Raw genomic sequence first — 115,343 nt, forward strand, 5'->3', positions numbered from 1 at the left:
TTAATAGTGCAGCGTTGGGCTTCATTTTAGCCAACCGTTCAGCGTTGATGAAAAAATGATTTTTTTCGGTATAGGGAATATGCACCGTGACATAGTCTGCTTGTTCCAGTACCTCATCGACTGTTTTGGCACGCGCAATGTGACGATCAATTCGCCAAGCCGAATTGGCATTCAGGCCTGGATCGTAGCCAATCACGTCCATGTCCAAAGCCAGTGCAGTATTGGCAACTTTTGAACCAACGTTCCCTAGCCCGATCACCCCAAGTGTTTTTCCAGCAAGCTCAGTCCCACGGTAACCACCTTTATTGACTTCTGTTCGCAGCGACACATCCCCACCGCGCGTTTCATTGGCAAAACCAATGGCGCCGATGACCGGCCGTGCAGCTAAAATCAACGCAGCAATGGTTAATTCTTTCACAGCGTTGGCGTTGCCACCTGGCGTATTAAAGACCACAACCCCGCGCTTTGAGAGCGCTTCAACGGGTATATTGTTAAATCCTGCCCCTGCCCGGACAACAGCACGCACAGTGTCTGCGATGGGTTCGTCATGTAAATTTTGTGACCGGAGTAAAATGGCCTTGGGCGATTCTTGGCTATTAATTTCATACCCTTGGTCAGTCAGATAATCGCGACCTTTGGCACTAATCGCGTTGTAGGTTTTAATATTTGTCATGCTTGTTCTGCTTCCACTTTCTTCAAAAACGTGATTAAGGCGTCCACGGCTGCCATTGGCTGAGCATTATAGAGCGAAGCTCTGAAACCACCAACTGAACGGTGACCCGCCAAATTAAATAATCCTTGGGTTTCTGCTTGCTTTGCAATCATCTTGTCACGCGCCAAATCGCCTGTTGTAAAGACAATGTTAGTCAATGAGCGGGCCGATTTCTCGACTGGTGCTGTATAAAAGGCTGATTGGTCAAGATAATCATAGAGACGATTGGCCTTTGCCAGATTACGTTCGTGCATCGCGGCAACACCACCTTGCGCAATCACCCAATCCAACACAAGGTCTAAGGCATAAATTGCAAAGACTGGTGAGGTATTGTACATGGATTGTTTGTCAATATGATTTTGATAACGCATCATGGGGCCAACACCAGTAAGATCTTGTTCAGCTAACCAATCTTTTTTGATAATCGCAACCGTCACACCAGCAGGGCCAAGATTTTTTTGTCCGCCAGCGAAAATGGCATCAAAATCGGTCACTTGATAAGGTTCGGCTAAAATATTAGAACTCATGTCCGCAACCAAGCGGCCAGTTGTTTTGGGTAAATTATTTTGATGAAAGGTTGCCCCCTCGATCGTATTATTTGTCACAATATGTAGGTAATCATATGCCGCGGCATCAAAATCTTGTGGTAACGCCGGCAAACTTTGGTAATGCGTTGGCTTAGTGCTTGCTAGGACAGTCACGCTTTTTCCCAATTGTTGTGCCGCTTCACCTGCTTTTGCTGCAAAATTGCCAGAATCAAGGAGCGCAATTTTTTGTTGTTTGGTCGCAAAATTTAATGGCAGCATTTCAAACTGCGTCGAACCACCACCTTGCAAAAAGACTACCCCATAGTCATCAGGGATTTGCATCAGCTGACGCAATTTTTGCTCGGCATTGGCGACAATTGTTTGAAACTGTTGAGATCGGTGAGATATTTCAACGATACTCATATGTGTGTGTTCGTTCTTTTCAAATTCCTGTTTGATTTGTGTGATTACGGTTTCTGGTAACACACCTGGTCCAGCTGAAAAGTTATATGTTGTCATCATGATTCTGTGCTAATGCACACCCTCCAATCGGCGATACCAAATTGCAACAGTTAATGTGCAATTCACGAACAATAATAAGATACAACGATTAAAATTCGCTTTTTAAGTGAACTTCATTTGTGTTCTATCCCCTTTTTAGGCACAATAATACAAACATTCACGTAATTTCATCGTTGGTTTATATCTTACTATATTGGCATTGAAAGTCAATCTTTTCATTTGTCCCAAAATTTAGTATACTTATTGAGTAATGCCGCTGTGGCGGAACTGGCAGACGCGTACCGTTCAGGTCGGTATGGGAGCAATCTCGTGCAGGTTCGATTCCTGTCAGCGGCATATTTACCGGTTTACCATGCTATTGGTAGAACGGTTTTTTGTTAGTTAAAACCTTGGTATACACTGGTCAAGCGTATGGTTTTTAAATTGAAAAACACGGTCTATATTTTTAGACCGTGTTTTTGTTATAGCCAGCACATTGCACGATACCATCGTTGCATATAATAATGCCCATTGTTTTTCAGATAATAGCTTAATTTTATACCGCATTCAACCTTTGTATGCTACTTACTCCTCCTGACAAAACGTTGACTAAGATAGTTAGTCCATTTTTTTATGTGAAACATCAACCACGCTTCATAAACCTTACAAACCTAACATGCGTTTAAAACCAATAGCAAAGATAATAAACTGTGATTATATTAATACAATTATTATAATATAATAGATAGACTTTCAATGAAAATTTTTTCGCATTTTCAGAAAACAAATGAAAATATCTTCAAAAAAATACTTGACCCCATAAACTTTATGGAGTAGAATTCAAATTGTTAACCGGAGTTAACAAAAAAAGAATGGAGAAAAACCCCTATGAAAAAAACTCTCGTCTTGTCAGTTACTGCAGCATTGCTTACTGGCGCTTTGACCCCTGCTGTCTTTGCTGACAGTACAACACCAAGTTCAACGACAGCTGCCCCCACAGCTTCAAGCACAGCAACACCAGTATCAGGCGCATCTGGAACGCTTGAAACTAATGGCGCTATTCCAACAGATAATGTGATGCCTATCGTTTCTGGTACGGTTAACTATAACAACTTCACAGGTATTCAATACAACTGGACAGGTACACCAGGTGCCCAAACTGCTTCTTTGTCAGATGGAACTTCAGTAGCCACTGGTAGTTTTTATGTTCAAAATCTGAAAACTCAAAGCGATTGGGTGTTATCTGGCACATACGCAGATAAAGATACAACTACTAGTAGTAGTCACACCGTTACAATTGACCCTCTTAATTTAAGTGCTTCTGCGTTAAAAACTTATAACACTACCACATTCTCAGGAACTTCAGCACATGTCACAAAACTAACAAATGGTGCCCAAAATTTCAATGGGACTATTACTTACACAATGACAGCAGCAAACCCTCAGTAAACATTTAAGTTTACAATCACTTCCTGGCAGGATTACTTTGTGTTTTCTGCCGTACATAACAATATCGATTATATGGAAAATATTTTATGAAAAAACTTTATTTCAGCCTCATCACGCTTTTGATTCTATTGATGCCACAAATTGTGTATGCTGATGGTGCAGACTTCACCCTTGCCCCATCCCAGAATCAATATCAAAGCGGGAATTATAACGGTTACTTTGCATTGAAAATGCCACCCAAAGCAACTACAACACTGGGTATTACGATTTTTAACACAGGTAAGTCGACCGACAGCTTTGATATTATGGCTAATTCTGGTGTCACGGATTTTAAAACTTCCTTGAGTTATGCAAACGTGCCTACAAAGGGGGCGCTATCTGTGCCGAAAAATTTGCAATTTAGTCAAATTGCAACAATTCCTCAAAAGAAAGTCACGATTGCGCCTGGTGCGCAGACAACCATTCAAGTCAACATTGTTTTACCCGATACCAGCTTTGACGGTAAAATTTTGGGTGGTATTACCGTAACCCGAGAAATGCGACCTGATGAAAAAGCGCAAACTGGTACAAAAAACCAATTTGCCTATGCAATTCCAGTTGTCATTCGGCAAAATGACCAAGCAGTCACCCCACAACTGCAAGCGAATCATTTAAGCATTCAAACCAAATCAAATGAGACGAATTTAGCGGCAGATATTCAAAATGTCACAGCGACCATTCTTAATGGTGTTACCATCGAAACGAAGTTAAGTGATCAAACTGGTCACGTGGTATTCACAAAAAAAGATGCCAACCATAGTATCGCACCACAAAGCAATTTTACTTATCTCGCCTCCCTTAGCAACCAAACGATTGCCAACGGTAAATACACGTATGATATGACAATCACTGATAACGCTAACCACAAATGGACTTGGCAAAAAACGTTAACCGTTGATCAAAAACAATCACAAAATATTAACAGCGCAGCAAAACATAATACCATCAAAAACCCAATTAATTGGATCTTTGACGGCATGATCGCTATGGCAGTCATGATTTTCTTGCTCCTAGGTGCCTTGGGATATTTACTCTTCAAGCGCCAAAAGAAAACACCATTGTCTAAATAATCAATCATAGAAAAGCAGACCAATAACTTGGCCTGCTTTTTTGTAAGAATTTATAAAAATAACTAGTGTTTTCTTAACAGGCTGGTTTTGTCACAAAAGTGTCATGTTCACGCGTTATATTAAAGATAACGTTTAGGGAGAACGCTATGCGACAACAGCATCCACAACACCATACCCAGTGGTGGCGGTTGATTGGTTGGATCTATCTCTTAGGTTTATTGAGTTATGGTATTTTCATCATCTTGACTAATTTACCAAGATAAGCGCCATCCGACTTTCTTGTCCGCTATGCAAGCCAACAAGCACACCACACGAATTGACACGTCAAAAATAAGTCACGTGACGATGGTCTATTTTTGTTGTGTCATTGCAAGTGATCGCAGCAGCTCAAACCCGATTTAATCAGCTTCCGAAATACTAGAATGGATACCGCCTTTGAAACCAATTGCAACACAATCTGACCTCTTCGATTTGATGGCTCAACATCACGTAAAACTGGCCACCCTGAAGTTCTATGATATGGCTGACCGCTACATTTTACGTGTTGGCGATCAGCATATTTCGCTTGCAGAACCTATTGCCAATCAATTATTGACGACACTTGCAAATTTATCACATGTCGAGATGACTACTGAAAATGCTCATCCCGCAGCCATCATACATTTCCCATAAAAAAGCTTGTCACGTTCACGTGACGAGCTTTTTTACTATTGTGCCATGGCTTGTGCTGCGGTAATAATCGCCACTTTATAAACGTCTTCTTCATTGGCGCCACGCGACAAATCTGAAACTGGCTTCGCCAAACCTTGCAAAATTGGGCCGATGGCTTCAAAACCACCCAAACGTTGTGCGATTTTATAACCAATATTCCCAGCTTCTAAACTAGGGAAAATGAATGTATTCGCCTGACCAGCAACCTGAGAATCCGGTGCTTTGGCCGCACCAACAGTTGGGACAAAAGCCGCATCAAATTGCAATTCACCATCAATTTGATCAGCTAGGTCAGGGGCCATCGCCTTAGCAAGTTTCGTTGCCGCAACAACCTTGTCAACCAAAGGTGACTTGGCTGAACCCTTGGTCGAAAATGACAACATCGCCACCTTCGGTTCAATATCAAACACCTTGGCTGTTTGGGCTGATTGTACGGCGATTTCTGCCATTGTCTCTGCATCAACATCAATGTTGATCGCAGCATCAGAGAAGACATAGCGTTCGTCACCCTTTTGCATAATGAATGCGCCAGAAATACGTGATGAACCTGGTGCAGTTTTAATGATTTGTAAGGCTGGACGGACCGTATCGCCCGTTGGATGCTTTGCACCAGAGACCATGCCGTCGGCCTTACCTGTGTACACGAGCATCGTGCCAAAGTAATTCACGTCACGCAACCATTTTTCAGCAGTATCGGCATCGGTTTTTCCCTTTCGGCGAGCCACCAAGGCGGCATTTAATTCTGCGAGTGCTGTCGCGTCATATTGCGTAGGATCAATCACTTCAAGCTGAGATAAATCAAAATTATTTTCAGCGGCTGTTTGCGCAATCGCTTGCGCATCCCCCAATAAAATTGGCTTAATCAAACCATCGGTTGCCAAACGCACAGCTGCGCCTTGAATGCGTGCGTCTTCTCCTTCAGGAAAAACAATTGTTTTGTTTTGACCGCTTATCTTGCCCTTTAATTGTTCAAATAATTCAACCACGTGCGTTCCTCCAACGTGTTTCACACTGTTTTATTTTCATTTACAAATTTATTGTAACAGAACCACTGTGTTTTGTCTGTGTTTTTCAGTTAATTTGTGATTAATTTCACTCATTTTAACCAATCGATTGGTTCTCGGTGATGCAGCGCTAAGAATGCATTGGCTTTAGAAAACGGTTGACTTCCAAAAAAACCACGATAGGCTGATAATGGGCTGGGATGAGCTGACATTAAGACGAGATGCTTGGTCTCATCAATCAAACGCCGCTTAGATTGCGCATACTTCCCCCACAAAATGAAGACTTTCGGTGCGGTATCCTCTGCTGCTGTAGCGATAATGGCATCGGTCAAAGGCTCCCAAACTTGTCCTGCATGACCGTTTGCATGACCTGCCGGCACCGTCAACACGGCATTAAGAAGTAAGACCCCTTGTTGGGCCCAAGACGTCAAATCATGAGACGTTTTAGGCCCAATATCGGTCGCCAACTCTTTTAAAATATTCCGCAACGATGGCGGCGCTGGTACCTCATCTGGCACAGAGAAGCTCAAGCCCTGCGCCTGCCCTACTTCGTGATAAGGATCTTGTCCCATAATGACCACTTTAGTCTGGGCCAATGACGTCGTGAGAAGTGCAGCAAAAACTTGATCACGTGGCGGATAAACCGTTTGATCTTGATAAGCTGTCGTTAAAAATTGTTGGATAGCGTGAATTTGCGTCGGTGTCAATTTTGCTTGAATATACGGCGCCCAAGTTGTGTTAGCAAGTGGCATATTTACTCTACTTTCATGTTAAAATAAGGTCAAAGAGGCAATCATGTTAAAATACTATCTGCGACAACGGCATAGCATTGAGGATGGCGTGAATATCGTTTATGACGACAATTTTCAGGCCAGTTATTTGGTGTCTGGTCGAACGGGTAAAAAGCATGATGAACTCCAAGTGCAAGACATGCACGGTGATGTACTGGTACGCATTGAACAAACTTCTTATGGTATTTTACCACGCTTTACCATCAAGTACCGCGACCACTCAGTCGGTTCAATCAGTTTGACACTCGGTCATCTCGGTGATTTGGTGTATGTCCGGCATCTTGGCTGGCTCATTTCTGGTAACTTTATGGTTGGTCGCTACCTTATCACCCACAATACCAAAAAATTGCTCAGTGTTAAACCCGCAATTCAACCTGATGGCATCTATAACCAACTCAACATCACCTTTGAGTCACAAACACCCGTTTTAATCGCAATTGCTGCCTTATTAGACATTTGGGGTACCAAATCAAACCCTATGCTGAAATTCAAATGGCTGCCGGATCAAGACGATCGCTATAAGCTCACATGGGCTCATAAATAAAAAGAGTTGCAGCCACGCGTTGCAACTCTTTTTATTCGGAAATTAACTCAAATGCGTGATCCTCAGCCGTGTATTTAAACTGGGTATCATAAAAGGCGCTCAATTGATTTAAGCGTTCAAAAATCTTTTCAGCAACAGCTGGTGTTGCCAGTTTCGGTAAGCCACGCTGTATGGGATTCTCTCGATCTAACCCCAAATCTAAAGGCAAGACTTTGAGCTGCACCTGGCCGTTATCAATAGTGACTTCCAAGACAATATTTTGAGAGAACTTGGGGTGCGCATTGAACCCAACAAATTGTCCCGCTTCGCCAATTGCGCGATGATGATGCAAATCCGAGGGTTTTGCGTGTGGGTCGAGTTGATAAGCTGCATACATTTCTGGGGGAATAATCGATTCGCCCGCTTCAAATTCCATCAGTAAACTGCCTAAATTATAGAAAATTGGCTTGCCGTGATAGCGTTCTGCGCCACGCATAAAGTGGGCCCCGTGACCAATGACCAGATCCGCACCAGCATCAATGGCTGCGTGCGCTGCCTCAACCACAAAGTCAGCCGGTTGGTCAGCATACCAATCAGCGCGAGCGCCTTCATGCGTATGCAAATTGAAAAAGACAAAATCACTCCGACGTTTGGCATCAGCAATACTTGCCTTTAAAGCAGCCAAGTCAACGGGTTCAACTTGCGTTTTAAAAGCGGCGGTGGTGGCTTGTTCAAATTTCAAGTGAGATTGGAAAAGTGAGCCGAATTCTAAAATATCTGCTGGCGGTTCTGGCCAGCGCTCAATCTGTCGCCCCTTTGCTGCACTGGCTGACAACCCTAATTCCGCTGAAATGCGTTGTAGTTGGTCAAATTGTGCTGCCGTGACTTGATAGGTTTCTGACCAGCGTAGTGGATTGACCCCTGGGCGTGGTGGTACGCCGTTGCCACCGTTACTGGCCATAAAAACATCCGCTCGCGTAGCCGTTGCAGTGACAAAGCCAATGCGACCATCAGCTGCATCGTAAAACTTTGGCAAACGTGCTTCATCTAATGACTTCGCCAAACCACCGACAATTAATTGCTGATCATGGGCAGCTTTTAGTGTATCTAGCATCCCGGCCGTACCAAAATCACCGCTATGATTATTGGCAAACGACACGAGTTTAATGTTCAATGCTTGAAATTCTGCTAGCGTGTCTGGCCGCACAGCGGTGACATAGCCACGACCTGCCGCGACGGTGGTCTCAGGTTGAGGCGTTGTAAATTCTGCATTGGTGAAGACCGCATCCGCACGGTGCAACCGCGCAACGAGTGTTGCATCTAAGCGATTTGCCAAATTCCGACTTGAAAATAGCGCGTCCCCAGTTAAAATAATTCGCATATTCCCCCCTATTTTGCCAAAGTCGAGATTGGTTTTTCAACTGACATTTTACCAGGATAATACTTTTTCAACCATTTTTGAATGGTTGGGTCATGATAAAGTGTGACAAGTTTTTGGTAGTTTTGGTCGTGTTGATGCTGTTTATTGGTCACAATGACATTGACATTAGCTCGCGTATTTTGGTCCAACTTTTCGTGAAAAATGGCGTCCTTAAAGACGTTTAACTTGGCTTGTTGCGCAGTATTGTTATCAATGGCTACCGCAGCAACACCTTGGTCATGAAGTAAGGCGGGCGTTGTCGTTGAGACCACTGGCTTGATAGAAAACGATTTTGGGTTTTTGGCAATATCATTTGGTGTCACCAAGTCATCTACTGCATGTGGCTTTAGTGTAATTAAGCCCGCAGATTCTAACAATTTCAAACCGCGACTTTCAGCGGCAGGATCATTGGCAATCGCAATTGTAGCGTGTTCTGGGATGCGATCAACCGTGCGGTAACGTTGTGAATAAAGTCCCATCGGCTGAATATAACTTGTGCCTAAAGCAAACACTTGATTTTTAGGGTTTGCCTTATTGTAGGTGACGTAATAGGCATATGATTGGAACGCGTTGGCTTGAATGGCATTATCGGCCAGCGCACGATTTAACGCAGCTGAATCTGTAAAATCTTTCACTTCAATCTTTAAACCAGCTTTTTTGGCTGCTTGTGAAGCAGCAATATGTTGCCAAACCGCCGTGTCCGTCCCTTGCGATCCCAAAACGATCGTCGTCGTAGTTGATGTTGTATTTTTCTTGGTATGGAAAAATCCCACCCCAATCGCTACGACAATCACTAATGCAACACCCAATAATATCACTAATCTTTTCATTTTTTCTTCCTATGCTCCTCTGATGGCAAATTTATCGCATTGATCATTGTACACACAGATAACATAATTTTTGCATCATCATTTCTCCAGTCAACTAAACCCATATTGTAATCGTATTCATTCATGGCGTCAAACATTTTGCTTACAAAAAGTCCTTTGGTTACCCCAAGGACTTTTTGTAAACGATCTATTCAATTAGCCCCCTAAGTAGGCTGCTCTCACCTGGCTGGAAGCCAATAACTCTGCACCAGTCCCCGTGGCAATAATTTGCCCACTTTCCAAGACATACCCACGATCAGCGATTGTGAGCGCTTGATGCGCATTTTGTTCAATCACCAATACCGTCACCCCACTTTCTCGGATTTGCTGAATAATGTCAAAGATTTTCTGAATAAAAAGCGGAGCTAAGCCCATCGACGGTTCATCCAATAAAATCATCTTAGGTTGAGCCATTAAAGCACGACCAATCGCTAACATTTGCTGCTCACCACCAGACAAGGTCGCGGCATCTTGCGTCTTTCGCTCCGCCAAAATTGGAAACAGGTCAAAAACATGGGCCAATGTTTTTGAAAATTGTTGTTTGTCGTGCATCGTGTAAGCCCCCAAACGCAAGTTTTCTAACACGCTCATCCCCGGGAAAACATGCCGCCCTTCAGGCACTTGCACAATCCCCTGTTGCACACGGCTTTCAGAAGACAGGCCGTTTAAATCTTGGTTATTAAACATCATTTGGCCCGCCACTGGCTTTTCCAAGCCTGAAATACCGCGTAAAATCGTACTCTTGCCAGCACCGTTTGCGCCGATCAAGGTGACAATTTCGCCACGATTGACGACAAAATTAACCTGTTGGACAGCTTTAATCGCGCCATAATGAACGCTAAGATCGGTGACTTGTAGGATACGCTCAACCATCAAATTTCCTCCCCTAAATAAGCCTTAATCACTGCCGGGTGTTGTTGTATCTCGCTTGGCGTCCCACTCGCTAAGACTTTACCATACTCGAGCACGTAGACACGTTGACTAATAGCCATCACGAGATTCATATCATGCTCAATTAAAATAATGGTCATTTTAAACTGCGTCTGCACTTGTTGAATTAATTCAGTCAAGGCCTGCGTTTCTTGCGGATTCATCCCGGCCGCTGGTTCATCTAAAAATAGAATTTTGGGCTTAGTGGCCAGTGCGCGAACAATTTCCAATCGGCGCTGTTGGCCATAAGGCAAATTACAAGCCAATTCATCCGCAACATTGGCCATATCAAACATCGCTAGGAGCGCTAGGGCCCGTTGCTTTTTGTCGGTCTCTTGCTGATAGAATTTTGGTGTTCGAAACAAGGCCCCGACTGTCTGGGCTGGGCTTGATATGGTCATGGCAATCAAGACATTTTCCAAAACTGTCCGGCTGGTAAACAACCGAATATTTTGGAAAGTTCGCGTCATACCTTGTTGTGCTCGGCGATGCGGCGGCAACCCATTCATTTCCGACAATCGTTGCCCATCAAACATCGCCACTGTGCCCGATGTTGGTTGATACACACCAGTGAGTAGATTGAACAGTGTCGTTTTCCCTGCACCATTTGGGCCAATCAGACCAATTAATTCGTTATCATGCGCTTCAATATTGACCTGATCAACGGCGATCACGCCACCAAATGCAATGCTTAAATCATGCGTTTTTAGAATGGTTGTCATGACTGTCCCCCGTATCAAACAATAATTTTTTTAACGACAATTCCGATGTACCAAGCAAGCCTTTGGGTCGGAAAATCATCACAACAATTAAGACAACAGCGTATATCACCATCCGGAGTGGCCCAAAGTTTTGTAAAATAACATCCAACACGCCTAAAATGATCGCTGTCACCACGGTCCCACTCATCGAACCAATCCCGCCTAAGACCACAATAATCAAAATCGTGATGCTTTGCATAAAGGTATAATCTTGCGGTGAAACAGATTGAATAAAACTCGCGCGCAGACCACCTGCCAAAGCAGCCAACATTGCCCCGATGACAAAAGCTATTACTTTATATTTGGTCGTATTGATGCCCAGTGACGCAGCAGCAATTTCATTATCACGCACGGCAATAATTGCTTGGCCAGTCGTGCTACGCACGAAGTTAACAACCAAAGCAATCACAATCACACTGATGCCGAAAATCACCTGCCAATTCACAAAATTAGGTATGCCAAAAATACCAGCTGGACCACGCGTTATTTTCAAGTTAATAATCACAATCCGAATTATTTCAGCAACACCAAGTGTTGCAATCGCCAGATAATCGCCACGTAGCCGCAAGGTTGGTATCCCCACAAGTAACGCCACGACGCCACTAACGCTCATACCAATCACCAAACTCAAGATAAAGCCGCCAATATTGGGTATCGCACTAGCAATCAAAGCAGTCGCATAAGCGCCGACAGCCATAAATCCAGCGTGCCCCAATGAAAATTGCCCCGACATACCAATGACTAAATTCAAACCCACCGCAGCAATTAAATTAATACCAATCAACACCAGGGTGGTCATGCCGTACTGGCCAATAACATCAAAGATTGTCATGACAGCAATCAAGACAAATAACATCACGACCAATCCCGCCCAACTCAATGTATATTTTAAATGTGTTCGATCCATTGTTTTACACCTTTTCACGCCCATTCTTACCCAAAATACCGGTCGGTTTCCAGAGTAAAATAACAATCAAAATACCATACACAACGGCATCTTTGTAATCTGATAGCCCAATGGCTTGGGTTAAGGTTTCTAAAATACCAATCAACCAACCACCTAACGCAGCCCCTGGAATAATGCCAATGCCGCCAAGAACCGCTGCCACAAAGGCTTTAATGCCCGGTGTCATCCCCATTAACGGGTCAATATTATTGTAGTAAAGGCCAATGAGGACGCCCCCCGCGGCGGCTAACGCTGAGCCAATGGCGAAAGTAAATGAAATCGTGCGATTGACATTAATCCCCATCAAAATCGCCGCTTCTTGGTCAGCTGAAACCGCTCGCATGGCACGCCCCATTTTTGTTTTTTGAACAATAAGCGTCAAACCCAACATCAGCACGACAGCAGTGCCAATAATGAGGAGTTGAATGTTAGAAATTTGTAATTGGCCAAAATGATACTGGACAGTGGCAATGGCTTGTGGAAATGCCCGTTTATCCGAACCAAAAAAGTAACTCATCCCATTTTCCAATAAAAACGAGACGCCTAATGCCGAGATTAAGACAGCAATACGCGGCGATTGACGCAACGGCCGATAAGCCACAAATTCAATGACCACGCCAACACCAGCACTCACTGCCATTGCCAAAACAAGGGCAATGAAAAAGTTAAGATGTAACACATTGATGAAAAAATAACCGAAGTAGGCCCCCAGCATATAAACATCACCATGCGCAAAATTAATCAACTTGATGATACCATACACCATGGTATAACCTAGGGCCAGTAAGGCATACACGCTGCCCAAGATCACACCGTTTAGCAACTGTTGTAAAATACTTGACACGATTTTGCCCCTTATTTGACCACTGTTGCGGTTGTATCTTTACCATCGGTCTCCCCGACCATCACAATTGACTTTTTGGGGTTATGGAACGCATCCATGGTCATCTTTCCCGTGACACCATCAAAGTTTTTGATGTGCGCCAAGCCTGTGGTAATCTTTGCCTTATCAACTGACTTTTCATCCTCGATGGCTTGCTTAATCATGTAAACCGCATCGTAGGCCAATGCTGTAAATTGTGAAGGATCTTCGCCATAAGCTTTTTTGTAGGCCGTGACAAATGGTGTGGCAGCATCTGTAGCTGGCGCTTGCGTTGAAAAATGGGCGGCATAATAAACATTTGACGCATTTTGATTGCCAGCAATTTCGGCCAACTTTGGATCGCCCAAACCGTCTGGGCCAATGACCGGCACATTAATGCCCATGTCACGTGCTTGTTTCAAAATAGCGCCGGCCTCGGTATAGTAGCCATTAATCACGATTGCATCAAATTTCTGGTTCTTAATTTTAGTTAACATGGCTTGAAAATCAGTATCGCCAGCCTGATAAGACGCCGTGTCAACGACATGTCCTTTGTAGGCTTTTTTGAACGCTGACGTAATACCGGTCCCGTAATCTGATGAGTTATCCTGGAAAATCACCACATCCTTAGCCTTCACCTGCTCATCAGCAAATTGCGCCATCTTAGTCCCTAAATAAGAATTTTTAAATTGCGCGCGGAAGATATAAGGTTGCACCTTGCCGTTCTTTTGAACTGTAATGCTGTCAGCGCCTGCAGTCGGCGACATCATAGGTGTTTGCCCCTTAGTAGCGGCCGGCACGGCAGCTTGCGTGGCAGCAGTCGTGACTGGGCCAACGATAGCATTGACTTTATTATTACTGATTAAGCTAGTCGTGACTGATGCTGCTTCCGTGTTGTCTGACTTACTATCTTTATTCACCATTTCTATGGTGTATGTCTTACCGTTGACTTTGATGCCACCAGCAGCGTTAATCCGCTTGACGGCAAAATTAGCCCCTTTCTGTTCCGCCTCACCATAAGCAGACGCATCACCAGATGTATCAAACACGCCCCCAATTTTAATCACTGTACTCGTCTTTTCGGCTGATTTTTTTGACATACCAATGCCAACCACTGCCCCAATGACAACAACAAACGCTGCAACAATTGCAATTACTTTTTTCATTATTTTTCTTCCTCAATTCTGGTGCTTAAATCATTTCCAAATGCAATTGATTTGGCTTTGCCCACCCCATCTTACGCATCACACGGTAACCAATAAATGACACCACCACAGGGACAGCAACACCCACAATCATATATGCACCAAAGGCGACTGGATTAGACCCGGCTAAAGCCAATGGCACAATGAATGAATTAAAGCCAATACCAGCCATAGCAAATGGTGCCGTCACATGGAACACCATCGTGGCAATTGGTGCCGCAATGGCTGCACCAATCATTGGTGGGATAATCAACGCAGGATTTTCGGTTAAATTTGGGAATTGGATTTTTGGTGTGACAATACCTTGGGCAATCGTTGCGCCAATCTTATTTTCATGAAATGACATGGCTGGGAAGCCAACAAAGACTGCGGTGGTACCAATCAAAATTGCCCCGGCTGCTTCAGGTGAAGTCACCCCAGTTGCGCCAATCGCCACCGCCAAAGCGGCAGCTGATGCAGGTGTCATTGTCAAGCCTCCGAAAACCATGGCAACAACAGCTGTCCCAACAATTGGATTAACCGCAACACTTGAAGCAATAAAATGACCAATTGCTACTAAGGCCGGCGTTGTTACCATCGCTAAGTAGTAACCGCTCACCGTGCCAACAATTGTCGTGGCCGCAGGCACGATGACCATATCCAACGGTGTCTTCCCACTCAACCACTTGCCAAATACAACAGCAATCACAGCAGCAATGACTGCCGAAATAGGTTGTCCAGTCGTCATGATTGCAGATCCAGCCGCTTGTGGGCCAGCGTATCCAGTGGCCGTTACGCCTTGGACAGCTGCTTTACTAAAGAAAACAGCATTCGCGCCAACAGTTGAAGCAGCCATCGCGCTAAACATGACCATCGTGTTGGTTTTCATTTGTGAGGCTACAGCTGCACCAAACGCCGCTGGCAACATCACTTTGGTGATGGCACCCATTTGAACCATCGGTGCCCAGTGGATAAATCCAGCAATTGTTTGTAACAACAAGCCCATCCCCAACGTCACCAAAATAGCATTGGATACCGCTGCTGAGGTGTTATAAACCAGTTCCCGCATGGAAGCTTTTGCTTCAACAACTTTTTCTTGCATCTTTTCTGTATCAATTTCACGACCTGGTGTCATTGCGTTTTGTGCCATAATATTTCTCTCCCTTTTGTTTACACTTCAGTTGAGCAGTGCAATCGTTGGGAACAAGAAAACGCCCCAACGATTGCTCGTTAGGACGTTTTCACGTGTTTTTTCCTAACCAGCCACTACACTTTACAAAAGTCTAGTAGCTGATTTGCTCAAATAACAACCTACTAGACTCAGATGAGAAGGAGGTTGAGGAGGAGTGTATGATTAACTTGCTTGCCGAATGTATGTGTCATTTTGCGATCTCCCTTTTTGAGCAATTACTTGCTTGTTTCTTGATGAGTATTACTATACACACCTAATAAAAAAATGTCAACACTTTAATTTTTACTCAGTTTATTTTTATTAAAAAAGGTAGCGTTAAACGCTACCTTTTGTTACATCGTCCCAAAGAGACGATCACCCGCATCGCCAAGACCTGGCACAATATACCCATTCTCATTTAATGATTCATCTAATGAACCTGTGTATATATCCACATCGGGATGCGCATCTTGTACGGCTTTTACGCCTTCTGGCGCCGAAACCAAAGTAATCAGCTTAATGTGTTTTGCGCCCCGCTTCTTTAATGCCGAAATGGCATCCTTTGCGGAACCACCGGTCGCCAACATCGGATCAACCAGCAACACATCGCGTTGGTCAATATCTTCAGGTAACTTGATAAAGTATTCAACCGGTTCAAGGGTTTCTTCATCACGATACATGCCAATATGGCCAATTTTAGCAGCTGGAATCAATTGGACAATGCCATCGACCATCCCTAAACCAGCCCGTAAAATAGGGACAACCGCTAATTTTTTTCCAGCTAATTGCTTTTTGGTCGTTGTAGCAACCGGCGTTTCAATCACGACATCTTCCAATTGCAAATCACGACTGGCTTCATATGTCATCAGCATTGCAATTTCGTCGACAAGTGCCCGGAAATCTTTTGTTCCGACATTTTTTTGACGAATCATTGTTAATTTATGTTGGATCAAGGGATGATCCATCTCGACAAATTTTCCCATGATAATCATTTTCAGCGGGCAACTGGTGCCTTACCACGCCTTTCCTTCCAATTAGTTCTAAGTCTATTATAACAAAAAAGCCCCCATTAAAGGAAGCGATCTCAAGGTTAGTAAGATTCATCAACATTAACGGCAACACTTTGCTTTTGAGAGACTTGTGCCAAAGTATACAGGCCCAGACCAACAGCAGCACCGACTAATGCTGGGACAATCCAGCCAAACCCTAATGCTGAAAACGGCACCAACTGGTGATATTGGCTCACAACTTGTTGGGCAAAGTGCCCCGCCATAAATGGTGAACTTGCCAAGGCATCGAGCAAGGCAGGTAAGGTCACAAACCCAACGACACTGCGATACACCACTTTGGAGTAGTTAAAGAACTTCGCTGTAAGTGACAATAAGATTAAGACCAATGACAAAGGATACAACAACATCAAGACAGGCACTGACCAAGCGACAATGTTGGTCAAGCCAGCATTAGCCGTCACAAACGACCCAAAAGCAATCACACGAAGGAACCACAAATAACTGACTTTAGGAAATGCCAAGTGCATATCTTGTGCAAACGACACAAAGAGTCCCATGGCGGTGGTAAACACTGCAAGTGTGACAACCACACCTGTCAATGCCGTCCCGAAGTTGCCGGCATAATGGGCAACAATTTGTGCAAAGGCATCACCACCGTTTGCAGCCGCTTTAAATTGCCCCAAGCTAGTCACACCGAGCAGAACCAAAGCCGTATACAGTAAAGCCTCAGCCAAAATACTTAATAAGCCAGCCTTTGCCAAGACTTTAGACACTTGAACATCGCGAAAGCCAAGCGCCTTAACAGCATAGACGACAGAAACGGCCAAAGCTAATAAAGCAATCCCATCCATCGTGTTATACCCATCCAGGATGCCTTGGAAGCCAGCATGTGCTTGATAAGTCGTGCTCACCACCTGATGCGTGTTTCCCATCGGCATAAAGAGTGCCATAAGTAAGACTAACAAAAGTAAGACCATAAATAGTGGATTTAAGTATTTACCGACCCATTTCATCAAACCTGATTGTTTCACAGTCAAATAATATGCTAACCCGAAGAACAAGCCAGAAAATACAAGCATCCCCAAATCTTGATACTTTGGGGCGATGAATGGTGAAACACCCATTGAAAATGCGGTGGCTGCCGTACGCGGTGTCCCAAAGAATGGTCCAATTGTCAAATGAATCGCCACCAAGAAAGCCAAGCCGAACCAATGACCAACTGGTCTAGCAACATCATAGACACTGCGGCTACGCGTGACACTAACTGCCAGCATGGCCAAGAAAGGCACCACGGTCCCTGTCACCAAAAACCCTAAGGTTGCAAGGAGCCAGTTGCCACCTGATAATTGGCCGAGTTGAACTGGAAAAATGAGATTCCCAGCGCCGAAAAACATGCCAAAGATTAATGAAGCAACTAACACCAGTTGTTGCCAAGTGAGTTTTTTATTTTCCATGGTTACTTACTTTCCTTTCACATTTAACACAACATCACCAAAGCCACCCGTAAAGGCCACGCGCCATTGGCCTGCATTGAGGGTCGGTGGCAACAAGAACGTTCCTGTAGAGGCTTTGGTCCCCGCAGGGAATGTCTTCCCTTGTTCGGCTAACTTACTAACCAACCATTGTAATGACAACAACGGGTTGCCCAAAACTTCTGAGCCCTGACCTACAGCTACTTTTTCATCATCGTATGTGAGTGTTGCTTGCACTTCGGCAAGTGCCGCCACAGTCAACGTGTCGCCGTCTTTAGCTTCACCCACAACTACCGCCCCACCAACGGCACAATCGCTCAACACCAAATATTTATCGAGCTGGGGAAACCACGTCTTAAACCGTGCATCTGGCACTTCTAATGCGGGGGCCACGGTGGTATTTTCAAGTAGTGTCTCAACCGACATGTCCGGCGTTAACGCTGTCTTTGCAGTAAAGACCAGCTCAACTTCAACCAATGGTTCATTATAATCAGCCAATGCTAAAGTTGCTGGTGAGTTAACAAATTTGTCAGCGACCTGTGCCCCATATAACGGTGAATCTGATTGAAACATCGCCTGCGTCTCAGGGGAAGTTAGCGATACCTTATAACCCGCAACTGCTTGACCTTTATGGGCCATCACCGTATCTTGTACTTGATAAGCTGTCTCAAAATCTGTCACGGTCCCAACGAAGGCGTCCCGATCTAACGGCTTATTTTCTTGGTATGCATCAAATAACGCTTGGGCTAATGTTGTTTGTTCTGCTGTTAATGTCATCTTTCTCTCCTAACGAAATAAAACAAAAAGGACACGCTGCAATAAACTGCAGCGTGTCCTAAACGATCATCAGCTGCCTATCAATCATTGATAGGCACCACAAATTGTCAGCACCTATCACGAAATAATGATAATGCTGATAATAATTTGTGTGTTTGTGTGAGCTGATAATGTCATGTGATATTTCTCTTTTACATTTAATGATTTTATTAAAACACACACATTAAATCTTGTCAACCTTAATTTTAAAATGAGGCCTTTTTATGCCAAGTTGGTATATTCTCTGATTTTGATTTTTATTCGTCTTACGGTATAATATGATAGTTCGCACTAATAGTTTAACGGGATAAAACGGGGACCTCCTAAGTCTTTGCTCCCAGTTCGAGTCTGGGTTAGTGCATCAAAAAAGCTGTGGCAGTATCGCCACAGCTTTTTAATTTTGCCCGCCTGTGAGGCCTGCCCGTGCCGCAACCGGCACAATCACATTGCCAATCACCATGACTAAAATGAAGCCCACAATGATTTCAAAAATGGCATTAAATGACACAATGCCAATCAACCAACTCAGCAAATGATGGTTTGGAATACCCGTAAAGTTCGTGTGCATAACTGAAAAACCAATCGCCGTTAATATAACGACACCTACGGTGTTAATTAAAGCAGCCAGTATCCCTAACAACCCGAGGCCAACAAAACGGATCGGCGCTGTGCGCTGGCGTAAAAAGCGATTAAACAGCCACCCGATAATGACCCCAACCAAAATCCGAGGCAATAAGGCGGTTACAGGATTTTGGAACATCAACGAGCCAATTGTCCCAGGATGCGTTAACGCGTTAAAAAACGACATCATGCCCCAAAAAAATCCCACAATTGCCCCATATTTGGGTCCTAAAATAATACCTGCAAGTGCCACTGTAAATTGAATGATTGTCGCACTAGCACCAACTACAAACGCGCCGAGTGGCATTGTGCCTAACCATGGGACAAGTGTTTGTACAAAAACAATCGCCACAAATAGCGTTGTTGTAATATAGTATGTCGTTTTCTGATTTGTCATAAGCTGTCAGTTAAAAGCTCCCTTTCAACCGCCCTTCTATTAAGATAAATCTATTGTATCTTATGTTATAGGCCGAACACAATACGCAGGCTAAAAACCATGACTCACGTCATACGTTCACCGTTGACACTTGAAAATCTTGCCTTAGCGATACATGAATCGCTCGGCTAATTGTAAAATGCGCTCACCATTCATGTCATTAAAATCATTGAGCTGAATGACGGCTAACGGCACACCGACCTGATCAGTTTGCGCCTTCACTTCGCCTTTTAAATATGCCAGTTGTGGCGCTAAGAGTACAATACTGGGCTGCTCTGATAAAATTTTATCATCAATATGCGGCGATGTTGTGGCAAAAACCATCACATTTTTATCTTGTGCCGAAATGGCTTTTTCTATCGTCGCAACAAGCAATGGTGTTGTGGCACTCGCATCACATGCCAGCATGATTTTTTTTATGGCCATGATAGTTCTCCTACCTTAAGTATACTGCGGATACAGTCTAAAAGTAAGCGCTAACAAAACTTATCAATCAAAAAGCGACGCCATCTAGCATCGCTTTTGATTTATTCAAATCCTTCGGTTAATGCTTCAGGATAAAATTCACGAATAATTTCTGCTTCGTGCTTTGATAATTCTGGGAAATCAGGATCAGCCCCCAAATCTTCGTGATACATGCGATCACGTGGTGACACACCACCCGCAGCATGTGCCACAACAATCCGCAAGCCGTCATAATCCTTCGCCTCTCCGGCTTGTGCAACGTCTTCAACATGCAATTGTGAAACCATCAAAAGCAAACGAACATCGGCGTTTAAATCTGTTAACAATTGTGCTTGTTCAGGTGTCACATACAATGTCAAAGCGGCCTCAGCATTCTTACCAATTAATTCCGCCGTACGTGCCTCTTCCAACGCCTTATTAACTGCGTCACGCATTGTCATGAATGCCGCCCAGTTCGTTAATAATTGTGTCGTATCGCCAAGATCTTGGACTTCTGGCATTTCTGACAAATAGGCAAAGCCAGCTGTCTCATTTGGCAGATATTCCCACACTTCTTCGGCTGTATGAGGCAAGATTGGCAACATCAACTTTGTCAAAGCGAGCAAAGTTTCATAGAAGACTGTTTGCATTGAGCGACGCGCATGACCTGTTGGCGCTTCAACATAAACCACATCCTTGGCAATATCCAAGTAAAACGCTGACAAGTCAACGTTGACAAAGTTAATCATCCGCTTAAAGATATCATTGAATTGGTAGTTATCATAATAACCGCGCACATCTTTGACGAAGTCATTTAACAAAACTGAGAAGTATTGGTCGTGACCCGCACGATCAGCAAACGCCACGGCATCAGTGGCATAGTTAAAGTCAGACGTGTTAGCCATCAAGAAACGCAACGTATTCCGTAACTTACGATAACTCTCAGAGACTTGCTTCAAAATTTCGTTTGACACTGGCATATCTTGTGACGTGTCGACAGAAATTGTCCACAAACGGAGAATTTCAATGCCCATTTGATCAGCCACATCAAGCGGTGAAATCGTGTTGCCTAATGACTTTGACATCTTGTTCCCGTTACCGTCAAGTGTAAAGCCTTGTGACAAGACATTTTGATATGGCGCATGACCAGTTGCTGCAACAGAAGTAATTAATGATGAGTTGAACCAACCACGGTATTGATCAGACCCTTCCAAATACAAATCCGCTGGGTAATCAAGCTGTGGGCGAGTATTCATGACACCGGCCCAAGAGGAACCAGAATCAAACCAAACATCCATAATGTCCTCTTCTTTTGTGAAGTGGCCATTTGGTGAATGTTCATTCGTATAACCTTCAGGCAGTAACTCCGTTGCGTCATGTTCGAACCAATAGTTTGACCCATGCTTTGCAAACAAGTCCGCAACATGATTAATGATTGTTTGATCCAAAATCGGTGTTTGATCTTCTGCATAGAAGATTGGCAATGGGACACCCCAGACACGCTGACGTGAAATGACCCAATCCCCACGGTCACGAATCATGTTGTACAAACGCTTCTTGCCCCAATCTGGATAGAAATTCACGTTATCTAATTCGTTTAAGATGTTTTGACGGAACTTTTCAACTGACGCAAACCATTGTGGCACAGCACGCCAAATGATTGGCTTCTTCGTCCGCCAGTCAAATGGGTATGAGTGAGTAATCTTTTCTTTTGCTAAGAAAACATTAGCTTCAGATAATTTGTTAATCACCAAACCAACCACGTCATCATAGAACTGACCTTCAAAGTCTGCGCCGGCATTCTTGGTCATGTAACCTTTTTCGTCAACAGTGACTGCAACTTCCAGGCCATACTCTTTTCCAACGTTGAAGTCATCTTCACCAAACCCAGGCGCGGTATGCACTAACCCAGTACCAGAATCTAACGTGACGTGATCCGCATTCATCACGAGCTCTTCAACGTCTTCATCCCAAGGATGATAGGCTGTGATACGGTCTAATTCTTGGCCCTTGTACGTCGCAAGCACTTCGTACTTGTCCCAACCGAACTTAGGCGCAATAGCTTCTAGGCGACCTGTGGCCACAACGAATTTACGTGTTTCCCCTTCAGGTTGTACCACGGCATAATCCATGTCAGGCCCCAAAGTAATCCCACGAGAAGCTGTTACCGTAAATGGTGTGGTCGTCCAAACAACCAAGTAGGTCTCTGAATCAAGAATCCCCTTACCATCCTTCACGCGGTTGGCATAATAAAGTGACGTCGAATCAATATCGTGATACTCAATTTCCGCTTCAGCCAGCGCTGATTCAGATGACCAAGACCAATAGACTGGCTTTGAGCCCTTAAAGATGTAGCCCTTACCCGCCATTTCACCGAAAACACGGACTTGCGCTGCTTCAAATTCAGGTTGCAAAGTAACATATGGATTTTCCCAATCAGCCATAATCCCCAAACGTTTGAAGTCATGACGTTGCTTATCCACTTGTTCTAAGGCAAAGGCCTTGGCTAAATCGCGCCAAGCTGCTTTGGGCATTGACTTACGATCATGGCCCGCCTTAGTCAATTGTTGCTCGATTGGCAAACCATGTGTGTCCCAACCAGGGACATATGGGGCATAGAAGCCAGCCATATTTTTATAGCGTACAATAATATCTTTTGAAATTTTATTCAATGCGTGACCCAAGTGAATGTTCCCATTGGCATATGGTGGGCCATCATGTAAATTAAAATGTGGCTTTTGTTCGTTTTGAGTTAAACGTTGTTGGTACAAGTTGGCATCGTACCATTTTTCTTGCCGAACTGGCTCTGTTTTGGGCAATGACCCACGCATTGGAAAATCAGTTTTTCCAAGATTCAGTGTTTCTTTATACTTCATCAACTATCTCCTCTGATGTTTTCTCAAATTATAATCAATAAAAAGCGTCCCTAGGCAATTGCCTAGGGACGCTTTCGCGTGGTACCACCCAAGTTTAGGTGTATTGGACACCCCTCAAATCAGTTTTAACGACCTGCACCGTTTGAACTTACTTACTTTCGGTCCAACAAACTTAATAACTGATCTGAAAGGCTGCAGGGACGATCATCTCAAACCAACATGACTCGCTTTGCGTATGTCAACCAATCTTTCTGTGTTACGCTTTTTATTAATTATTATCCGGCCTCTCCGCCTCGGGAAACACGACAACAGGTCCTTGTTCAGCATCTGTTGTCGCCTCAACAGCAACTACCGCTTCAGCAGCCATTTCAGGTGCTGGTGTAGCAGCAGTTTCTGCACTACCTACACGATGTGTTGTTGCTTCGCCCATTGGCAAACGATGAACCGCCTCAGCTAATTCATCATTTTCTAATAGTGTACGCTGTTGTGTTAACAATTTCAAGAAGGAATCTTTGAAATTTTCCACTTCGGCGCGTAGCGCGTTTTGCTCTTGCACGAGATCGGCATTTTCTTGGGCTAAATGCGTTGCTTCAGCTTCCGCCTTTGTGCGTGCATCACTAATGATTTTAGTTGCGGATTCTTGTGCGTGCATCAATTGCTTCTTAACTTCCGCATCAGCATCTTGCTTCAAACGGTCAGCAGCTTCTTGGGCAACAAAAATCGACTGATTCACTTGTTCACGTTTTGCTTCAAGTTCGTCAACTTTAGCTTGCAACGCCGCATTTTCATGTGTCAATTGATCACGGGCCGCAATTAGTGCTTCATAATCACTGTTAATTTGGTCCAAGAAAGCATCAACTTCTGAAGCAACGTAAGCACGTGACCCCTTTTTCGTGAATTCATGGTTCAAAATTTCATCTGGTGTTAATCCCATCATCGTCTCCTTTTCAATTAACCGCCCCGCCATGTTATCGTCGAATAATATGGTAAAGCACTTTAATTTTATCTTTTTTACTCAAACCGTCAAGTACTGTAAGCTTGACTCGGCCATATTTTCGCACAGAAATCAAATCCCCAATTGCGACGGTATGATCGGGTTTTTCTTGGGTTGCCCAATTGAGTCGCACCTGCTGTTGCGTAATTAATGTCTTAGCCAAACTACGTGGTATTGCAAACGTTGTAGCAACCACGGCATCTAACCGCAATGACGGCAGTAAGCCAAAGGCTTCCACCCAGTCATCTTGCATCACAATACGCGCATCACGTGGGCAAATTGTCCACCGAATTTTAGTCCGACCAATGGTTGTCACGTTTTGCTGAATAAACGCCACCATGCGCGCATCAACTAGCACTTGCCAAGCTTGACCATCAGACAAAATATCGCCCACAACCGCACGTTTAATGCCGGCATGCATTAAAGCACCCAATATCGACGCATGCTGTAAAGTTGTGTATTTTGTCGGATAATCAATCGTTAACAACGAAAGTTCAAAATCAGCTTGCGCTACTGGGAAAATATCTGGGGTGATGATGGCACGTTGACTTTCAGCACCAGCATAACCACCGTCGTATTTCACCATTAAACCACTTGAACGATTAACTAAAGTTGTGAGCATGTATTGCTCTCTTGGATTTAAAAATCTTGTGAGAATCGCGCGATATTCATCTTCACTCTGTCGAATCCAATCACTGGCTTGTTGAATAAATGCTGCTTCTTCTGGTCTAAAATGTTGTGTAATTGTTGATACAGTGCCTTCTGACATATTAGACAAATAATAACACAAGATGTGCTAAACCGCTCACCGCAAAATTCAATGCCAAAATGGCAACAATCGGTGAAATATCGATCATGCCACCGATTGGTGGAATAACACGGAACAAATTCAAATACGGCAAGACAATTCGACCAAGCCACTGACCAAGCCGGGATTGTTGCGCCCCAGGTAACCATGACATTAAAATGTAAATGACAATGGCATACTCATAGTAATGTGCAATTCGAATGACCCAACTTAGCAATTCAAGCATCGATTAATACCGCGTATTGGGTTCCAAATTATCAGTCAGTGTCCCAGAAATTTCAAATGTATCCGGTGTGACTAAAAAGATGGATTGTCCAATACGTTCAATTTCACCATTGACAGCGTATACCGCACCACCTAAAAAGTCAAGGATACGTTTGGCTTGTGCTTCATCAATTTGTGTGAAATTAACAATCACCGCTTCGCCGCCGAGAATTTGTGAGGCAATGGCACGCGAATCAGAATAAACTTTAGGTTCAAATAATGCAATTTTGCTATTAGCATTATTTGGGTCGGTCATCATTGGTTGTGCCGCTTGGGTTGTTGGCCGGTTAAAGTAAGTGCTTTGTTGTGGGTTTTGTTGCGCAGTTTGTTGTTGGTAAGCTTGTTGGGGCTTTTCTTGATAACCCGTATTGCTATAACCTTCTTCGTAATAATCGTCTTCTTCATTGCTGAAAAGACGTTTTAGCGTCTCGCCTAATGCCATGATTTCTCCTTACTGCATTGGTTGATGTTTCATCTCTTGTCCAAAGGTCTTGCGTGATTCGCCAACATAATAAGCGATTATGCCACTAGAATCATCACGTTATTAACGCTTTTTAAAGAATGGTGGTTGCTCGTCTTCATCTTCAGCGTTTGAAAAATCAACTGGTGCGTGATTTGACGTTGGTGTATTGAAGACATCAAAATCCTGCTTTTGCACGCCGTCAAAACGTTCATCTTCGGCGAAGGCATCTTTTGATGCACCCGTCATATTCCAATCTGCAAAGGGATCATTTTGTGTTGGCTTTGGCGCAGCTTGCGTCGCTTCCGTTGCTGGCTTTTCAAAAACGGAATTGTTCGCTGGTGTAGCGTTTGGCGCTTCAGTTGGTTGTGAACCAAACAAATTCGTTTTTGCCGTTTTAGGCGCTGCTTGCTTAGCACTTGTTTCGTTGGCTAACTTTTGCAAGCCCGTTGCAATGACCGTCACACGAATAGAATCCCCAAGTTCCTCATCAATTGAGGTACCAAAGATCACATTGACTTCACGGCCAGCTTCTTGGGCAATGACTTCTGAGGCCGTTTGTGCTTCAAACAATGACATGTCCAGCCCACCGGTGATGTTCAACAAGACATCTTCGGCACCTGACATATCCACTTCAAGCAATGGTGAAGAGATGGCCTGCTTAGTCGCATCAGCGGCACGTGTTTCACCACTCGCTTGACCGACACCCATCAAGGCAGGACCGGCATCTTGCATGACAGTCTTCACATCAGCAAAATCCAAGTTGATAAAGCCGGGGTTGGTAATCAATTCTGAAATACCACGAACACCTTGGGCAACCACTTCATCGACCACCTTAAACGCTTCTGACAAAGGTGTACGTAAATCAATACGATCCTTCAAACGTTCGTTGGTAATGACAATGAGTGAATCAACTGATTCTGACAAGGCTTGCAGCCCTTCAGCAGCAAAACGGCCACGCTTAGGCCCTTCCCACTTAAATGGCCGCGTCACCACAGCCACTGTCAAAGCGCCTTGTTCCTTGGCAATACGTGCGACAACAGGGGCAGCTCCATTACCAGTTCCACCACCCATGCCGGCCGTAATCACGACCATGTCGGCACCGGCAATCGCTGCGGCAATATCTTCAGCTGATTCTTCGGCTGCTTTTGTCCCGCGTTCTGGATTAGAACCGGCACCCAAACCACCTGTCAACTTTGGGCCGATTTGAATTTTAATATCTGCCTTTGACTTATCGAGTGCTTGCACATCCGTGTTGGCCACGATAAATTCAACACCATTGACACCTTCTTCGATCATATGGTTAACAGCGTTTGATCCACCGCCACCAACACCGATTACTTTAATGATTGCGCCAGCTTCTTGGGCGTCATCAATTGAAAAATCCATGAGTTGTCTCCTTAACTATGTTAATCTTCGCTAAATAAATTTTTGATTGATTGCATCAAACGACCAAAGAAGCCTTGACGCGGTTTTTCTGATGTGTTGCCACTGTATTGATAGTGATCAAATGGCTTCACAGACGTTTCAGCTGTGTCGACATAGGCTTGTGGTGCCATTGGCAATGCTTCAACGGGTTGTGCATAGGGTACTGTTTCTTGTTGAGACATGATGACTTGTTTAATGACTTGTTGTGTCATACTTTCACGAGAAGCAAACATCGCATAGGCCATCGCACGTGTATACGAGGGATGACGCAAGCCAATTTGGTCGGGTACGAACAATCGAACATTTTCACCAAGAACAGATTTTGCAAAGTCAACCATTTTTGGCAAGGCAGCGTTCCCACCTGTCAGCACAAAACCACCGGGCATATTCAGTCCATTAACAGCATTGAGTGGTTCAAATGCACGTGTGTAGATTTGCTCTAAACGTGCCGCAATAATTTCAGATAAGTATTTTTCCGAAACGACTTGTGGTTGATTTTCTCCCACAACTTCCACTGAAAAATTTTTGTCATCACTGGCATACGTTGGATCAGCAAAACCATAATCACGCTTAATGCGTTCCGCATTAGCGTATGACGTGCCTAAGACGGTTGAGATATCTTTTGTGACATTATCACCACCTTCGATATCCACCGTATTAAACTTCAGCTTACGATCATGAATAATCGACGTCGTGGTTTGCCCACCGCCAAGATCAATCAAAACTGTACCAAAATCTTGTTCACCATCATTTAAGATACTTGTCCCAATTGCCAGTGGCGCTAGGACGAATTCACGCAACGATACGCCAGCCTTTTGAATGGCCATCCGTGTGTTATCCAAAATCTTGCTAGGCCCAATATACGCGGTACCGCGCATTTCAAGCCGGACACCGATCATTTCATGTGGGTCTTTAATGCCATCAAAGCCGTCCACACTAAATTCATCTGCGATCAAATCAATGACATCTCGATCTGCTGGTAAATGATTAGACAATGCCTGTTGCGTCACATGTTGTACATCATCATAAGTAATCCGCTTATTTTGATTTGCGATGGAGACTAACCCATCGACATGAATCATTTCAATTTGATTGGCTGGAATGCCAGCAACCACTTCATTAATTTGAATATTGGCTTTTTCTTGTGCTTGATTAATGGCTTCGCGAATCGCATTGGCCGTCGCATCAATATCGACAATGACACCCTTACGTAACCCACGAGATGGCGCAGTCCCCGCACCAATCACATTAAACTGGTTGCCGGTTGTTTGCGCAATCACAACTTTGATTGATGTGGTGCCGATATCTAACCCAGCCGTCACGCCTGCGTTATTCATGCGTTGTGCCCCTTTACAAAATTATTTTTTATAAAATATACCTAAGAATAATAATAGCATAAATTAGGTCTATTCTGCCATAGCTTATGGCGTTTGTGTTGTTTTTGAATCCTTTGTCTTTTGTGCCGAATCGCTTTGAGAACCGTACCCATGCGAGTATGCCCCGAACTGTAAATCAACAATCCCTTTTTCTGGCATTTGTGCGACAATGCCTGGGTAAAAACTAATTTTCTTACCAAATGTTTGGCACGATGCATACACTGTATTGCCGTCATCCATCACAATGACCAAACGATTCGCATTATCTTTGGTGGGTGAAAACGTGATCTGACTGATGTTTTGGCGCATGGTCAGCTCCAGACCCACAAATTGGCTGACCACCTGTTGCAAAATCTTTGTTGATTTAAAACCAGCATACACTGGTGCATCCCCTTTTGGCGCAGTAATTGGGCGTTGGTGACCATTGCGATCAATCACCTGCCACTGACCATTTTTTTGGACATAACCAGCAGTCACTTTTTCAACCACATCAATGATGAGTTGTTGTCCAGTTAATGTGACTTGCGCTGAATCCAATAGATGATTGCGGCGTAATAACTGTTGGGCAATGAAACCAGTCTGGCCAGTCACCCGCCAGATCGGTGTTTTATCTGACACCTGAGCATCTGTTGCAATCACTGACGCTGGTATGGTTGCTGAATGAACCGTCACTTGTTGAACGGTTTGCCATGGTCGGATGACAACCATCAAGGCAATCAGGCCGGCGGCAAAGATCACAAGATTTAGCCAAAATTGACGTGGTACCGGCTTTTTTTCTTTCATATTGTGCGTTACCGTCTGCAAATTTTTAATCTTTCTTTTCTGCAATTGCTGACAACAAGAGCTGATATAAACGATCGCCAGCATCAGGCATCCCGACCTTCGTGGCTTGGGCAGCCATTTTATCACTAAGTGTTGCATCTAATAAAAGTTGATCCGCCGCAGCGACAAGCGTGTCACCATCTAAAGCGGGTTCGGGAACAATCAATGCTGCCCCAGCATCCACCAAACTTTGTGCGTTTTTGGTTTGATGATCACCCGTCACATGTAGACTTGGAATTAAAATTGATGGGATACCCAGCGCTGTAATTTCAGCAATGGACGTCGCCCCAGCCCGTGAAACAATTGCCGCCGTCTGCGCTAGGACTTCTGGCATATTATCAATATAAGGTAAGATTCTGACATTATCTGCCGGTGATATCCCTTGTTCTTGTAACAAACGTCGCACATTGTCATAACGTTTTGGCCCAGTGACAATCACCACTTGATAGGCGCGTTGATTAAACGCGTTCATCGCTTCAATCACCGCCAGGTTAATTGCTGGTGCGCCCTGTGAGCCACCAAAAATCAATAATGTTGGCTTATCATCACGCAAACCAAGCGTTTGCCATGAAAAAGTTGATTTAATTTGTGCCACTTGTTGGGCACGTGGATTGCCAACAAGCACTGCCTTCCCCGCTGGAAATTGTGCCTTAGCAACCGTAAAAGCAACGCCAATTTTAGTTGCCCCACGAGCCAAGAATTTATTGGTGACACCGGCCACTGAATTTTGTTCATGGATAACGGTCGGAATATTCATCCGTTGTGCGGCATAAACGACCGCTCCAGCAACATAGCCACCGGTGCCGACAACAATATCTGGTTTAAAGGCTTTAATGATTTTTTTGGACTGCTTGACTGCTTTCAAAAACAAACGCACAGTTTGAATATTTTCAAGCGACAATGAACGACTGAACCCTTGCACCTTTAATTGCTTAAACGCCATCCCTGTCGGCGGGACAATATTAGCCTCAACGCCCCGTTCTGAGCCAACATACAAAAATTCCGCCTCAGGATCATGTTGTTTAATAACTTCAGCCAACGCTAAGGCTGGATATATGTGGCCGCCTGTGCCGCCACCTGATAAAATTACACGCATATTATCGCCCCAAAACTTTCTTTAGTGCGGTGACAAATACATCGCCGCGGACTTCAAAATCCTGATATTGATCCCAACTGGCCGCTGCTGGTGATAATAACACCACCTCACCAGCTTGGGCCATGGCTACCGCCACTTTTGCGCCAACGGCAACGTCATCGACAGTTTGTACCGGTAGCCCTGCTTTTTGCGCAACTGCAACAATTTTTTGCTGTGTTTCACCAAAGGCAATGACCGCTTTCACATGGGTCAAGTTTGGCAACAACCGCATCAAGTCATCCCCACGATCTAACCCACCAGCTAGCCAAATAGTTGGTTGGTCAAAACTGTTGAGGGCTGTTTGTGTTGCTTCAATATCAGTGGCTTTGGAATCGTTATAGTAGAGTACATCTTGATCAGTAAATAAATACTCTAGTCGATGCGCCACACCGCCAAAACTTGCCAACACTTGCTGAATAGCGGCATTTTTAACCCCAGCCAAATGCGCGACTGTCGCAGCAGCCAGCACATTTTCTAAATTATGTGGGCCGACCAATTTAATCGCCGTCAGTGGCATGACCGTTTCACCTGCAATCACAAGGTTGCCAGCCGTGCTATCAACTAATTGACCGGACTGAGTGCGCGAAAACAGTACGACTTGGGCCGCTGTTTTGTCAGAAAACGCCGGCGTGTCTTGTCCGTCTGCGTTTAATACCAGCACTTGATCTGACTTCTGGTTTTTAGTCAATTGGAACTTAGCCGCGACATAGGCTTCGCGACTACCATGGTAATCCAGATGATTGGCAAAAATATTGGTAATTAACGCAATGTCTGGTTGGATGTCTGGCAAGCCCATCAATTGAAAACTTGATAACTCAAGCAATAACGTGTCGGCCGGTGTTAACTCAGCAACAACCTCACTCACTGGTGTCCCAATGTTGCCAGCTGTGGTTACTTTTTGCCCGTCAGCCAGTAACATTTCCCGAATAAGTGACGTGGTGGTTGTTTTACCATTTGAACCCGTGACAGCAATTAACCGGCCTTTAAACGAACTCAACGCAACCTCGACTTCGGTCAACACAGGAATCCCTAACGCCATGGCCCTTTGAACAATCGCTGTGTCATACGGGATACCAGGATTCTTAACGACATAAGCAAACGTATCATCCAAAGCGTTGGCATCATCATGACTAATGAAGACCACCCCGGTAGCTTGCAATTCATCTCGCAATGGTTCTGCTTCAAAATCACCACCATTAACAACTGTGACTTGCGCCCCGAGAGCCACTAAACGTTTGGCGGCCGCCTTACCAGAACGTGCCCAACCGAATACCATCACTTTTTTATTGTTAAATGCTTCTGCTTCCATTTTATCCGTCCCTTATTATTTATGTACGTGAGCCACGCTCACTTGTTTAATTCATGTAGAAAATGCCTGAAACGGCAAGAATTGCTGAAATGATCCAAAAGAGGGTATCAATTTGCCATTCACTCCAACCAAACTTTTCAAAGGAATGGTGAATCGGTGCCATTGGAAAGATGCGTTTGTGCCAGTAGTGATAACCAACCGTTTGAATAATCACTGAGAGTGTTTCAATCACAAAAATCAAACCGAACCACACCAAGGAGAATGGCACCCCCAATATAATTGATTCAATGGCCAAACCAGCCCCCAATGCTAATGAACCTGTATCTCCCATAAAAATTTTAGCTTTTGGTTTGTTAAAAATCAGGAAGCCCAGTAATGCCCCAATCATCGCAAAGTTAAAAATCACAATGGTTTGGTGATGCATATGATTGGCGATAAACGCATAGGCAGCATAGACAACCACGCTCGTCCCCGCTAAAAGCCCATCTAAGCCATCAGTCAAATTCGTTGCATTAGACCAGCCCACAAGCCAGAACCACAAGAATATGAAGTAAAACAGACCGAGGTTAAATGTCCCAATCATTGGCACATAAACGGTAAATGGAACATGCATCGCCCACATAATCAACATCATTACAAGTGCACTGACAGTTTGTGCAGCAAGCTTAGGCTTGAAGGCAAAACCTTCATCAGCGTGACGGACGAGTTTTAACGTATCATCAATTCCGCCGATAATGGCATAAGCCAATAAAGCAATCACAGGTAGTGACATTGCCGCTAATCCCGACAGCCCACCAGCCGTTCCAGCGCCAATCAAAGCACTTAACGCGGCGGCCACCACAAACAAGGCCCCGCCCATACTTGGCGTTCCAGCTTTTGCTTGATGATCAGGGCCTAGTTGGCGAATCACGGCCTGTTCTTTTGACTGTTTTAAAAATTTGATGACCATCGGCATGAAAATCACCGTAACAATAAACGCTCGGGCTAAGGCCCATAAATTATCTGACATTCTCTTCTCCTCTTATCTCTAATTCTTCTCTTTTAAGGTGATGGCCACTTGACTTGTATCAACGACCAATTGGTCCTTTCTCAGACTTTGTCCAGCGACATATCCTGAACCAGTCCATGTTAACTTAAATCCAGCTGCATGAGCAAATGCTTGCGCATCCGTTAAACTCCAATCCGTCATATCCGGCAAATGTGTGTTGCCTTTTGCCTTTAAGATAACTAACTGATTGGTCAATGACTTTTGGTCTGGCAGTAACGATTGACTCGTCACTTGACCATCTGATCCAACAACTGCTGTTCTAAAGCCAGCTTGTTCAAGGGTGGCTGTGGCTTCTTGAATAGACTGCCCAACGACATTTGGCACCGTTTGTTTGGTTGTTTTTGATTTTACCGCACTATCACTACTATTTAAAGCTTGTAGCATCAGTGGCTGGAAAACTTTATTCATTGTGGTTTGAATCGTTGGATCCGGAAATACCTTGGGTTGCTTAAGTGCCAAGTAAAAAATATACTTCGGATTTTTTTCTGGTGCCAACACCATGACGGAATGAATAGCATTATTTAACCCTTGAAGGTACTGACCACCCTGCGACACTTGCGCCGTACCTGTTTTAGCCGCAATTTGATAGCCAAATTTACGTAAATCAAATTCTCTCGCTGTCCCAGTCTTTTGATTAACAACATCAATCATATATTTCCGCACTTGTTGAGCTGTGCTTGCTTTAATCGGGCGGGCAACATCAGTCGTTTTACCTTGTTCAATCACCGCCCCAGTCGCGGGGTTGACAACCTTATCAACAAAATAAGGTTTGATTTCTTGGCCGTCATTTGCAATGGCTGAATACGCTTGCAGCATTTGAAGTGGTGTCACACTAATCCCTTGCCCGTAGGCCGTGTTCGCTTGGTCAATTGGGTAATCAAATGACATACTACCTGACGCTTCATTATTTAACCCAGAATGCGTTGATTGTAAAAAGTGGAATTTCTCAAGATATTTACGCCAAGTTGTCGCCCCTAATGCCTGTTCAGTTTTGGCAAACGCAACGTTTGATGATCGCCAAAAGCCTTCACGATAGGTTAAGATGCCTTGATTTTGGCCAAACGCATCGACCACTTTTTTACCGTCAATCAATAAGGTGCCAGATTGGTAGGTGTCATTTGGTCGCCATTCACCCGTGTCGATTGCCGCAGACAACGTAATGCCTTTCATGGTTGATCCAGGTTCAAATGCCCCTTGGTCTAACAAATTCGTCCAGAGTTGCGGCGCATCATTTTGGTCGTTGGCATTAAAGTTTGGCCGTTGTGTCGCTGCTACAATTCGGCCTGTTTTGGCTTCCATCAAAACGCCGACCGCTGAAACCGCTTTTGTGCTCGAAAACAGGTCGTCCATACGGGTTTCTAACGTATTTTGTAAATCACCATCTAACGTCAGATAGACATCGTTCCCATTTTGTACAGTTTTGCTATCCTGTACATTTTCAGTCTGACCATCATAATTTTTGATGCCGTTTTTCCCAGAGAGCAGGCTGTTTTCTGACGCTTCAATGCCCATCAAGCCGGATTGTATCATTTGACCAGTCTTTGGGTCTTCATTGCTTTTCGTCATCCCAATCAGATGTGACGCGGTGCTATCTTCTGGATAACTTCGTGCCGCATGTGGGGTGAAGTTAATCCCTGGAAGGTTCATTGCCTGAATTTTTTGATATTGCGCAATAGATAAGTTTTTACTGGCCTGACCCTTGGTCGAAATAAATTCCACTTGGTAGGCTTTCTTTTCCAAACGCTTCAAAATTTCTGACTTACTCATCGCAATGACTTGACTGAGTTTTTCTGCGGTTAAATTCTTGTCTTCAACGTGGCCAGATCCGCTGACATATTTCCCTGTTTTGGGGTCTTTAACCCGCAAGACTTTCGTATCAAGCACTGCATAGAGGTCATAAACTGTGGTATTTTCAGCTAAAACCTGCCCCGTCGCATCATAGATTTTACCGCGATTGGCCGGCACAATTTGTTTGGCCATAAAAGCTTGCCGTGTGGCATCATTGAGATTATGCCCGTCAACAGATCCTCCAGCGATAATAAAAAGACGCACCCCGAGCCCAAGTGTCACAAGTATCATTGCCCCCAACAATACACCGCCAAAAATTTTGGCGTTCTGTGTGACTCTTTTATTCGGTATACGTCTCACGTTTTTTTTCATCATTATTGGTTAACATTTCTAACATTGCTATCTGATAATGACATATCATACTTTTTAGCAACTTCGTCCAGGTTCTTTTTGCTTGTCTTGTTTTGAATGTCCGTCCGCAAGGCATCATTGGCTTGCTTCGTGTCATCAATCTTTGACTGCATGGTTTGCGTTGTCGTCCGCGCAGCGTTGGCTTGCATACTTGAAAAAACAACACCAACCATCAAAACCATGACAACAGCCGAAACAAAAGCCACCATCATACGTTCTTTTCTCGTCCAACGCGCGGCTTTGTATTTAATGCGTGTTTTAGGTTGTGATAACGGCAAGGCTTCTGCTGTTGATGTGTATTGATATGCATTTTGTGCCATGTGCAACTCCTAAATCTTTTGTCGTGCGATACCGCGTAATTTCGCTGATTCTGATCGATGGTTTTCCGTCATCTCGTCTTGACTTGGCAAAATCGGCTTGCGGGTTAACAACGTGTAGTCAGCTTCAAATTGGCCTGGTAAAACGGGTAGCCCCGCCGGCAATTCTGGCGCGGTCGTCTTTTCTCGGAACATTTGTTTGACAAGTCGATCTTCTAATGACTGGAACGTAATGACACTAATGCGACCATTGCGCGCAAGTAAATCAATGGCTTGCGTCAGTGAATCTTCCAATGCGCCTAATTCATCATTCACCGCAATCCGTAATGCTTGGAACGTGCGCTTTGCTGGATGGCCACCCTTACGTCGTGCTGGCGCTGGAATGGCTTCTTTAATAATATCGACTAACTCAAAGGTTGTATTGATTGGACCATTTGCCCGGTGTTGCTCAATCTTGCGCGCAATTTGCTTTGGAAAACGATCCTCACCATAACGGCTTAAAATACGCAATAGATCGTTAAACGGCCAATCGTTCACAATTGTCTTTGCTGTCAAGGTTTGGCGTTGGTCCATGCGCATATCAAGTTCAGCATCGAAATTGTAACTAAAGCCGCGTTGGCCATCGTCGAATTGCACCGAACTGACACCCAAATCATAAACAATCCCATCAACTGCATGAACACCACGCTCAGCCAAAGCTGAAGTTAAGGTGCGAAAATTTTGATGGATTAAGACAAGCTTGCCCGCCGCGATGTCGTCGGCGTACTGTTCGGCATTGTATTGGATCGCCGTATCATCTTGATCAAAACTAAATAATGTGCCGGTCGTGAGTTGCTTTAGGATTTCACCCGTATGACCACCACCACCAAGGGTGGCATCCACATAAAGGCCGTCTGGTTTAATATCAAGCAAGGCAACTGCCTCATGTAAAAGTACTGTGACATGTTCAAATTCTGACATTAAACCCTTCCTTTATCACTAGAAGTCGAAATCAACTAGTCCTTCTGCAATCTCATCAAAATTATCCGCCGTAGCTGACGTATAATCTTGCCACTTGCCAGTTTGCCAGATTTCAAACGAGTCGCCTGACCCAGTAACCGTGACATCCTTTTCCAAACCAGCATACTCACGTAAATTTGCTGGTAAAATAATTCGCCCTTGCTTATCAATTTCTGCTTCCATGGCGCCAGCCAAAACGAAACGCTTAAACTGTCGAGCTTCTTTTTTCCCTAAAGGGAGTGCGTTTAATTGTTCTTCTAACTTTTCCCAGATAGGCATGGGCATCGCGCGTAACGCATGCTCCATCCAGCGTGTGACAACGAACTTGTCGCCTAACTGGTGACGAAATTTTGCCGGAATAATGAGTCGCCCTTTTGTATCAAGCGTATGTGAATATTCACCCATGAACATCAGGACAACCTCCTTTAAAAAATCTATACTATTAATTTACCACATTTCCCCACTTCCCTCCACCATATTCCCATTTTGTCATAATTTAGTAAATTTTAATCAACAAAAAAGTACGACTATCCCTTGATAGTCGTACTTTTTTATTGCTGTGGGGGTTAGTGGTAGATAAACCCAATAATTGTCACAATAATGACCAATACTGCGGCAAAAAGGCCACTCCAAGACCAATATTTATGCCAAAATACCCAAAAAGGCCAGTGTTTTTGCGTTAATCGCCAAGATAAGCCAATGCCAATGATGAACCACCCCATGAGAAACCATGCCCACCAGCTCACACCAAACCGCATCCCCATAGCCATATGAAGACATAACCATAGCGGAATGACCGCAACGTCGAGTAAATTGATTGGCAACCGACCAAGATGAATTGTGCGAGTTATTCCCAAAGCGCCAATCAATAGGATTACCGCACCAACTGACCAAAACCACCACTGCATATCATTACCTCATATTTCTTATCTTAAACCAGAATACCGAACCCCCGTTCAAAAGGCAAGTAGGCTGTGGTAATTGCGCCTATGAGATGAACTGTGTTACACTGTTTTTGAATGAAATTACGAGGTGAATGATGACTGACGAACAAACGCCGCGACCAGTTAATGCAAAATTACAAGCAGAGATTGACGCCAAACTCGACCAACACCGTGTGCCAAAAATTGAACGCAAATCTCGCACCCGCATCGAAAAGATGACCTTAGTGATGTCTTGGGTCATGGTCATTTTGATGGTCGGTAGTGTCTTCTACGCTGCCGTGAACGCCTTAGGCTGGTTATAATTGCAAAAAAAGACAGCTTTTGCTGTCTTTTTTTATTCCACAGAGATGAGGAATGGGTACAAAGGTTGCTTGCCTTCGTGAATCTCAACTTCCAAGTCGTCATCGATGGCTTCAATTGCCGCAGCTAACTTGTCAGCATCCTTTTCTTTTAGGTCTTCGCCAAAAATAATCGTCACAATTTCAGATTCATCATCTAACATTTGACCAACAGCTTCTAACGCGGCATCATGAACTTTCTTTGCGACGACAGAGATCTCGCCATCAAGAATGCCCAGCCAGTCACCATCATGAATTTCAACACCGTCAAGCACCGTGTCACGGACCGCTTGTGTGATTTGAGCGGACTTTACTTCGGCCATGGCAGCAGCCATGTCATCTGCGTTCGTAGCCAAATCAGCTTCGGGGTTGTAGCCCATCATAGCCGTCAACCCTTGTTGGATGGTCCGTGTCTTCACCACTTGTGCAGGTATGTCAACGAGATCAACAGCTTGTTGCGCGGCCATAAAAATATTAGAGTTATTCGGTAAAATGATGGCATGCTTCGCACCACTGGCTTCAATTGCAGACACAATATCGGCCGTTGATGGATTCATTGTTTGACCACCAGAAATGACGGTGTGTACACCCAAACTCTTGAAAAGTTCAGCAACACCCTCGCCAGCAGCAATCGTAATCACTGCTGTGTCAGATACCGGCACGTTAGCCGCCGCCATTTTAGCTGCTTGGCTTTCTTCAGCACGTTGAGCATCAATCACTGCTTGCTGTTGGTCACGCATGTTATCCACTTTGACTTTCACCAAAGAACCATAGTGCGTTCCCCAGCTAATCACTTCGCCTGGATCTTCGGTATGCACATGCACCTTCACAATTTCATCATCGTTAATGACTAACAATGAGTCACCTAACTCAGCCAAATGGTGATAGAAAGGCTCATAATCAAATTCATGATCAAAAGTTGTGCCTTTACCGATTTGCACCATGACTTCAGTACAATAGCCGTATTCAATATCATTAGGGTCCAAATTACTATTGGCTTGTGCGCCCGCATGTAATTCCTTCACCATTTGATCCAAGGCGGCATTGTCAGGCGCCTGCAAATCTTCTTCGTTAAAATTACCACTCAACACTTGATAAAAGGCACGTAAAACAAAGACCAAACCTTGACCACCAGAGTCAACAACGCCGACTTCTTTCAAAACCGGCAATAATTCTGGCGTGCTGTCAAGCGCTGCTTGGGCTGCTTCGTCCACCGCCTGCATGAGCACGACAACATCATCCGTCTCATCAGCCACTTGATTGGCTTTGGCAGCTGCTTCGCGAATCACCGTCAAAATTGTGCCTTCAGTTGGCTTCATCACGGACTTATAGGCAATTTTAGCCCCAGCCATCAAGGCATCAGCCAAGTCCCGGGCTGACAACGTGGCTTTATCTGCCACCGAATTAGCAAAACCGCGGAAAATTTGTGACAAAATGACCCCAGAGTTACCACGCGCACCCATTAATAACCCTTTTGAGGTCGCCTTTGCCAACGCCCCAATATGAGTATCCAGTGCGTCGCGTTCATATTGTGCGCCGCTAGCCATTGAAAGGCTCATGTTGGTCCCTGTATCGCCATCAGGTACTGGAAATACGTTTAATTTATTAATTTTATCCGCATTCGCGGCCAAAGCAGCCGCCGCAGCGTTAATCATCTTACCAAATTCAACATTGGTAATCGTTGTTATCTTAGTCATGACACTCCTAGTCTGTGACGCGTACACCTTGAACAATCACATTAACTTCTGTTGCGTGAATGCCGAGCAATGCGTCAAGATTATATCTCACTTTTCCTTGAACTGATTTTGAAATTTCTGATAATTTTGTGCCGTATTGCGCCACCAAATAAACATCAACACTGACACCATTAGCTTCTTGGTAGACCACTACGCCTTTGGCGTAATTTTCACGATTCAAGATTTGATTCATCCCGTCGCGAAAGGCAGCTTTTGAGGCCATCCCCACAACCCCTGGATTCTCAATTGCTGAGCCACCCACGATTGTTGCAATCACATCATTTTCAATCGTGATGTCGCCATTTTTAGCTTTGATTTTAATCGCCATAATTCATCGCACACAGTCATCCAGTTACCCATTGGGCCCCACAAATGGCTGCGTTTTCCTCCTTGAAAGGTTTACTGCTACCATTTTAACATATCTCATATTGAAACGTCTTTTAGCAGTTCTAACACATAAAAAAACCACCTTAATGGTGGTCGTTTGATGTTAGCCGTGTTGTTTAATCAAACAAATGCGACACGCATCGTTTTGTCGATTAGACGCGTTCGATTGAACCGTTCTTTAATCCGGCCTTCAAAGTACGCGCTGTTAAATAAACTTTCTTTGCAGACGCACCGTTAATCTTAACAGTCACTTTTTGCAAGTTTGGCTTCCAACTACGACGACTTGAGTTCAACGCGTGTGAACGTTGGTTACCAAAGCGTGTGCGTGCGCCAGTAATAGCATCTTTTGCCATGTTCGACCCTCCTTTTCGAGCTAATGATTTTAAAAAGCTCTTTCTACAACAATAGTAAATTTTACCAGATTTTAAACACCATGGCAAGTTATTTTGTATATTTCGCTAAAACATTTGCCAATTGGTCTTTTGTGTGGAATCCTGTCAATCGTTCAACGACTTCGCCGTCCTTTTGAACAAGTAAGGTTGGGATCGCACGAATGCCAAATTCCGCGGGCGTTTCAGGATTTGCATCAACATCCATCTTCACAAAATCAACATTATCGACTTCATCTGATAGTGCTTCTAAGACAGGTGATTGCATCCGGCAAGGCCCACACCAAGTCGCCCAAAAATCCGTAATTGTTACACCGTTGGCTGTTTCAGCCTTAAATTCTGCATCAGTAATTGCTTGTACAGTCATATTTTCCTCCTGACATGCCACATTCAGTGAAAAATGTGCCATTAATCCCTTGATTGTGTCACCATAACAATACCAGTTTTTAAGCTGATATGCACAACATCTGTTTTAAACTCGTTTGACGACCACATTTTAGCAACATTTTCGGTTAGGGCTAACGGATATTTGGCATCAATGATATGAAAATCAGCCACATCGTTAATCGGCATAAACCCAAGATACTTCGTGTGCGGCACTTTGCGCACTGTCTTTTCGCCTGGTTGTACATAACTCACGGTGTTTAACCGGTCAATAAACGTGGTTTTTTCCACAATATCATGAAAAACAGGATCAGCCATTAACCACAGGTTGCTTAATAAATGATCCACGCGACCGCCAGTTGCCCCAAACACCTTGATTTGATCAGGCTTTTGCTCTTGGGCATAACGCAAGGCAAGCTCCGTATCCGTTTCATCCTTTTCTGCTTGAACGTGGATAATTTCGTTTGCTTGAAGGTGTGCTTGCAACGTTGCTAATTCAGAAGCGGCCAGGGAATCAAAATCCCCCACCGCCATCATCATGGCCATACCATGTTGATATAATCGCCATGCGCCGCGATCAGCGCCAATCCATAACCCTGGCTCTTCAAATAAATTATCCGGCCAAAGCTCGGTTGGCCCACCAGCTAAAATGTTGATTTGCATTATTTTGTCAATTCTTTCAAGGTTGCGATCTTAGCGGCTGGATCGACTTTATCATAAACATATGATCCAGCAACAAAGACATTAGCACCAGCTTCATATGCTGCTGAAATGGTCTCGTTATTGACACCACCATCAATTTGAATATCAAAATCATAACCTAATTCATCGCGAATAGCCTTGAGCTGTGCAATTTTTTCAATCGTTGATGGCAAGAACTTTTGACCACCAAAGCCAGGGTTAACCGTCATGACCAACACTTGGTCAACCATATCAAGCACTGATTCAATAGCTAATACTGGTGTTCCTGGGTTAATGACCACTTCCGCCTTCACCCCTTTGTTTTTAATCATTTGGAGTGCCCGATGAATGTGTGGTGTCGCTTCAACATGCACGCCAATGATATCTGCGCCCGCATCAGCAAATTCGTCAACAATTTTTTCGGGGTTCATCACCATCAAATGGACATCTAATACCATGTTTGTTTCCGGGCGGAGTTGCTTCACCCAGTTTGGCCCATAAGAGATAGATGGGACAAAGTTGCCATCCATCACGTCGATGTGCAAATACTCCGCACCCGCAGCTTCCACCAGCTTGACATCACGTTCCAAATTGGTGTAGTCGGCACTTAAAATTGATGGTGCAATAATTCCTGACATGCTTAAAATTCCTTCTTCCTAAAAGTTTCGGTTATCTGTGTTATATCTTGGCTTTTGCGCTTTAATTAAGTCGTAGAACGCCTTATAGCTATTATACCGTGATTCGGCAATCGCGCCAAGGGAGACGGCTGCTTTAACAGCACAGCCAGGTTCATTTAAATGCAAACACCCGCGAAACCGGCACGCTTGACGATGACTGACAAATTCTGGAAAATAATCAGCCAAAGTTTCTGCGGGAAAATCAAATACTTCATACGATGAAAATCCTGGCGTGTCAGCAATCAAGGCTTCAGCCACTTGAATCAAAGTTACCTGTCGTGTCGTATGTTTACCACGACTCAGCGCCTTTGAAACAGCTCCTGTTTCTAAGCCTAACTCAGGCGATAAGTGATTCAGCAACGTTGATTTGCCAGCACCCGTTTGTCCCATAAACACCGAAACTTGACCCGCCAACGCTTTTTGCAATTCAGCAAACGCTGAATCCGCCTGATCGATTTGCGGCAGAATCACTTGGTATCCAATGGCGCGATACTGTTTTGCAACCGTTGTGGCTTGGCTGTATTCGGCGTCTGATAACAAATCTGCTTTAGAGAAATAAATCATTGGTGTGACGTTGGCAGCCGCTAAGGCAATCAGCTGACGATCTAGTAAATTGGGGGCAAAATTAGGCTCTTTGAGCGCTGTGACAATGACCGCCACATCGATATTGGCAACGGGTGGTCTGACCAACACATTTTCACGGTCATGAATCCGCCAAATCAAGCCTTCATCATTTTCACTTTCAAAATCCACAAAGTCCCCAACCAAAGGTTTTTGTCCTGATTTTCGAAATTCACCACGGGCACGCGTGCGTTCAATCGTTCCCTCAGCTGTTTGTATATCATAATAACCGCTTAATGAGCGGATAATTCGTCCTGTTTTCATAATGTTATTGTAACAAAAAAGCCGACCTTAATCGACTTGTATTTGCAGGCTAAACCCGCTTAATTATTTAGATAAGGCATTGGCACTACCATTGGCAGCGCTTGAGGCACTACTACTTGATGAACTTGAACTACTTGAGCTACTACTATCTTCTTGCGGACCTTGTGAAATCGTCACAAGCAAGACCATGTCTTTCGTAATGCTGGAGCCGCCACGAATTGATTGGCTAATCACATAGTTTTTCTGCGTGTTCCCATCAAATTGTGTATTGAAGTTCACGACAATATTATGTTGGTTCGCCCAATCTTGCACTTGCTGTTGCGTTGCCTTGTTCGTGAAGTCTGGTACAACAATTTTGACTGCCCCAGTGGAAACAGTAAACACCACAGACGTCTGCGTTGGGTCAACCTTACCATTTGCATCAATAGATTGCGCAATAATTTTCCCTGATGGCACACTATCTGATGCAACCCCTTGCTTACTTATCGCATAGCCTTGCGCGCGCAATTGGGCTGCTGTGAGGCCGTAATCCGATCCAACATAATCCCCAAAGCGGACTTTGGCACGACCAGAAGACACAATTAGATTAACCGTGTCACCCTTTTCAGCTTCCGACCCGCCGGTTGGCGTCGTTCGCACAACATTGCCTTGAGCAACTGTCTTTGAAGTAGTTGAACTCACACTACCAACCGTTAAGCCAGCCTTTTTCAACTGACTTGTAGCCATATCTTGGCTGAGATTGGTCACATCTGGCACAGTGACTTTACTGGACTGGTAGTTTAAGAAGAACACACCGGCCACAAGGAGCAACAAGAAGACCAGCAGCACCCAAGGCCATTTACGCGCCTTGCGGAATTTGATCCCATTTTCTTTTAACACACGGCGTACATAAGATGGGGTGCGGTCGACAATTTTAGCAATCCTTTTGACCGTGTATCCTTTCTTACCATATTCAATAATGGTCTCGGTCACCGAAGGCTCTTCGGGCACTTCGTCAGGGAAAATTTTGTCAGATGACACACCAGTTTTGAGCTGATCTTGAATCTGCGCCATTGGAATAATGCGTGTATCATCCGAAGTTTCAGACATAGGGGCAAAACGTTCTTCGTCTGATCGCCGCGCAGAGAGCGCAGTACTTAAATCATCTGCCATTGCTGCCGCGCTCATGTAGCGATCTTGGGGGCGTTTTGCAGTGGCCTTCAAAATAACGTTTTCTAATGCTTGGGGAATACGTGGATCAAAATCTCTAACCGAAGGCATTTCCTCAGTTGCATGCTTCATCGCAACGGCAACTGGCGTATCACCCTCATAGGGGACTTGCTTGGTCAACATTTCATAAAGCATCACCCCAAGTGCGTAAATATCTGATTTTGCCGAGGCAAAACCACCGCGGGTTTGTTCGGGTGACAAATAGTGCACAGAACCAATCACCGTGTTGGTCTGTGTTAATTCATGGGCCGACTTGGCAACGGCAATACCAAAATCAGTGATTTTCACTTGCCCTTGCGTATCAATTAAAATATTTTGCGGCTTCAAATCGCGATGAATGATATCAGCATCATGGGCTGCCTGAACAGCACTTAAAATTTGCATCATGATATCAACGACTTGTTGATAAGGAATAGGAAAATTCTCGGCGATGAATGTTTTAAGGTCCATGCCTTCGACATATTCCATCACCAAATATTGGGTGCTTTCATATTCACCGGTATCATATACCTGCACGATATTTTGATGGACTAATTCCGTTGCAGCAATGGCTTCGCGCTTAAAACGCTGCGCTAAATCGGCATCGTTTTTCATATCAAGTCGCATCATTTTAAAAGTCACATCACGATCTAAGAATTGATCGTGTGCCAAATAGACGTTGGCCATCCCGCCACCGCCGAGCGATTTAATAATCCTATACCGATTGTCTATCACTGTATCTGGTAACATAACTACTTTGTATCCTCTTCACTGTTACGACTAACCAACAAGGCCGTCACATTATCTGGTGCGCCATGACGATTTGCGGCAGCAATTAATTCATAGGCACGCATATCTAACGTCGTTGCTTCTTGCATAATTTGCTGAATGGTCGACTGATCTAAAACTTTCGTGATGCCATCTGACGTTAAAAATAACATGTCATCAGCAGTAAATGGGTACTGGCTAATTTCAATTTCAGCATGATCATCCACCCCAAGATAACGCGTCACACTGTTGGCTTGCGGGAGATTTTCTGCATCTGATTGGCTTAACGTGCCGGTTTTGAGTAATTCATTTTTAAGATTGTGATCACAAGAAACTTGCGTGAGCTGATTGTCTTGCAATAAAAAGGCCTTAGAATCACCCAAATTGCCAATCACAATTTGATCATCAAAAATGATGGCAATAACCAAAGTCGTCGCCATATGCTTCAAGTCATCAAAACGATGACCCGCAGCCAAAATCGCTTGGTTTTCTGCCAGTGTCGTGTGCTTTAACCAATCAATTGTTGGCTTAATGGCTTCAATTGTTGTTGATTCCCAGGCATGTCCAAAATGTTCCACTGCCATCGCACTGGCGACTTCACCGCCATGCGTTGAAGTCACACCATCAGCGACCAGCACCATTAAACGGCCCGCTTGGTTCGTAAAGCCACCGACATAATCCTGGTTTTCCTGACGTTGTACGCCAGAATCTGTATGAAATGCTACTTGCATAAGTTTATTCTTCTATCACATACTTTCGCGCATTAGGCGGGTGTGCCTGACTTTTTCTTCATTGTTGCCACAAAGAAACCATCAGTATGATAATCATTTGGATAAATATGGAGCACTGCCTCGTGTCGATCTGGCTTGAGTTGATGTGACGTTACCGTTTTTACCAACTCAAACTCTGGATGATTCGCCAAGAATTGCGCCACAACGTCATCATTTTCTTGACGCAAAATCGTGCAAGTGCTGTACACTATCATACCATTTTCGGCGACTTTTTGGCTAACTGAATCCAGAATTTCGCCTTGCAAGCGTGCCAAGTTTTGCACATCAGCCAACGTTTTATCATACCGAATTTCCGGTTTGCGCCGTAACAAACCAAAGCCTGAACATGGCGCATCCACAAGAATCCGATCAAATGTCGTTTCCATTTCTGAAGCAACTTTTCGGGCATCTAAGACTTGTGTTTGAATGCGATCAGACACTTGCATGCGTGCGGCGTTTTGTTCAATTAACTTAATTTTATGTGGATGAACGTCTAGCGCGGTTATTTTAGCATCAGCAGCAATAGCCTGCGCTATTTGGGTTGTCTTACCTCCGGGCGCAGCTGCTGCATCCAAAATGGTTTTAACCGCTGGTGTTAATACCATGCTCTCAACTGGTAACATGGCACTTTCATCTTGTAACGTCAACCAACCTTTTTGGTATACTGTTGAACTCGCCACATGGCCCCCTGATACAATATAGGCGTGGTCTGCCACTTGCGATTTCACAGCTGTCAGGTTTTCAGCCGCTAATGCAGCGACCACCTCATCATCAGAGGCTAGCAGGGTGTTCACATGAATGGATTGCATCGGCGCGTCATTAATCATTGCTACCAAAGCACGCGTTGCCGCTTCACCATTTTGTGTGACAAGTTCTTCAATTAACCAGACCGGCAAACTGGCTTCAATTGATAAGCGCAAAATTGGGTCGGTAATCGCACTGATTTCTGGCAACCCTTGGCGACTGATATTATGCAGAATTGCGGTCACAAACTTTGCAGTCCCGACATGTCCCAAGATTTTGGCCACTTCAATGGATTCATTAAAAATGGCATGTTGGGGAATTTTATTCAAATATTGCATTTGAAACAGGGCTGTGTAGAGTAATTCTCTTACCCATGGGTTAATTTTTTTATCCCCAATAAAAGGGGCTAACCAATATTCAAAGGTGAGACGATGCTGAATCACACCATAAACAAGGGTGGTTAACAAGCGCTTATCTGCCTCACTCAGTTGATGTTGCTTAATGACTTGATTTAATTGTAAATTGGAATATGCTCCGTTTTTAATTTTAGCCAGTGTTTGGACGGCTAAAACGCGCGGGTTATCACTGTAAACTCGTTTATCACTCATGGCTTGGTTCCTCTGCCCATTGTTGTCCAGCGGCTAAGTGGCTCCCAGCCCCATTGAGATAGGCTTGAATTGGCATCACTGATTTACCAGCTGGTTGGAGTTGATCAATTTGCACAACTGACTGATTAGCCGCCGCAATTGTCAACAGCTTTTTTGTGCGGGCCACGATATGCCCTGGTGCCAAAGTCGTTGTCTCAGGCAATGGCGTCACCTGTGTCAACTTCATTCGTTGACCGCCCACTTGTACATAAGCCGGATGCGTTGGATATAACCCGCGAATATGCCAATCAATTTCTTGGGCGGTCTCTTGGGCAAAATTGAGATTTTGCTGGGCATGGGAAATATTTGGTGAAAAGCTCACTTCAGACTCGGCTTGTGGGACTGGTGTCGTGTCACCGTTAGCAATTCGAGGGAGTGTGGCCAATAATAAATCTCGGCCCGCCAAGCTTAACTTGTCAAACATCGTGCCCACATTATCTTGCGCGGTAATCGGTACTTTGACCACATCAATGACATCACCTGCATCCATTTGCTTGACCATATACATGATTGACACACCGGTCTCAGCATCCCCGTTCATGATGGCATAATGCACCGGCGCCCCACCACGGTACTTCGGCAAGAGCGATGCATGCGTGTTGACCGCGGCGATTTTAGCTGCCTCAAGCAATCCTGTCGGTAAAAACTGTCCGAAAGCTGCAGTGACAATAAAGTCTGGCACCATCGCCATCACTTGTGCCATCGCATCTGAACCAGCCAATTTCTCAGGTTGTAACACTAATAAGTCATGAGCTACCGCCGCAACTTTGACTGGGGTTGGTGTCAACACGTGTTTGCGACCTTGTGGTCGATCGGGTTGCGTCACCACCGCTTTAACTTGATAGTTTGGGTCAGCAATTAACGCTTCTAAGATCGGCACAGCAAATTTTGGCGTGCCCATAAATACCACAGTATAGGTCATCTTTGTTCTCTTTTCTGATTTTACTCCGCCGCTTGTTACACCACAGCAAACGGCCATCATCGCATTTGTTTGCATGTTGTTAAAAACGACACACACGAAAAAATACTCGTCATCACGAGTATTTTATTTCCAATCCTTATTATAACATAGAAATCTGTCATCCCTTTGTCACATAAACGACACTGGGTCGCGATCAATACTTAATTGTAAACCATGTTTGGCTTTTTGGGCGCGGTTTTGCAACTCTGTTAATAGCGCATCTAAACCCGTCCGCTGCTTAAACTTTAAAATAATTTGGAAGTAATACCGATTGCGTAACTTGGCAATCGGTTTCGGCGATGGCCCTAAAATAATAACATCAGCTTGCACGCGATGTCGCAACCAGCGAGCAATTTGAAACATTTGCTTAGCAGCTTCATTTTCTTCTGTATGACTCGCTTGAATTTGCACCGTGTAAAAATACGGCGCATAATTGCCAGCGTGACGCACCGCCATTTCTTGACGGTAAAAGCCTTCGTAGTCATGCTGTTGTGCGTAGGTGATTGCGTAATGCGTTGGATTAAAAGTTTGCACAATGACTTCTCCTGCCTTTTGCGCGCGCCCTGCCCGACCACTCACTTGCGTCAGCAATTGAAACGTGCGTTCACTGGCGTGAAAGTCCGGTAACCCTAACGCTGTATCTGCATTTAGCACACCCACGAGGGTCACATCAGGGAAGTCCAACCCCTTCGCAATCATTTGCGTGCCAAGTAATATGTCTGCTTGATGATCACCAAACGCTTGTAGCATCTTATCCATACTGCCTTTTTTGCGCGTGGTGTCTTGATCCATCCGCAAAACGCGGGCGTCAGGGAGTAATTCTGCCAGCTCAGCCGCCACCTTTTCAGTCCCCGTGCCATAATAGCGAATGCGGGACGAACCACAGTTGACGCATCGCGTTGGGATTGGTTCTTCATGGCCACAATAGTGGCATTTTAACGTGTGCGAATCCATGTGCAGTGTCATAGCGAGATTGCAGTTGGGATCACGTGGGACAAACCCACAATCACGGCACATCACAAAGCTTGAAAAACCACGTTTATTCAACATCAGCACCGCTTGTTCACCACGAACCAAGCGCGACTTTAATTTTTCTAGTAATGGTGCTGAAAAGTTGGTTTCCGGGCCATCCGATAACATTGTCTTCATGTCAATGACTGTCACTGGCGGTAAACTTGCCCCGCCAGCGCGTTGAGTGAGGACCAGACGTTGATAAACACCCCGTTGAGCGCGAGCGCGACTTTCAAGTGAAGGTGTCGCCGAGCCAAGAATGACAGGAATTTGGTGGTATCGACCGCGCCAAAGTGCCACATCGCGCGCATGATAACGCGGATTATCCGTCTGTTTATAAGTGGCTTCATGTTCTTCATCAACAATAATTAAACCCAGATTATTTAGCGGTGCAAAAACCGCTGACCGTGCGCCAACGACAATTTTAACATCACCACGCTCAATTCGCCGCCATTCATCATAGCGTTCGCCATCAGATAAGCCTGAGTGCAATACCGCTGTTTGCGCACCAAAACGTGCTTTCACGCGCCTGACCATTTGTGGGGTCAATGCAATTTCTGGTACTAAAAAGAGCACCGTCTTGCCTTGGTCAAACACATGCTGGGCGGCTTGCAGATAAACTTCTGTCTTACCTGAACCTGTGATACCAGCCAATAAAAACGGCTGGTATTGCCCACTATCGGCACTCAGTTTAATTTGGTCAAAGGCATGCTGCTGTTCGGTATTTAGCGTCAGTGGTTTTGAAGGCGCAATGGTTGTCGTGGCAAAAGGATCACGTAATTGCTCCACCTGTACTTTTGCCAACCAATTGGCTTGTACCGCTTGGTTTAAAGTCGCATCACTCACGCTCACCTGCTGTTGCAATACTTTTTTGCGCCAAGTTTCGCCGAGATGCCCCAAGATGAACCCTAATAACGCCGCCTTTTTTTTGGCGGTTTTTGGTAAGGCTTGGTAGGCCGATTCAAGCAATTCAATGTCTGTACTGAGCTGATAGGCCAATTGCGTTTTAGGTTTTGCACGGTCACTCACCACAATCGTTTGCTCAATCTGATGCGTGCGTCGTAATTGCGCAAATTTTGCGATATCTTCTTCTGACCAGTCGCTCACACGGAAAGTGATTTGATCCAAACCACGAAATAGACGGGCCTGCACTTCCTCGGATACCTCGTCAACAATCGTCATGACCCGTTCATAAGTCGCCTTCAACGCATTTGGCAACATGGTTTGCAAGACTGAAATACGAAAAGCAAAGGTTTCCCGCGCAACAGCTTGAGACAACGCTAAAAGTTCCTCATTTAATACAGGTGACAAGTCCATCAGCTGTGAAATTGGTCGCATTTTATCGACTGACTCAGGTGGTGTCTCGGCCATCCCCACGACAAATCCCATCACTTGTCGTGCGCCAAAAGGCACTTCAACACGCATACCTGGTTGTAACGTGCCATGCATTGCGGCCGGGACCAAATAAGTATAAGGCTGATCAGTTTGCATTGTGGGGACATCCACAATGATTTGTGCGTAGAGTTGGGTTGTCATACTCTTATTGTATCAAACGTGCCACGTTTTCTGTTGACATAAAAAAACCAACAACACTGTTGGTTTTCACATTGCCATATGTGCTTCAATCCATGCCCAAACTTGGTCTTTGCCGTACTTTGTTTCCGATGAGAAAAATTGAAAGCTACTTTCAGCGGCATCAAATCCCAAAGTCCGTTTAATATTGGCCTCGAACTTATTGAATTTACTCTTCGAAATTTTATCTGATTTGGTGGCAACCACCAAAATCGGAATATTATAATAGTGCAACCATTCATACATGGCGATATCGTCGGCACTCGGATCATGCCGGGCATCCACCAAACTAATCACACCACGTAATTGCTTCCGTGAGGTAATATACTCTTCAATCATGTGGCCAAAGGCTTCTCGTTGTTTTTTTGACACTTTGGCATAGCCATAACCAGGCACATCGACGAAGTACAACTGGTCTTCCACATTATAAAAATTGAGCGTTTGAGTCTTGCCGGGCTGTGAAGAAGTGCGGGCAAAATTTTTACGCTGAATTAGCGTATTAGTCAACGACGATTTTCCAACGTTTGACCGACCAACCAGTGCAATTTCAGGCTTACCATCCGTTGGGTATTGTGCAGCTGAGACTGCACTCATCACCATTTCAACATTGTGTACATCCATATTAGTCCACCTTTTTCAAATGCAGCTCTGGTTGTGCACCATCTAGTACACTAGCTTTGGTAATAATCACTTTAGCGACGTCGTCCCGACTGGGAATGTCATACATGACATCCTTCATGACATTTTCAATAATTGAGCGCAAGCCACGTGCCCCTGTGTGGCGTTGAATAGCTAATTCCGCCATCGCTTCTAAAGCGTCCGGTTGGAATTCAAGCGCCACATCATCTAATCCAAGGAGCGCGGTATATTGTTTGATCAACGCATTTTTTGGTTCCGTCAGAATTCGTGCTAGGTCAGCGACTTTCAATTCATCAAGCACCGTCACAATCGGCAGACGACCGATAAATTCTGGAATCAAACCAAATTTGGTCATATCTTCTGGTTGCACATGGGTCAAAATATTTTCGGCGTCCAAGGCAGCCGCGTTGTCATTGGCATGTGAACCAAAGCCAATCACACGTTCTCCCAAACGTTCTTTAATAATTGTATCAATCCCAGCAAATGCACCACCGACGATGAACAAAATATTGGTCGTATCGACTTGTATCAATTCTTGTTGCGGGTGTTTACGACCACCTTGTGGCGGCACACTAGCAATCGTCCCTTCAAGCATTTTAAGCAACGCTTGTTGGACCCCTTCACCAGAGACGTCTCGGGTGATTGAGACATTTTCTGACTTCTTGGCGATTTTATCAATTTCGTCAACATAGATAATGCCACGTTGTGCAGCTTCAATATCAAAGTTAGCCGATTGCAGTAACTTTAAAATTATATTTTCAACATCTTCTCCGACATACCCAGCTTCAGTTAACGTCGTTGCATCAGCAATCGCAAATGGCACGTTCAAAATACGCGCCAAGCTTTGCGCTAAGTATGTCTTACCTGAACCCGTGGGGCCAATGAGGGCAATATTTGACTTTTGCAATTCAACATCGGTGGTTGGTGCAAAATGTTCATTAATCCGCTTATAGTGATTATACACTGCCACGGCTAATGTCTTTTTGGCATCCTCTTGTCCAATCACATAATCATTTAATTGGGCGACAATTTCATGCGGTGTTGGCAATGATAAGGCCGTAATCGCTTCATCTACCGTCAATTCTTCATCGATGATATTTTGGGCTAAAGCCACACATTCATTACAAATATAAATGCCGTTTGGTCCGGCCACAATATTTTTTACTTCATTCGCAGATTTGCCACAAAAACTACAATAAATTTCTTCTTCAAAACCTGGTGTCTGCGCCATATTTTTTTCCTTTATTTGCATCGTTAAAACGATTTTTTACGCATTATAAATACTATTCCATTTTAACAGATTCCCGCCTGTGATAGCGACTAATTATTCACAGCCCAACGGTTTGCCATTTTGTCACAAACCAATAAAAAAAGCCCTATTGGGCTTTTAATCATTACTTTGTCTTTGCAGCGTCTGTGATTGTCTTGATCACTTCGCGCATGGCGATGTCATGCTTTAACAATGAATCTGACAAAGTAGCACGGATTTGTGCAGCATCCATGTTATATTGCGCAGCCAAGTTGTTAATTTCTTCTGTCACTTGTTCTTCTGATGGTTCGATGCCTTCAGCCTTAACAATGGCTTCAAGAACCAAGTTAGTCTTCACACGAGTATCAGCACCTTCTTCGAATTGCTTATGCAAATCATCTTCAGTTTGACCTGAAATTTGGAAGAACATTTCACGTGAGATACCTTGTTGTTGCAATTGACCCAAGTATTGGTCGATTTGACGGTGAACGTCTTCTTCGATCATAGCTTCAGGGATCACATCACCGTCAACTGATGCATTGTCAACAGCCTTTGTAATCACAGCATCTTCGAAAGCAGCTTGTGCAGCTTCGGCCTTTTGTTCTGACAACTTCTTAAGTGTCTTTTCCTTCAATTCTGCCAATGTTTCAACTTCTTCGTCAACATCCTTGGCGAATTCATCGTCTAATTCAGGCAATTCCTTACGCTTCAATTCGTGAATCTTCACTTCAAACAACGCATCCTTGCCTGCCAAGTCAGCAGCTTGGTAGTCTTCTGGGAATGTCACGTTAACAGCGACTTCTTCACCAGCTTCGTGGCCAACCAATTGGTCTTCAAAACCAGGAATGAATTGACCTGAACCCAATGCAAGTGAGAAGTCATTTGCTTGCCCACCAGCAAAGTGATCGCCATCAACTGAGCCATCAAAATCAATAATGACAGTGTCGCCGTTTTCAGCCTTAACCCCAGCTTCTTGCAAAACAAGTTCAGCTTGACCGTCTTGCAAACGCTTGATTTCAGCATCAACATCGGCATCTGATACTTCTGTATCAGCCGCTTCAACTTCAAGGTTCATATATTCGCCCAACTTGATTTCAGGCGCAGTCGTAACTTCAGCCTTCAATGTCCAGGCTTCACCCTTGTTCATTGCGACTGGTTCGATGTTTGGACGACCAACTGGTGTGATGCCAGCTTCATCAATAGCTGCTTCATAAGCGGCTGGCAAAATGATATCCATCGCTTCTTGATACAAAGCTTCTTCACCAAACTTTGAGAAGAACAAGGCCTTAGTCACCTTACCCTTACGGAAACCAGGGACAGAAACTTGGTTCTTGTTGCGTTGGAAGGCTTGTTCCAAGCCTTCTTCAACTTGTGCGCGTGAAATTTCAAATGTTAATGTGCCTTGGTTCTTTTGATCCGCAGCGGGTGTCCAGTTAGACATGATACGTCCTCCAAATGTTTTAAATACTTATTAATTTTATCTTAAAAACCAGTAAATCACAACATTTTTGTCTGATTTCTAGAAACTAAGACATACACAACGGCCGCAAAAATCATCGTCAGCCAATTGGACCCGACTGTGGCAACAATAATTGGGACTTGTTGCAACACAAAGTAGCACCCCATACTTAATCCCCAAACGAGATAGGCACGCAGATTGAAGCCGCTTGTATACCAATACGTCCGCCCCTGATTAAAAGCCGTGCGATCATAGTTTTGCTTTTGCACAATGAAGAAATCTGCCAATAGAATGGCGATTTCTGGCCCTAAAACCATCCCGATTAAATCTAAAAACCAGATAAAGGTCTCAATGAAACCACCGACAATAAACGGAATAAAACTCATGAGCGTGGCCAGAATTGTCACTAACCATAAACTTGGCGTGAGCTTTAATTTGGGAACAATATTATTTAATGCTGAGCCTGCTGCCATCAAGTTGACGGCATTGGCTGTGGTAGATGTTAACATAATCACCACTAACGCCAATATCCCTAAACCAAGCTTAGCGGCAACAGTTGACGGATCCGAACTGTTGGGATCAAAGACATGCGTCCAGACAGCTGCGGCAATGGTAGTCAACGCACCCACAATGGCAAACCAATACAAGCCAAGGGTTGCCCCGATAAAAGGCGCCGTTGTGGCCGCCGATTTTTTACTTGCAAACCGTGTAAAGTCCGCCCCCGCTGTTACCCAAGCCAAATTAAAAGCTGCAAAAACATCAATTGCTTTTCCAAAAGGTAAGCGCGCTGCCTGAGGCGCCTGCCAAGCCATAATTTTTGAAAGTGGCACTTCTTGTAAAACAACAATGGTTTCCCACACAACCAGTAAGATCACCAAAATCATCCCGATGCGTTCAATGAGCCGAATTGAACGTTGACCCAATGAAATTGAAATCAAATGCAAGACACCCATCACACCTACACCAATTAGCATACCCGCTAAGCCACCCGGCTTAAAATGCGCCGGTCCAAATAACTGGCTGAGCAAATAGCTCACCGAAATCGCTGCAATGTATGTATTCACTGCTGCCCAGCCCATGAACTGGATTACATTAATTAGCGATGGGCCAATTGAACCGCGCAGCCCAAAAGCTGGTCGCATGAGATTCATGGTTGAGGCCCGCACTCGATACCCCATATAGCCCACCAAAGCTAAAAAAACATACGCCAACGGGCCAGAAATCAAAATCACCCCAAGGGCGCCTGCAAACCCTAAGGCAGCCAATACACCGCCCATATACCAGGTGCCATTATTTGCGTTAGCGCCAATCCAAGTGGCCAACTGATCCCAAAATCCCATTGCCGCGACGTGTCGCTTTGACGCGTCCATTGTGCGTTGCACTGCCATACTCGCCTCCAAATCCACTACATATTACCTTTAATCATATCAAAATCTTAACGTGCGTTGTGGCCTTTATGGCATAAAAAATAAAACCAACGTAGTTGGTTTTACTCGATGTGTTTAATATTAAAGCCGGTACGCTCTTGAATGGCATCTAAAGCTTGCAAATAACGCGCATAATAGCCATAAGGATCATCGCTGCCTCCTTTGGCATCTAATATCACAACTTTGTCCATAAAGCCATAATCGGCAATAACCCGCATTAATTCACGGTGGAATGTCCAACGTGATGCCTCATCAGCCGTGGTCATGTTACGAAAACCATCATCAACATACGGTGTCACCGGTGGAATGACTAAAATTAAATCAATTAATTCTTCACTAATGGTGTTATCAAATAGTGGCTGTAATTGGGCACGGTCTGCTGCGTTTAGCCACATATCCGCATAGACTTTGGTCACCATGGCATCCGTATCAAAAATCGTCAAGCCGTTGTTGGCAGGTGAATTAATTTCCCGTGAATTGGCGTCGTATTGACCTTGTATCAGGCGGATATAGTCTTTCACGATCAATTCATCATCACTCACGTTTGATCGTTCTTGGTACTCACGCGCATATTCTTCAGAAAATGGCGAATTACTGGTACGCGCCAAACGCCTGACCAAAGTGGATTTACCCGTTGATGCAGACCCCATCACAGTCACTTTTTTGGTGAAGTGGCGACGGAAAACACGATTGATATAATCCCAATTGGCAATTGGATTCTCGCGAATTGCCGTCGCTGAGATACTTAATACCGTGCGATCCATCAAACTTACTTTAAACTGCCCCGTTTGCGGTAACCTTTTTTCAAGTTCTGCTTTATACTCGGGTTCACCAGTATAAAAAGTGATTTTTGCCGCTGGATTAACAATATTTCGCATCACCGTTTCAACCAAGATACGCGTCCACTCAGACCAACCATCTGGCATTTGCGGGATATGGTCTTCATTAATGTAGTCAATTTTAATATCTGATTCATCACTAAAAGCTTCCCGCAAGTAGCGAAAACGCTTTTCAACAGATAACCCCATTTGGTCCCCACGGTCGCCTGTATAGCCCGAAGCAATCACCACGACACCATCATTTAAAGCCGCTGCTTTATAGATTTCTGCTTGGTGCCCAACGTGCATCGGCGCAAGGGTTCCAAAAAACACCCCGATTTTATCTCCTTCTAAATCATCTTTATAGAGATTCCCTGCAAAAGTCCTCATGTGATTTAATGTGACGCGTACTTGATCGCCGCCACACCCTCGCTTTCTTTTTTCATTACTTGCCATTCATTATAACAATTTCAACGCATCAGGCCAAATCATTGCCCAGCACATGTTGACAATCAAAAAGCATGCATCACGCGATGCATGCTTTTTTGATTAATCTAAATTCGTAATTTCAGCAATACCCTGGGCATAAATGGCAATGGAACGATACAAATCGTTTAATAAGGCAAATTCATTCACTTGGTGCATCGTATCTGGTGAATCTGGGAACAAAGCCCCAAAGGCGACACCGCGTGCCATCAAACGACCATACGTGCCGCCACCAATGACTTGGTCATGTGCTGGCAAGCCCGTTTGTTCATGGTATACACGGAGCAACGTTGAGACAATCGGATCAGTTGGTGCCACATAATGTGGCACTTGGGCATGCCCGCCAATCGTTGGTGTCACATCCCAACCATCTAAGTGTGCCGTAAGTCCCGCCACGATTTCGTCAGGCGTGATGCCCTTTGGATAACGGAAGTTAAAGTTGATAAAGGCTTCTTGACCAGCCACAAACTTTTGAATGCCGACGTTCATTGACAAAGGTCCCATCACGTCATCCGTGTAATTCACGCCAAACTTTTCACCGATTGTATCTTGATGTGCAGGTGTGCCTAAGTAGGTCAAGAATGACTTGGCTGTGCCGCCAAAATCATAGTCTTGCAAGAAGTTCGCCAAATAAGTGCCAGCATTTTCACCGGTTTCAGGCATGGCCCCGTGGACTTGCTTACCATTGACGACTAATTTAACATCATCCCCATCCGCTTCAACATTACCTGAAATTTGTGCGTTCGCTGCTAAAAATTCTTGGAACGCAGCGACCAAGGCTTCCGATTGTGTCGTCACAACTGTGGCACGGGCGATGCCTGGCACCATGTTCGTGCGCAAACCGGATTCAAAGGCCACCAACTTCACTGACCCACCGTTAGTCGCCTCACCGTTCAAGACAACTTGCACGTTACCCTTTTCGCCGTTGATAATTGGATATTCAGCATCAGGTGAGAAACCAAATACTGGTGCCGGCTCAACTTCAAAGTAACGCGTCATGCCAGTCCAGTCATTTTCTTCATCCGTGCCAAAAATCAAACGCACACGGCGCTTCAAAGGCACTTTCAAATCAGACAAAATCTTGAACGCATAGTAAGCGGCCATCCCTGGACCTTTATCATCTGATGCACCACGCGCAATAATCTTATCTGCTGTGACAACAGGCGTAAATGGGTCTGTTTCCCAACCTTCACCGGCTGGCATCACATCCACGTGAGACAAAATGGCAACATATTCTTCCGCATCTTTGGGGCCAATTTCAATGTAGCCGACCAAGTTGTCAATGTTTTTCGTGGTAAAACCGTCGCGTTCAGCGATGGCTAACATCTTCAATAACGCATCCTTTGGTCCTGGGCCAAGCGGTGCGTCTGGGGTCGCCTTTGAATCGTCACGAACCGATGCAACTTCTAATAAATCTTTCAAATCTGTTATAAAATCAGCTTGTCGTAAAGCCGTTTCTTGTTGCCAATCAATAGTCATAAGTTTTAAAAAACCTTTCAGTAGGATATACCTTATTATACTATTGTCAAGGATTATAGCAAATTCTTGATAGTTTATGCATTGAAGCATCATCTTTTTTTAATAAAATATTACGTAACCAATGGGCCACATGCGATGTCATCTGTTTGTAAAACAACTGCAAATCATTTAAAATGAAAGCAAGTATGAATTAACGCCAGGATTTGTTTTGGGCCAATGCTTGCGTCAAAACGAAAATACAACTGGGTTAAATGCGGGGGAATTATGAAGAAATCAACACTTTATGCGACGATCTTTGCTGTTATTTTAATGTTTGTGTCATTGGTCAGCTGGGTTCTCAAACAAGATACTTTGGCTATTTTGGCTGCTAACTTTGGGTTAATGGTTTTAGCCGTGGTCACTTTGTGGGAGAATCGTCAGAATTTAACCCTTTAAATCCTGATTATTGCTGGTGACCAATTCAGACACATCGAGGGAAGCATCGTGAAGCCATTAACTGAAAACATTTTAACCAAAGTCATCAAAAAACGCCCCACCCATGCCTATAAAGGTACTTTTGGTCGGGTCTTAATCATTGGCGGGACACTGCAATACGGTGGCGCTGTCATTATGAATGCTTTAGCTGCTGTCAACGCCGGTGCCGGTCTTGTCACGGTTGCTACTGACCCAGCAAACTTCACCGCGATTCATAGTCAGTTACCTGAAGCGATGGTCGTCGACTTTAATTCGGATCTCGTTGAACTGGTACAACATCACGATGTGATTCTCATCGGTTCTGGCCTAGGCGATCGCTTGGATATTTTAAAAGCGACCTTTTCAGCAGTTTACCCAAAGCAAGTGGTGATCGTTGACGGTTCAGCATTGACACTCGTGGCTGAGCATCATTTAGATTGGCCAAAATCGCAATTGGTCATTACACCACACCAAATGGAATGGCAGCGTGTTAGTGGTGTCTCAATTGCCCAGCAAGCGTTTGAAGCTTTCAATGTTTTAGCTTGTGCTAATTTCAATGTGCGGCCAATCTTAGTTTTAAAACAATTTCATACCCAAATTTATACCCCAAATGACATTTATGAGTTAAATATTGGTGGCCCACATCAAGCCATGGGTGGCATGGGAGATACATTAGCCGGCATTATTGCTGGCTTTGCCGCCCAGTTTTTTCTCGCCTCGCTTTCCGATGCGGTATTAGCCGCGGTCTATACGCACTCTGCCATCGCAGACGAACTCGCGCAAACCCAATATATTACACGCCCCACGGAAATCAGCCAACAATTGCCGCGTTTTATGAAAAAATACGCAAATTAAACCATAAAGGAAATCATGATGCATTTTATCTCTTGGAATATCGATTCAATTAACGCTGCCATTGAACACAAGTCCGCACGTGGCGAAATGACCTGGGCGGTCTTGCAAGACATCGCTGCACAAAAACCAGCCGTGTTCGCCATTCAAGAAACCAAATTAAAAGCGACCGGCCTCACAAAAAAACAGGCCACGGTTTTGACTGAACTTTTCCCAGACTATCAAATTTTTGTCAATCCCAGTACGGCCCGTTCCGGCTATTCTGGCACGATGGTCTTAACCCGTTTGAATCCACTTGCGGTAACTTATCCAGCGATTGGTGCGCCAGGTGACATGGATCTTGAAGGCCGCATTATAACCCTTGAATTTGATGATTTTTTTGTTTCAACAGTTTATACGCCCAATTCTGGTGCTGCGCTAGCCCGTTTAACTGATCGCGGCGACTGGGATGATGCCTATCGCGCCTATATCCAATCTCTGGATGCGCAAAAGCCAGTAATCTTTAGTGGTGACATGAACGTGGCGCATCACGAAATTGATTTGAAAAATCCAAAAACGAACCATCAATCAGCGGGCTTTACGGATCAAGAACGGGATAAGTTTTCTGCCCTATTGGCTGCTGGATTTACTGATACGATGCGCGCACAAAACCCTGATGTACCTGGCATTTATACGTGGTGGGCACAAATTAGCAAGACCAGCAAAATCAACAACTCTGGTTGGCGAATTGACTATTATCTCGTCAGTGACCGTCTTGCTGATCGCGTTGTTGAAGCAGCCGTGATTGATACTGGTTTACGCCAAGATCACGCCCCCATCTCACTTAAATTAAACAGCTAATCAAAATGACCTCGCCGCTTGGTGAGGTCATTTATTTTTAACAAATGGTTTGATATTTTCTGTGCCAAAATGCTGGGCTTGATAAATCAAAATATTAGCCGCAGCCACGGCATCATCCAAGGCATTGTGATGATGCGCCAACGTAATCCCTAGATTTTCCGCCACTGTATTGAGTTTGTGATTCGCAAAATCTGGGAAAAACTTTCGACTACTGCGCACGGTATCAAGCAACATATAGTGCGGCTGCTCAATACCATAATAGGCTAAGGTGCCGGTTAACACACCATGATCAAAAGGTGCATTATGTGCCACCACGAGTTTTTCCTCAGTAAAAAGTGGCGCGACCTTAGCCCAGATTTCTGGAAACTTTGGCGCATTTGCGACGTCTTGTTCGTGAATGCCGTGAATCGCTGTATTGCGCGCACTAAAATAAGTTTCGGGTTGAATCAAACTATAGAATTCGTCGACGACCTGATCATCTCGCACAACGGCTAAAGCTACCGAGACGGCCGAGTGTTTTTCATGGTTTGCGGTTTCAAAATCCATTGCAACAAAATTCATGTTTCGCCTCCTGTTAAGCGATTGTTTTGCGCATGCGCTGTAGCTTGGTTTCACGCCCATTGGGCAAGATCAGCGGTGTAAGCTGCCCTGTTGTTTGGAAGCCAAACTTCTGATAGATGTGTTGTGCAGGCCGATTATCATGCTGAACATCCAGCCAAACTTCAGTTAGGCCAACCTGTGCTGCCCAATCCAATAAGGCGGACAACAAGCTTTGTCCCAAGCCGGCACCCTGAAATTGTTGTAAAATAGCCATCCCCACTTCACCGTTTTCAATCGACCCAATACCAACTGGCAACGCCAATTCACCTTGTTCAGCGATTAATAACAGCGTAATTGCTGGGCCTTGGCTAACTTCAGGTATCACTTCACCGTCGCGCACACTGGTGATTAAAAAAGTATCCGTTTCTGTCATTAACTGTTCAATCAGCGCTTGCCATTTGGCTGCTTGGTCGAGCTGTGCTTCAGTTAATGAAAAAACAATCGGCTGTGTCATATCAAAAGTCATAGCTGTGCCTCAACTTGAGCAGCTGCCCCGATGCCTTGAATGCGTATCGTGCGGACGTGGTCGTCATCACCACGTAAAAATGTCAATGCTAAACGATCATTGGGTAATAAATCAGCCATGAATTGTGGCCATTCAATCAAAGTCACCCCATCCGTCCCAACATAATCTTCAAACCCTTGATCCTGCGCACCTGTTTCTTCCAAACGATAGGCATCAAAATGATAAATTGGGAACTCACGGGCCGTGTACGTATTCATAATATTAAACGTTGGGCTTTTCACACGTGACTGCACCCCAAGTTCACGGGCAAATCCTTGCGTGAAAGTGGTCTTACCGGCACCCAAATCACCTTGTAAGGTGATCACGAGACCCGGATGGACCAATGCTGCAATTTGGGCAGCAAGCTGTTGTGTTTCTGCTGAATTGTTCGTTAAAATTTCTTTCATGTTTTCATTATATCACGGCTTTTACTGGATATTTTTGCTATAATGAGTTTAATAATTTTAAAGGAAATCACCATGATTTATCCAGACGATTCACTGACGTTACACACTGATCTTTATCAGATTAACATGATTTATACTTACTGGCAGGCAGGTATTGATCAACAACCCGTTGTTTTTGAAGCTTACTTTAGACATGAACCTTTTAATAATGGCTATGTCCTCTTTGCCGGTTTGGCCCATGCCAGTGCCTTTCTTGACAAGCTTAAATTTTCAACTAGCGATATTGACTATCTGCGTAGTCTTGCGCTATACCCAGAAGCTTTTTTACAATATTTAGCGCAGTGGCGCCTAACAGCAACGATTCGCGCACCCCATGAAGGGGAAGTGATGTTTGCCCAAGAACCTTTACTCCAAGTTGAAGGCCCACTCGTTGATGCGCAACTCCTCGAAACGGCGTTACTCAATATGATTAATTTCCAAACGCTGATCGCCACGAAGGCAGCACGCGTCCGCACGGCTGCAGGGCATGACCCTTTGATGGAATTTGGGACGCGTCGTGCACAAGAATTAGACGCTGCCCTTTGGGGCACACGGGCGGCCTTTATTGGCGGTTTCAACGCCACGTCCAACGTGCGGGCGGGTAAATTATTTGGCTTACCGGTCGCCGGAACGCATGCCCATGCACTCGTCCAAGCTTATCAGGACGACTACGCGGCATTTAAAGCATATGCCATGACACATCACGACGTTGTCTTTCTTGTCGATACTTTTGATACGTTACAATCTGGTCTACCCAATGCCATTCGCGTGGCGAAAGAATTTGGCGATCAGATTAACTTCCAAGGTGTCCGCATTGATTCTGGTGATATGGTGGTCTTGTCACAAAAGATCCGCCAGGCACTCGATGACGCCGGCTTCACCCAAGCTAAAATCTATGCATCAAATGATTTAGATGAGTATACAATTACTGACCTTAAAGCACGCGGGGCAAAAATCGATGTCTGGGGTGTTGGTACCAAGTTAATTACCGCCTTTGATCAGCCTGCTTTGGGTGCCGTCTATAAAATGGTGCAAATTGGTGAAAAAAAGACGATTAAACTCTCCGACGATGCCGATAAGATTTCTACCCCTGGTAAAAAACAAATCTGGCGAACACCTTCTGGCGATGTCTTAGCATTGGCCACGGAAACACCCATCGGTACACCCTTATTACAAGACATCTTTGTTGCTGGGCAACGCGTTTATCAAACGCCAACTATGACAGACATTCAAGCGTATGCCACCCAACGCTTAGCAAGCATGCCGGAAACAGTCACACGCTTACAGCAACCAGACACCTATCCAGTCACCTTATCACCAGCTTTGGCGGCGGCTAAAGCTGAAGTGATTCAAGCCATGCAACACCAACATTTGGAGAACTAACATGCGACCTTTACAAGCCAAAATTATCGCGGATTTACACGTCCAACCAAGCATTGACCCGCATCTTGAAGTACGCCGCTCGGTTGAATTCCTGAAAAACTATCTCTTGCAAAATCCACAATACACCAGTTATGTGATCGCTGTTTCTGGGGGCCAAGACTCCACTTTGGCTGGTAAACTTGCTCGCCTAGCAACTCAAGAATTAACGACAGAGACGGGACAAGCCTATCAACTGATTGCTGTACGGCAACCCTATGGTCAACAGCAAGATGAATCAGATGCCCAAGCCGCACTTGACTTTATCCAAGCCGACCAAGTGATCACCACAAACATCCAAACTGCAACCGATGCGATGACACAAGCTTTGCGTGCTGGTGGCCTGAGTGTTGATGATATGAGTCGTGGCTCAATCAAACCAAAAATGCGTATGATCGCCCAATATGCTGTGGCGCGTGAACACGCTGGTGTTGTAATTGGCACCGACCATGCCGCAGAAGCTTTTGCTGGGTTCTTTACTAAATATGGTGATGGTGGCACTGACATCAACCCACTTTGGCGGTTGAACAAACGCCAAGGGCGTGCGATGCTTCAGGCCTTAGCTGCGCCTACGGCACTTTATGAAAAAGTACCAACCGCTGATTTAGAAGATGACCGACCACAATTACCTGATGAAGTTGCACTTGGTGTGCCTTATGACGTGATTGATGATTATCTTGAAGGTCAAACAGTTGCAACACCACTAGCAGAAAAAATCGAAGCCTTGTATCGCGCAAGTGCGCACAAACGACACGAACCAGTTACGATTTATGACACTTGGTTTTACTAATCACTGGATTAACAAGGAGGTTAACTGATGACAAATGAATCACCCGTCTGGGTTTACTATGAAGATATTGCCACCCAAGAAACCATCCAAGCACCACTGCGTCTCGATGGCGCAATTGGTAGTGCATATCAGATTACTTTACCAGAAATTGCCAATTACACTTACGTTGATGCGTCTGGCGACTTAACCAGTATTTTTGGGACGTTACCACAATCAGTCCATCTCTATTTTCGTCCGAGCCATTGGCGCGAAGTTCACCGAGTCACCATGTACATTGGCATCCAAGCAGAAATTTTAGCCTATGATGCACCCAGTGACCAAGCGCAGCCCAGTGCCAATATTGCCAGTGGCAGCTTTTGGGCAACCCCGTTGCGCGTTATAGCTGCTAGCGGCCAATTCTGGTATCAAATTGGTGATCACGCTTGGTTACGCTACGATCCAACCGTGATGTCACTTTCTGACACCGCCCCCACTGCTGAAAATATTAACTACATTCAAGCCCGTACCGTGGCTAATGACCAACCCAATGCGGTGGTCAATTTCTTACCGAACCAAGCCACAGAAGTTTTCTCAGAGCCATATGGCCTCCCAATTGGTAGTGTCGCTGATGGCGACTTTGTGGCCATCGCTGATGAACAACAACACGACAACGGCATTGTGTGGTATCAATTAGCCCATCGCGGTTGGATTAATAGTTTATATATCACAAAATTATAAAAAGCATCGCCGTTTGGCGATGCTTTTTTAACGTTCTTTTGTTTGAATGATTTGCCCAGTAGCCAGATAATTTACCGCATCGTCAAAAGTCCGCACGGGAATAACCTTAAGATTGGGCGCATACTTTTTAGCTGTATCACGTGCCAGTTGATAATTGGTTTTGTGTTGTTCTTCATATTTCAACAACGTCTTTGTCGGTTCAACATATGGCGCGAAGAACACCGTTGACCCAGCTGCCTTGGCCGCCATGACCTTCTTGTCGATGCCGCCAATTTCACCAACATAACCATTCACATTCATCGTCCCAGTACCTGAAATATTCCGGTCCTTTGACAAATGATTACCTGTGAGTTGATCATAAATCTGTAATGTGAACATCAAGCCGCCTGATGGCCCGCCGATCTGCCCCGGATCCACATCGACCTTTGGTACCGTGTCTACTGCCACGTTGTCGGTCAAAACAATGCCAAGACCAGAACGGCCATGAGGGTATTCTGATGACTGGCTGCTAGGTAGTTTAATTGTCTTACCTGATGTCTGACCGTGCTGACCGTTACGTATATAATCAACGGTGACGGTGACCCCTTTTTTCTTATCGGCCAGATATTTGATAAACCCATCTGAGTTTTCATAGTGATGTCCATCGACGGCCGTGATGGTATCGCCAACATGGATGCTGTTTTTAAAATGTGACCCCGCACTGACACTTAAGACATAAATGCCCCGATAGGTTGTTGTGATCGGCCGTTGCGCTTTTTTGAAAGCCACTTGTTCTGCATTGGCGATGGCACTTTGCATGTAAAAATCTTGTACCTGGGCAAAGACCGCTGAACTTTCACCACCTGTAATGTCTTGAGCTGATGAATAAGACAGGTGCGGGTTGATTTTAGTTTGCAAGTAACCAAACACATTGGCTTTGGACAAATAGACTGAGGTAATATTATATCGGCCTTTTGATGTATCATTTTGGCCGTCAATTTTAACAAATTTGGCTAAATCATCGGCTTCGCCTGGACTCTCAATATAACCATCTAAGGGCCAAAACATGGCACCAATGCCCAATAACATGAAAATTGCCGCAACAGCGGCAATGATTTGACTTCTTTTTCGCATCTAATTTAACCGCTCTTTCAACGCATCAACAACCACTTTCGGGACAAATTTCGCCATATTTTCAGCGCCCATGCTGCCAATTTCTTTCACCATCGAACTTGAAATATTTTGATTTTCCGGCTGAGCTAACAACAAAATCGTCTCCACATCCGCCAACGCACTGTTGACCCCGGCAATATCCCGTTCATATTCAAAATCCTTCGAATTGCGCAGGCCGCGTACGATAAACTTTGCGCCCACTTCTGCCATAAATTGAACCGTCAAGCCATGCATTACCGCTACTTTGACGTTTGGCAAGTCTGCAACGACCTGGGAAATCAAATGAATTTTTTCTTCTGGCGTAAACAAAGCTTGTTTACTCGTGTTATGACCAACGCCCACAATCACCTCATCAAAAAGATGACTGGCACGCCGAATAATGTCTAAATGCCCATTTGTCAATGGGTCAAAGCTTCCTGGAAATAGTGCAATACGCATCATCATCCCCCTATTACTCCCTAGTTATCAAATTGATAAATCGTCACAACAGTAATGCCGTATTGTTTTTGCTGCACAATATCAAATGGCGCACTCGCCGCTGGTAAATTAGCCGCATCATTACTTTCAGCTAAGATGACAGCCCCTGGTGCTAATAGACCATTTTCGGCCAAGAACTGCATATCCGCTGCAATGGTTTCTTTGGCATATGGCGGGTCCAAAAAAACTAAATCAAAAGTTTTTTGCGCCCCTTTTAACTGTTGCAATGCTTGTTGCGATGGCATTTTTAATACAGTAAACGCTGTTGTATCATGCGTTTTTTCAATATTGGCTTGGATCACTTTAATGGCTTGAAACTGCCGGTCAACCAAAGTGGCATGCGTCATGCCCCGAGAAACGGCTTCAATACTTAAACCGCCGGTTCCAGCATAAAGGTCTAACACCTCGCCACCACCCAAATAAGGCATCAGCATGCTAAACATCGCCTCTTTCACTTTGTCTGTGGTTGGTCTTGTCTTATCTCCGGACACGGCTTCAAGCCGTGTCCCGCGAAAACGTCCTGCTACTACGCGCATCAATTCTAATCATGGCGCATATCATCACACATCGTGCGTCACGCCATTCTCCTCATCATAATTTTCAAAGAATATGTCATCGTGCATGTCCCCTAAATCAGGATCAATATCTGGTCTTGGTGAACTTAAAACTTCCCGCACGAATTTGTATTGTTTAATTTTATCAATCTGCTGCTCAATCGCTTCATCATTGACATAAAGCATCACAAAACTCATACGCCGTGAGACATAAGTAATCTTACCAAATTTTTTTAATTGTGGCACATGACGCTTATTCTTCAAATAAACATATAAGGCACGCCGTGCTTGTATTTCAAATGTCATTTGTAATCCTTTCTGGCTAACGTATCTGCCGGATGAATGCTGACTTCACGCTTTTGCGTGGCCGCAATATTTAACGTGATCCCAATGGCGGCACTAAAGACAATGTAGGATGACCCACCACCCGAAATAAAGGGAAAGACCACCCCAGTAATTGGCAATACACCAATAACCCCACCTAAATTAACCAACATCTGGATAAAAAGCAACGTCGCAATCCCAAATAACAAGAGACGATAGTATTGGTTACGCTGACGAATCCCTAAAATGACCATGCGGCAAACCAAGATGAGCAGCAAAATGAGCACAGCGGCTGTGGTGACTGCACCAAGTTCTTCTGTCATGACGGCCATGATAAAATCTGTATTGGATTCTGGCAAGTAAGGTTTGATCAAAGAATTGCCTAAACCAACCCCGAAAAAACCTCCATGAGCAATGGCATAGTAGCCATACAGTAATTGCCGACTCGCATCAGCTGCATTTGGGTCCCAAGGGTTCACAAAACTGGTTAAGCGTGCCAAAGCATAATGTTTCCCACTATTAAAATTAAAATAGTGGTTTAATAGCCGAATGATTGTCTGTAAAAAGCCAAAGCCTAAACCACCAATGGCGGCAATCAACGCAATCGTTTTGCGCGAGACACCAGACGCTAGAAAAATGGCTAATAATATCAAAAGTAAAATTAAGCCATTACCATTATCTGGCATAATAAAAACTAAGAACAAAGCTAATGCTGGCCAACGCCAGGCTTTCACCCGCGCGATGGGTTGAAACCGGAGCGGGACATGTGCTTGCCATGGTTCATGGGCAAAAAAAGCAGCAAAATACAAGATAAGCGCAAGCTTTAAAAATTCGGCTGGCTGAAGTGTCACAATGCCCAAGTTAATCCACCCTTGCGCGCCATTGACTGCTGGCATCATAAATTTAGCAATGACTAACGCCCCAATCACAACCCCTAAAATTTGCCTCAAAAGCTTCATTTGCTGCAAAGTTTTCAAATTAAAATGATATAGCGAAAATGCGCCAAACAACCCAATCACAACAAAGAGCGCTTGTTTGATAAAATTCGTTAAGGCGGTGGTTGTCCCTTGCGTGGCCGAAAAAACCATCACAACACCTAACATACTCAGTGTGGCAAATGGTACGGCAATCCAATAATCGAGTTTCTGTAACTTTTTAAACATGCAACTTTAATCACCCATAATAGTTTTGAGATTGGTTTGGTCAAGCGCCTTGGCAATCGCAACGACAAAAGCAGTGGTGGCCTCAAAATCAGCAATTGACCAAAGCGTCTGATGTGTATGAATATAGCGCGACGCCACCCCCAACGCAACGGCTGGGATGCCATTTAATTCAGTTTGTGCCGCCGCCGCATCTGTCCCACCTTTGGGTACAAAGTATTGATATGGGATATGGTTATCTTCAGCAATTGACAACAAAAATTCCTTTAATCGCAATGGCATGACAACGGTTGGATCAAAAACACGTAATAGTGTGCCTTGGTCTAACCGGCCTTGATGCCCAACTGCCCCAGCCGTGTCATCGGCAGCACTTGAATCAACCGCAAAAAAGATATCAGGTTGCATCAAGTTCACCGCACCGTGCGCACCACGCAAACCGACTTCTTCTTGGACATTGGCGCCCATGATCAGTGTGTTAGGGGTCGATTCACCTTGTAGTTGGTCTAAAGCCTCTAAGATTGTCACCAAACCAAAACGATTATCCCACGCTTTTGACATCACCCGTTTCTGATTCGCCGTGAGGACTGTGGCTACCTCGGGTACGATGAAATCCCCTGGTCGGACACCAAAGGCATGCGCCTCTGACGCATCCATAAAGCCGGCATCAAACAAAATATCAGCTACGGTTGGCAACTGCGGCGTTTGCCCAGTGCCACGCAATAAGTGAGGTGCCACTGAACTGGATACGACCGGATAGACTTGGTCTTTGGTAAACAAGCTAAAGCGTTGTGATGAAATTACTGCGGGATTCCAACCGCCAACTGCTGCTACTTTTAACGCACCGCTAGGTAAAATGTCTGTCACAATAAACCCAACTTCATCCATATGCGCGGCAAACATGACACGTGGTGCCGACGTATCAAGATGTTCTTTGACCCCAAAAATACCGCCCAAGCCATCTTGTTGCACGTGATCCACACGTGGCGTCAAGTCACTTCTAAAGGCTTGCCGAATGCGATGCTCTTGGCCAGACGTCCCCTGCAATTCCGTATATTTTTTAATGCATGTCCAAGTGTTTGTCTCCAAGATGCGACTCCTTTTCATGATGTGATTGCTGGGTTGTGATGGCGTGAATATCCTGCCGCTGACTGTAATTGAGTTGTGCATCCACTTGATAAAAAATGGGATCGCCATTGGCAATCTCAAGGCCATCAATGTCTTCATCACTGATATTTTCAATATATTTAATCAAAGCGCGTAAGGTACTGCCATGCGCCACGATGAGTTGATTACGTCCGGCTCTTAAGGCTGGGGCCACGACCGCCTGCCAATAAGGCAACAGGCGCTCGCTCGCCATAGCCAGGCTTTCGCCTTGTGGCTCAATACCGGCGGGATAACGCCGGTCAGGTGTCGTTTCAGTCAACAAAGGCGGCACGGCCGTATAGCTTCGTCGCCACAACGCCACAGCTTCTACACCATATTTTTTCCGAGCCGCATCCTTGTTCAACCCCCGCAATGCGCCATAATGTCGTTCATTTAAACGCCATGTTTTGTGCAGCGGCAACCACGATTGATCCATCTCAGATAAAATAATGTTGGCCGTCATAATCGCCCGTTGCAGATACGACGTATGCACGTCATCAAAAATGAAATGGTGTTGTGCCAAATTCTGTCCAACCAGATGCGCTTGTTGCTGCCCTTTTGGCGTCAAAGGGACATCCGTCCAACCTGTAAATTCATTATCTCGATTTGCAGTTGATTCACCGTGGCGAACCAACACCAACTGCGCTGCCATCACACGACTTCCTTAAATTAATGTTGCTTCTATTATAGCATTAAAAATTCGACAAGTTACGCCTCTCAACACGCCTTTTTTCTTACAATCATGCCAAACCAAATCGAGCAATCACATGGTGTACTTTTCGAACAAAAAGCGAACATTAATAAATACTCATTCGGTTATAAACCGCTTACATGTTTTCGTTTTTATAATCGATCGGATTTGCGGCTTTTTTTTACACGTTTTTGGTTTAATTTCGCAAGTCATGCTGCTAAACTTAAAGAGAACGTTTAACGTTACAATATTTTTTGGGAGGCAATCATGTCTACGATTGCAAAGTATTTTAAGCTTGACGAACTCAACACGTCAATTCGTACTGAATTCATTGCGGGTCTGACGACCTTCGCATCAATGGCCTACATCCTCTTCGTCAACCCATCAGTCCTTGGGGCTGCTGGCATGGATAAAGGTGCCGTATTTACTGCAACAGCCGTATCAGCTGCTGTTGCGACCTTGTTTATGGGTATTGTTGCGCTTTATCCGATTGCTATTGCGCCTGGCCTGGGTGTGAATGCTTTCTTCGCTTATTCCGTGGTAATTGGCATGGGTGTAAAATGGCAAACGGCGATGGCTGGTGTTTTGGTTGCCGCTTTGATTTTCTTGGTGCTGACATTTTTCAAAGTGCGCGAAAAAATCATTAACCTGATTCCACAAAACCTGAAATTAGCCATTGCTTCAGGTATCGGTTTGTTCATTGCTTTCATCGGTTTACATGATGCCGGCTTGATTGTGGCCAGCAAAGATACGATGGTCTCACTTGGGCACTTAACATCACCTACTTCATTATTAGCCATTTTTGGTATCATCGTGTCATTTATCCTCTTGTCACGACAAATTCCAGCGGCGATCTTTATTGGTATGGTGTTGACATCAATTGTGGGCATCTTGTTTGGCCTCATCAAGTTGCCAGCAACTTTGGTTTCACCAGCCCCTTCATTAGCGCCAACATTTGGGGCAAGTATCGCACACTTGGGCGATATTAACTCAATACAATTAGTGACGGTTGTCATCACTTTCTTGTTAGTGACTTTCTTTGATACAGCAGGGACGATGATTGGCTTGGCCACACAAGCTGGTTTCATGAAGAACAATGAAATGCCACGTGCTGGTCGCGCCTTGATGGCTGATGCGGTCGGCATGACAGTTGGTGCGGTCATTGGGACATCACCAACATCTGCTTACGTTGAATCTTCTTCAGGTATCGCAGTTGGTGGCCGTTCAGGTTTGACAAGTGTCTTTACTGGCTTGTTCTTCTTATTGGCTTTGTTCTTCTCACCACTGCTCACAGTTGTCACATCACAAGTCACTGCCCCTGCCTTGGTCGTGGTTGGTGTATTGATGGCAAACAGTTTGCGTCAAATTGATTGGGATGATTTCGCAATTGCTGCCCCAGCATTCTTAATCGTGATTGGTATGCCATTGACTTACTCAATCTCTGACGGTATTGCACTAGGATTCATCTTGTATCCCATTACTATGATTGCCACAGGTCGTGCAAAGCAAGTTCACGCTTTGATGTATGGCCTAGCCATCTTGTTTATCTTCTTCCTAGCAATTGTCGCACCTTAATGTTGCCAATAAAAAACAACTGACTTGACTGTCAGTTGTTTTTTTATTTGGCATGTGTTTTCAATGCTTGTTGGCGTAAGTCTTGCGCATTTGCTAACGCCGTTGTGGTAATATCATCACCAGATAACATCATCGCAATCGCCCGTTCACGTCCTGCCTCATCCAACGCAGTGACTTGCGTCACAGTGCGCGCATTTTCCGTTGTCTTGGCAATGAGAAAATGGTGCGTTGCGGCTGCGGCCACTTGTGGCAGGTGCGTAATGGCTAAGACTTGCGAATCCGTTGCAATCGTGAGCATTTTTTTTGCAATGGCTTGCGCAACCCGCCCAGAAACACCGGTATCTGCTTCATCAAACACAATAGAAATGATATGTTGTTGCTTGGCAAATGTTGTTTTTAAAGCTAACATCAGGCGTGCAGCTTCGCCACCAGACGCAATTTTAGCAAGCGGTGCCAAGCCTTCGCCTACGTTCGTTTGGACATAAAACTCCACTTTGTCCGAACCAGAGGAAATGAAGCCGTTAATCGGTTCAAAATGCACGGCAAATTCAGCCCCAGTCATTAACAACTCACTCAATTGTCGGTTAACATCCTGTTCCAAACGCCGCGCAACCTGTTGCCTTGCTTCGCGTAATTTGACTGCTTGCTTCCGAATGACTTGCCGAAGTTCATTTTGTTTGACCTGCAGTTGTTCAATATCCAACTCATCATGATCTAATGCCGCAAGTTCTTGGTCAACTTTTGCTTGAAATTGTAACACATCTGCTACTGTTGGCCCATATTTGCGCTCCAACGTATGGATCAATTGTAAGCGCTCTTCAATGCGTAATAACTCAGCTTCATCATAGGTCAACGCCCCAATTTGTTCATCAACATCTCGCCCAACTTCTTGTGCGGTATAATAACTATCCGCAATTGTCGTCGCGAGCTCACCATACGCGGGGTCAAATTCTGCAATTTCTTGTAATTCATGCATTGCCTGCGCTAACAAATCGACTGCGCCACTCTGCTCCCCATTTAAAGCGATCTGTGCATTTTGCAAACGATCGGCGATTTTCTTATGATTAAGTAATTTACCCCGCGCATCAACTAAATCTTCTTCCTCATGGGGCTGTATGGCTGCTTCAGCCAGTTCTTGCTGCTGAAATTGCAACAAGTCCAAGCGTTGTGTCATATCTTGTTGGGATGTTTGAATTTTCCGAACCCGCTGGGTAATTGCCCGAAATTCTTGAAAGACTTGTTGGTAAGCTGCCTTAGTCGACTGTAATGCTTCACCGCCAAAGCCATCTAACAAAATTAGATGCTCATCCACATTTAACAGTTGCTGCGTATCATTTTGTCCTTGAATATCGACTAGATATTGGCCAACGCCGGCCAAAGTTTTCAGATTTACAACCACGCCGTTGAGCCGAATTAAACTGCGTCCGTTCACATTCAACTCACGATAAATGATCAGCTCGCCGTCGTCACACGGCACGCCAATGGCTTCAAGTTGCGCTAACAACTGATCGTTTTGTGGCAGGCGGAAAACCGCTTGTAAGACTGCCTTTTGACACCCATGACGAATCATTTCAGAACTTGCACGTCCCCCCGTCAGCATCAATAACGCATCAATGATAATCGATTTTCCCGCGCCAGTTTCTCCGGTCAGCACACTCATGCCTGCTTCAAACTGCAAATCAACTTTTTCAATAATGGCAAAGTTTTCAATGATCAAATTTTCTAGCATTGCTATCACCGTGCTAAAGCACCTATCTTTCTGATTATTTTTCAAGTAATTTTTGGATAATATTTGTCATTTGCGTGGCCGTGACACCTTCTTTCAATAATACGAGCACTGAACCGTCGTCACTTAGCGTCCCAAAAACTTCCGGAAAATTGACTTGTTCAAACAAATTGGCGACCATTTGGCCACTCCCTGGTTGAACTTTCAAAAATACTTGTCCGCGCTGCGCACGTTGACTCAAAAAAGCTTGTTGCAAAACACGGCGTAAACGTTGCAAGTGCGGGCGATCATCTTGTTTAGGCAAATGATAATGGAACCCCCCATGCGCATTTGGCACTTTGATCAACCCAAGTTCGTTAATGTCACGTGAAATTGTCGCTTGTGTGACCGTTTCTCCGAGTGTTTCAAAATGTGCCACAATATCTTCTTGTCGTCCGACTTGTTGGGTTTGAATCAAAGCTAAGAGGGTTTTTTGTCGCGTTTTCTTATTCATTCTCATTGCTTCCTGTATGATTTAATTGCGCATAGGTTTGCGTCAGTAATGCATCAATATCAATCTTATCAGCAATTTTCGGCGTTGCATCACGGGTTAAGACGGCCAAAAATTCAATGTTGCCTTGGCCACCTTTAATCGGTGAATACGTTAATTCAGTCACGGAGAACCCATCATTAACCATCATTTGCGTCACTTTTTGCAAAACTTGTTGATGAACTTTGGGGTCTTTAATGATCCCGTTTTTGCCAACATTTTCACGGCCGGCTTCAAATTGTGGCTTAATTAAGGCTACAACATGCCCACCGATGGCTAAGATATCCGCTAAAGGCGGCAAAATCAACCCTAACGAAATAAAGGAAACATCAATTGTGGCAAATTCAGGTTGGCCAAACTTAAAATCCTTCAATTGTGAATAACGGAAATTCGTATTTTCCATAACCTTCACGCGCGCATCTGAGCGTAACTTCCAGGCTAATTGATTCGTGCCGACATCTAAAGCATAGACCAATTTGGCGCCGTTTTGTAGCGCAACGTCAGTAAAACCACCCGTTGATGAACCAATATCTAACACCACTTGATCTTGCACGGTGATGTCAAAATCATTTAAGGCCTTTTCCAACTTTAAACCACCGCGTGAGACATACTTCAAACGGTCACCCTTAAAGTGTAACGCCGTGGTCACAGGAATTTTTTCACCAGCTTTGTCGAGTCGTTCCTCATTTTCTCCCAAAATTTCACCAGCCATCACGGCACGTTTGGCCTGTTCACGTGAACTAAAAAGACCTTGTTGCACGAGTAAAATATCCACCCGTTCTTTATCTACTGCACCCATTCTCAATCTCCAATTAAATTCAAAAAATCATCTAGCAATGTCCGGTCAAACGTCTGTGATAATGCCGTTATGCTTGTCAGACGCTGACGCGCATCTTGGATGTAACGATCACGCATGGCACCGGCTGCCGCAACGCCAATGAGATGTGGCAAAGCACTGACGTCTTCCAAATCATCTTGATCAAAGTCATCTAAATCATCTTGAATTTGGAAAGCCAAACCAAAAGCCAAACCAAATTGTGTCATTTCTTGCACCATGCGGGCTTTGTTTGGTTGGTTCGTTTCATTGTCCAAGGCCAACTGACTACCAAGCTTGGCCGCAAACATCAATAGTGCGGCAGTTTTTGGTGTATAGACTGCTTCTAGCAACCATGCCGTCTCCGGTTGCGTGCTTTGGCCATGATTTTGCATATCGTGTACTTGCCCAATGACCATACCTGACGCGCCTGAAAAGTGCGCCAAATCTTGCACAATCGTCAACAAGGTCTCATTTGAAATGGCAGCTGCTTGAGAAGTTTTGAAGTTGGCGGTTGTCACAACTGAAAACGCCCCAGTCAACAAGGCATCCCCAACCAAAATAGCATTGGCTTCACCATACTTTGCGTGCACACTGGGTTGACCGCGGCGAAACATGTCATTGTCCATGGCGGGCAAGTCATCATGAACTAAGGAATAAGAATGTACCCATTCCACTGCCGTTGCGAGTTGCAATGCTTGGGATGTCATTGGTTGCTGGTAGCTCGCCATCACAGCCAAAGAAAGCAACGGGCGCAGACGCTTTCCCCCATTTAATACGGCATAAGCCATCATGTCAGCAAACGCCGTATCAGTGCTTGCTTGCCGTAAATCCATCGCGAGTTGAGCATCAATTTTGGGGCCAAATGTTGCTTGAAAATCTGCAAAGTTAGTCATTTGTTAATTCCAAATCCTTTAATTCGCCTTCATCAGACATGACTTTGGCCAAAGTATCTTCTGCGTTTTTCAATGTGTCTTGCAAATCTTTGACTAAACCAACACCCGTTTGAAAATCGGCTAATGCCCCTTCTAAGGGGCGATCCCCCTGTTCGAGCTGACTGACAATGGCTTCAAGTTGTTCTAACTTCTCTTCAAATGTCATCTTTTGACTCATTTTAATTTACTCGTTTCTATAATTTTTGCTGTCGCTTCCCCATCAGTTAACCGTAAGGTAACGGCTTGACCTGGCGCTAACTCGTCAATATGTCTGACTACTTGATCGGCTGATGATAACACCACATAACCCCGCGTCAAAATTTTTAAGGGACTCATTAACTCTAATTTAGCAGTCAAGAGTTGGACTTTTTCCTTTGGTCCTTGTAACAAATTTTGTCGCACTTGTTTTTGGCGCAGCACAAGATTATGCAACGTTTGGTCTGCCGTGATCACGCGCTGTTGTATTTGCTGGGTAAGGCGCTGTGATAAATGATCCACCCGTTGGTTATAACCCACGTATAAGCGGTCTGGCTGTTGAAAAATTGCGCGTTGCGCAATGCGCGATAAACGTTGCTCGCGCGTGGCAATCAAGGCCTGAATCCGCTGATTTAACCGCACTTGTAACTCATTGAGTCGGGCAACAAGTTGGGCCAACGTCACGGGTGTCGCTAACTCGGCTGCCGCAGTCGGCGTGGCTGCACGATGATCGGCCACCAGATCGGCTAGCGTATTATCCGTCTCATGCCCCACTGAACTAATGATTGGCACCTGTGCTGCAGCAATTGTCCGGGCTAACTGTTCGTCATTAAAAGCCCACAAGTCTTCAATCGCACCACCACCGCGGCCAACAATCAATGTATCATACTCGCCACTGGCATCAATGCGTTGAATTTGTTTTGCCACTGAAGCTGCTGCTTTATCGCCTTGCACAAGCGCTGGAAATAAGACCACTTGCGCTGTTGGAAAGCGGCGTTGGACCGTTCGCGCAATGTCTTCAATAACCGCCCCTGTTGGCGATGTCACCACCGCAATTTGCTTTGGAAAAAGTGGTAGCGGCCGCTTGGGTTGTTGGAATAAGCCTTCAGCAGATAACTTTTTTTTGAGTTGTTCATAGGCTAAAAATAATTCCCCAACCCCATCAGGTGTCATCTGTTCCAAAATAATCGAATAGGTGCCGCTTGGTTCATAGATTTGTACACGACCCACCGCATTAATTTTCATCCCTTCTTCTGGGATAAACTTCAATCGGTTGGCATAAGAAAACATGGCCGCCGAGATGACAGCTTGCCCTTCGGGATCCTTAATCGAGAAGTACAGGTGTCGCCCGCGCCGTCGACCAACATTAGAAATTTCACCCGTCACGTAGACTTTTTCTAAGTAGGGATCTGCATCAAATTTTCTTTTGAGATACGCTGATAATGCACGAATTGTTAAATATTTTTCCGATTCTGACATAGTTTAATTATACCATTTTTTGTATATATACAAAAAAGCATAGCGTGCTATGCTTAATCTAGAAGTGTTATTGTGAAGGTTTTGTCATTCGCCTGTCGAATCAAAATAGCTTGCAACTCATTAGCTGTTTGCACCTCAATACGAACAGGCACGTTGCTAGGCAAGAACTTCAAAGCAGACTGAGAAACATACGTTGTGAAACTTTCAATTTCAGTTTGACTATAGAATTGCGTGGTCACCGTCACATTCATGCTAGACAAGACACCGCCCTTAAAATTAGCCACAGCCGTTGCACCGGCAATATTTGGGAAGAAGTTCGCCACATCGTTTTTAAAGTTGGCAAAGCCATTATTTTCATCAGTCCCTAATTTTGAAGTATCCGTGGCTTCTTTAGGCAGAACAATCGACTGATTATCAAAAGATTGCCAATTCTTTAATGTCGTCCCTTGATCACTGGTTGCTTCAGCGTAAAAATTACCCGGTGCAAGTGAATCTGCTGGTGCGTTGGCATACATTGCAATCACAATCGGTGTGTCTTTGGCGACACCAGACTGTGCACGTACTTGTTCAATAATTTTCGGGGCAATCTTTTTACCATAAGCAATCCGATCAGCATCTGAAATATTTTGCGTGTAGGTTGCGCCATATTGCTCTTTTTGATATTCATCTTGCGTGTTCATGGCGACACCAATCACCATCCCAGCTAATTTCAGGTTATTGCCATCTTTTGACATGAAGTCTTGTTCGGTCAAAGTTTGCACATAGATTGGATTACGAGAATTGTCTGTTTTGCCGTTATCCTCAGGATTCAAGCCATCTGGATTGCTTTTACTGTTACGATCCAAAAGATTCGTCACCGTATCAGATGATAAATATTGGCCTTCTTGGAAAATATATTGGTTTGGCTTAAATTTTGTCTTGGCTAAATCCAACAAGCTCGACTCAAAATGTTTTACATCTAAATTATTAGGTTCTGAACTGGCTGTGATGCCACGCGCTGCACTCACCAAATAACGCCCATCTTTAATCACTGTCTGGTATTGCCCAGGTGAATTTTGCGTAATTTGCACACCACTCGTCTTTTTTGTTGCCGTAGGCGCAACACGGTTCATATTAAAAATATAAAGTCCCCCAACAGCAATAATTAATATGGCGATCGCAATGATCATATACCCTCGAAATCCAATTCGCTTCATGCTTCAATACCTTCTTTTGCTTGTGCTTCTAAAAATTCTTGCTCAGTCCAAACAAGCACCCCTAATGCATTTGCCTTATCTAGCTTACTGCCAGCCTCGGCGCCCGCAATGACTAAATCGGTCTTGGCTGACACAGAACCAGCCACTTGCGCGCCGTGATCTTGTAACCACTGAGTCGCTGCCGGTCGACTGCTCTTCTCTAGTTTACCAGTTAAGACAATCTTTTTGCCATAAAAAAATGAATTTTCGTCGATTTCAACTGTCGACAAATACGTTTGGTTTACCCCTGCAGCAGTTAATTCAACCAACAGTTGTTGTGATTCGGCGTGTGAAAAGTATTGCACGATCGATGCGGCAATGGTTTCCCCAATCCCGTCAATTCGCGCAATATCCGTAGCAGTTGCCTGTGATATGGCTGTTAACGTCTTAAATTTTTCCGCAATCAAGCGCGCAGCCTTCGCGCCAACGAGACGAATGCCTAAGCCAAATAATAGGCGCTCAAGTGAATTATTTTTGGATTGGGCGATAGCAGCATGTAAATTAGCGGCTGATTTTTCTTTAAATTTAGGTAACGTCAGCAATTGGTCGGTTTCTAGTCGGTAAATGGACGCAACATCGTGAATATAATTAGCCTGCAACAACTGGTCAATGACCTTTGGCCCCATGCCATCAATATTCATGGCGTTACGCGAGGCAAAATGTGTCAGCCCTTCTTGAATCTGTGCAGCACAAAATGGATTAATGCAACGCAATGCGACTTCACCAGCAATATGCACTAGTTCTGAGCCACAAGCAGGGCAAACGACGGGTATTTCATAGGCCATACTCGTCGCTGGCCGTTTGGCCAAAATAACTTGTCCCACTTCCGGTATGATGTCGCCGGCCTTGTGTAATGTCACCGTATCGCCAATGCGAATGCCCTTCATATTCAAATAATCTGGGTTATGCAGACTCGCACGTTGGACAGTGGTACCCGCTAATTGGACTGGATCCATGACGGCAGTGGGTGTCACGGCCCCAGTACGGCCAACCGTCCACTCAATATCGCGAACCACCGTTAATGCTTCTTCAGGGGGGAACTTATAAGCAATGGCCCAACGTGGAATTTTAACCGTATTGCCCAATTCGACTTGATCATCCAAAGCATTAACTTTCACAACGACCCCATCAATGCCATAGGCTAACGCATCGCGTTGCGCCGTGTAAGTTGTAATGAAATCCGTGATGTCGGCCATTTGGTCAATCACTTGATTATGCGTATCGGTCGGTAAACCGAGTTCAGCAAAACGTCTTAAGGCATCACTTTGTGTCGTGACACCTAATACATCTGGCTCCGCAGTGTAGTATACAAAAGCCGATAACTCGCGTTGTTTCGTCACCTGCGCATTGAGTTGACGCAAAGAGCCAGCAGCCGCGTTACGTGGATTGGCAAATGGCTCTAAACCATCCGCCTCACGTTGGGCATTTAAAGTGGCAAAGCTTTGCTTTGGCATATAAATTTCGCCACGAACCTCAATCGTCAAAGGCTCTGTTAATTGTTGGGGAATTGCTCGAATTGTTTTCACATTTCGCGTCACGTCTTCCCCAATCGTCCCATTCCCACGGGTCGACGCTTGCACAAGACGGCCGTCAACATAAGTCAACGCAACCGCCAGCCCGTCAATTTTCAATTCTAAGTTATAGGGCGATTGAAAACCTAACCCTTTAGTCGTACGCGCGTCCCAGGCCACTAATTCATCTAAACTAAAAACGTCACCTAAAGACAACATCGGGGCAGGATGCGTCACCTTGGCTAGTTCCGACTTGGTCAACGCTCCACCGACATTTTGCGTGGGTGAATCTTGCGTGACAAATTGCGGAAAAGCTGCCTCTAACGCCACCAATCTGGCATACAAGGCATCATAAACATAGTCTTCAACCAACGGCGCATCTTGTTCATAATACGCCACACCGTATTTAATCAGGTCTGCCTGTAACGTGGCAGTCTCTTGTTGGGCCGCTTGGCTGGTCAATTGTTCAATGGGAGTAAACTCTGGTAACATACTTATTCCTAATCTTGTCTTCAGGCTGCCTTAGTCGACTTTGGTAATCGGTGCAAAAGCTGCCAATAATTGCTTCACGCCTTCAGATGGGAAGGCCACCTTCAGTTCTTGGTCCGAGCGCTCGCCACTCACAGCCACCACTGTCCCAATCCCCCACTTTTTATGGGAAACCTTGTCCCCAGCCGCCCACGCTGTTTGATCACCACCAGTTGTGCCACTGGTGGTTTTGGTCACTGCCGTGGCACGATATGTGGTGGCTTGTGCCAACTGGTTTTTTCGGTCAAATGGGAACTCGCGACGCGATGCCACCTGTGTATTGTTGCCATACTCTGTCTCAAGTAAGGCTGGAGAAATTTCGCTAATAAAGCGTGACGCCTCATTGGCTTGCGTCCGACCGTACAATAAGCGAGAAAAGGCGTTGGTTAAGAACAGCTTTTTCATCGCTCGGGTAATGCCAACATAGGCCAAGCGCCGTTCTTCTTCTAATTGATCCTCGGCCATTAAAGCACGTGACAATGGGAAGATCCCTTCTTCCATCCCCACCAAAAAGACCACTGGGAATTCCAAGCCTTTGGCTGCATGAAGTGTCATCAGTGTCACAGCGCCATCGCCTTCTTCAAAGTCATCTAAATCACTCATCAAAGCTGTCGTGCCCAAAAAGTCCGTCATCGGATCCACTGCTTCTGGATCGTCTGGTTGATACTTGGCATCAAATTCTTTGGTCACTGACAAAAATTCTTCCAAGTTTTCCAAACGAGCTTGACTATCCGGATCATTTTTTTCGGCTAACATTTGGCGATAGCCTGAACGCGTCATGGCAATTTCAGCGAGTTCTGTCACATTCAAGAACTCTGTTTGCTGGCGTAAATCATGCATCATTTCGGCAAATTCGAGGAACTTTGAAGTGGCCTTGGTCGAAATGGCGGGTGCCAATTCAATACTTTCAATCGCCGTCATATAAGACACGTTCAAACGATTGGCCAATTCCCGCAACCGTGTAAGAGATGTCGCCCCTAGGCCACGCTTCGGTTCATTGACAACCCGTTCAAAGGCTGCATTATCGTTGGGATTGGTCATCAGCTGCATATAAGCCATAATATCCAGGATTTCTTTACGCTCATAAAACTTATGACCGCCAACCATCGTATAGGGCATATTCGCTTTCACCAAAGCCTCTTCGACGTTTCGTGATTGTGCATTCGTTCGGTATAAGACGGCAAAATCGCTATAGGCCATCTGCTTTTCAGCCCGCATCTTTTGAATGTTCGCCAAAATAAAATTGGCTTCATCATGTTCAGATTGCGCCCGATAATACGTAATTTTGTCGCCTTGCCCATTTTGGGTCCACAGGTTTTTTGGCAAGCGTTCATTGTTATTATTGATCACTGCATTGGCTGCATCCAAAATATTTTGCGTGGAACGGTAATTTTGCTCTAACAAAATGGTTTGCGCGTTGGGATAATCCTTTTCAAAATTCAGGATGTTGTTCATATTCGCCCCACGCCAACCATAAATCGACTGATCGGCATCACCAACTACCGCTAAGTTTTGTGACCGCTGTGCCAGCATATTGACAATGGTATACTGCGCATCATTGGTATCCTGATATTCGTCGACATGCAAGTAATCAAATTGATTTTGATATCGTGCCAAAACATCTGGCGTTGATTGGAACAGATCAATCGTTAACATGATCAAATCATCAAAATCAACACTTTGCGCGCGTTTAAGTTCGGATTGATAAGCTGTATAAACTTCAGCCACTGTTTCTTTAAACGCATTATCGGCTTGTTGCGCATAGTCTCTTGGTCGCAACATGTCATTTTTGGCATTGGAAATCATACCTAATATGGTGCGTGGATCATATTGATTAGTATCTAAATTTAAATCGGCAATGACACGCTTCATTAATGTGCGTTGCGCACTCGTATCAATAATGGTGAAATTACGCGACAAGCCAATATTTTCACCATCCCGCCGTAAAATACGCACCGCCAAAGCGTGAAAAGTTGAGACCCAGATATCGCGCGCGACATCTTCAGTTAACAAGGCACCAATACGTTCGCGCATTTCTTTAGCGGCTTTATTGGTAAAAGTAATGGCCAAAATGCGCCATGGCTTCACGTCCAAATCTTGCACCAGATGTGCAATCCGGTGGGTCAAGACACGGGTTTTCCCCGAACCAGCACCTGCCATAATCAGCAATGGGCCTTGCGTTGTTTGGACGGCCTCGGCCTGTTTATCGTTCATTCCATGGATGAGTTCTTCGACTGACATGTGCGCTCCTAAAGTGTAAATTAACTCTTATTATTATAACAGATTTCCACACGAACAGCAGTTCGCAAAATAAAAAAACGAGCTTTCGCTCGTTTATTTTTGTGGCACATCAAATCGTGAAAGGTGCCAAGTTTGAATAATATTGACTAACTTCTCAGCATATGTCGGATCAGTCGCATAACCATCTTTGGTCAAAGCTGTTGCTGCCGTTTGATAGTCTTTGGCTGCCAAGACATGCTGATATTGTGCGGCGTTCCAGCTTGTCCCATGATAGAGCAACTCCGCATGCGCCCTCATACTTTGCTGCCATGAATCGTAGGCGGCAAAGCGTCCTTGGATTGTCAGCCATTCACCGTTTTCAAATTCTTGCGTTGGCAACACCACACTTTTTTGACCGACATCAGCTTTGATGCCATACAAATTATTGTATTGCGTTGATAAGACCGACGTATGCCAGTCGGACTCTAATATGGCTTGGGCAATGCTAATGGAAGCAATCACACCATATTGTTCTTGCATCTGACGGGCATAGGGGGCCAGTTCATTAATCCATGCAACCCGTTGGGCCTTGATCTGGTCTTGTTGCGTGGGTGGTGCTGGCTTAAATATTGTGGTTTGTGACCAGAAACTAGCAGCAATTGCTAGAATCAAAATACTACTAATCCACAGCCATAAATCCAATTTAAGTAAACGCTTTTTACCGCGTCGCTTTCGTCTTTTCTTTGCCATTTAATGAAAGTTATCCAGTGCTAATAATTGTCTAAAATGTGCTGAATTGGCACGTAAGTTCTGAGGTGTATCCGCCAATGTAAAGCGACCCTCTGCTAAGAAATAGGCCCGATCGACATGATTAATGCCGGTCAAATGATGCGTTACCCAAATAATGGTCCGATCACTTAACACATTAAAAATTTGATCCAAAACCAAGGCTTCAGTTCTTGGATCCAAACTAACCGTTGGTTCATCTAAAATAACAATTGGGGCATCCTGTAACAAAATCCGGGCCAATGCGAAACGTTGTTGTTCACCGCCAGAGAAACGCTTACCGGCTTCTTGCATTTTTGTGTCATATTGCGCCGGCAGGCTATCAATAAGGGGCTGTAAGCCAGCTTTTTGAATGGCAGTTTTAACTTGTTCATCTGAAGCAGACGGATTACCCATCCGGACATTGTTCATAATCGTTGTATCAAAAAGATAGGCTTGTTGATCTAACACAGCAACGAGACTGGCCAATTGCGGTTGCAACTGCGCGACAGGATGTTGTCCAAGCATAACCTGTCCCGTGGCTGGTGTCAAGTCCCCTGTCATAAGTTTTAAGAGCGTCGTTTTCCCGGATCCTGAGCGCCCCAATAGTGCAATCTTTTCCCCTGGCGCAACCGTGAGGTTCAAGTGGTCAATGATGACTTGCTGATTGTATCGGAACGTCACGTCTGTTAACGTCATCGTGGCATCCGTGACAGTAGGAACTGGTGCGTCTGATACTTTAGGCACAGGTAACTCATTCAAACGTTGCAAACTGTCCTCGTAAAATGAGGCTTCACTCACACCTTGGTTAACACCAAGAAAACTGTCCACTAGTGGAAAGATTGCTAAGGTAAAGGCGGCAATGAAATTAACAGCGATTTTTTGCCCGGCAAACTGATGCCCCGCCCAAAACAATGTTGTCACGGCTAAAATCAAGACTAACAGTTGAATGGTAAAATCACGCCACCAACCAAAAGCCATCCCTTGATGCTTGGTTTGCGATAAGTCGGCCATGACCCGACCTTGTCGGGTCATTAAATCAGATTGTCGGCCCGATAAGACCCAGTCTTGTAGCCCAAGCACCGCATCCGTCGTATCCGTGTACATTTGTGCTTGTAATTGTTTTTGTCGCCGGACACGCTGCCGATTCGCCCAAAAGCTTACCACTGGCACAACCATTAAAATAATGGTCAACATGATGAGCCACCAAAGCATAAACGCCCAATTCACGATGCCAAAGCCAATACTTACAAATAAATATAACACTAAGCCAGCACCAAGTGGAAAAATTGTCCGCAAATATAAGTTTTGCAGTTGATCCAAATCATCAGCAAGAAGGCTTAAAATTTCACCAGTCTGTAACTGCCCACGAATGCTACTAGCTGTACTGGCAACACTTTCATAGAGGCGTTGCCGCGACTTGGAAACAAATTTCAACACCCAATTATGGGAGACTAACCGTTGTGCATATCGAAAGATTGGTCGCGCGATACCAAAACCACGCGTTAACACAATCGGCACGTAAATCAATAAAATATTATCTGGCCGCTGTGCCGCCCGTGAAATCAAATAGCCCGACACAAACATCAACGCCCCCGCCGCAAAGGTGGTTAAAAAAGCGAGTAAAATTGACCAAAACAAGCCATTTTTTTGCGTTTTTAAATAGGGGACCAGCCAGTGATCTCGCCGTAATCGTGTCTTCAACTTTGTCATTGGCTCCCTCCTAGTTCTGTCCGTAGCTGATTCAATTCACTCTGTTGGTCTGCTAGCAATGCTTTGGGCACACCCTGTTCAACCAGTTGCCCATCACGCATGACCAAGACATAATCCATTTGGTCAAGCCAATGGAGCCGATGCGTGGCAAAAAAAACTAAATGATTGGCTAAAATCGGCGCCATCGTTTGTTTCAACTCGTATTCCGTCTCAATATCTAAATGCGCCGTGGGTTCGTCAAATAGCAAGACGTGTCGTTGCGCATCGAGTAACATACGCGCTAGTGCAATACGCTGTGCCTGCCCACCAGACACTTGACGACCACTTTCGCCAATCATCGTGTCAAGCCCTTCGGGCATGGCTGCAACGAGCGCCGTCAAACCAGCCTTTGATACAGCGTCTTGAACCGCTGTTTCACTGGCATTTGGCGCATAAAACTTAATGTTGTCGCGAAGTGTTTCATGAAAAATGTAGGGTTGCTGTGGCATATAAAAGAATTGTCGCTGCCAATCGTGTTGTGCCAAATGCGGTACAGACTGACCAGCAAGGCTAATTTCACCAGTTATCGGTTGCAAAAAGCCACCAATTAAATTAAGCAACGTTGACTTACCAGAACCACTCTCACCAACAATCCCAATTTTTTGGAAACCTTTGGCTTGAATCGTGATGTTTTTTAAAACCAAGTCATCCGCGTAACCAAAATTCAAACCTGAAATGGCTAAACGCGTTGTCGGTGTCCACGTCTTCAATGCTAAGACGTCTTGCTGCGGTACAGCTGGTGTTTCTAACATGCCTAAAACATCCGTTAAGGCGTTTTTGCCGTTTAACGTCGCGTGATAGTCGTCAGAAAAATTACGTAATGGTAAAAAATATTCTGGCGCCAAAATTAGAATGGTCAGTGCCGGCAACAGTGTCATTTTCCCATCAAGAAGGTCAAATCCTAAAAAGACAGCCACGACCGCAATTGATAATGTGGTAAAAAAATCAAGTGCGAAAGTTGAGGTCATTGCAATACGCAGTGTCCGCATGGTAGTTTGACGATAGTCTTCAGAAATACGATAAATCTGTTGACTATAATCATCGGCCAAACCCAGTTGCTTTAACGTGGGTAAACCACGCAAAGCGTCGACAAAACGATTATTCAAATTTTTGAAATTCGCAAACTCAGCATCAGCCTTAGATTGAGCTGCCAACCCTAAAATAATGAAAAATATGATGACAACTGGAAAAATCAACAACAAGAATAGGCCTTGTTCCCACTTCAAATAAAAAATATAAAGTAAGATTAACCACGGAATAATGCCTAAATCAAACACTTTCACTAAAAGTAACTGAAAGTAGTTCTTCACATTATCAAGGCCAGCCCCCAACGTTGCCACCGCATTCCCGGTGCCCTGTTCAACGATCACTGTGGAACCCAATGCCGTATATTTTGCGAGCAATTGCACCCGATAGGTCTCAACAGCTTGGTTAGCGTAACGTGCCATGAGTTCGTTTTTAAGCACAATCAGTGCTTGACGAATGATAAAAGCCACGGCAAACCAACCAATTGCGATCACCGTTGTCTGGCTCTTGTCACCCTGCCATAGACTGACAATCGCCCGCGCTAAAAAGATTCCTTGGGCCAAAATCGCGAGTGCCTGAATCCCAGTGAGAATCACTAACCCCAGCAATGTGCCAATGATGCCTTTCAATTTAAAAAGTCTTTTATCAATCATATTATCTGTTCCTACGTGTCGTTGCATGATGCAACAACGTACATCGTTTAATGGACGATTTAAAATAAAAAACGCCTACAGTCAATTGTAAACGTTTTTTCCAATGTTATTCAACCACTTTGTGTGAGACGATGCGCTTGCGGAAAACCCAGAAGCTCCAAATTTGATAAGCCAAGGTTACCGGCAAAGCCGTAATCACCACAATGGTCATCACTTTTAAGGTATAAGCTGATGATGAAGCATTCATAATGTCCAATGTGTGTAGTGGGTTATTAGCCACCATCACACGTGGGAATAGTCCAACAAATAGTAAGACAACGACTTCAACTAATGCCAAACCTGACAAGATAAATGGCCAAGCTTCAGACTTTGTCTTCAAAGCAGTATACCAACTCACGACCGTCGTCAATACAATGACAACTAAGATAGCAAGCGTCCAAACTGGTTTTGTTTGGATAAAGTCTGTGTAGAAAAATAGCAAAACAGCAAACAAAGCTTCCCCAGCTAACAACACTGGGTACAAGAACTTTAACTGCGTCAAGGCGCGTTCACGCAATGGGCCATCGATACGCAAACGCGTGTAGTTCAACCCATGCACATAACTCATCAACGCAACCGCAATCCCACCAACCAAAGTAAATGGTGTCACATAATCAAAGAAGCCAGCCGACAGGTTCCCACGCGCATCAATTGGTGTTCCTGAGACCATGGCAGTAAAAATCATACCAAGGAAGAAGGGCACTAAAAATGACGTAATTCCAATCAAGCGTTCCCAAAGTTGTGTGCCTTGAATGGTTGGCATCTGTTCGCGGAATTCAAATGATACCCCACGATAAATCAAAGACAACAAAACAATAAACAACATCAAGTAGAAACCTGAGAACAATGACGCATACCAAAATGGAAAGGCAGCGAAAGTGGCACCACCGGCTGTGACCAACCAAACTTCATTGGCATCCCAGTTTGGGCCAATCGCTTGGTACAGTGCTTCACGATCATTTTGGTCACGCGCGTTCATAATGAATTGCATCCCAATACCAAAGTCGAAGCCTTCAAGAAAGAAGAAGCCGGCCCACAACACGCCAATCAAGACAAACCATAAAATTTCTAACGTACTCATTAAGCTTCACCTCCCTTGGCCAAATGACTATAGGGGTCACTTGGAGACAAGTGTTCTGTTTCTTCGGCATTTGGACCCGCATGCAATGCACGACGTGCCAACCAGATCATCACCCCACCTAATGTTGCAAACGTCAAGAAGTAAACAATATTTGAAATCAAAAGTGAAGCAGCTGAAACATTTGGTGACACCGCATCACTGATTGGCATCAAACCATACACAACCCATGGATAACGCCCTAATTCAGTCACTAACCAGCCCGCAGTGTTAAGTGCGAATGGCGCAAATGTCGCAATTCCCATGATCCATAAGAACCAACGTTGTGTCAAAATCAATTGTGACTTACGACGGTTCATCCAAAGTGCCACAATACCAAGTAGCAAGAGTGCCCCAGCACCCATGGCCATGACACGGAATGAGTAGAATAACGTATTTTCAGGCACATAGTAGTTTTTGATGTCGCCATGTGCTTTGCCATACTTCTTTTCAAATTGCTTTTCTAATTCTGTTGTCCCAACCGTATTACCACCAGTCAATGAGTGGTTCCCCAAGATTGACAAAACGTATGGAATTTCAACACGCGCAATCACGCGGTGAGTGTCAGGGTTTGTCACCGAAATCAATGACCAAGGTTGCGCCTTATCTTTACGTTCAGACGATGTAATGGTCTTATCGACACCTTCCATCGCCGCATACTTCATTGGCTGCATTGATTGCAAATCAAAGGCATGCTTATCCCCAGTTCCTAAGGCGCCAGCAATGCCCACCAACCCAACAATCAACGCAATATTGATTGACTTACGGAAAAAGAGAATCTCACTGTCCCCTTTTTTCAACTTCAACAATTTAAAGGCTGACATACCAGCAACCAAGAAGCCAGCTGTCACCAACGTACCAACAACAACGTGTGGGAATTCGACCCATAATTGTTTGTTCGTCAACAAGGCACTAAAACTTTTCAGTTCGGCACGGCCCATATGATTATCAATTGCATAACCAATTGGATTTTGCATAAATGAGTTCGCAGCCAAAATCCACAATGATGACAAAGCAGACCCAATTGTTGTAATCCAGATGAATAGCACGTGGACACCGGGCTTAAAGCGATCCCATGTAAATGACCAGAGACCAATAAATGTTGATTCCGCAAAGAATGCCACCAAGGCTTCAATTGCTAAGAGCGAACCGAAAATATCCCCCACATAACGTGAGTATTCAGACCAGTTCATACCAAATTGAAATTCTTGAATCAATCCGGTAACAACCCCTACCGCGAAACTCAACAAGAAAATTTTTCCCCAAAACTGCGCCATCTTCTTGTATATCTCATCTTTTTTAAAGACATACAGCGTTTCCATAACGGATACCACAACACCTAAACCGATTGACATCGGCACAAAGAAGAAGTGGAAAATCGTTGTCATTGCGAACTGAAAACGCGCAAGGTCAAGGATCCCTACTAAAGTAACCATTTGTTCCTCCCAAATATAACGTCCCACTCACTGATTAATGGTGCTAATCATCACGCAGTGGTTATATATTCTTAGTATTCAAGTTTTCAGCCAATGGCCAAAACTCTTCTACGTAATAGTTTATCACTTGATAAGCCATTAAATTGTTAAACTTTTGTAACAAAAAAAACGCAAAACGCGTTTTCTCGTGCTTATTCGAAGTTCGCGTCGTCTTCCAAGAAAGTGTTCAACACTTCTTCAACCATATCCCATTCTTTATCATCTTCAATTTGAATCAGATCTTCTTCGGTTGCATCACCGTTTTCATCTGGATTGAAAATATAAGCTTGGATATCCACTTCTTCATCATCTTCAACACCTTCTGGCACCAGCAAGATATAATCCTTGCTGTATTCTTCAGAATGGAAAGTGAATAGCACTTCGTATAATGCCTCGTCGCCATTTTCATCAACAAGGGTAATCTTTTGAATGTCTTCTTGGTTTGCCATAATTTGTTCACTGTGCGTGCGCCTGCAACACAGGTTGGGGACGCTTTTTCCCGCACATTCCCTTCAAGTTTTGTATCTCTATTATAACGTAAAAACAACGCCTCGTATAGAAACGTTGTTTTTAAAGCACTATTTGGCCAACTTGCCGTTGGCATCTAAATAATTTTGTAAAATAAATTCGGCTGCAATTTTGTCAATGACTTGCTTGCGCTTTTTCCGTGACACGTCCGCCTCTTCAATTAACATGCGCTCAGCTTGTACGGTTGTTAGCCGTTCATCCTGAAAATCAGTTGGCAACCCAAATTTTTCTGTCACCATCTTGGCATAACGCCGCGCTGCTTCTGCACGTGGGCCTTCAGAATTATTCATGTTTTTAGGTAAACCTAAGACAACACCTTTAATCTGTTTTGCCTGAATAATTTCACCCAAACGTTCCAAGCCAAATTCTGATTCATCTTCGTTGATGCGAATGATTTCAACGCCTTGGGCTGTCCAGCCCATCGGATCGCTCACCGCCACACCCACTGTTCTACTACCGACATCTAATCCTAATACACGCATTATTTATTCAAATAGGCGTGCACAAGTTCTTCAATAATTTCATCACGTTCGTGACGCTTGATCAAGTTTCGCGCGTCATTTAAACGTGGAATATAGGCGGGATCCCCAGACATTAAGTAACCCACGATTTGGTTAATCGGGTTATACCCTTTTTCTTCCAAAGCTTGGTAAACAATTTCCAAAGTTTCGTGGATTGCTTTTGGCTGTTGATTGCCAAAGTCAAAAATTGCTGTTTCATCTCCTACTGTCATCGCACACGCTCCTTTCTTTAGTCACTTCGCTTGACGCTTCACGTCAAGTAGACTAATAATCCTAACCTTATTTTACCTTATAAATATGACAACTATATCACAGAACCATAAGATTCCAAATAAATGATGTTAGCTTTCAGCCAAGAACTCAGCCACCGCCGCAAAGGCATCAGGAATCCCTGCTGGCTTCTTACCGCCCGCCTGTGCCATATCTGGTCGACCACCGCCGCCGCCACCAACATGTGGCGCAATGGCTTTGATCAGGTCGCCGGCTTTAATGCCTGCTGCATTCGCTTCAGGTGAAGCTGCAACAATCAAACTCACTTTACCAGCAATATCTGCGGCCAAGACCAACACTTCTGACGGATAATTAGCCTTCCAATTATCGGCAACTTGACGCAAACCATCCATGCCAGAAACTGGTAGTTGGGCCACAATATACGTGTGGCCATGGCTTGTTTTCACATCGTTAAAGACTTCATCAGCGGCAGCGTTTGCCAACTTCGCCTCAACTGATTCTAACGTCCGTTGCGTGGCCTTTAATTCGGCTTGTAAGTCCGCCACCTTTGCCGGCGCATCAGTAATCTTTTGTGCCTTGACTTGGGATGCAATCGTCTTCAAGGCGTTTTCTTCTGCCTTATATTGAGCAAGTGCGTTTAAGCCTGTCACAGCTTCAATCCGGCGTACCCCAGCCCCAATACCTGATTCTGAAACAACCTTAAATAAGCCAAGTTCTGCCGTTGTATTTGCGTGTGTCCCACCGTCAAATTCCTTGTTAAAGTCACCAATAGAAACAACACGCACCACATCGCCATACTTTTCCCCAAAGACAGCCACAGCACCCATTTGCTTTGCAGATTCAATATCTGTTTCCACCCATGAAATCGGCGCATTTTTGGCGATTTCTTCATTCATGATTCCCTCGATTGTATCAAGTACTTCAGGAGAGACTGGGCCATCATGCGTAAAATCAAAACGCAAGTAGTCGGGTTCAACCAATGATCCCGCCTGGTGGACATCTCCACCAACAACATTACGCAAAGCTTGATCAAGCATATGTGTGGCGGTGTGGTTTCTTGAGACAGCCGTATGGCGTGCCATATCCACACGCAAATCAACGTGTTGACTTAACTGAATGTCAGACAAAATATTGACTGTATGGACATGTTGGCCATTTGGCGCTGTTTGCACATCAATCACTTCGGCGACAATATCACCTTGCTTGTTCAAAACTGTGCCGAAATCAGGCACTTGTCCACCCATTTCCGCATAAAACGGCGTTTGATCAAAGACAAGCTGGCGTTGTTGACCAGCCACTGCTTGATCCAACAACGCATCGACGCCATCCGCGTCTTGTCCAATAATCGCCACAATTTCTGCCCCGTCAACTGTCGTTTCAGACCAACCCACATATTGAGAAGCTACCTTCAAATCAGTTAATACGGCGTTTTGAACACCCATTGACTTGTCATTTGACCGTGCGGCACGTGCCCGTGTCCGTTGCGCCTGTAAGGCATCGTTAAAGCCAGTCACATCAACTGTTAACCCTGCTTCAGCCGCTTGTTCTTGCGTCAACTCCAATGGGAATCCATACGTATCAGACAATTTGAAGGCGTCTTGACCAGCAATTTGTGACTGACCCTCTTCCTTTGCCGTAGCAATCACATCATTGAGTAATGTCAAACCACCAGCCAAAGTAGCGTTAAAGCGCTTTTCTTCCGCTACGACCGTTTTTTGAATACGCGCTGTATTGGCGAGCACTTCAGGATAATAGCTCTTCATGATATCGCCAACAATTGGCACCAATTGTGTCAAGAATTCACCTTGAATACCTAACTTTTGACCGTGCAAAACAGCCCGACGGAGCAAACGACGAATGACATAGCCACGCCCTTCATTTGACGGCATTGCCCCATCACCAATGGCAAAGGTAATGGCACGAATGTGGTCTGCAATCACCTTAAAGCTGGTATTGCTGTCAGAATCCTTGGTGCCATCATACTTAAAGTTTGGTGACAAAGCTTCTGTGGCGTGGATAATTGGCAAGAAAAGATCCGTATCAAAGTTTGTCCGGCCATTTTGGAACACTGAGACAACGCGCTCCAGTCCCATCCCCGTATCAATGTTTTTATGTGGCAATTCTGGATACTGGGCATTATCCGTCAAGCCAGGCAAATGGTTAAATTGTGAGAACACAATATTCCAGATTTCAAGATAGCGTTCGTTTTCACCACCTGGATACATTTCTGGATCCCCATCTGGCAAATCTTGAAAGGCTGGGCCACGATCGAAAAAGATTTCTGAATCGGGACCTGAAGGTCCTTCACCGATATCCCAGAAGTTGTCTTCAACTTCGTAAATATGACCAGCTGGCAGATCTGTTTTTTCTTCCCAGATCTTTTTAGCTTCTTGATCTTTTGGATAAACTGTGACATAAAGCAATTCTTTATCCAAGCCATACCACTCAGGGCTAGTCAACAATTCCCAAGCCCAAGGAATCACTTCCGCTTTAAAATAATCGCCAATTGAAAAATTCCCCATCATTTCAAATAAGGTATGATGACGGGCTGTTTTACCAACATTTTCAATATCATTGGTCCGAATGGCTTTTTGGGCGTTGGTAATGCGAGGATTTTCCGGTACAACCGTCCCGTCAAAATACTTTTTTAGGGTTGCAACTCCCGAGTTAATCCAAAGCAACGTTGGGTCTTCTTGTGGAATTAAATTCTTTGAGGGCACGATTTCGTGCCCTTTTGATGCAAAGAAATCCAAAAACATTTGACGGACTTCAGCAGACGTCAATTCTTTCATTTGTAATTCTCCTTGGTTTTGAAATATAAAAAGACCAGAACAAAGTGCGGACGCTTTACCGTGGTACCACCGCATTTTGTAATGATCTTCAATCTTTACCTTCATTATCTCATAACGCTGAGGCGCGGTAATCTTTCGATTACATCATGATCTGGGAGCACAAAAATTGTGATGTGTGTTTTTCATCAACCAACACATTTCTCATAGGCATCTTACAACGTTTGCATGGCCAGATTTCTTAAATTATTATAGCACATTACCAGCCAATATGATTATCTGTTTCAGGTAAGTGCAAGTTACCAGCTAACAATGCCTCAAATGTCTGGGTTATTTTTTCAAAAGCGGTTGCCAATTGGTCCAGCGTGATGACGAGGGGTGGTTGAAAACGTAAGACATTGCCCCGCAAACTGATCATAATCACACCAAGTTCAAATAAGCGGTAAATAATTTTCGTCGTCGCATCAACATCAGGTTGACCTTGTGCATCCACAATGTCAATCCCGCCATTTAAACCATACATGCGCACATCACCAATAAAGGGATATTTTTGTGCAGCCTGTTCAAAGAAGGCTTGTGCCCTTTGGCCCAACTCGGCCGAACGGGCCACGAGTGCTTCATCAGCGATGACATCAAGTGTCGCCAAGGCCGCTGCTGCTGTCACTGGATTGCCCGCTGTCGTATAAACATTGGCAGGCGCAGCTAAGCTGGCCATTATGTCACGCCGGCCGACAACAGCACTCAACGGTAAGCCGCTGGCAATAGATTTACCCATGCTTAACAAATCTGGCGCAATCCCAAAGTGATCAATTGACCACATTTTACCTGTGCGCCCCAAGCCTTGGTTCACTTCATCCACTGCAAACACGATGTGATGTTGGCGGGTAAATTCATAAACCAATGCCATGTATTTTTGCGGCGCTTTCACGATCCCGCCATCGCCTTGAATAGGTTCAATAATGACCATGGCTACTTCATCAGCTGGTAGGTACGTGTCAAATGGGAGTTTAAAAGCGGCAAATAAGCGCAACGAAAATGCCTCATCGGATTCTCCTGCCAAACGTTGTGTTTGATCTGGATACGGCACTTTGACAATATCTGGTACCAGTGGGCCAATTTTACGTGTCATATTTAAACTCACACCAGATAAGGATATCGCCCCATAAGTTGAGCCATGATAAGCACCCGTAAAGCTCACAATATATGATCGACCGGTATACGCACGAGCGAACTTGATCATTGCATCGTTCGCATCTGACCCTGAATTGCCAAAGACCACCTGCTTTTCAAAGTCACCTGGTGTCAGTTTAGTCAAGCGCTCAGCTAGTTGGGCCGTGGTCGTATTCGCAAAATACGCGGGTGTGTATTGAATTAATTTTTGCGCCTGCGCAGTGATGGCGGCCACTACCTTTGGATGTGAATGGCCAGTATTCGTCGCACTGGCACTAGCTAAGAGGTCAATATAGTCACGCCCATCAGCATCGGTAATTATCGCCCCTTTGCCATGATCAATGACTAAATCAAAATACTTAACCCGAGAAACATCAGCTAAATGCTTTTTTTCTGCAGCTAAAATCGTTTTATTTTTTGACATCGCCCCACCAAACCCTATTTTTTTTTACAAGAAAAGCCCCAGTAAACTAGGACTTAATTTTTTTTTATCACACATTTTATTTTGATAACTTACTATGCCGTGACCCATAAACGGCATAAATCACCAAACCAAGCACGAACCAACCAAAGGCATATAGTTTTGCTTCATTATCCAAATTATAGAAAATAAATGCAGAGCCTAAGGCTGCCAAGGCAGGCAGCACTGGATATAATGGCATTTTGAAGCCTGGCACTTGAATGTCTTTTCCTTCTCGCGGACGCAAAGCGTAAATACCAATTGACACAATGATAAAGGCAATCAACGTACCAGCAGAAATCAAGCCCGCAAGTTCAGTGAAACTAAAGATTGAGCCAATTAAGATAGCAATCACTGATAAGACCAACAAGGCATTGTTAGGCAAACCTTTATCATTCACTTTACCCAAGAAGCTTGGCAACAACCCATCACGGCCAAAGGCGTATAGCAGGCGTGAGCCAGCCAACATCATACCAATAATTGCGGTAAACATCCCAATCAAAGCAACCACCGATAACAAGTTCGATGTGAAAGGATGTCCAGATTGCAACAAGGCCCATGCTGCTGGTGCGGCGTTGTTTTCATACTTTGAGTAATGGAACATGCCAACCAAGACCAACGCAACTGTCACAAATAAAATTGTAGCGATCACCAGTGAACCAATAATTCCGCGTGGCATAGTCTTCTTTGGATCCTTTGCTTCAGCGGAGTTAGCAGCGATGGAATCAAAACCAATATAGGCCAAGAAAATTTGTGAGGCACCAGCAACAATCCCTTGCCAGCCACCAAAACTTGTCCCTGCCTTATGTGCTGGGATAAATGGCACATAGTTGCCAGGATGGATTGCTGTCAAACCAACCCCAATAAAGATCAAGATTACCAAGACTTTTCCAACAACCAAGGTATTTTCAACCCGTGCAGTTGTGTTCGTCCCGCGCCACAAGAGCACCGCCACGATTAAGACTGCAAACAAAGCTGAAATATCCACAACCCCACCGTGGCCAGCAGCAAATGACCCAGCCAACGCAGGTGGTAATACCATATGGTGTGACGCTAGGAAAAGCTTGAAGTTAGCTGACCAACCAGAGGCCACAAAAGCCACCGCAATAAAGTATTCCGCTAACAATGCCCAACCAGCAATCCAGCCAAAGACTTCACCAAAGACAACGTTCGCCCATGAATAGGCAGATCCTGCAAATGGCAAAGCCGAAGCAAATTCAGCATAAGCAAATGCTGCTAGGCCAGAAACCACCGCTGCAATAATAAATGAAATTGCCACGGCTGGGCCAGCGTGATCGGCAGCAACAATACCAGGTAAAGTGAAAATAGCAGTTGACACGATTGTGCCAATCCCCAACGCTAACATTTCTTTAACACCCAGTGTTTTCTGCAAATGCGCATCGCTATGTGAAAAACTGGCGGGGCTTGCTTTATGTAGCCACCCAGTCTTCGGTTTTGAATCCGACATGAATCTATCCCTCCAAAGGTTACAAAGTTACTTGATTATATTAACATTTTCTAATATTAGTGTCAACAAAAAAACAGAATTAAAAATTCTGTTTTAAGGTTTTATGCAAATAATGTTGTCATGATCAGAATCACAATTAAACCAGTCACCGAGATGATTGTCTCCAACACGGTCCAAATTTGAAATGTTTGCTTAACAGACAAGTCAAAGAATTCTTTAAAAATCCAGAAGCCAGCATCGTTGACGTGTGAGGCAATTAATGACCCTGCCCCAATCGCCAAAGCGACAAAGACTGGTAACAACGTGTTACCTGGATTGGCTGCCAATATTCCTGTCACAATCCCTGCGGCCGTCATCCCAGCCACCGTGGCTGAACCGACTGAAATACGCAACACAGCAGCAACACCCCAAGCAAATAATACCACCGCAATCGGACTCATCGACCCGCCTGCTTGGAAAGTTGTCGCAATCTTATCTGATAACCCTGAAGTCACCAGCACCCCTCGCAAGGCACCACCGCCACCAACAATCAATAAGATACCAGCAACCGCTGACATGCCTTCATTCAAAGACTTGCCGACTTCGGTCATTGACTTATTTTGCCAAATGCCCATCGTAAAGATTGCAAAAATCAAGGCAATTGTCATCGCTACAGCAGGATTAGCCGCAAATTCAACAATTTGATCAACCATGCCTGGATTTTTAGGTGTAACGCCGCCTGTGTAAATCAACTTATACACTGTTGCGATGATCATGAAGATCAAAGGGAAAACAGATGTGAGCACAGACAAAGCAAAATTAGGCGTTGCGTCTAAATCATATTCCTTTACAGGACCAACAGCTTCAATTTCTGTTTTAAATTGGAATGCGTCTGGTGCATACTTTTGTGCTAACTTGGTAAATGCTGGCCCAGCAACTACTGCTGTGATGACCGAAACAATCAAACCAAAAATCAACATCATCCCAATATTTGCACCCAAAGCAGAGGCAACAGCCGTTGGCGCTGGCTGTGGTGGTAAGAAGCCTTGCGCTGATGACAAGGCTGCTGTCATTGAAATCCCAAGATAGAGCAATGGCACCCCAGCTTCAATGGCAACCGCAAAGACGATTGGGATAAGCAAAACCATGCCGACACCAAAAATCATTGAAATACCAATGATAAATGACGCAATCAAGACTGCCCATTGCAAGCGCTTCACACCAAACCAATCAATCAAGGTTTTAGCGATTCGGTATGAGCCACCCGCATCAGCGACCAAGCGACCAATCATGCCACCAAAAATAAAGATGACTGAGTTTGGTCCTAAGATGTTTCCGACACCTTGTGCGCCAAGCACAGCGTCTGGAATTTTCATTGGCTTCATGCCAAGGAGCAAAGCCAAAATAAAGGCCGTAATAATCAATGAAACAAATGTATTCAACTTGAACTTGGCAATCAAGAGCAACAAGATCAAGATTGAAATAATCAACATGACGAATTCCACGTGTATATATGGCGCGTTCCCGTTATGACGCGCTTTCTCCTAAATCTAATGTTTATTACTGCTGTGGTGTTTCCCACCAATTTACTTGGTATGCTTGCGTTGGTATGTCGCAATATTTTCATATTCTGTCTGCAATTGGCGCGACAAGCGAATGAAAATTGGCGCTAATTCGCGGTAAGCTTCAAAGTTTTCTGGCATTGGTTGGTAAGTATTGGCTGAACCAACATATTTCTCAATGTCATAGAGATCATCAATTAACCCTAAAGCTTTTTGGGCAACAATGACCGCCGCTAATGAACCCGATTCAAAAGCTTCTGGCACCGTGACTGGTTGTTCAAAAATATCGGCAAACATTTGCCGCCACAATGGTGAACGCGCAAACCCACCTGTGGCTTGGATTGACTTCAAGTTACCCACAACTTCTTCTAAGGCCAAGCTGACCATGTAAACGTTGAAAGTAATCCCTTCTAGGACTGAACGCAGCATATGTGCACGTGTGTGTCCATGATTCAAGCCAAAGAATGATCCACGTGCGTTAGCATCCCAGATTGGGGCGCGTTCGCCACCTAGGTAAGGGTGGAAAATCAAGCCTTCAGAACCAGCTGGCACGCGGGCAGCAATTTGTGTCATCAAATCATAAGCATCTGTGCCCAGCAAAGCTGCTGTTGACTTTTCCGCATCAAACATATTGTCACGCGCCCAGCGGAAGACATCCCCACCGTTGTTGACTGGTCCGCCAACAACCCAGTGATCCTTATCCAAGGCGTACGTGAATGTCCGGCCCTTTGGATCAATGACTGGTTGGTCAGAAACGACACGAATGGCACCGGATGTCCCAATGGTAATTGCCGCCACGCCTGGCTTGACCGCGTTGACACCCAAATTAGACAATGGCCCATCACCGGCACCATAGACAAACGGTGTATCGGTTGGAATACCGATGATCGCCGCGTATTCAGAAGCCATTGTGGTTTCATATTCATATGGTTCAACTGGTGTTGGTAATTGTGCTTTAGTAATCCCTGTCACCGACAAGGCTTGCTCATCCCAATCGAGATTAAAGATGTTAAACAACCCTGTCCCAGAAGCCAAAGAAATATCCATCTTATTGGCACCAAACAAACGGTGGAACAAATATTCTTTAATACCCATGAAATGTGCTGCTTGATTGAAAATGTCTGCGTGTTCAGCTTTAAGCCATAACAACTTAGACAACGGTGCCATGGGGTGAATTGGTGTCCCAGTCTTTTGGTAGATTTCTTGGCCAACACCGGAAGCCTTTAAGTCTTCTGTGTATTTCACTGCACGTGTATCCGCCCAAGTAATGACCCGAGTTAATGGCTGCCAATTTTGATCAAAGGCAATCAAAGAATGCATCGCTGATGAAAATGATACCGCAGCAATCTTATCATCGTCTTGCAACTTTGCTGCGCGAACCACTTCACTCAAGGCGTCGATCAAAGCTTCAAAGATTTCGTCCAAATCTTCTTCAGCCATGTCAGGCACATCACGATAAAGCTTGTACCCTTTATTGGCACTTGCAACCACTTGGTTTTGATCATTAAACAACACCGCTTTTGTTGATGTTGTTCCTAAATCAACGCCGATCATATAGTCCATAATATTACCTCATATTATTGATAATCGTTCAACAAATCACATGACACAGAAAAAGCCCCCTAGCGGGAGCCGTCTGTTCATTGATATGAACAGTCCAAAATTGCTTACTTAGCAGAGTCCATTGCGTGACCACCGAAGCCATTACGCAAAGCTGAAACAACCTTACCAGTAAATGTGTCGTCTTGCAATGAACGGTAACGCATTGCAAGTGACATGTAGATAACAGGTGCTGGTACGTCAAGATCCAATGATTCTTGAACAGTCCACTTACCTTCACCAGATGAGTGCATACGACCAGCAATAGCATCCAACTTAGGATCCTTGGCGAATTGTTCTTCAGCCAATTCCATCAACCATGAACGGATAACTGAGCCGTGGTTCCACAACTTTGAAACTGCTTCGTAGTCGTAGTCGAATTGTGAGGCTTCCAAAACTTCGAAACCTTCGGCGATGGCTTGCATCATACCATATTCGATACCGTTGTGAACCATCTTCAAGTAGTGACCTGAACCCAAACGACCTGTGTACAAGTAACCATCTTCTTCAGCGATTGATTCAAACAATGGTTCGATGATCTTCCAAGCTTCGGCATCATCGCCACCAATCATGAAGTTACCACCATTACGGGCACCGTTCATACCACCAGATGTACCAGCATCGAAGAACTTGATACCAGCAGCAGTTGTGCGCTTGTTTTGTTCCAAGTTATCCTTATAGTTAGAGTTACCACCATCGATGATGATGTCGCCCTTGTCCATCTTTTCAATCAATGTGTCGATTGTTGAGTTGGTTGGTACACCAGCTGGCACCATTACCCAAACAGCCTTTGGTGAAGGCAACTTTGCCAACATGTCATCAATGTCAGTTGCCCCTTCAATAGCTGATGAATAATCAGTTGCTGCCTTAACAAAGTCAGCGTTCAAATCAAACGCAACAACTTCGTGACCGTTATCAACGGCGTTCTTTACCAAGTTCAAGCCCATCTTACCAAGGCCGATCATCGCAAACTTCATGGTTTACTTACCTCTTATGTTTTTTGTATTTTTACTACGCTTTTATTATATGAAAATTTTTTACATAATGCAAGCGTATTATTGTAAAAAGTTTTCGTTTCTTGTATAGTTAGTTTATAGGAACAACGATATTTTGCGCATTGCGCAGTAAATAGGGAAAGGCCCATGGCTCAAAATATTATCGCGCAACTTCGCGCCCAAAAAAAACAATTTAACGCCACTGAAAATAAACTTATTGATTATATTCTAGCAGACACCCAGCGTGCGCAAGAAGCGACCATTCAAGAGCTTTCTAACGGTTCAGGTGTTTCCACAGCAACCATTTCTCGTTTCGCCAAGAAAACTGGTTTCGACTCTTTCCGTGAATTTTCCGTGGCGCTGGCCAGTGCTGCAACCACTACGACACCGGTAGATTTTTTCGGTGAAATTACGGATGATGATGACACGATTGCCATTTCACAGAAAGTTTTTGCCGGTGCCACGAACGCTTTGCATGCCACGTTAAACCATTTAACTGCTGAAGCTTTAGAAACCGCTAGTAATGCACTCATTGCTGCGCGTCGCGTCGGCTTTTTTGGTATTGGTGGGTCATCCATTGTCGCCTTTAATGCGTACCACAAGTTCTTGCGGACACCACTTGACGTGATTGCACATCCCGATTATGATATTCAACTCATGCAGGCTGTTAAATTAGACGTTGACGATGCGGCCGTGGTCATCTCGCATTCTGGTCGCAACAAGGATACCCTGTTAATCGCGCAAAAACTCAAAGAAAACGGCGTCAAGGTAATTGCCATCACCTCTTTTGCCGAATCGCCACTCGCAAAAATCGCCGACTTGGTCCTTTTGTCACTCGCCGAAGAAATTAATTTCCGCAGCGAATCCATGAGTTCACTGATTGCCCAAATCACTTTAATTGATACGCTATTTACATTGGTTGGCTCTCATTTCTCACAAAACACGCAAAATGTCGTAGATAATATGCGCAGCGTCATCGAAGAGACGCGCGCCCACTAAAAAACAGCCAAACGTGCTCACGTTTGGCTGTTTTTTAGTCTTTTTTTAACATCGCTTTGGCCTGATTGGTCAGCATATCAATTGCCACCAAATTCTCGCCACCCTCTGGGACAATGATGTTCGCATAACGCTTGGTGGGTTCCACGAATTGATGATACATTGGCTTGACCGTCGCCAAATATTGCTCAATGACCCCACGAACCGTACGCCCACGTTCTTCAATGTCGCGTTCTAGACGGCGTAAGAAACGAATATCGTCATCTGTATCCACAAATATTTTCATGTCTAACAAATCACGCACTCGTTCATCATTGAAAAGCAACACACCATCAACAATGACCACATCTGCTGGGGCCACCCGCTCAACCTCTTTAGATCGCGTATGATTGGCATAATCATAAATAGGCTTATCAATTGCTTCATGGCGAAGCAACCGGCGCAAATCTGAAACAAATAAATCTGTTTCAAAAGAATCTGGATGATCGTAATTCGTCAAAACCCGTTCAGACATGGGCTTTTCCGATTGATCTTTATAGTAAGAATCTTGTTGTAACAAAATAGCAGATGAACCATCTACCGTCAATCGTCGCACTAACTCACGACTAACCGTTGTTTTCCCAGAACCAGATCCGCCAGTAATCCCAATCACAAGGGGCTTTTTTGTCATTACTTGCGCCCTCCTTCACTGGCTTCAATCCCTGCAATGAGGCCATCAAAATCTAAGGTCATTTGTCGGAAATCAGGGTTATCAATTGGGAGATGTTGGACGAACTCATCAAAAATTTGTAAATCACCCGTCACCTGCTCGGCAGAAAAGTCAAGAATATGCCCAGCAAACTGATGGTCGTCTGACAAAAAGTGCACGTGCCAGCCAGCAGCGGTTGGCCCATTAAAGATTTGTGGCGCAAAATACCCCACAACGGTCCCAGAAATATTTTCTGCTTCAAATTCTGGTTGGTTTTCAGCCACTGATAATAGGCTTGGATACGGCGGCACTTGCTTTGGAGCAATTCTAACGTGCATGTGTGAAAAATCACCGTGGAATTTGATCGCCGCAAAGACTTGTTGCAACTGGGCGGTCTTTAATTGCGCACTCAAATTTGAAAAAGTCACACTTGAAAATGGCAACTTTTGTGTTGGGGCATCAAAATGGACTGAAGCAAACGGCAACAACGTGTCCGGATCAGTAATGTGATTGACTTGGCCGTCACTTTGCGCTTGATAAACTTCACCAGCCAAAATAATGACTTCGCCATCCAACCCATCAATGGTCCCAATGCCGGTATCCCCTTGTTGTCGCAACTCAGCTACTGTAATTGTGCCTTGCATTTGTTTACCCATGAGCATTGCCAATGTCCCATGCTGATATAACCGACTCATCTTATATTTTTGTGTGTCTGTTGACACACTTCCTCCAATTTATACTGTCTTATATTTTAAGCGAATAAAAAATGCCTGTAAAGCATTACGGCTAATTTTTTTTCAAATCATTGCCGCAAATAAAAAAACTACCCTAAGGTAGCTTATTTGACGTGATTGACCCGACTCACGGTTTCAACCAATAAACGGACGTAATTACGATCACCTAGTGGGCCTTGATGTACCCCATCATCAGCAAACCAATCGGTGTGTTGCTTTGCTAAAGTATACCAATCCACAACATGCAAATTATGGTAATCTTTTTGGGCAGCGGCGAGCATCTGATTATTGCTATCCTGCCAAGGCCGTGATTGAACAAAATTGTTCATCCAGTAAACTTGGCGTTTTTTGCCGACGATTGCCATGATTTGATCAAGATCTTGGCGTTTGATTTCCCCGTTTGTTCCCAGACCAATCAAAATGTTCTCTGGGAGTTTTTCTGAACTAGCCGCTTGCGCGATAATTTTTGGTGTTTGATACGCTTGACGCCCAACCGCGGCATCGACCACCATATGGGGGTTGACCTCTTGCAAGTAAGGCGCGGCATCTAACATGACGGAATCGCCAAATGCTTGAAACGCCATCCCTTGAAAGGCTAAATATTGTGCCGGTTGCAACCCGTAATTGGTCACAAGACTTTTTTGATCCGGTGTTAATGTAGCATTTTGCCTGTTTTTTGACGTTTTTGCAGCGTTCTTCTTGGCTAACGCATTGCGTTTTGCGACTTCGGATTGATTCTGACGCAGTTTCTTCTCCAGAGCCGTTTCAGGTTGTGCTTGACCGGCACGCGGGTCTAATAATCCGTGACCAATAAATAAAATCACGACCACAAAAACGGCAAGTAGACCAAAAAAACGATTGCGTGACGTTGCTAACCGATGCACACGATTTTTCATATCACCTGGTTTGCGGAACCTGGTTTCCACAAAGCGATAACTTAATTCACTGATCAACAAAACCAAAGTCACTTCAATGATGAGCTGCCACCAGCTCGGCTGGAAATTTGGCACCAATTTTTCATAAAACACAAATACAGGTAATTGATACAGATAAATACTATAACTTCGTGTCCCAAGATAATCGAGGACTGGATTATCCAAGCCCCGACTTAACCAAGATGAGGGATGTGCCACTACCGCAATTAAAATCGTCATGATGGCGGTCATGAGGTACATCAAGCCATAATACGTCGCATGTTGCTGACCATTGAGGCTAATCAAACCGACTAAAGTTAACGTTAAGGCCACCCCACCGACAATGTCTAAGCCTTTTTTCACCTCAGGTTGCACTGCTGGATTCAGATGCGTTGATGGCCAGATAAAGGCGAGTGCCGTCCCTAACAAAATGGCAAATAACCGTGTATCCGTGCCATAATAAATGCGATTAATGGCATCCGGTTGATAGAGAACTGCCATCAAAAAGGCACTAATTCCCGACACAACCAACAACCCTATGGCAACGTGGTGACGCTTAGGACGTAATTTTAAGATGCCCCATAATACAAATGGCCAGACAAGATAAAACTGGCCTTCAATAGAAAGTGACCACAAGTGCGTAAATGGTGAGGCACCGCCAAACTGCTGGAAGTAAGATTGCCCATGACCAATCGCCCAAAAATTATACACATACAATAAATTTGTCAAAACGACATAGCGTAAATTATAAATTAACTGGTGGTCAAAGAGTAAAATCATGACCACGGTAAACATCAGCATCCCCACCAAAGCTGGATACAACCGTCTTAAACGCCGGAGATAAAATTGCCAAGGGGCGATTTTATCATGACGATCAAACTCTTGAATCAACAAATCAGTAATTAAATAGCCTGATAACACAAAAAAAAGTGGGACACCAAGCCAGCCACCAACAATTTTGGTTGGCAAAAGATGAAAGGCAATAACACCAATAACGGCGATCGCACGAAGGCCGTCAAACCCTGTGATGTAACGTCTTTTCCTCATTTGAAACGGACCCCTCCCAAGAATGATTTGCAAAATAAAAAGCAAACTACTCTAACTAGTTTACTTTTTTAACGTTTAAATGTCAATTGTTACCGTTATATTTCTTTAGAATGAGAAATTAGTTGATTGTCGTCCCGCGACGTTCTAATGTATGCGGTAACTTGACCTGTGTATCGTCAATAATTTCGTTATTCATCAATTTTGTCAACATCCGCATGGAAACAGCACCAATATCATATTTGGGCTGCCCAATTGAGGTTAAATCAGGCCGTGTCACGATGGCAAACTTGGTGTCGTTGGACGTGATAATTTCAAAATCTTCTGGCACACGTTTACCATGATCTTGCATGTAATTCATAATGCCAAGTGCCACTTCGTCATCATAAGCAATCACGGCATTTGCTTCAGATTGCATAATCTTTTCGGCAATTTGCAGCCCTGCGGCATAGTCTTGGTGGGCTGTGAATAACAAATCCTCATCAAATATAAGTCCCGCTGCATCCAATGCCGATTGATAGCCAACTAAGCGATGCATGCGATTAATGGCATGTGACATTGGCCCAGTCACCAAGGCAACGCGCTGATGACCATGTTTGATCACCGTTGCTGTTGCTTCTTCAACTGCTTTCACATAATCGATATTGACACTTGGCAACTTCCCTTCGCTGTCCAATGAGCCAGCCAAAACCACTGGCGCATCTGCTGCCGCTATGGTGTTGAGCACTTCACGGTCCAACTCGTTTCCCATGAAAATAATGCCATCCACTTGTTTGCTGGCAAGATTATTAACTGCCATTGTTTCGCGCACAGGGTCTTCATCCGTATTCGTCAGCAACACATCATAGTGATACATATTGGCAACATCATCAATTCCACGTGCCAATTCGGAATAATACATGTCTGTCACGTCCGGCATGACCACACCAATCGTCGTCGTTTTCTTGGAAGCCAGTCCCCGCGCCACAGCATTTGGATGGTAGCCGAGTTCTTCAATGGCATCAAGCACCTTACGTTTTGTCGATTCACGGACGTTGCTATTACCATTAACAACCCGGGAAACCGTTGCCAGAGACACGCCGACGCGGTTGGCGACATCATATATTGTTGCTGAACTTTTTTTCTGCATAGTTGACCTTCTTTGCGTTTTGTATTTAAGAAACCGTTTTCACACTCATATACCTTTTTTCATTATAGCAAAAATAAATAAAATTGCAAACGCTTACAAGCGTATCTCCTCAAGTTTTCATCATTGTTTCTGTTTGTTACAAGAAAAGATACTTTTAAATGGAAGTGTTAAAATGGAAATAATACATTTTAACAAAGGAACGACAAATGACTAATCAAAAACTCACGACATTAACACATTGGCTCACCGAACAACATCTCAGTGGCGCAATTCTCACGAATTTCCATACGGTTGCTTATTTGTCTGGCTTTACCTCTGACCCAATTGAACGCGTCCTTGCTTTGGTGGTTTTTCCAGACCATGCGCCTTTTCTTTTTGGGCCCGCACTTGAAGTCAACAGTATGCAAGCCAGTGGTTGGACGTACCCTGCCTATGGGTATGACGATCAAGAAAATCCTTGGGCAAAGTTAGCCCAACATATTAAAAAAGACGCGCATGGGACAGCCTTCGCCATTGAAGCCGATAATCTTACCATGGCGCGCTATCAAGCGTTGCAATCAGCCTTTCCTGAGGCAACTTTCAACGCAGATATCACCGAAAAAATCAACACCATGCGTCTCATAAAAACACCGGATGAAATTCAACACATGCTGGCTGCTGGACGTGATGCCGACCGCGCTTTTGCGATTGGTTTTGATGCTTTAGCAACAGGCGTCACCGAGCTTGGTGTTGCAGCGCAACTGGAATATGAACTCAAACGCACCGGCGTGCCTGCGATGAGCTTTGACACCCTAGTCCAATTTGGTGCGCATGCCGCTGATCCTCACGGCGCAACATCCTCACGTCAACTTAACCCAGGTGAGATGGCGCTGTTTGACCTTGGCACCATGACTGAAGGTTATGCATCAGATGCGACGCGTACTGTCGCTTTTGGTAAAATCAGCGACAAAGCGCAAGACATTTATGCCGTCACACTTGAAGCCCAACTTGCTGCCCAATCACAAGCAAAAATTGGTATGACTGCTGGCGAACTGGATGCTATTGCCCGTAACATCATTACGAAGGCAGGCTACGGTGATTACTTTGTTCATCGCCTTGGGCACGGTCTGGGAGCATCGGTCCATGAATTTCCATCGATTATGGCCGGCAGCGATCTCATCCTTCAAGAAGGCATGGTCTTTTCAATTGAACCTGGTATCTATCTGCCTGATGTTGCCGGTATACGCATCGAGGATTCGGGTTACATGACAACCGATGGCTTTATACCTTTCACGCAGACACCAAAAACTTTGCAACAATTTTAAATTAAAAAGCGCCTAACAGCTGTTAGGCGCTTTTTACGTCATTGGCAAGAAAACCTGCAACAATAACGGGATCATCGATAACGCATTATTTAACATGTGAATGGCAATATTATCTTGAAGATGCCCTGATTTTTTGTAGACAAAGGCCAAGACCATCCCCATACTCATGTAAAGTAAATAACTCAATAAATCTGACAAATTCGTTGGGATTGTTCCCATGTGTGGAAAGGCAAACAAGAAACCAGATAACAAAATGTTGGCCCACCACCAACTTTGGCGGAAAAAGTAATTAATCACGAGTCCCCGAAAAACAATTTCTTCCACAACCGGTGCTAAAAATATCGCATAAATCATCATCGCAACCATCGTGATGTTCACGTGTGATACTAATGCTTCAATTGCCGATTGGTTTTCTGTGTCAATATTGCCTGTCAATGCCATGCGGATTAGATTAATGCCATACTCAAGGCCAATCATGACAAAAAACATGCCCACAATATACCAAAGATGGCGCCAATCTCTCACATTTGGTCGGTTAAAAACTGGTTGATTAGTCGCCTTTTTCAACAAACGATAAGCGACATAGCCAATACCGAGATAAACGCTGAACATGCTGCCAACTAATAGGACCTGCATGCCAATACTTGACTGCTGATTAGCTGCAACCAATAAACTTGGCGCAACCAATAGTAGCAAAACGATCACAATAAAATTGAATAGTCGTTTACCGAATGGCTTGGGTTGTGGGTCTTGTGTGAAATCTAGCAAAACTAATCATCCTCTTCTTCATCTAAATGCGGCCGCTTCGCCAACCAAAATAGCCAAATGTAGGCCATATTGACCGCAACGACCAGCCCAATGACACTGGCTAAAGTAACAGTGAGCGACCAGTGTTGCTGGTCACTCACCACAAACAACGTGATAAATAAGCCGGTTGCTAACACCCCAAGCACCCATTGGGCAAGTAACGCAGTGTGGTGATTTTTTTTAGGCATAATTCTTCAAAAAATCGGCGATTGCCGCTTCATTATTCGTTGTTTTTAAGACAACATCAGCTATGGCTTTAATTTCTGGTTTCGCATTAGCGACCGCAACCCCAGTCCCTGCTGCTTGAATTTGCGCTGCATCATTTAAGTTGTCACCAATGGCTGCTGTTGCTTCTCGGGTAATGCCTAGAATTTTGGCCAATTCAAGCCCAGTAACGCCCTTATCAATGCCCTTAGGATTAAACTCAACGTAACGATTTGAGCTAAACGTCAATAACACATCATCTCCGACTGCCGCTGTCACTTTATCGGCAATTTCTTGCTGCACAATTGGGTCAGGATGTTCAAAAATCACTTTCATAATTGGTCCGGCGTCATTTAAAAAAGTCAGATCTGCTGACGGCATTTCAACATACGGCACTTGGCGTTCTGCCATATATTGTTTATCAGACGGTGAAATATTGTAAATATACAAGTCATCGCGCGTATAAATGTGAGTGTCAACCGCCGTGTTGACCTGGCCTAAAGCAAAAACTTGTTGCGCCAATTCAAGCGACATGCCATGCTCAACTACGATGTCTGCTTGCCCGTCAGGGGCAATGGCAACAATGGCCCCACCATTATAAGCAACAACATACTGCGTTTGTCGATTTAACCCCAACGTGGCTAACGTGCCAAAAACTGATTTATAGGATCGCCCTGTATTGGGCACAAAATACCCACCATTTTGGGTAAATTGTTGAATTGCGGTAATGTTGTCTGGATGGATGGTGCCATCATCATTGAGTAAGGTTTCATCCAAGTCCGATAAAATAAGTTGTATCATACGTGACGCACTCCCATGTCTTTTTGTTCATTATACCCGAATCAGTGAACTAATTGCGAACTTCACCAATGAATTCTAGACGCGCTTGACATTGCCCACAACGGTATTTTACAACCTGAATCCGGCGTTGTCTGACAATCACGTGACCATTTAAACAGCGATAGGTCCACCGCGGCCTACTTGGCTTGGGTGGCGTCAACCGTGGTGCAAAGCGCGCCCCGCCAACTTGGTTGAGTAATTGCTTAAATGCCTGATCGCTATGGCGATAACCACTGCCGGATAAATGCAGATGATAGTGGACTAATTCATGCTTGATGATGCCATCAAACGCCGGTAAATCGGCCATTTTAGGATTAAATTCTAAATGATGCGTTTGCAACAAATAACGCCCACCGGTCGTTTTTAGCCGTGAATTAAACGTCGCCTGATGCCTAAAAGGTCGCCCAAAAAAGGTTTGCGATAAGGTTTGTACTCGCTGTTGTAATGCTTCTGGTGTCATCATTTTAATAACCCATGGGTCTTTAAAAAGTGTCGCGCAACACTGGCAGCGGATTGATGTTTCACATTCACGGCGTAGTTCATGGCTCGCATGTCATCGTCTGAAATTTGCCCTGCTAATTGATCAATGGCTGCGACAAGCGTTGGGTGCGCAGTGGCAAAATCAGCGCGCATCAAGGCAGCCCCTTGATACACTGGGAAAAAATGCCGATCATCAGTTAGCACCTGCAAATCATATTGTTGAATTTGCGCATCCGTGGTATAAGCATCCACAACCGATACTTGACCATCATGCAGTGCTTGATACCGCAAGGCTGGATCTAAACTCACCGACGGTATTTTAAGCCCATATGTTTTTTCAACGCCTGGCATACCATCTGGGCGATCCAAAAATTCAGCTGTCATACCCGCTTTAAGCTGGGGAACCTTTTTTAAATCACCGATTGTTTTTAAATCATACGTTTGGGCTAGTTTTTTGGTCACAGCTAACCCGTAGGTGTCATTGAATTGCATCGGCTTGGTCAAAACCAAGCCATTTTTCCGTGCCACTTTTTGCGCAGCAACATAGGTGGCTTTCGCGTCAGCGCCGGCAGCAAGTTGTACCGGTGAATTAGCGATTGAGGCAGTGACGGTGCCAGTAAATTCTGGGTAGAGGTCAATTTTTTGATTTTCCAACGCACGATACAGAAACGACGTCCCGCCAAAACTGGGCTTGAGCACCACGCGTGTTTTGGGTTGCGCTTGCGTAATCAAATCTGCATACATATGAATTAAGATGTCTGGCTCAGAACCCAGTTTCCCGGCAATCGTGATTGTTGCAGGTACCTGTTTGCTTGGCAGCATAGGGAGCACACTGCCACCAATAAACAAGGCACTCAAGCCAATCAAGAGACTATTGCGCCAGAAAAGGCGGCGATTGGCCACCCATTGGACACCAAAACTGCCAATCAATGCTAAGAGAGCCGATGCTAACGCCCCAATTAAAATTAAGGCCGTATTGTTGCGATCAATGCCGAGTAAAATAAAATCCCCAAGTCCGCCAGCCCCAATCAACGAAGCTAACGTTGCGGTCCCAATAATCAACACGGTTGCTGTTCGCAACCCAGCAACAATACTTGGTTGTGCCAAAGGTAATTGAATCTTGCGTAAAACTTGATGACGAGATAATCCTAAAGCCCGCCCACCATCTAAGACATCATGCGCGACGCCAGTCAAGCCAAGGTAGGTATTTTGAAAAATAGGTAAGAGCGCGTAGATGACCAACGCAATTAAGGCTGCCGGTGCGCCAATACCAACTAACGGGATTAACAACCCCAAAACGGCTAATGAAGGCAGTGTCTGAAAAATGCCAGTCAGTTGTAATAGCCATTCCGCATATCGCCGGTTTTTTTCCGCCCAAATCGCTAGCGGTATCGCAATGGTTGCTGCAATCACCACCGCCATCACTGTTAATTGGACATGCTGCCAAAGCGCAGCAAGTAGCTGATCATGACGTGTCATGAGAATTTGCCACATACGTATTCACCTTCTATGTACTGTTCAACCCTGTTATTCTACCACGATTGAACATTGGCGCCAAAAAATTGACACCTTAATTTTGAATTTTCATCACGCATCAAGCGTTAAATTATGCGACGTAAGCTAATAACGTCTGGACAAAGTGCGTCAAATCCGCTTGATCTTGTGCCGAAAAGCGGTTCAGTGTCGGTGAATCAATATCCAACACGCCGAGTTTTTTGCCATCAGCGGTCGTAATTGGCACCACAATTTCTGCATTGGAATCTGGATCACAGACAATGTGATTGGCAAACGTGTGGACATCATCAACGACAACAGTTTCTTGGGCACTAAATGCATGCCCAACAACCCCTGCATCTGGTGAAATCAAGGCGACTGCCGGCTTCCCTAAAAAGGGGCCGACAACGAGTTTTTCTTGGGCTTCATCATAGAGGTAAAAGCCAACCCAGTTAATTGCGGGTACATTTTGAAATAGGATTGCTGCTGCGTTCGCATAGTTTGCTAGCGGGAATTGCTGACTGGCTTCCCCTTCAATCCAAGTCGTCAATAATTGTGAAATAAGGGGTGTTGTTGCTTGTACTTCTGACATCGTTTATCCTCCAAAATATCAAGTGCGTCGTCATCATCATTCAAAGTCGAAAAAAGCGTCCCGATACAAATGTTAACATTTGCATCGGGACGCTTTGCGTGGTACCACCCATGTTTGTAGAATCACTCTACTTCAAAAATTCAGATGCAAGTCTTTGACCAACATCAAAATCTTGGAAGCTATCGGTTCCTACCGGTCGCTGAGCTTGCACTAAACGACGTGTTTCATGAGTTCATCTTCACGTTTTAGAAATGGCTGCTTTCACCAAACGCAGCTCGCTAGGCATTTCCTCACCGTTACTCTTCTCAACACATTAAAAATGATTAACTTAAAAGTTAGTATATCTTAATGTGTCGTGCGTGTCAACTTAATTTTGGTGCGCCACAATGTAATCGACTGTTTGTTGCAAAGTTACCAAATCTTCAGCATCTTCATCGGAAATCGTCACATTAAACATGTCTTCAACTTCCAATACCAACTCAACAAAATCAATTGAATCCGCGTCAACATCTGTCAAAAAGTTTAAGTCAGGGGTCACCGCTTCGCGCTTAATATTAAAACGGGTTGCGATTTCATCAGCCATCATGTTATAGATCGCTTCTTTTTCCATAGCCATTCGTCAATCTCCACTATTTTTTCAAACTTTGAATGCTTTCAAGTATACCATATATTAGGCATTAACTTGCGTATTCAGTGCTTCTTTGCCTGCTTGTAATTCTTCTTTATGCGCGTCGATAAAGTTTTGGATGTCAGGGACGAGGCGATGGTCTAACATCGTTTGAATTTGACCCATCGTATTGGCAACCGCTGGGGCTTTGGCTGAACCATGCGTCTTCACTACGGGCGCTTGAACCCCTAAAATCACCGCCCCACCGGCTTCATTATAGTCTAATTGTTTTTGCACTGTTTTAAATGCTGGCTTGAGCAAGGCACCACCAATTTTGCCGCGAAGGCCTGCACCCATAATCGCTGCTTTGATTTGCTTTAGCATCATCAGCGCCGTACCTTCAGTCGCTTTCAATGCGGCGTTGCCGGAGAAGCCATCAGCGACGACAACGTCAGCTGTCCCAGCAAGTAGTTCACGCGCTTCAATGTTGCCCAAGAAATTAAATGAAGGGGCATCTTTCATCAAAAGATGCGCCGTCTTATGCACCTCATCCCCTTTATCTTCTTCCGCACCATTATTCAATAAGCGGACCGTCGGATTGGTAATTCCCAGCACGTGAGAAGCGTAAAAGCTTCCCAAAATGCCATATTGGTAAAGGTGTGCTGGTTTACTTTCAGCATTAGCACCTAAATCCATAAAGACGAATTGGTCATGTTCGCCACCAAAGCTTGGCAAGGCAGTTGCCAAAGCCGGGCGATCAACCCCTTTAATGCGACCGACTAAAAAGATAGCGCTTGAGAGCAATGCCCCCGTATTACCGGCACTAAATAACGCATCAGCGCGACCCGATTTAACAGCCATTGCGGCTTGCACCATCGACGAATCCTTTTTACTTCTCATCGCTTTAACAGGCTCGTCACCCATTTCAATGACCTCAGTTGTTGGCACCAAAGTCAACCGTTCCCAGTTCTTTACCAGTGGCTTGACAGCTGATTCTGTTCCAAAAAGCAAAAATGCTAATTCTGGATAGCGGTCACGTGCAATTTCGACCCCTTTTACAATTTCTAAGGGGGCATAATCGCCACCCATGGCGTCTATTGCAATTGTCTTAGTCATGAATTATTTTATTGGCTGTGGCGCAAGCATCCCACGATTGACGTGGTGCTCGCCCACAGCCTTGCCTCCAAATATTTAATCTGCTTCTATTTTATCATTTATCAGCGCAAAACGCCGAAAATATCATCTTTATTTTTTAGCAGATGGCTTATGCGTGATGAAAAAGACGATGGCCATCACAAAGAGGAAAATAAGTCCGATGAGTAATGGCACGCGTGTCTCTGGATTAATCACCATATAAACTAGCGTCACCAATAACATAAACATGGCAAAATAATTCGTGTACGGTGCCCAAGGCATCTTGAAGGGGTGGTGTTCTAGCATGTGTTGGTTTTCACGCCTAAACTTAATTTGACTGAGTAAAATGACAAACCATGGGACCATACCAGGTAACGTACTTGCTGAATAAACCAAGACAAAGACACTTGAGCTGCCGCGCCAGAATAGTGGCAATAAGGCGTTTAAAATGATCCCCAACAGAATGCCACCAGATATTGCCAACACCGGCAAAGTTGGGACATGGTGCTTAGAGAGCTTCAAGAACTTTGGTGATAATTCTTTGTTTAATGCCAAAGTGTAAAGCATCCGACTTGAACTAAAGATGCCTGAATTCAAAGCTGACATCGCTGCTGTTAACATAACAAAATTGATAATCCCTGCTGCTGCAGTAATGCCAACCCGTGAGAATGTCTCGACAAATGGTGACCCAACCTGATCGAGCTTATTCCAAGGATAGATTGTGATAATCACAAATATGGCACCAATATAGAAGATTAAGATACGCGCCACAATTGATTTGATTGCAGCCACAATGGCATGCTTGGGATTTTGTGTTTCTCCGGCAGTAATCCCGATAATTTCAATGCCTTGATAAGATGTCATGACAATTGACAAGGCAAACATAAAGCCTTTTAATCCACCAGCAAAGAATGGCCCATGCGTCCAAAGATTAGAAAAGCCAACGGGATGCCAATGATTTCCAAACCCAAGTAAAATCACCATCAACCCTAAAATAATCATCAGAATGATTGTGACCACCTTGATCATTGAAAACCAAGATTCCATATTACCATAGGCTTTAACGGTGGCCAGGTTCGCCAACGTCAACGTGACGAGTACGACCACTCCAGTGACCCAACTTGGCACACCCGGGAACCAATAATTCAGATACACACCAACGGCGATCGTTTCTGACACACCCACAGTCAACCATTGAAAAACATTCGCCCAGACCGTTAAATAACCGGCTAATGGATGAATATATTTTGTGGCATAATTTGCAAATGAGCCCACGGCTGGATCAACGAACAGCATTTCTCCTAACGCACGCATCACTAAATACAGCACTAACCCTGCTAATGCGTAAGCAAAAATAACGGAGACACCCGTCCATTTAATGGTGGCAGCAGAACCCATAAATAGGCCAACGCCAATGGTGCCGCCTAAAGCAATCATCTGCATTTGATTCGATGATAAATCGCGATTTAACTCTCTGTTGTGTTTTTCTGACATAACACTCCCTTTTACCTTTCCCTGTCCACGTCGGCATAAAAAAAGCGCCCCTAGAACCTAATCTAGGGGCGCTTTTGCGCGGTACCAACCCAATTTCTAGTCTGTCATCTGACACACTACTTAAAAACAATTGGGATAACGACCAATTATACCGACAAT

General features: G+C 44.6%; 111 protein-coding genes and 2 tRNA genes (1 of these 113 cut by a window edge). 16 read left to right on the plus strand and 97 right to left on the minus strand.

The window, feature by feature from the left end:
- Together HF966_RS00765 and serC are read right to left on the minus strand one after the other, a co-directional pair.
- Window positions 1-673, minus strand: the 5' portion of a protein-coding gene (locus HF966_RS00765; protein ID WP_168675760.1) for a 3-phosphoglycerate dehydrogenase family protein. The gene continues 506 nt to the left of window position 1, outside the view; only the first 673 of its 1,179 coding nucleotides appear in the window; it begins with the start codon at window positions 671-673; its stop codon lies beyond the left edge, outside the window.
- Window positions 670-1,758 carry a 3-phosphoserine/phosphohydroxythreonine transaminase gene (gene serC, locus HF966_RS00770; protein ID WP_210729336.1) on the minus strand — a complete coding sequence of 363 codons (1,089 nt, stop codon included), beginning with the start codon at window positions 1,756-1,758 and terminating at the stop codon, window positions 670-672. The genes HF966_RS00765 and serC overlap by 4 nt, the downstream gene beginning before the upstream one ends.
- A gap of 255 nt (window positions 1,759-2,013) precedes the next feature.
- Here serC and HF966_RS00775 point away from each other — a divergent pair.
- From HF966_RS00775 to HF966_RS00790, 4 genes are all read left to right on the plus strand, one after another.
- A tRNA-Leu gene (locus HF966_RS00775) sits at window positions 2,014-2,097 on the plus strand.
- A gap of 531 nt (window positions 2,098-2,628) precedes the next feature.
- Window positions 2,629-3,189, plus strand: coding sequence for a hypothetical protein (locus HF966_RS00780; RefSeq protein ID WP_168675762.1), 561 nt, complete (start codon window positions 2,629-2,631; stop codon window positions 3,187-3,189).
- 86 nt (window positions 3,190-3,275) lie between these two features.
- On the plus strand, window positions 3,276-4,298 hold the full coding sequence (locus tag HF966_RS00785; protein ID WP_168675763.1) for a DUF3324 domain-containing protein: 1,023 nt from the start codon (window positions 3,276-3,278) through the stop codon (window positions 4,296-4,298).
- Between the two features lie 435 nt (window positions 4,299-4,733).
- The gene (locus HF966_RS00790; RefSeq protein WP_246586638.1) at window positions 4,734-4,970 is read left to right on the plus strand and encodes a phosphate acetyltransferase; all 237 of its coding nucleotides are present in this window, start codon (window positions 4,734-4,736) and stop codon (window positions 4,968-4,970) included.
- A gap of 35 nt (window positions 4,971-5,005) precedes the next feature.
- Here HF966_RS00790 and pta read toward each other — a convergent pair whose 3' ends face one another.
- Complete coding sequence (gene pta / locus HF966_RS00795) at window positions 5,006-5,995, minus strand: phosphate acetyltransferase (protein WP_168675764.1); 990 nt, start codon at window positions 5,993-5,995, stop codon at window positions 5,006-5,008.
- A 110-nt stretch (window positions 5,996-6,105) separates the two neighbouring features.
- A complete protein-coding gene (locus HF966_RS00800) occupies window positions 6,106-6,765 on the minus strand; it encodes a uracil-DNA glycosylase (RefSeq protein ID WP_168675765.1) in 660 nt (219 codons plus the stop codon).
- A gap of 43 nt (window positions 6,766-6,808) precedes the next feature.
- Between HF966_RS00800 and HF966_RS00805 the strand changes: the two genes are divergently transcribed.
- Window positions 6,809-7,348 (plus strand): LURP-one-related/scramblase family protein, encoded by a 540-nt coding sequence (locus HF966_RS00805; protein ID WP_168675766.1) that lies wholly within the window; start codon window positions 6,809-6,811, stop codon window positions 7,346-7,348.
- A 31-nt stretch (window positions 7,349-7,379) separates the two neighbouring features.
- Here the strand turns inward: HF966_RS00805 and HF966_RS00810 are convergent, their stop codons facing one another.
- The 11 genes from HF966_RS00810 to HF966_RS00860 all read right to left on the minus strand — a co-directional run bounded on the left by HF966_RS00810 (window position 7,380) and on the right by HF966_RS00860 (window position 18,729).
- Window positions 7,380-8,708 carry a CapA family protein gene (locus HF966_RS00810; protein ID WP_168675767.1) on the minus strand — a complete coding sequence of 443 codons (1,329 nt, stop codon included), beginning with the start codon at window positions 8,706-8,708 and terminating at the stop codon, window positions 7,380-7,382.
- 8 nt (window positions 8,709-8,716) lie between these two features.
- On the minus strand, window positions 8,717-9,577 hold the full coding sequence (locus HF966_RS00815) for a MetQ/NlpA family ABC transporter substrate-binding protein (RefSeq protein WP_168675768.1): 861 nt from the start codon (window positions 9,575-9,577) through the stop codon (window positions 8,717-8,719).
- 195 nt (window positions 9,578-9,772) lie between these two features.
- Window positions 9,773-10,489, minus strand: coding sequence for an ABC transporter ATP-binding protein (locus HF966_RS00820; RefSeq protein WP_168675769.1), 717 nt, complete (start codon window positions 10,487-10,489; stop codon window positions 9,773-9,775).
- Window positions 10,489-11,268 (minus strand): ABC transporter ATP-binding protein, encoded by a 780-nt coding sequence (locus HF966_RS00825; RefSeq protein WP_168675770.1) that lies wholly within the window; start codon window positions 11,266-11,268, stop codon window positions 10,489-10,491. The genes HF966_RS00820 and HF966_RS00825 overlap by 1 nt, the downstream gene beginning before the upstream one ends.
- A complete protein-coding gene (locus HF966_RS00830) occupies window positions 11,243-12,214 on the minus strand; it encodes a branched-chain amino acid ABC transporter permease (RefSeq protein ID WP_168675771.1) in 972 nt (323 codons plus the stop codon). Before HF966_RS00830 ends, HF966_RS00825 begins: the two co-directional genes overlap by 26 nt.
- A gap of 4 nt (window positions 12,215-12,218) precedes the next feature.
- Window positions 12,219-13,097: a branched-chain amino acid ABC transporter permease gene (locus HF966_RS00835; RefSeq protein ID WP_168675772.1), complete on the minus strand. Its 879-nt coding sequence runs from the start codon at window positions 13,095-13,097 to the stop codon at window positions 12,219-12,221.
- A gap of 11 nt (window positions 13,098-13,108) precedes the next feature.
- Entirely contained in the window at window positions 13,109-14,281 is a 1,173-nt protein-coding gene (locus HF966_RS00840) for an ABC transporter substrate-binding protein (RefSeq protein WP_168675773.1), read from the minus strand.
- A gap of 25 nt (window positions 14,282-14,306) precedes the next feature.
- Window positions 14,307-15,449 carry a PTS sugar transporter subunit IIC gene (locus tag HF966_RS00845; RefSeq protein WP_168675774.1) on the minus strand — a complete coding sequence of 381 codons (1,143 nt, stop codon included), beginning with the start codon at window positions 15,447-15,449 and terminating at the stop codon, window positions 14,307-14,309.
- A 374-nt stretch (window positions 15,450-15,823) separates the two neighbouring features.
- On the minus strand, window positions 15,824-16,453 hold the full coding sequence (upp, locus tag HF966_RS00850) for a uracil phosphoribosyltransferase (protein ID WP_168675775.1): 630 nt from the start codon (window positions 16,451-16,453) through the stop codon (window positions 15,824-15,826).
- Between the two features lie 107 nt (window positions 16,454-16,560).
- Window positions 16,561-17,934: a branched-chain amino acid transport system II carrier protein gene (brnQ, locus tag HF966_RS00855; RefSeq protein WP_168675776.1), complete on the minus strand. Its 1,374-nt coding sequence runs from the start codon at window positions 17,932-17,934 to the stop codon at window positions 16,561-16,563.
- A gap of 6 nt (window positions 17,935-17,940) precedes the next feature.
- On the minus strand, window positions 17,941-18,729 hold the full coding sequence (locus HF966_RS00860) for a 2-keto-4-pentenoate hydratase (protein ID WP_168675777.1): 789 nt from the start codon (window positions 18,727-18,729) through the stop codon (window positions 17,941-17,943).
- Between the two features lie 327 nt (window positions 18,730-19,056).
- On the opposite strand from HF966_RS00860, the gene HF966_RS00865 reads away from it, so the two are divergent.
- Window positions 19,057-19,129 (plus strand) — tRNA-Arg (locus tag HF966_RS00865).
- 33 nt (window positions 19,130-19,162) lie between these two features.
- Here HF966_RS00865 and HF966_RS00870 read toward each other — a convergent pair.
- The 18 genes from HF966_RS00870 to HF966_RS00955 form a co-directional block, all read right to left on the minus strand.
- On the minus strand, window positions 19,163-19,786 hold the full coding sequence (locus HF966_RS00870; protein WP_168675778.1) for an ECF transporter S component: 624 nt from the start codon (window positions 19,784-19,786) through the stop codon (window positions 19,163-19,165).
- A gap of 144 nt (window positions 19,787-19,930) precedes the next feature.
- Window positions 19,931-20,251 (minus strand): PTS sugar transporter subunit IIB, encoded by a 321-nt coding sequence (locus HF966_RS00875; RefSeq protein ID WP_168675779.1) that lies wholly within the window; start codon window positions 20,249-20,251, stop codon window positions 19,931-19,933.
- A 101-nt stretch (window positions 20,252-20,352) separates the two neighbouring features.
- Complete coding sequence (ileS, locus tag HF966_RS00880; RefSeq protein ID WP_168675780.1) at window positions 20,353-23,145, minus strand: isoleucine--tRNA ligase; 2,793 nt, start codon at window positions 23,143-23,145, stop codon at window positions 20,353-20,355.
- A 268-nt stretch (window positions 23,146-23,413) separates the two neighbouring features.
- Complete coding sequence (locus tag HF966_RS00885) at window positions 23,414-24,079, minus strand: DivIVA domain-containing protein (RefSeq protein WP_168675888.1); 666 nt, start codon at window positions 24,077-24,079, stop codon at window positions 23,414-23,416.
- A gap of 34 nt (window positions 24,080-24,113) precedes the next feature.
- On the minus strand, window positions 24,114-24,908 hold the full coding sequence (locus HF966_RS00890) for a YlmH family RNA-binding protein (protein ID WP_168675781.1): 795 nt from the start codon (window positions 24,906-24,908) through the stop codon (window positions 24,114-24,116).
- A 1-nt stretch (window position 24,909) separates the two neighbouring features.
- Window positions 24,910-25,173 (minus strand): YggT family protein, encoded by a 264-nt coding sequence (locus HF966_RS00895; RefSeq protein WP_168675782.1) that lies wholly within the window; start codon window positions 25,171-25,173, stop codon window positions 24,910-24,912.
- Between the two features lie 3 nt (window positions 25,174-25,176).
- A complete protein-coding gene (locus HF966_RS00900) occupies window positions 25,177-25,653 on the minus strand; it encodes a cell division protein SepF (RefSeq protein ID WP_168675783.1) in 477 nt (158 codons plus the stop codon).
- 102 nt (window positions 25,654-25,755) lie between these two features.
- The gene (gene ftsZ / locus HF966_RS00905) at window positions 25,756-27,060 is read right to left on the minus strand and encodes a cell division protein FtsZ (protein ID WP_168675784.1); all 1,305 of its coding nucleotides are present in this window, start codon (window positions 27,058-27,060) and stop codon (window positions 25,756-25,758) included.
- Between the two features lie 20 nt (window positions 27,061-27,080).
- A complete protein-coding gene (ftsA, locus tag HF966_RS00910; RefSeq protein WP_168675785.1) occupies window positions 27,081-28,436 on the minus strand; it encodes a cell division protein FtsA in 1,356 nt (451 codons plus the stop codon).
- A gap of 84 nt (window positions 28,437-28,520) precedes the next feature.
- Entirely contained in the window at window positions 28,521-29,258 is a 738-nt protein-coding gene (locus tag HF966_RS00915) for a cell division protein FtsQ/DivIB (protein WP_168675786.1), read from the minus strand.
- Window positions 29,259-29,283: 25 nt separating this feature from the next.
- Window positions 29,284-30,393, minus strand: coding sequence for an undecaprenyldiphospho-muramoylpentapeptide beta-N-acetylglucosaminyltransferase (gene murG, locus HF966_RS00920; RefSeq protein ID WP_168675787.1), 1,110 nt, complete (start codon window positions 30,391-30,393; stop codon window positions 29,284-29,286).
- A gap of 1 nt (window position 30,394) precedes the next feature.
- Window positions 30,395-31,741, minus strand: coding sequence for a UDP-N-acetylmuramoyl-L-alanine--D-glutamate ligase (gene murD, locus HF966_RS00925; RefSeq protein ID WP_168675788.1), 1,347 nt, complete (start codon window positions 31,739-31,741; stop codon window positions 30,395-30,397).
- 46 nt (window positions 31,742-31,787) lie between these two features.
- Window positions 31,788-32,750: a phospho-N-acetylmuramoyl-pentapeptide-transferase gene (mraY, locus tag HF966_RS00930; protein ID WP_168675789.1), complete on the minus strand. Its 963-nt coding sequence runs from the start codon at window positions 32,748-32,750 to the stop codon at window positions 31,788-31,790.
- Between the two features lie 18 nt (window positions 32,751-32,768).
- Entirely contained in the window at window positions 32,769-34,949 is a 2,181-nt protein-coding gene (locus HF966_RS00935) for a penicillin-binding protein (RefSeq protein ID WP_168675790.1), read from the minus strand.
- Window positions 34,950-34,951: 2 nt separating this feature from the next.
- Complete coding sequence (ftsL, locus tag HF966_RS00940) at window positions 34,952-35,308, minus strand: cell division protein FtsL (RefSeq protein WP_168675791.1); 357 nt, start codon at window positions 35,306-35,308, stop codon at window positions 34,952-34,954.
- 9 nt (window positions 35,309-35,317) lie between these two features.
- Entirely contained in the window at window positions 35,318-36,265 is a 948-nt protein-coding gene (rsmH, locus tag HF966_RS00945; RefSeq protein ID WP_168675792.1) for a 16S rRNA (cytosine(1402)-N(4))-methyltransferase RsmH, read from the minus strand.
- 18 nt (window positions 36,266-36,283) lie between these two features.
- Window positions 36,284-36,715, minus strand: a complete 432-nt coding sequence (mraZ, locus tag HF966_RS00950; protein WP_168675793.1) for a division/cell wall cluster transcriptional repressor MraZ — start codon at window positions 36,713-36,715, stop codon at window positions 36,284-36,286.
- 155 nt (window positions 36,716-36,870) lie between these two features.
- Window positions 36,871-37,212 carry a DUF3397 domain-containing protein gene (locus tag HF966_RS00955; RefSeq protein ID WP_168675794.1) on the minus strand — a complete coding sequence of 114 codons (342 nt, stop codon included), beginning with the start codon at window positions 37,210-37,212 and terminating at the stop codon, window positions 36,871-36,873.
- A 131-nt stretch (window positions 37,213-37,343) separates the two neighbouring features.
- On the opposite strand from HF966_RS00955, the gene HF966_RS00960 reads away from it, so the two are divergent.
- Window positions 37,344-37,550: a DUF4044 domain-containing protein gene (locus tag HF966_RS00960; RefSeq protein WP_168675795.1), complete on the plus strand. Its 207-nt coding sequence runs from the start codon at window positions 37,344-37,346 to the stop codon at window positions 37,548-37,550.
- Between the two features lie 32 nt (window positions 37,551-37,582).
- On the opposite strand, the gene HF966_RS00965 is transcribed toward HF966_RS00960, so the two are convergent.
- From HF966_RS00965 to pepV, 18 genes are all read right to left on the minus strand, one after another.
- Entirely contained in the window at window positions 37,583-39,283 is a 1,701-nt protein-coding gene (locus tag HF966_RS00965; protein WP_168675796.1) for a DAK2 domain-containing protein, read from the minus strand.
- 7 nt (window positions 39,284-39,290) lie between these two features.
- Entirely contained in the window at window positions 39,291-39,650 is a 360-nt protein-coding gene (locus HF966_RS00970; protein ID WP_168675797.1) for an Asp23/Gls24 family envelope stress response protein, read from the minus strand.
- A 211-nt stretch (window positions 39,651-39,861) separates the two neighbouring features.
- Window positions 39,862-40,062 carry a 50S ribosomal protein L28 gene (rpmB, locus tag HF966_RS00975; protein WP_168675798.1) on the minus strand — a complete coding sequence of 67 codons (201 nt, stop codon included), beginning with the start codon at window positions 40,060-40,062 and terminating at the stop codon, window positions 39,862-39,864.
- A gap of 88 nt (window positions 40,063-40,150) precedes the next feature.
- Entirely contained in the window at window positions 40,151-40,465 is a 315-nt protein-coding gene (gene trxA, locus HF966_RS00980) for a thioredoxin (protein WP_168675799.1), read from the minus strand.
- A gap of 41 nt (window positions 40,466-40,506) precedes the next feature.
- A complete protein-coding gene (locus HF966_RS00985) occupies window positions 40,507-41,145 on the minus strand; it encodes a thiamine diphosphokinase (protein WP_168675800.1) in 639 nt (212 codons plus the stop codon).
- Window positions 41,145-41,801: a ribulose-phosphate 3-epimerase gene (rpe, locus tag HF966_RS00990; RefSeq protein WP_168675801.1), complete on the minus strand. Its 657-nt coding sequence runs from the start codon at window positions 41,799-41,801 to the stop codon at window positions 41,145-41,147. The genes HF966_RS00985 and rpe overlap by 1 nt, the downstream gene beginning before the upstream one ends.
- Before the next feature lie 18 nt (window positions 41,802-41,819).
- Complete coding sequence (rsgA, locus tag HF966_RS00995) at window positions 41,820-42,725, minus strand: ribosome small subunit-dependent GTPase A (protein WP_168675802.1); 906 nt, start codon at window positions 42,723-42,725, stop codon at window positions 41,820-41,822.
- Between the two features lie 63 nt (window positions 42,726-42,788).
- Complete coding sequence (gene pknB / locus HF966_RS01000; RefSeq protein WP_168675803.1) at window positions 42,789-44,663, minus strand: Stk1 family PASTA domain-containing Ser/Thr kinase; 1,875 nt, start codon at window positions 44,661-44,663, stop codon at window positions 42,789-42,791.
- Window positions 44,664-44,665: 2 nt separating this feature from the next.
- Window positions 44,666-45,412 (minus strand): protein phosphatase 2C domain-containing protein, encoded by a 747-nt coding sequence (locus HF966_RS01005; protein ID WP_168675804.1) that lies wholly within the window; start codon window positions 45,410-45,412, stop codon window positions 44,666-44,668.
- Between the two features lie 32 nt (window positions 45,413-45,444).
- Window positions 45,445-46,803: a 16S rRNA (cytosine(967)-C(5))-methyltransferase RsmB gene (gene rsmB, locus HF966_RS01010; protein WP_168675805.1), complete on the minus strand. Its 1,359-nt coding sequence runs from the start codon at window positions 46,801-46,803 to the stop codon at window positions 45,445-45,447.
- On the minus strand, window positions 46,796-47,764 hold the full coding sequence (gene fmt, locus HF966_RS01015) for a methionyl-tRNA formyltransferase (RefSeq protein WP_168675806.1): 969 nt from the start codon (window positions 47,762-47,764) through the stop codon (window positions 46,796-46,798). Before fmt ends, rsmB begins: the two co-directional genes overlap by 8 nt.
- Window positions 47,765-47,932: 168 nt before the next feature.
- Window positions 47,933-50,350 carry a primosomal protein N' gene (gene priA, locus HF966_RS01020; RefSeq protein ID WP_168675807.1) on the minus strand — a complete coding sequence of 806 codons (2,418 nt, stop codon included), beginning with the start codon at window positions 50,348-50,350 and terminating at the stop codon, window positions 47,933-47,935.
- A 66-nt stretch (window positions 50,351-50,416) separates the two neighbouring features.
- On the minus strand, window positions 50,417-51,007 hold the full coding sequence (gene yihA / locus HF966_RS01025) for a ribosome biogenesis GTP-binding protein YihA/YsxC (RefSeq protein WP_168675808.1): 591 nt from the start codon (window positions 51,005-51,007) through the stop codon (window positions 50,417-50,419).
- 1 nt (window position 51,008) lies between these two features.
- On the minus strand, window positions 51,009-52,256 hold the full coding sequence (gene clpX, locus HF966_RS01030; protein ID WP_168675809.1) for an ATP-dependent Clp protease ATP-binding subunit ClpX: 1,248 nt from the start codon (window positions 52,254-52,256) through the stop codon (window positions 51,009-51,011).
- A 163-nt stretch (window positions 52,257-52,419) separates the two neighbouring features.
- Window positions 52,420-53,715, minus strand: a complete 1,296-nt coding sequence (gene tig / locus HF966_RS01035; protein ID WP_168675810.1) for a trigger factor — start codon at window positions 53,713-53,715, stop codon at window positions 52,420-52,422.
- Between the two features lie 56 nt (window positions 53,716-53,771).
- Window positions 53,772-55,121: a cytosine permease gene (locus HF966_RS01040; protein ID WP_210729337.1), complete on the minus strand. Its 1,350-nt coding sequence runs from the start codon at window positions 55,119-55,121 to the stop codon at window positions 53,772-53,774.
- A 101-nt stretch (window positions 55,122-55,222) separates the two neighbouring features.
- Window positions 55,223-56,368 carry a nicotinamide-nucleotide adenylyltransferase gene (locus tag HF966_RS01045; RefSeq protein ID WP_168675811.1) on the minus strand — a complete coding sequence of 382 codons (1,146 nt, stop codon included), beginning with the start codon at window positions 56,366-56,368 and terminating at the stop codon, window positions 55,223-55,225.
- Window positions 56,369-56,527: 159 nt separating this feature from the next.
- Window positions 56,528-57,943: a dipeptidase PepV gene (pepV, locus tag HF966_RS01050; RefSeq protein ID WP_168675812.1), complete on the minus strand. Its 1,416-nt coding sequence runs from the start codon at window positions 57,941-57,943 to the stop codon at window positions 56,528-56,530.
- 264 nt (window positions 57,944-58,207) lie between these two features.
- Between pepV and HF966_RS01055 the strand changes: the two genes are divergently transcribed.
- From HF966_RS01055 to HF966_RS01065, 3 genes are read left to right on the plus strand one after another with little or no spacing between them, the layout of a single operon-like run.
- Window positions 58,208-58,378: a hypothetical protein gene (locus HF966_RS01055; protein WP_168675813.1), complete on the plus strand. Its 171-nt coding sequence runs from the start codon at window positions 58,208-58,210 to the stop codon at window positions 58,376-58,378.
- A gap of 48 nt (window positions 58,379-58,426) precedes the next feature.
- Window positions 58,427-59,251, plus strand: a complete 825-nt coding sequence (locus HF966_RS01060; RefSeq protein WP_168675814.1) for an NAD(P)H-hydrate dehydratase — start codon at window positions 58,427-58,429, stop codon at window positions 59,249-59,251.
- Window positions 59,252-59,269: 18 nt separating this feature from the next.
- Entirely contained in the window at window positions 59,270-60,088 is an 819-nt protein-coding gene (locus HF966_RS01065) for an exodeoxyribonuclease III (protein ID WP_168675890.1), read from the plus strand.
- A gap of 27 nt (window positions 60,089-60,115) precedes the next feature.
- Here the strand turns inward: HF966_RS01065 and HF966_RS01070 are convergent, their stop codons facing one another.
- Genes HF966_RS01070 through tsaE form a run of 3 tightly spaced genes read right to left on the minus strand, consistent with a single transcriptional unit; the run spans window position 60,116 to window position 61,600 of the window.
- Window positions 60,116-60,649, minus strand: coding sequence for a 3'-5' exonuclease (locus HF966_RS01070; protein ID WP_168675815.1), 534 nt, complete (start codon window positions 60,647-60,649; stop codon window positions 60,116-60,118).
- A 13-nt stretch (window positions 60,650-60,662) separates the two neighbouring features.
- Complete coding sequence (locus HF966_RS01075; protein WP_168675816.1) at window positions 60,663-61,154, minus strand: GNAT family N-acetyltransferase; 492 nt, start codon at window positions 61,152-61,154, stop codon at window positions 60,663-60,665.
- Window positions 61,151-61,600: a tRNA (adenosine(37)-N6)-threonylcarbamoyltransferase complex ATPase subunit type 1 TsaE gene (gene tsaE / locus HF966_RS01080; RefSeq protein WP_168675817.1), complete on the minus strand. Its 450-nt coding sequence runs from the start codon at window positions 61,598-61,600 to the stop codon at window positions 61,151-61,153. The genes HF966_RS01075 and tsaE overlap by 4 nt, the downstream gene beginning before the upstream one ends.
- 72 nt (window positions 61,601-61,672) lie before the next feature.
- Between tsaE and pncB the strand changes: the two genes are divergently transcribed.
- Genes pncB through HF966_RS01095 form a run of 3 tightly spaced genes read left to right on the plus strand, consistent with a single transcriptional unit; the run spans window position 61,673 to window position 64,565 of the window.
- Window positions 61,673-63,022 carry a nicotinate phosphoribosyltransferase gene (gene pncB, locus HF966_RS01085; protein ID WP_168675818.1) on the plus strand — a complete coding sequence of 450 codons (1,350 nt, stop codon included), beginning with the start codon at window positions 61,673-61,675 and terminating at the stop codon, window positions 63,020-63,022.
- Window position 63,023: 1 nt separating this feature from the next.
- Entirely contained in the window at window positions 63,024-63,848 is an 825-nt protein-coding gene (gene nadE / locus HF966_RS01090) for an ammonia-dependent NAD(+) synthetase (protein ID WP_168675819.1), read from the plus strand.
- Window positions 63,849-63,875: 27 nt separating this feature from the next.
- A complete protein-coding gene (locus HF966_RS01095; protein WP_168675820.1) occupies window positions 63,876-64,565 on the plus strand; it encodes a MucBP domain-containing protein in 690 nt (229 codons plus the stop codon).
- A 27-nt stretch (window positions 64,566-64,592) separates the two neighbouring features.
- Here HF966_RS01095 and HF966_RS01100 read toward each other — a convergent pair whose 3' ends face one another.
- From HF966_RS01100 to HF966_RS01130, 7 genes are read right to left on the minus strand one after another with little or no spacing between them, the layout of a single operon-like run.
- Window positions 64,593-65,678, minus strand: coding sequence for a SepM family pheromone-processing serine protease (locus HF966_RS01100; protein ID WP_168675821.1), 1,086 nt, complete (start codon window positions 65,676-65,678; stop codon window positions 64,593-64,595).
- Window positions 65,679-66,155, minus strand: coding sequence for a pantetheine-phosphate adenylyltransferase (coaD, locus tag HF966_RS01105; RefSeq protein ID WP_168675891.1), 477 nt, complete (start codon window positions 66,153-66,155; stop codon window positions 65,679-65,681).
- Between the two features lie 20 nt (window positions 66,156-66,175).
- Window positions 66,176-66,730: a 16S rRNA (guanine(966)-N(2))-methyltransferase RsmD gene (rsmD, locus tag HF966_RS01110; RefSeq protein ID WP_168675822.1), complete on the minus strand. Its 555-nt coding sequence runs from the start codon at window positions 66,728-66,730 to the stop codon at window positions 66,176-66,178.
- A 24-nt stretch (window positions 66,731-66,754) separates the two neighbouring features.
- Window positions 66,755-67,054, minus strand: coding sequence for a YlbG family protein (locus HF966_RS01115; RefSeq protein WP_168675823.1), 300 nt, complete (start codon window positions 67,052-67,054; stop codon window positions 66,755-66,757).
- The gene (locus HF966_RS01120) at window positions 67,051-68,235 is read right to left on the minus strand and encodes an FtsW/RodA/SpoVE family cell cycle protein (protein ID WP_168675824.1); all 1,185 of its coding nucleotides are present in this window, start codon (window positions 68,233-68,235) and stop codon (window positions 67,051-67,053) included. Before HF966_RS01120 ends, HF966_RS01115 begins: the two co-directional genes overlap by 4 nt.
- 6 nt (window positions 68,236-68,241) lie before the next feature.
- Window positions 68,242-69,318, minus strand: coding sequence for a glutamyl aminopeptidase (gene pepA / locus HF966_RS01125; protein WP_168675825.1), 1,077 nt, complete (start codon window positions 69,316-69,318; stop codon window positions 68,242-68,244).
- Window positions 69,290-70,027, minus strand: a complete 738-nt coding sequence (locus HF966_RS01130; RefSeq protein WP_168675826.1) for a 2,3-bisphosphoglycerate-dependent phosphoglycerate mutase — start codon at window positions 70,025-70,027, stop codon at window positions 69,290-69,292. The genes pepA and HF966_RS01130 overlap by 29 nt, the downstream gene beginning before the upstream one ends.
- A 306-nt stretch (window positions 70,028-70,333) precedes the next feature.
- On the opposite strand from HF966_RS01130, the gene HF966_RS01135 reads away from it, so the two are divergent.
- Window positions 70,334-71,641, plus strand: a complete 1,308-nt coding sequence (locus HF966_RS01135) for an NCS2 family permease (protein WP_168675827.1) — start codon at window positions 70,334-70,336, stop codon at window positions 71,639-71,641.
- 43 nt (window positions 71,642-71,684) lie between these two features.
- Here HF966_RS01135 and recN read toward each other — a convergent pair whose 3' ends face one another.
- The 23 genes from recN to gnd all read right to left on the minus strand — a co-directional run bounded on the left by recN (window position 71,685) and on the right by gnd (window position 100,705).
- Complete coding sequence (gene recN / locus HF966_RS01140) at window positions 71,685-73,370, minus strand: DNA repair protein RecN (RefSeq protein WP_168675828.1); 1,686 nt, start codon at window positions 73,368-73,370, stop codon at window positions 71,685-71,687.
- Between the two features lie 34 nt (window positions 73,371-73,404).
- Window positions 73,405-73,860, minus strand: a complete 456-nt coding sequence (locus HF966_RS01145; protein WP_168675829.1) for an arginine repressor — start codon at window positions 73,858-73,860, stop codon at window positions 73,405-73,407.
- Entirely contained in the window at window positions 73,853-74,695 is an 843-nt protein-coding gene (locus HF966_RS01150) for a TlyA family RNA methyltransferase (protein WP_168675830.1), read from the minus strand. The genes HF966_RS01145 and HF966_RS01150 overlap by 8 nt, the downstream gene beginning before the upstream one ends.
- Before the next feature lie 2 nt (window positions 74,696-74,697).
- Complete coding sequence (locus HF966_RS01155; RefSeq protein WP_168675831.1) at window positions 74,698-75,606, minus strand: polyprenyl synthetase family protein; 909 nt, start codon at window positions 75,604-75,606, stop codon at window positions 74,698-74,700.
- Complete coding sequence (locus tag HF966_RS01160) at window positions 75,599-75,823, minus strand: exodeoxyribonuclease VII small subunit (RefSeq protein WP_168675832.1); 225 nt, start codon at window positions 75,821-75,823, stop codon at window positions 75,599-75,601. The genes HF966_RS01155 and HF966_RS01160 overlap by 8 nt, the downstream gene beginning before the upstream one ends.
- Window positions 75,820-77,100 carry an exodeoxyribonuclease VII large subunit gene (xseA, locus tag HF966_RS01165; protein ID WP_168675833.1) on the minus strand — a complete coding sequence of 427 codons (1,281 nt, stop codon included), beginning with the start codon at window positions 77,098-77,100 and terminating at the stop codon, window positions 75,820-75,822. Before xseA ends, HF966_RS01160 begins: the two co-directional genes overlap by 4 nt.
- Before the next feature lie 53 nt (window positions 77,101-77,153).
- Window positions 77,154-78,296 (minus strand): CamS family sex pheromone protein, encoded by a 1,143-nt coding sequence (locus HF966_RS01170; protein ID WP_168675834.1) that lies wholly within the window; start codon window positions 78,294-78,296, stop codon window positions 77,154-77,156.
- Window positions 78,293-80,338, minus strand: a complete 2,046-nt coding sequence (gene ligA / locus HF966_RS01175) for an NAD-dependent DNA ligase LigA (protein ID WP_168675835.1) — start codon at window positions 80,336-80,338, stop codon at window positions 78,293-78,295. Before ligA ends, HF966_RS01170 begins: the two co-directional genes overlap by 4 nt.
- A 30-nt stretch (window positions 80,339-80,368) precedes the next feature.
- Window positions 80,369-82,615 (minus strand): DNA helicase PcrA, encoded by a 2,247-nt coding sequence (pcrA, locus tag HF966_RS01180; RefSeq protein WP_168675836.1) that lies wholly within the window; start codon window positions 82,613-82,615, stop codon window positions 80,369-80,371.
- A gap of 93 nt (window positions 82,616-82,708) precedes the next feature.
- Window positions 82,709-83,344: a glycoside hydrolase family 73 protein gene (locus tag HF966_RS01185; RefSeq protein ID WP_168675837.1), complete on the minus strand. Its 636-nt coding sequence runs from the start codon at window positions 83,342-83,344 to the stop codon at window positions 82,709-82,711.
- The gene (gene cydC, locus HF966_RS01190; RefSeq protein ID WP_168675838.1) at window positions 83,345-85,072 is read right to left on the minus strand and encodes a thiol reductant ABC exporter subunit CydC; all 1,728 of its coding nucleotides are present in this window, start codon (window positions 85,070-85,072) and stop codon (window positions 83,345-83,347) included.
- On the minus strand, window positions 85,069-86,790 hold the full coding sequence (cydD, locus tag HF966_RS01195; RefSeq protein ID WP_168675839.1) for a thiol reductant ABC exporter subunit CydD: 1,722 nt from the start codon (window positions 86,788-86,790) through the stop codon (window positions 85,069-85,071). Before cydD ends, cydC begins: the two co-directional genes overlap by 4 nt.
- Before the next feature lie 106 nt (window positions 86,791-86,896).
- Window positions 86,897-87,910 carry a cytochrome d ubiquinol oxidase subunit II gene (gene cydB, locus HF966_RS01200; RefSeq protein ID WP_168675840.1) on the minus strand — a complete coding sequence of 338 codons (1,014 nt, stop codon included), beginning with the start codon at window positions 87,908-87,910 and terminating at the stop codon, window positions 86,897-86,899.
- On the minus strand, window positions 87,910-89,382 hold the full coding sequence (locus HF966_RS01205; protein WP_168675841.1) for a cytochrome ubiquinol oxidase subunit I: 1,473 nt from the start codon (window positions 89,380-89,382) through the stop codon (window positions 87,910-87,912). The genes cydB and HF966_RS01205 overlap by 1 nt, the downstream gene beginning before the upstream one ends.
- 191 nt (window positions 89,383-89,573) lie before the next feature.
- A complete protein-coding gene (locus tag HF966_RS01210; RefSeq protein ID WP_168675842.1) occupies window positions 89,574-89,870 on the minus strand; it encodes a DUF1292 domain-containing protein in 297 nt (98 codons plus the stop codon).
- A 129-nt stretch (window positions 89,871-89,999) separates the two neighbouring features.
- Window positions 90,000-90,431 (minus strand): Holliday junction resolvase RuvX, encoded by a 432-nt coding sequence (ruvX, locus tag HF966_RS01215; protein ID WP_168675843.1) that lies wholly within the window; start codon window positions 90,429-90,431, stop codon window positions 90,000-90,002.
- Complete coding sequence (locus HF966_RS01220; protein WP_010002043.1) at window positions 90,431-90,682, minus strand: IreB family regulatory phosphoprotein; 252 nt, start codon at window positions 90,680-90,682, stop codon at window positions 90,431-90,433. Before HF966_RS01220 ends, ruvX begins: the two co-directional genes overlap by 1 nt.
- Window positions 90,683-90,811: 129 nt before the next feature.
- A complete protein-coding gene (gene alaS / locus HF966_RS01225) occupies window positions 90,812-93,493 on the minus strand; it encodes an alanine--tRNA ligase (protein ID WP_168675844.1) in 2,682 nt (893 codons plus the stop codon).
- Window positions 93,494-93,749: 256 nt separating this feature from the next.
- Window positions 93,750-95,084: an aspartate aminotransferase family protein gene (locus HF966_RS01230; RefSeq protein ID WP_168675845.1), complete on the minus strand. Its 1,335-nt coding sequence runs from the start codon at window positions 95,082-95,084 to the stop codon at window positions 93,750-93,752.
- Between the two features lie 76 nt (window positions 95,085-95,160).
- A complete protein-coding gene (locus tag HF966_RS01235) occupies window positions 95,161-96,588 on the minus strand; it encodes an APC family permease (RefSeq protein WP_168675846.1) in 1,428 nt (475 codons plus the stop codon).
- A 101-nt stretch (window positions 96,589-96,689) separates the two neighbouring features.
- Entirely contained in the window at window positions 96,690-98,060 is a 1,371-nt protein-coding gene (locus HF966_RS01240) for a gluconate:H+ symporter (RefSeq protein ID WP_168675847.1), read from the minus strand.
- 93 nt (window positions 98,061-98,153) lie between these two features.
- A complete protein-coding gene (gene gntK, locus HF966_RS01245; RefSeq protein WP_168675848.1) occupies window positions 98,154-99,692 on the minus strand; it encodes a gluconokinase in 1,539 nt (512 codons plus the stop codon).
- Between the two features lie 104 nt (window positions 99,693-99,796).
- On the minus strand, window positions 99,797-100,705 hold the full coding sequence (gnd, locus tag HF966_RS01250; RefSeq protein WP_168675849.1) for a phosphogluconate dehydrogenase (NAD(+)-dependent, decarboxylating): 909 nt from the start codon (window positions 100,703-100,705) through the stop codon (window positions 99,797-99,799).
- A 165-nt stretch (window positions 100,706-100,870) separates the two neighbouring features.
- Between gnd and HF966_RS01255 the strand changes: the two genes are divergently transcribed.
- Complete coding sequence (locus HF966_RS01255) at window positions 100,871-101,722, plus strand: MurR/RpiR family transcriptional regulator (protein ID WP_168675850.1); 852 nt, start codon at window positions 100,871-100,873, stop codon at window positions 101,720-101,722.
- 34 nt (window positions 101,723-101,756) lie between these two features.
- On the opposite strand, the gene udk is transcribed toward HF966_RS01255, so the two are convergent.
- The 4 genes from udk to ccpA form a co-directional block, all read right to left on the minus strand.
- Window positions 101,757-102,389 carry a uridine kinase gene (udk, locus tag HF966_RS01260; protein WP_168675851.1) on the minus strand — a complete coding sequence of 211 codons (633 nt, stop codon included), beginning with the start codon at window positions 102,387-102,389 and terminating at the stop codon, window positions 101,757-101,759.
- Window positions 102,389-103,102 (minus strand): acetolactate decarboxylase, encoded by a 714-nt coding sequence (gene budA, locus HF966_RS01265; RefSeq protein WP_168675892.1) that lies wholly within the window; start codon window positions 103,100-103,102, stop codon window positions 102,389-102,391. Before budA ends, udk begins: the two co-directional genes overlap by 1 nt.
- A gap of 143 nt (window positions 103,103-103,245) precedes the next feature.
- Window positions 103,246-105,102: an acyltransferase family protein gene (locus HF966_RS01270; protein ID WP_168675852.1), complete on the minus strand. Its 1,857-nt coding sequence runs from the start codon at window positions 105,100-105,102 to the stop codon at window positions 103,246-103,248.
- Window positions 105,103-105,220: 118 nt separating this feature from the next.
- Complete coding sequence (gene ccpA, locus HF966_RS01275) at window positions 105,221-106,228, minus strand: catabolite control protein A (protein WP_168675853.1); 1,008 nt, start codon at window positions 106,226-106,228, stop codon at window positions 105,221-105,223.
- Between the two features lie 206 nt (window positions 106,229-106,434).
- Here ccpA and HF966_RS01280 point away from each other — a divergent pair, with 206 nt between their 5' ends.
- Window positions 106,435-107,532, plus strand: coding sequence for a M24 family metallopeptidase (locus HF966_RS01280; protein WP_168675854.1), 1,098 nt, complete (start codon window positions 106,435-106,437; stop codon window positions 107,530-107,532).
- Between the two features lie 33 nt (window positions 107,533-107,565).
- On the opposite strand, the gene HF966_RS01285 is transcribed toward HF966_RS01280, so the two are convergent.
- The 9 genes from HF966_RS01285 to HF966_RS01325 form a co-directional block, all read right to left on the minus strand.
- On the minus strand, window positions 107,566-108,300 hold the full coding sequence (locus tag HF966_RS01285) for a CPBP family intramembrane glutamic endopeptidase (protein WP_168675855.1): 735 nt from the start codon (window positions 108,298-108,300) through the stop codon (window positions 107,566-107,568).
- 2 nt (window positions 108,301-108,302) lie between these two features.
- A complete protein-coding gene (locus HF966_RS01290; RefSeq protein ID WP_168675856.1) occupies window positions 108,303-108,527 on the minus strand; it encodes a hypothetical protein in 225 nt (74 codons plus the stop codon).
- The gene (locus HF966_RS01295) at window positions 108,520-109,344 is read right to left on the minus strand and encodes a Cof-type HAD-IIB family hydrolase (RefSeq protein ID WP_168675857.1); all 825 of its coding nucleotides are present in this window, start codon (window positions 109,342-109,344) and stop codon (window positions 108,520-108,522) included. The genes HF966_RS01290 and HF966_RS01295 overlap by 8 nt, the downstream gene beginning before the upstream one ends.
- 49 nt (window positions 109,345-109,393) lie before the next feature.
- The gene (locus tag HF966_RS01300; RefSeq protein WP_168675893.1) at window positions 109,394-109,843 is read right to left on the minus strand and encodes a SprT family protein; all 450 of its coding nucleotides are present in this window, start codon (window positions 109,841-109,843) and stop codon (window positions 109,394-109,396) included.
- Complete coding sequence (locus HF966_RS01305) at window positions 109,843-111,357, minus strand: ABC transporter permease/substrate-binding protein (RefSeq protein WP_168675858.1); 1,515 nt, start codon at window positions 111,355-111,357, stop codon at window positions 109,843-109,845. Before HF966_RS01305 ends, HF966_RS01300 begins: the two co-directional genes overlap by 1 nt.
- A 112-nt stretch (window positions 111,358-111,469) precedes the next feature.
- Window positions 111,470-111,949, minus strand: coding sequence for a GAF domain-containing protein (locus HF966_RS01310; RefSeq protein WP_168675859.1), 480 nt, complete (start codon window positions 111,947-111,949; stop codon window positions 111,470-111,472).
- 367 nt (window positions 111,950-112,316) lie between these two features.
- Window positions 112,317-112,565: an acyl carrier protein gene (locus tag HF966_RS01315; protein ID WP_168675860.1), complete on the minus strand. Its 249-nt coding sequence runs from the start codon at window positions 112,563-112,565 to the stop codon at window positions 112,317-112,319.
- Window positions 112,566-112,619: 54 nt separating this feature from the next.
- The gene (gene plsX, locus HF966_RS01320) at window positions 112,620-113,672 is read right to left on the minus strand and encodes a phosphate acyltransferase PlsX (RefSeq protein ID WP_168675861.1); all 1,053 of its coding nucleotides are present in this window, start codon (window positions 113,670-113,672) and stop codon (window positions 112,620-112,622) included.
- Window positions 113,673-113,801: 129 nt separating this feature from the next.
- Window positions 113,802-115,184, minus strand: a complete 1,383-nt coding sequence (locus tag HF966_RS01325) for an amino acid permease (protein WP_168675862.1) — start codon at window positions 115,182-115,184, stop codon at window positions 113,802-113,804.
- Between the last annotated feature and the right edge of the window lie 159 nt (window positions 115,185-115,343).

Source organism: Leuconostoc holzapfelii, assembly GCF_012396485.1.
In the GTDB taxonomy this organism is placed as follows: Bacteria; Bacillota; Bacilli; order Lactobacillales; family Lactobacillaceae; genus Leuconostoc; species Leuconostoc holzapfelii.

What these genes read in the sequence shown, in the direction of transcription:
- serC (WP_210729336.1), bottom strand. Translation starts at nt 1,758, where the DNA reads ATGACAACATATAACTTTTCAGCTGGACCAGGTGTGTTACCAGAAACC.
- HF966_RS00780 (WP_168675762.1), top strand. Translation starts at nt 2,629, where the DNA reads ATGAAAAAAACTCTCGTCTTGTCAGTTACTGCAGCATTGCTTACTGGC.
- HF966_RS00785 (WP_168675763.1), top strand. Translation starts at nt 3,276, where the DNA reads ATGAAAAAACTTTATTTCAGCCTCATCACGCTTTTGATTCTATTGATG.
- HF966_RS00800 (WP_168675765.1), bottom strand. Translation starts at nt 6,765, where the DNA reads ATGCCACTTGCTAACACAACTTGGGCGCCGTATATTCAAGCAAAATTG.
- HF966_RS00805 (WP_168675766.1), top strand. Translation starts at nt 6,809, where the DNA reads ATGTTAAAATACTATCTGCGACAACGGCATAGCATTGAGGATGGCGTG.
- HF966_RS00810 (WP_168675767.1), bottom strand. Translation starts at nt 8,708, where the DNA reads ATGCGAATTATTTTAACTGGGGACGCGCTATTTTCAAGTCGGAATTTG.
- HF966_RS00815 (WP_168675768.1), bottom strand. Translation starts at nt 9,577, where the DNA reads ATGAAAAGATTAGTGATATTATTGGGTGTTGCATTAGTGATTGTCGTA.
- HF966_RS00820 (WP_168675769.1), bottom strand. Translation starts at nt 10,489, where the DNA reads ATGGTTGAGCGTATCCTACAAGTCACCGATCTTAGCGTTCATTATGGC.
- HF966_RS00825 (WP_168675770.1), bottom strand. Translation starts at nt 11,268, where the DNA reads ATGACAACCATTCTAAAAACGCATGATTTAAGCATTGCATTTGGTGGC.
- HF966_RS00830 (WP_168675771.1), bottom strand. Translation starts at nt 12,214, where the DNA reads ATGGATCGAACACATTTAAAATATACATTGAGTTGGGCGGGATTGGTC.
- HF966_RS00840 (WP_168675773.1), bottom strand. Translation starts at nt 14,281, where the DNA reads ATGAAAAAAGTAATTGCAATTGTTGCAGCGTTTGTTGTTGTCATTGGG.
- HF966_RS00845 (WP_168675774.1), bottom strand. Translation starts at nt 15,449, where the DNA reads ATGGCACAAAACGCAATGACACCAGGTCGTGAAATTGATACAGAAAAG.
- upp (WP_168675775.1), bottom strand. Translation starts at nt 16,453, where the DNA reads ATGGGAAAATTTGTCGAGATGGATCATCCCTTGATCCAACATAAATTA.
- brnQ (WP_168675776.1), bottom strand. Translation starts at nt 17,934, where the DNA reads ATGGAAAATAAAAAACTCACTTGGCAACAACTGGTGTTAGTTGCTTCA.
- HF966_RS00860 (WP_168675777.1), bottom strand. Translation starts at nt 18,729, where the DNA reads ATGACATTAACAGCAGAACAAACAACATTAGCCCAAGCGTTATTTGAT.
- HF966_RS00870 (WP_168675778.1), bottom strand. Translation starts at nt 19,786, where the DNA reads ATGACAAATCAGAAAACGACATACTATATTACAACAACGCTATTTGTG.
- HF966_RS00875 (WP_168675779.1), bottom strand. Translation starts at nt 20,251, where the DNA reads ATGGCCATAAAAAAAATCATGCTGGCATGTGATGCGAGTGCCACAACA.
- ileS (WP_168675780.1), bottom strand. Translation starts at nt 23,145, where the DNA reads ATGAAGTATAAAGAAACACTGAATCTTGGAAAAACTGATTTTCCAATG.
- HF966_RS00885 (WP_168675888.1), bottom strand. Translation starts at nt 24,079, where the DNA reads ATGGGATTAACACCAGATGAAATTTTGAACCATGAATTCACGAAAAAG.
- HF966_RS00890 (WP_168675781.1), bottom strand. Translation starts at nt 24,908, where the DNA reads ATGTCAGAAGGCACTGTATCAACAATTACACAACATTTTAGACCAGAA.
- HF966_RS00895 (WP_168675782.1), bottom strand. Translation starts at nt 25,173, where the DNA reads ATGCTTGAATTGCTAAGTTGGGTCATTCGAATTGCACATTACTATGAG.
- HF966_RS00900 (WP_168675783.1), bottom strand. Translation starts at nt 25,653, where the DNA reads ATGGCATTAGGCGAGACGCTAAAACGTCTTTTCAGCAATGAAGAAGAC.
- ftsZ (WP_168675784.1), bottom strand. Translation starts at nt 27,060, where the DNA reads ATGGATTTTTCAATTGATGACGCCCAAGAAGCTGGCGCAATCATTAAA.
- ftsA (WP_168675785.1), bottom strand. Translation starts at nt 28,436, where the DNA reads ATGAATAACGCAGGCGTGACGGCTGGGTTAGATATCGGCACCACATCA.
- HF966_RS00915 (WP_168675786.1), bottom strand. Translation starts at nt 29,258, where the DNA reads ATGAAAGAAAAAAAGCCGGTACCACGTCAATTTTGGCTAAATCTTGTG.
- murG (WP_168675787.1), bottom strand. Translation starts at nt 30,393, where the DNA reads ATGCGTGTAATTTTATCAGGTGGCGGCACAGGCGGCCACATATATCCA.
- murD (WP_168675788.1), bottom strand. Translation starts at nt 31,741, where the DNA reads ATGGAAGCAGAAGCATTTAACAATAAAAAAGTGATGGTATTCGGTTGG.
- mraY (WP_168675789.1), bottom strand. Translation starts at nt 32,750, where the DNA reads ATGTCAGATAATTTATGGGCCTTAGCCCGAGCGTTTATTGTTACGGTG.
- HF966_RS00935 (WP_168675790.1), bottom strand. Translation starts at nt 34,949, where the DNA reads ATGAAAAAAAACGTGAGACGTATACCGAATAAAAGAGTCACACAGAAC.
- ftsL (WP_168675791.1), bottom strand. Translation starts at nt 35,308, where the DNA reads ATGGCACAAAATGCATATCAATACACATCAACAGCAGAAGCCTTGCCG.
- rsmH (WP_168675792.1), bottom strand. Translation starts at nt 36,265, where the DNA reads ATGTCAGAATTTGAACATGTCACAGTACTTTTACATGAGGCAGTTGCC.
- mraZ (WP_168675793.1), bottom strand. Translation starts at nt 36,715, where the DNA reads ATGTTCATGGGTGAATATTCACATACGCTTGATACAAAAGGGCGACTC.
- HF966_RS00955 (WP_168675794.1), bottom strand. Translation starts at nt 37,212, where the DNA reads ATGCAGTGGTGGTTTTGGTCAGTTGGTGCGGTAATCCTATTGATTGGC.
- HF966_RS00960 (WP_168675795.1), top strand. Translation starts at nt 37,344, where the DNA reads ATGACTGACGAACAAACGCCGCGACCAGTTAATGCAAAATTACAAGCA.
- HF966_RS00965 (WP_168675796.1), bottom strand. Translation starts at nt 39,283, where the DNA reads ATGACTAAGATAACAACGATTACCAATGTTGAATTTGGTAAGATGATT.
- HF966_RS00970 (WP_168675797.1), bottom strand. Translation starts at nt 39,650, where the DNA reads ATGGCGATTAAAATCAAAGCTAAAAATGGCGACATCACGATTGAAAAT.
- rpmB (WP_168675798.1), bottom strand. Translation starts at nt 40,062, where the DNA reads ATGGCAAAAGATGCTATTACTGGCGCACGCACACGCTTTGGTAACCAA.
- trxA (WP_168675799.1), bottom strand. Translation starts at nt 40,465, where the DNA reads ATGACTGTACAAGCAATTACTGATGCAGAATTTAAGGCTGAAACAGCC.
- HF966_RS00985 (WP_168675800.1), bottom strand. Translation starts at nt 41,145, where the DNA reads ATGCAAATCAACATTTTAGCTGGTGGGCCAACCGAGCTTTGGCCGGAT.
- rpe (WP_168675801.1), bottom strand. Translation starts at nt 41,801, where the DNA reads ATGTCAGGAATTATTGCACCATCAATTTTAAGTGCCGACTACACCAAT.
- rsgA (WP_168675802.1), bottom strand. Translation starts at nt 42,725, where the DNA reads ATGAAAACAGGACGAATTATCCGCTCATTAAGCGGTTATTATGATATA.
- pknB (WP_168675803.1), bottom strand. Translation starts at nt 44,663, where the DNA reads ATGTTACCAGATACAGTGATAGACAATCGGTATAGGATTATTAAATCG.
- HF966_RS01005 (WP_168675804.1), bottom strand. Translation starts at nt 45,412, where the DNA reads ATGCAAGTAGCATTTCATACAGATTCTGGCGTACAACGTCAGGAAAAC.
- rsmB (WP_168675805.1), bottom strand. Translation starts at nt 46,803, where the DNA reads ATGAGTGATAAACGAGTTTACAGTGATAACCCGCGCGTTTTAGCCGTC.
- fmt (WP_168675806.1), bottom strand. Translation starts at nt 47,764, where the DNA reads ATGACCTATACTGTGGTATTTATGGGCACGCCAAAATTTGCTGTGCCG.
- priA (WP_168675807.1), bottom strand. Translation starts at nt 50,350, where the DNA reads ATGACAACCCAACTCTACGCACAAATCATTGTGGATGTCCCCACAATG.
- yihA (WP_168675808.1), bottom strand. Translation starts at nt 51,007, where the DNA reads ATGGATGTACACAATGTTGAAATGGTGATGAGTGCAGTCTCAGCTGCA.
- clpX (WP_168675809.1), bottom strand. Translation starts at nt 52,256, where the DNA reads ATGGCGCAGACACCAGGTTTTGAAGAAGAAATTTATTGTAGTTTTTGT.
- tig (WP_168675810.1), bottom strand. Translation starts at nt 53,715, where the DNA reads ATGTCTAACTGGACACCCGCTGCGGATCAAAAGAACCAAGGCACATTA.
- HF966_RS01040 (WP_210729337.1), bottom strand. Translation starts at nt 55,121, where the DNA reads ATGGCAGTGCAACGCACAATGGACGCGTCAAAGCGACACGTCGCGGCA.
- HF966_RS01045 (WP_168675811.1), bottom strand. Translation starts at nt 56,368, where the DNA reads ATGAGGACTTTTGCAGGGAATCTCTATAAAGATGATTTAGAAGGAGAT.
- pepV (WP_168675812.1), bottom strand. Translation starts at nt 57,943, where the DNA reads ATGACTATTGATTGGCAACAAGAAACGGCTTTACGACAAGCTGATTTT.
- HF966_RS01055 (WP_168675813.1), top strand. Translation starts at nt 58,208, where the DNA reads ATGAAGAAATCAACACTTTATGCGACGATCTTTGCTGTTATTTTAATG.
- HF966_RS01065 (WP_168675890.1), top strand. Translation starts at nt 59,270, where the DNA reads ATGCATTTTATCTCTTGGAATATCGATTCAATTAACGCTGCCATTGAA.
- HF966_RS01070 (WP_168675815.1), bottom strand. Translation starts at nt 60,649, where the DNA reads ATGAATTTTGTTGCAATGGATTTTGAAACCGCAAACCATGAAAAACAC.
- HF966_RS01075 (WP_168675816.1), bottom strand. Translation starts at nt 61,154, where the DNA reads ATGACTTTTGATATGACACAGCCGATTGTTTTTTCATTAACTGAAGCA.
- tsaE (WP_168675817.1), bottom strand. Translation starts at nt 61,600, where the DNA reads ATGAAAGAAATTTTAACGAACAATTCAGCAGAAACACAACAGCTTGCT.
- pncB (WP_168675818.1), top strand. Translation starts at nt 61,673, where the DNA reads ATGATTTATCCAGACGATTCACTGACGTTACACACTGATCTTTATCAG.
- nadE (WP_168675819.1), top strand. Translation starts at nt 63,024, where the DNA reads ATGCGACCTTTACAAGCCAAAATTATCGCGGATTTACACGTCCAACCA.
- HF966_RS01095 (WP_168675820.1), top strand. Translation starts at nt 63,876, where the DNA reads ATGACAAATGAATCACCCGTCTGGGTTTACTATGAAGATATTGCCACC.
- HF966_RS01100 (WP_168675821.1), bottom strand. Translation starts at nt 65,678, where the DNA reads ATGCGAAAAAGAAGTCAAATCATTGCCGCTGTTGCGGCAATTTTCATG.
- coaD (WP_168675891.1), bottom strand. Translation starts at nt 66,155, where the DNA reads ATGCGTATTGCACTATTTCCAGGAAGCTTTGACCCATTGACAAATGGG.
- rsmD (WP_168675822.1), bottom strand. Translation starts at nt 66,730, where the DNA reads ATGCGCGTAGTAGCAGGACGTTTTCGCGGGACACGGCTTGAAGCCGTG.
- HF966_RS01115 (WP_168675823.1), bottom strand. Translation starts at nt 67,054, where the DNA reads ATGACATTTGAAATACAAGCACGGCGTGCCTTATATGTTTATTTGAAG.
- HF966_RS01120 (WP_168675824.1), bottom strand. Translation starts at nt 68,235, where the DNA reads ATGTTTAAAAAGTTACAGAAACTCGATTATTGGATTGCCGTACCATTT.
- HF966_RS01130 (WP_168675826.1), bottom strand. Translation starts at nt 70,027, where the DNA reads ATGGCAGCGCAGTTGGTGTTGGTTCGCCACGGTGAATCAACTGCAAAT.
- HF966_RS01135 (WP_168675827.1), top strand. Translation starts at nt 70,334, where the DNA reads ATGTCTACGATTGCAAAGTATTTTAAGCTTGACGAACTCAACACGTCA.
- recN (WP_168675828.1), bottom strand. Translation starts at nt 73,370, where the DNA reads ATGCTAGAAAATTTGATCATTGAAAACTTTGCCATTATTGAAAAAGTT.
- HF966_RS01145 (WP_168675829.1), bottom strand. Translation starts at nt 73,860, where the DNA reads ATGAATAAGAAAACGCGACAAAAAACCCTCTTAGCTTTGATTCAAACC.
- HF966_RS01150 (WP_168675830.1), bottom strand. Translation starts at nt 74,695, where the DNA reads ATGGGTGCAGTAGATAAAGAACGGGTGGATATTTTACTCGTGCAACAA.
- HF966_RS01155 (WP_168675831.1), bottom strand. Translation starts at nt 75,606, where the DNA reads ATGACTAACTTTGCAGATTTTCAAGCAACATTTGGCCCCAAAATTGAT.
- HF966_RS01160 (WP_168675832.1), bottom strand. Translation starts at nt 75,823, where the DNA reads ATGAGTCAAAAGATGACATTTGAAGAGAAGTTAGAACAACTTGAAGCC.
- xseA (WP_168675833.1), bottom strand. Translation starts at nt 77,100, where the DNA reads ATGTCAGAATCGGAAAAATATTTAACAATTCGTGCATTATCAGCGTAT.
- HF966_RS01170 (WP_168675834.1), bottom strand. Translation starts at nt 78,296, where the DNA reads ATGAAGCGAATTGGATTTCGAGGGTATATGATCATTGCGATCGCCATA.
- ligA (WP_168675835.1), bottom strand. Translation starts at nt 80,338, where the DNA reads ATGTTACCAGAGTTTACTCCCATTGAACAATTGACCAGCCAAGCGGCC.
- pcrA (WP_168675836.1), bottom strand. Translation starts at nt 82,615, where the DNA reads ATGTCAGTCGAAGAACTCATCCATGGAATGAACGATAAACAGGCCGAG.
- HF966_RS01185 (WP_168675837.1), bottom strand. Translation starts at nt 83,344, where the DNA reads ATGGCAAAGAAAAGACGAAAGCGACGCGGTAAAAAGCGTTTACTTAAA.
- cydC (WP_168675838.1), bottom strand. Translation starts at nt 85,072, where the DNA reads ATGACAAAGTTGAAGACACGATTACGGCGAGATCACTGGCTGGTCCCC.
- cydD (WP_168675839.1), bottom strand. Translation starts at nt 86,790, where the DNA reads ATGATTGATAAAAGACTTTTTAAATTGAAAGGCATCATTGGCACATTG.
- cydB (WP_168675840.1), bottom strand. Translation starts at nt 87,910, where the DNA reads ATGAGTACGTTAGAAATTTTATGGTTTGTCTTGATTGGCGTGTTGTGG.
- HF966_RS01205 (WP_168675841.1), bottom strand. Translation starts at nt 89,382, where the DNA reads ATGGTTACTTTAGTAGGGATCCTTGACCTTGCGCGTTTTCAGTTCGCA.
- HF966_RS01210 (WP_168675842.1), bottom strand. Translation starts at nt 89,870, where the DNA reads ATGGCAAACCAAGAAGACATTCAAAAGATTACCCTTGTTGATGAAAAT.
- ruvX (WP_168675843.1), bottom strand. Translation starts at nt 90,431, where the DNA reads ATGCGTGTATTAGGATTAGATGTCGGTAGTAGAACAGTGGGTGTGGCG.
- HF966_RS01220 (WP_010002043.1), bottom strand. Translation starts at nt 90,682, where the DNA reads ATGACAGTAGGAGATGAAACAGCAATTTTTGACTTTGGCAATCAACAG.
- alaS (WP_168675844.1), bottom strand. Translation starts at nt 93,493, where the DNA reads ATGAAAGAATTGACGTCTGCTGAAGTCCGTCAAATGTTTTTGGATTTC.
- HF966_RS01230 (WP_168675845.1), bottom strand. Translation starts at nt 95,084, where the DNA reads ATGTCAAAAAATAAAACGATTTTAGCTGCAGAAAAAAAGCATTTAGCT.
- HF966_RS01235 (WP_168675846.1), bottom strand. Translation starts at nt 96,588, where the DNA reads ATGTCGGATTCAAAACCGAAGACTGGGTGGCTACATAAAGCAAGCCCC.
- HF966_RS01240 (WP_168675847.1), bottom strand. Translation starts at nt 98,060, where the DNA reads ATGTTGATTATTTCAATCTTGATCTTGTTGCTCTTGATTGCCAAGTTC.
- gntK (WP_168675848.1), bottom strand. Translation starts at nt 99,692, where the DNA reads ATGGACTATATGATCGGCGTTGATTTAGGAACAACATCAACAAAAGCG.
- gnd (WP_168675849.1), bottom strand. Translation starts at nt 100,705, where the DNA reads ATGAAGTTTGCGATGATCGGCCTTGGTAAGATGGGCTTGAACTTGGTA.
- HF966_RS01255 (WP_168675850.1), top strand. Translation starts at nt 100,871, where the DNA reads ATGGCTCAAAATATTATCGCGCAACTTCGCGCCCAAAAAAAACAATTT.
- udk (WP_168675851.1), bottom strand. Translation starts at nt 102,389, where the DNA reads ATGACAAAAAAGCCCCTTGTGATTGGGATTACTGGCGGATCTGGTTCT.
- budA (WP_168675892.1), bottom strand. Translation starts at nt 103,102, where the DNA reads ATGAGTCGGTTATATCAGCATGGGACATTGGCAATGCTCATGGGTAAA.
- HF966_RS01270 (WP_168675852.1), bottom strand. Translation starts at nt 105,102, where the DNA reads ATGAGGAAAAGACGTTACATCACAGGGTTTGACGGCCTTCGTGCGATC.
- ccpA (WP_168675853.1), bottom strand. Translation starts at nt 106,228, where the DNA reads ATGCAGAAAAAAAGTTCAGCAACAATATATGATGTCGCCAACCGCGTC.
- HF966_RS01280 (WP_168675854.1), top strand. Translation starts at nt 106,435, where the DNA reads ATGACTAATCAAAAACTCACGACATTAACACATTGGCTCACCGAACAA.
- HF966_RS01290 (WP_168675856.1), bottom strand. Translation starts at nt 108,527, where the DNA reads ATGCCTAAAAAAAATCACCACACTGCGTTACTTGCCCAATGGGTGCTT.
- HF966_RS01295 (WP_168675857.1), bottom strand. Translation starts at nt 109,344, where the DNA reads ATGATACAACTTATTTTATCGGACTTGGATGAAACCTTACTCAATGAT.
- HF966_RS01300 (WP_168675893.1), bottom strand. Translation starts at nt 109,843, where the DNA reads ATGACACCAGAAGCATTACAACAGCGAGTACAAACCTTATCGCAAACC.
- HF966_RS01305 (WP_168675858.1), bottom strand. Translation starts at nt 111,357, where the DNA reads ATGTGGCAAATTCTCATGACACGTCATGATCAGCTACTTGCTGCGCTT.
- HF966_RS01310 (WP_168675859.1), bottom strand. Translation starts at nt 111,949, where the DNA reads ATGTCAGAAGTACAAGCAACAACACCCCTTATTTCACAATTATTGACG.
- HF966_RS01315 (WP_168675860.1), bottom strand. Translation starts at nt 112,565, where the DNA reads ATGGCTATGGAAAAAGAAGCGATCTATAACATGATGGCTGATGAAATC.
- plsX (WP_168675861.1), bottom strand. Translation starts at nt 113,672, where the DNA reads ATGACTAAGACAATTGCAATAGACGCCATGGGTGGCGATTATGCCCCC.
- HF966_RS01325 (WP_168675862.1), bottom strand. Translation starts at nt 115,184, where the DNA reads ATGTCAGAAAAACACAACAGAGAGTTAAATCGCGATTTATCATCGAAT.